This window comes from Microbulbifer sp. CNSA002, from assembly GCF_047324085.1.
In the GTDB taxonomy this organism is placed as follows: Bacteria; Pseudomonadota; Gammaproteobacteria; order Pseudomonadales; family Cellvibrionaceae; genus Microbulbifer.
The window spans coordinates 575,001-687,500 of record NZ_CP172449.1; the positions used below are offsets into that span (position 1 = coordinate 575,001).

Consider the following 112,500-nt stretch of genomic DNA (forward strand, 5'->3'; position numbering starts at 1 on the left):
TTAGAGTGAAATCGAGTAGGTCGGGACACGTGTTATCTTGACTGAATATGGGGGGACCATCCTCCAAGGCTAAATACTCCCAGCTGACCGATAGTGAACCAGTACCGTGAGGGAAAGGCGAAAAGAACCCCGGAGAGGGGAGTGAAATAGAACCTGAAACCGTATACGTACAAGCAGTAGGAGCCCTTCGGGGTGACTGCGTACCTTTTGTATAATGGGTCAGCGACTTATTGTCTGTAGCAAGGTTAACCGCTTAGGGGAGCCGTAGAGAAATCGAGTCTTAATAGGGCGTTTAGTTGCAGGCAATAGACCCGAAACCCGGCGATCTATCCATGGGCAGGTTGAAGGTTGAGTAACATCAACTGGAGGACCGAACCCACTAATGTTGAAAAATTAGGGGATGACCTGTGGATCGGAGTGAAAGGCTAATCAAGCCGGGAGATAGCTGGTTCTCCTCGAAAGCTATTTAGGTAGCGCCTCGCGTCTCACCCTCGGGGGTAGAGCACTGTTTGGGCTAGGGGGTCATCCCGACTTACCAACCCCATGCAAACTCCGAATACCGAGGAGTGCAATCGCGGGAGACACACGGCGGGTGCTAACGTCCGTCGTGGAAAGGGAAACAACCCAGACCGCCAGCTAAGGTCCCAAATATCAGTTAAGTGGGAAACGATGTGGGAAGGCCCAGACAGCTAGGAGGTTGGCTTAGAAGCAGCCATCCTTTAAAGAAAGCGTAATAGCTCACTAGTCGAGTCGGCCTGCGCGGAAGATATACCGGGGCTCAAACTGATAACCGAAGCTGCGGATGCTCTTAGGAGCATGGTAGAGGAGCGTTGTGTAAGCCGTTGAAGGTGGATCGGGAGGTCTGCTGGAGGTATCACAAGTGCGAATGCTGACATGAGTAACGATAAGGGAGGTGAAAAACCTCCCCGCCGGAAGACCAAGGGTTCCTGTCCAACGCTAATCGGGACAGGGTTAGTCGACCCCTAAGGCGAGGGCGAAAGCCGTAGTCGATGGGAAACAGGTTAATATTCCTGTACTCGCTATTACTGCGACGGAGTGACGGAGAAGGCTAGGCCGGCATGGCGATTGGTTGTCCATGTTTAAGGTTGTAGGCTGGGGACTTAGGCAAATCCGGGTCCCTAAGGCTGAGAACTGATGACGAAGCCCACTTAGTGGGTGAAGTGGTTGATGCCCTGCTTCCAGGAAAAACTTCTAAGCTTCAGGTAATAGTGAATCGTACTCTAAACCGACACAGGTGGTCAGGTAGAGAATACCAAGGCGCTTGAGAGAACTCTGGTGAAGGAACTAGGCAAAATGGTACCGTAACTTCGGGAGAAGGTACGCCGGTTTTGGTGATGGGACTTGCTCCCTAAGCTGAGGCCGGTCGAAGTGACCAGGTGGCTGCGACTGTTTATTAAAAACATAGCACTCTGCAAACTCGTAAGAGGACGTATAGGGTGTGACGCCTGCCCGGTGCCGGAAGGTTAATTGATGGGGTTAGCTTCGGCGAAGCTCTTGATCGAAGCCCCGGTAAACGGCGGCCGTAACTATAACGGTCCTAAGGTAGCGAAATTCCTTGTCGGGTAAGTTCCGACCTGCACGAATGGCGTAACGATGGCCACGCTGTCTCCACCAGAGACTCAGTGAAATTGAAATCGCTGTTAAGATGCAGTGTACCCGCGGCTAGACGGAAAGACCCCGTGAACCTTTACTACAGCTTTGCACTGAACTTTGAGCCTATTTGTGTAGGATAGGTGGGAGGCTTTGAAGCAGCGACGCTAGTTGTTGTGGAGCCGTCCTTGAAATACCACCCTGGTATGTTTGAGGTTCTAACTCTGGTCCGTTATCCGGATCGAGGACAGTGTATGGTGGGTAGTTTGACTGGGGCGGTCTCCTCCCAAAGAGTAACGGAGGAGTACGAAGGTGCACTCAGCATGGTCGGAAATCATGCAATGAGCATAATGGTATAAGTGCGCTTGACTGCGAGACAGACATGTCGAGCAGGTACGAAAGTAGGTCATAGTGATCCGGTGGTTCTGTATGGAAGGGCCATCGCTCAACGGATAAAAGGTACTCCGGGGATAACAGGCTGATACCGCCCAAGAGTTCACATCGACGGCGGTGTTTGGCACCTCGATGTCGGCTCATCACATCCTGGGGCTGAAGCCGGTCCCAAGGGTATGGCTGTTCGCCATTTAAAGTGGTACGCGAGCTGGGTTTAGAACGTCGTGAGACAGTTCGGTCCCTATCTGCCGTGGGCGTTGGAGATTTGAGAAGAGTTGCTCCTAGTACGAGAGGACCGGAGTGAACGAACCTCTGGTGTTCCGGTTGTCACGCCAGTGGCATTGCCGGGTAGCTATGTTCGGACGGGATAACCGCTGAAAGCATCTAAGCGGGAAGCCTCCTTCAAGATAAGATCTCCCTGAGGCCTTGAGCCTCCTGAAGGGCCGTGGAAGACTACCACGTTGATAGGCTGGGTGTGGAAGCGTTGTGAGGCGTTGAGCTAACCAGTACTAATTGCCCGTGCGGCTTGACCATACAACAGAGATGGTTACTAACGACTAGCTAAGCTAGCGGATTGTGAGTTAGAGACATACGATCGCTTGCGGTGTATTACTACAGATTGTTTTACCGACTTATTTGGGGTTATCGCCGGTCAACAATATGACCGAGGCAAACAGCGATAACACGGCAGGCCAAGCACATTGCTTATAAGACCAACGCCAACCCAAGCCAGTTTGCCTGACGACAATAGAGTTGTGGAACCACCTGATCCCTTGCCGAACTCAGAAGTGAAACGCAACATCGCCGATGGTAGTGTGGGGCTTCCCCATGTGAGAGTAGGTCATCGTCAGGCTTCTAATCCGAAAAGGGCCACCCAATAGGGTGGCCCTTTTTTTATGGCTGAAAATACTTTAAAGAAGCAAAAAACAAAAGAAAAAAATAAGAAAGGGAAGGAAGAGAGAGAAAGCAGAAAGTACTTAGTCGAAATTAAATAGAAAAAATAAAAATAGCTCTGAAAAATTTTAATGCTCAACTTTCTATTTAAAAAGTCAGTCAGTAATTAAAAAAAACCTAAAACTACCTGAGCACCTTAAACAGACGCTCTCCTAAAAAGCCTATAAAAATAGGTCTTTACCGATCTTCTCTCCAAACGCCTTTACACTCACTCAAAAAATAATCCAACAAAATAACTCGCGCAAAAACCAGAAAAGTACCCATACCACTCCCGTCAAAAATTAAATTTAGCCGGTAAAAATATCGGTGATTTTTTAGTCTCTGCAGTAATCCCCTGTAACCACGGGGCCTGTAGCCCGTTTATTAAAGTTATGCACAACTCTATCCAGACTTTCTGTTAGTAACCGCTGGCTGTGGAAATCCACGCAAAAAGTGCTGCTTTTTTACCCGTCTTCAATAGAGCCAAGCAACCACGGGGCTGGCAGGGGATATCCCGGAGTTATACACAACTCTATCCATGGTTTCTGTTGGTAACAAAGACGCCATAAAACGGACATCAGTTATTAACAGTGTTATGAGCGGTAAATCTGTGGATTACTGCGGCTGATTGGTACGCCAGTATGCGAGAGAAGAAAAATTTGGGGATAAAAAAAGCCCCACCAGGTGGGGCTTGGGCGAGCTAATAGGCAAAGGCGTTATCTGGAACGAGATCAAAGTTCATATCATTCAAACTGAGGTCTTCCAGTGGAACCAGCTCGGCAGGGAGAGCAAAGCGTCGTGTGGCATTGTTCTGGTGCCAATCCAATACTTCAATGTCTGCTGACTCTTCTTGCTGTAGATCTTGTAAAAAGGTCTTCAGCTCAGTGGTACTCGCAGTAATTAGCGACTGGTAGTCGTAGGTTCCCAGTAGTTTAACGAAGCGGTATTCATCTGTGGCCTCTTCAATACGCAGCCAGGCCTGCCCATTGGAATTACTATCCTTGCCGAGAATAACCGGGCCGTGATCATCGTCGAACACTGGAACGAGCTGATAATCGGGAACAGGTAGTATTGTCCCAACCCAAACCCATCCAGAGAGGCTGGTGCGGCTTAATTGCCATTCACAGAGCCATACCGTCTGATCATCGTCAATGCGAAATTCCCGGTACTCCCTTTGGCTTAAATAGTTGTCAAAGCTCACTTCGGCATTGGGGTTATCTTTACGAAAACTATGAAGCTGTTGTGTCATTTCATAGTTTACTTCCCAATGCTTTTTCAAGCGCCACTGCATTGGGTATTGGCCCCATTCAACGATATATTCTTCGTGCTCGCGAACAGTTTCGACTACGCGCCAAAAGGCACCGTCAATAAGAATGCAGGTATCCCCGAGCTTACAGCCCGGTGCAATGATGCTGCATTCAGGTGAGGCTTCGGATGCACTCACTAAGTGTTCGCTACGCCCTTCAATAACGTCATACCAGGGAAATCCGTGACGCAATGGTGGCGGGAATGCCAATGGCGGCCGGCCGCCAAGTAATCGTCGGAAGAGAACCGATTTTTCAATTTCAAGATCAGAAAGTGTATAGCCTTCCTGTTGTGTGATTTGGCCCCAGGCAAAGGCGGCTCGGATTAGGTGTTTTTCTCGGTCTGAAAAGCTCATGGGTGCAATCATGGGCAACTAAATACGAAACCATACCACTGTGCAGGGGTGGGCGCTAATGCAAATGCAATTATCTGCCTTTTGCTGGATGACGACACCTTAGGAGCAGTTCGATACACTGGTTGGGATAAATTTGTTGGATAGGGGGTTGGCAGTGGTTTGGATACAGAGGTTTGCGATCTTCGCGGTTAGCTTGTTTATATGGCTATCTCCAGCAGTTGCAGAAGACAGAGAAGAAAATAACTTCGAGTCCTGCTACCTGGACGGCTGGAGCCATGCTCTGCACTGTACAAAGATACCGGTTGGTGAAGGAGAAGCGGCAGTAGATCTAGCGGTAATGATAGCCCCAGCAGTTAATGACATTGGACTGGAGCCACTTTATTTACTGGCCGGTGGCCCCGGTCAGGCAGCGAGTTATCTGACCCCGATTCTAAATGCCTTATATAAAGTCAATCAGAGTAGGGCGATCGTACTTGTCGATAGGCGCGGTTCGGGTTACTCGGCTGCATTTGACTGTGGGATCGACGGAGAAGTCCATATGGATCTGGAGGCGGTCACCGATCAATTCTCAACTTGCTACCTTGAAAACTCCTCCTTTGCTAAAACACTGCATAGCCGTCAAGCGGTTGATGATCTGGAGGAAGTGCGCCTTCAGTTGAGACATAAAAAAATTGCTTTGTGGGGAGGTTCTTGGGGAACTCGCACCGCGCTTCTTTACCAGCAATGGTATCCCGAAAGTTTAAGTGTCCTGATCCTGGATGCCGTAGCCCCGATTGATTCAAAAGTTTTTCTTACTGCGCAAGCTGCTGAAAAGGCGCTGCTAAAATTGGAGAAAGACTGCAGTCAGGATCCGGTGTGCTCCGAATTTGGCGATTGGAGATCTGACCTGGATAGCTTGCTTAGGGACTGGGATGGAAGAGCATCGAACTTCCCGGACCCCCACTCTGGTCGCACAATGGAAACAAGTGTTCCCCGTAGCTTCATACAAAACCTGATAAGGACCGCGCTCTACGCACCTGAAATGGCAGCGCAGTTACCATACGCTATTAGCCAGGCTGAGGAGGGTAATTATTTACCGCTATCGGGGTTGGTTGGACTTTTATCTGATGATGGAAGTATGTCTATGGGGCTCACCTTATCAGTTGCTTGCGCTGAAGAATTAAATCGCACTACAGAGGAAGAGCTGGCTGCAGATATTCGCGATAGCTTTTTAGGTGATGCTTTTTTTGAGATTTTTGCTGAGGGTTGCAAGGTGTGGCCCGTATCTCCTATCACTTACGAAGTCCCGGAAGAAAGAAATCATCCTGTGTTAATTATTTCCGGGGAGGCTGACCCTATTACCCCACATTATTATGCGGAACAAAGCTTGGGGTATCTTTCAGAATTAAAACAGGTAGTGGTTCCAGGTGGTGGACATATCAATAGTATGCGCGGTTGTATACCAAAGCTAATAGATGATTTTCTAAAATCTCCACTTGCTTCTTTAGATAGTGACTGTATTGCGGATATTCAAAGACCACCTTTTATGGCGGGTGCTTTTGGACCTGAAATTGATAAAGCGGTATCGAGTGAGTTGCTATCGAGCCAAGGGGATAACAAATGATTGCTGTTAAATCTATTCACAAGCAATTCTCTGGAAAGAAAGTACTCAAAGACCTGAATTTCAATATACCTGATGGCCAAATAACCGCTTTGCTGGGGGCCAATGGAGCCGGTAAAACTACTTGCCTGAGAATTATAGCGGGGTTGGTAAAACCGGATGAAGGTACAGTATTTGTTAGTGGGCTTAATGTGGCCGAAAATCCATTAGAAATAAAGCGGCAATTGGGCGTTGTCGGCGATCGTGAAGGCTTGTATGAACGACTTACTGTAGCGGAGTACTTATCATTTTTCGCCAGTGCGCAGGGATTATTTGGGGCAGAGCTTAAGCGCGCATTGAATTCTGTTCGAGAAGAGCTGGAATTAGAAGATTTGTGGCAACGTCGGACAAAAGGCTTTTCCCAGGGGGAGAGAATGAAAGTGTCGCTGGCGCGGGCACTAGTCCACCGGCCTACGCATTTGATACTTGATGAACCGACGCGCGGGCTTGATGTCCTTGCAGCGAGACTGCTGCGGAAAACACTTCTGCGGTTGCGCTCTGAGGGCGTAGCCATTTTATTTTCCAGCCATATTATGGCTGAAGTTACTGAGTTGTCAGATAGGGTATTGGTGATGGCTAACGGTGCTATTGTCGATAGTGGTACCCCGGATGAGCTTGTAGAACGCACAGGCTGTAAAAACCTGGAAGATAGTTTCGTCACTCTGGCTTACGGGGTTAAAGGGGAGGTGATGGCATGAAATTTTTAAACCTATTATTTACTCCCGCCATGTCTGCTCTTCTGAAGAAGGAGTTATTAGAGGTTTGGCGTGACCGGCGAGCACTGTATTTATCTTTGCTGTTTGCCATTTCATTTCCCGGAATGATCGCATCGATGACTCTGTTTATGTTTAAGTCCCAAGGGGAGAGGACATTTCAGCTAGCGTTGTTAGGCGGTCAGGATTTACCAGTATTGGAGCAGCAGCTGAGTAAAGGGCGGGTGGAGCTGGATAGCCTGTCAGAAGGGGACCCGATAGCTTTACTTGATGAAGGTTACGACGCAGTTGTGAAAATTGACGAAGGTTTTTCTACCGATTATCGCAATTTCCGCAGCCCCAAGATTTATTTGTATGTTGATAGCTCCGATCGTTTCAGTGGGCAAGGCGCGAGTCATGTTCAACAAAAGCTGGGTGAGCTACAACAGCTCATTGTTCAGCAAAGAATGGTCGCTAGGGGAGTCCCACTAAAAACAATGGCACCCTGGCAAGTCCAGGTCAGGGATGTCAGTACCCCGTCTACCCGCAGTGCCTGGATTGTTGGTTCAATACCGACACTCTTGATAATGACGCTGTTTATAGGTTGCCTGTCCTCGTCCATTGATGCCTCTGCCGGTGAGCGGGAGAGAATGAGTTTTGAAATATTACTGCAACAACCTCTGGCCGCCTGGCAGGTGGTCCTGGCCAAGGTGCTCGCTGTAGCCAGTATCAGTTGGTTATCTTCAATTCTTGCGTTAGTTTCGCTAATGGCTGTTTTTCCATTTTTGCCCTTGGCTGAAATGGGGATACAACATGCAACTACGCTGAGTGGCATGGTTGCGATGGCGCTAGCCCTGCTCCCACTGGCTCTATTGGTTGCCGTACTGCAAATATTGTTAGCGTTGCGTTCCCAGTCATTTAAAGATGCCCAAACTCAATTGAGTATATTGCAGATTTTACCTGTCACTATGTTGTTAATATTGGATATGTCATCCATAGAGCTAGAGGGGCCTGCCTGGCAGTTGGTCCCGCTGGTCGCGCAACAGCAGTGGTTTAAGGCTCTACTGGTTGGGGATACGGTCTCCATATCACTGATGATCGCTGGCTCACTGGTCAGCCTTTTGTTGGTTGTTGGGTGTATATTAGGCGGTGCCCGAGCGCTGCAGCGAGAGAGTCTGCTCGGAGCTACCTAGCTTACTGATTTAGAGAGTTGTACTGGTATGAGTGACTTTCGTGAAGGGTTATTAAGTATCAACCTGAGGTCTATAGCAGATAACTATCAGGATCTGGCTAATCGCTTGAAAGCCGGCGCCCGGTGCGGTGCTGTGGTTAAAGCGGATGCTTACGGCTTGGGAATGGCTCATGTTGCACCAGCGCTATACGCTCAGGGATGTCGCGACTTCTTTGTGGCCACCCAAGCCGAGGGGGAGCGCTTGCGCAGTGACCTCGGCAACGATGTGAATATAGTCATTTTTACCGGTGTTAGGCCTGGTGCTGAACTAGAGTGCGCTCGCGCGGGTTTGATCCCCACATTGTTTACTCTGGATCAATTGAAGAACTGGGTCGAAATCTGCGAGAGCGCTCAGTTGGAGGCCCCTTGCGCCGTAAAAATTGATACCGGCATGACTCGGCTGGGCTTGACCCCAGATGAGTTCGAATTACTGCTCAAGGACCGCCCTCTCTTGGAGTCCGCCGATGTTCGGATGTTCTTCAGTCATCTTGCCTGTGCAGACCAGCCCCAGCATCCGCATAACAAGCTTCAGTTGAACGAGTTTAAGACCGCGGGCGATCGCTTGCGGGAACTGTGCCCGGATATCCAGCTTAGTCTTGCGAACTCATCCGGTATCTTTTTGGGTGAGGACTATCACTTTGATATTGCCCGACCGGGCTCCGCACTGTACGGCCTTAACCCTGTCCCTGAGGCTGAAAACCCGATGCGTCCAACGGTGACTTTGGGCTTACCAATTGTCCAAAAGCGCTATGTCAGTCAGTCCCGGTCTGTGGGGTATGGTGCGACCCAGGAAGTTCCCGGAGATAGTTGGCTTGCGGTAGCTCGGGGTGGATATGCCGATGGCATTATACGAGCCCAAGGGGGGCGGGGGCGCGGATGGGGGCACGGCCGCCCTCTGCCAATTGTCGGGCGTATATCAATGGACTCTACCACTTTCGATATTTCGGGTCTCAGCGAAGAGGAGCGGGACTCCCTTCAGTCGATCGAGATTCTCAATGACCAGCTTACGGTGGATGAGGTCGCTGGGTATGCCGGGACTATCGGTTATGAAGTCCTGACGAGCCTCGGGCATCGCTATGGCCGCCATTATGTAAAAGGTTGAACAAATTGCAGGACGTCGCCGCAAAAACACCATTAGAACAGCTTCGCCCGGTGCTGGAGCTTCTGGCGGATGGGGAAATACACTCGGGAGAATCCCTCGGGAATGCGCTTGGTGTCAGCCGAGCCGCTGTTTGGAAACAACTACAAAAGCTCGAGAGCTACGGCCTGACGCTTGAGTCTGCTAAGGGGCGAGGTTATCGCTTGCCGGGAGGTCTTGACCTGCTATCTGAACAGACTGTTACCGCTCAGCTGGATGGTTCAGCCCGAACGCTACTGCGCGAGTTGCAGGTTTTTGATGAGTTGAGTTCAACGAACTCCCTGTTACTGGAACGTTTTGAAGAAGGTAAGGGACACGCTGTAGCGATTCTCGCCGAGCGGCAAAGTGCCGGTCGGGGCCGCCGTGGTCGCAACTGGGTCAGCCCCTATGCCACAAGTATCAGCCTCTCAGTGGGCTGGGAGTTTAATGGCGGTGTACAAAGCCTGGAGGGGTTGAGTCTTGCCGTCGGTGTTGCTGTGGCAAAAGCGCTCGAGCGTTTTTCTGTACCGGGCGTGCGCCTGAAGTGGCCAAATGATGTGTGGTGCCAGGGCCGTAAATTGGCCGGTGTATTACTTGAGCTAAAAGGGGATTTAACCGACCGCTGTTCAGTGGTTATCGGTATCGGGTTGAATAATGGTCTCAACGCAAAGACAGCAGAGGAGATTGATCAACCATGGGCAGATCTCCAGCAAGTCCGTCCTGGTATTGGCCGCAGTGAATTAACTGCGGCGATACTCAGCGAGCTGTTACCGATGCTGGAAACTTACCCGGAAGGGGGGTTCGCCACTTACCGCGAATCATGGTCAACCCTAGACCAGTTTGCCGGGCAGCCAGTTCAGTTGCAGTCAGGTAATTTGAGCTGGGAAGGTGTTGCGGCCGGTGTCGATGAAAAAGGAGCCTTGTTACTCGACACTGATAAAGGGCAAAAGTCATTTCATGGGGGGGAAATCTCGTTGCGGGGGCAGGTGTGATTCTAGAGCTGGATGTCGGCAATACACGGGGTAAGTGGCGCTACCTGGTCGAAGGCGAGGTGATAGCCCGTGGTGATATCGAAACTGGGCAGTTGCGCCAGCAGGTTTTGCCTGAGGGTTGGGCAGACTTAACCCCCTACCGTTTTCGGGTAGTGAATGTCGCCGGTCCCGTTGTTGCTGAATTCTTGAGTCAGGTGGCCCGAGACCTGTTCACACTGGAGGCTGAATTCTCTGCAGTGGCACCTCAATGTGCCGGCGTTATCTGTGGGTATGAAGACCACTCCGCCCTGGGGGTGGATCGGTGGCTGGCAATGTTGGCGGCCTACCAGCAATCTCCCCGAGCATCATTAATTGTGGATTGCGGCAGTGCGGTCACCTTAGATTTGCTGGACAATAGCGGGCGCCACATTGGGGGATATATCGTTCCCGGTTTCGGATTGATGAATCGCGTTCTCAGTGTCGATACCCATGCAGCAAAGAGTCGTGAGGCACTGGCCCTGACAAAAACATTGGGCGCGGGACGCAATACCAATGAGGCGATAAACCGTGGCCTCTTGCTGATGGTGTTGGGTGCGGTTGATCGAGCAATGGAAGAATTGCAGGTCCACTCCGGTTCCCCCCCTTTATTGTGGTTAACCGGTGGAGATGCGCAGTTGCTCTCCGCAGTTTACCAGCACGAACATCGCCTGGTTCCTGATTTGGTGATGGATGGGTTGGCCCTTAGTAATCCATAAAAATTTACTCTGTTATGCGCTGGATAGCCCTTTCTTTAGTTGCCCTGAACGCTGTGCTTTTTGCCTGGTATATGTTGGTAGCGCCATCTCCGCAGTTAAGTAGCGGCAAGAGCCCGATCCCTCTCGAGTCGGAGGGAAAGAAAATTACCCTCGTTAGCGAAATATCCCCTGAAGAGCTGCCTGCTCCAGAGAAGGCTGGGGCACTGAGTAAGGAGTCCTTTGAGGTTGAGCAGCTTTGTACGCTGTTGGGGCCTTTCGCGGAGGAGTACCAGGGCGAGGATCTCTTGCAGCGAATCCGGTCCCTTCAGGTTAAAGCCGAACTGCGTGATATAGAAATGCAGGGGCAGATGCGCTACTGGGTATATCTGCCGCCACTGAGTTCGAGGCGGGAGGCCTACAACCGCTTGCGTGAACTACAGTCTCAGGGGATCGACAGCTATGTCATTCCCAAAGGCGCATTGGAAAATGGCATTTCATTTGGGATTTTCAGTGAGCGAGCCCGAGCTGAGTCCCATACCGCCGTTTTGAAGGAGAGGGGGGTTACCGCGCAGTTCAAGGAGGAGCCGCAAACCTATATGGAGCGGTGGATAGTTATGCCCCCTGGCAGCACAGAAAGTCTTGCAGAAGAATTTTGGCGACAACTGCAAAGTGAATACCCGGATCTGGATCGGCGCCCAAATCTTTGTTCTGAAGTACTTGGCTAACAAAAAAGCAGATTTATCAGAAAATCATCAGGTGGTGTCTCGAATCGCTGTTTTTTTCAACAAGTTGGAATAGGCGACATAAAAAATATGATTTATCTGCAAAAAGGGTGTTGCGTGTCGAGATAAGTTCCCATAGAATCCCGCCTCCATTGACGAGGGTGACATAACAACTTCGGCAATGAACGGGATAGGGCTGGCGTAGCTCAGTTGGTAGAGCAGCTGACTTGTAATCAGCCGGTCGGGGGTTCGACTCCTCTCGCCAGCTCCATTTTCATCCCGTTGCTGTCAAAATTAGGTTTCGCTGCTAAGTGTGTGAAATTTAAAGAAAAATTGTTGACAGCGCAGCGAGATGTGTAGACAATGCACACCGCTTTGAGCAGGGGTTCCCGAGTGGCCAAAGGGATCAGACTGTAAATCTGACGCGAAAGCTTCGGTGGTTCGAATCCACCCCCCTGCACCATATTACACCTTAGGGTGTTGCGCGAAATCGAATGGTTTCGCATGGAGGTCCCGAAAGCGGGCATAGTTCAATGGTAGAACCTCAGCCTTCCAAGCTGATGATGCGGGTTCGATCCCCGCTGCCCGCTCCAAGTTTTGGGGTTGGTTGGAATGCTCTCCAGGGTGCAACATTTTAAGATGCCGTTATCGGCAAGATTTTAGCTCATGTAGCTCAGGGGTAGAGCACACCCTTGGTAAGGGTGAGGTCGGCGGTTCAAATCCGCCCATGAGCTCCATTTTATATGACCGCAAGGGTGAAAGCTCTTGCGGTTGTTTGTGTCCGGGGTCGGATTTTCCGGGTCGGATGTGCATGTTCTGGACGTGGGTGGTGCCGTTATCGGCTCGCCTATATATAGGAGGCTGCAATGGCAAAAGAAAAGTTTGAACGTTCCAAGCCCCACGTGAACGTGGGCACCATCGGTCACGTTGACCACGGTAAAACCACCCTGACCGCTGCTCTGACCCGCGTATGTGCGGAAGTTTGGGGTGGTGACGCTGTTGCTTTCGATGGTATCGACAATGCACCGGAAGAGCGTGAGCGCGGTATCACCATCGCTACTTCTCACGTTGAGTACGAGTCCCCGACTCGCCACTATGCTCACGTAGATTGCCCGGGACACGCCGACTACGTTAAGAACATGATCACCGGTGCTGCTCAGATGGACGGCGCTATCCTGGTATGTTCCGCAGCTGACGGCCCCATGCCGCAGACTCGTGAGCACATCCTGCTTTCCCGTCAGGTAGGTGTACCTTACATCGTTGTATTCCTGAACAAGGCGGACATGGTAGACGACGAAGAGCTGCTCGAGCTGGTAGAAATGGAAGTTCGCGAACTTCTGGATCAGTACGAGTTCCCAGGTGACGACACTCCGATCATCGTTGGTTCTGCTCTGATGGCCCTGAACGGCGAAGACGACAACGAAATGGGTACTACCGCTGTTAAGAAGCTGGTAGAGACTCTGGACGAGTACATCCCTGAGCCAGAGCGCGCTGTAGATCAGCCGTTCCTGATGCCGATCGAAGACGTATTCTCTATCTCTGGCCGTGGTACTGTTGTAACTGGTCGTGTAGAGCGCGGTGTGATCAACACTGGCGACGAGATCGAAATCGTTGGTATCAAAGAAACCACCACTACTACCTGTACTGGTGTTGAAATGTTCCGCAAGCTGCTCGACGAAGGTCGTGCTGGTGAGAACATCGGCGCACTGCTGCGCGGCACCAAGCGTGACGAAGTAGAGCGTGGTCAGGTACTGGCTAAGCCGGGCTCCATCACTCCGCACACCAAGTTCGAAGCGGAAGTGTATGTACTGTCCAAGGACGAAGGTGGTCGTCACACCCCGTTCTTCAAAGGCTATCGTCCTCAGTTCTACTTCCGTACTACCGACGTAACTGGTGCGGTAGAGCTGCCGGAAGGTACTGAAATGGTAATGCCGGGCGACAACATTCAAATGGTTGTTACCCTGATCGCTCCGATCGCCATGGAAGACGGCCTGCGCTTCGCTATCCGCGAAGGTGGCCGTACCGTAGGTGCGGGCGTTGTTGCTAAGATCATTGAGTAATCTTTGATTTCTGCATCACAATACTCTATGTGGTGCACCAGGTGGGAGAGTTCCTGTAGCTCTCTCATCTTTGAGTGCGAAAGTGCTCACACTGTACAGGCCAGTAGTTCAATTGGTAGAGCACCGGTCTCCAAAACCGGGTGTTGGGGGTTCGAGTCCCTCCTGGCCTGCCATTTTTAATCACTCCGCTTAGATAAGCTTAGGGGTGTCGCAAAACCCTACTTGTCAGTGGGGCTTTTGTGTTTATGAGCGCTAAAAGATTATCTATAGTGCGCTAAGGGCTTCTTATATGAATGCTAAAACAGAAGCGAAAACCTTTCGTCTTGACGGTCTGAAGTGGTTGTTAATAGTGCTGCTGGTGGGCGGTGCTGTTGCAGGCAATTCATATTACGCCGAATTCCCTTTGTTTTACCGAGTGTTGGCAGTAACTGCCATCTGTCTGGTAGCTCTGGTTGTGGCTGTAAATACCGCCAAAGGCAATGCGTTGTGGCAACTGTTGCGCGAAGCGCAAACTGAAGTCAGGCGTGTGGTTTGGCCGACCCGCCAAGAAGCAACCCAGACCACAGCGATTGTGGTTGTTTTCGTGTTGATTATGGCGCTTATCTTGTGGGCGCTTGATTCGGCTCTGGGTTGGGCGGCTTCCAAATTTATCGGCTAAAGGTTGATACATGTCAAAGAATTGGTATGTGGTCCAGGCTTACTCGGGCTATGAGAAGCGTGTCGCCAGCTCCCTGAAAGAGCGCATTGAGCTGAACGAAATGGACCACCTGTTTGGTGAAGTCCTGGTTCCCACGGAAGAAGTGGTTGAGATGCGCGCAGGGCAAAAGCGTAAGAGTGAGCGCAAGTTTTTCCCGGGCTATGTTCTGGTAGAAATGGAATTGAATGACGATACCTGGCACTTGGTGAAAGAAACTCCCCGAGTACTGGGTTTTATCGGCGGTAAGGCGGATAAGCCAGCCCCGATTACTGACCGCGAAGCGCAGGCTATCCTGAATCGCATCGACGATTCCGCCGATAAGCCCAAGCCCAAGACTCTGTTTGAACCCGGTGAAATGGTTCGAGTTATCGACGGTCCGTTTAATGATTTCAACGGTGTGGTTGAAGAGGTTAACTACGAGAAGAGTCGCTTGCGAGTGGCTGTGTTGATCTTCGGACGTTCCACCCCGGTTGAACTGGAGTTCAGTCAGGTAGAGAAGACCTGATTCCAGTATAAATTTTTTGCCCCCTTTCGCCGCGAGGTGGAAGGGGGTTTTCGCGTCCCCGAAAAATGAGTTTTCATTTCGGGGTTCGGGGAGCTTGCCCTTAAACCTTATGGCTGAGTGGCGGGCGTTAATACCCAACTAGAGGAGAGCTGTAATGGCTAAGAAAGTAGAAGCTTATATCAAGCTGCAAGTTAAGGCCGGCCAGGCCAACCCGAGTCCGCCCGTTGGTCCCGCACTGGGTCAGCACGGTGTGAACATCATGGAATTCTGTAAGGCGTTCAACGCCCAGACCCAGAGCCTCGAGCCAGGTCTGCCAGTTCCAGTTGTAATCTCTGTATACAACGACCGCTCCTTCACCTTCATTATGAAGTCGCCGCCCGCCGCTGTACTGCTGCGCAAGGCTGCCAAGATCAAGAGCGGTTCCGGTCGTCCGAACACTGAGAAAGTGGGTAAAGTAACCCGCGCTCAGCTGGAAGAGATCGTAGAAATGAAGAAAGCAGACCTGACTGCATCCGACTTGGACGCGGCCGTGCGCACTATCGCCGGTTCCGCTCGCAGCGCCGGTATCGAAGTGGAGGGTCTCTAAGTGGCTAAATTGAGCAAGCGTCAGCGCGTAATCGCTGAGAAAGTTGAAGCTGGTAAGGCTTACGGTATCGAAGAAGCTGTAGCCCTGCTGAAAGATCTGTCCAACGTTAAGTTCGCAGAAACTGTAGACGCTTCTGTAAACCTGGGCATCGATCCGCGTAAATCCGACCAGGCTGTTCGCGGTGCGACCACTCTGCCGCACGGTACCGGTAAAGAAGTTCGCGTAGCTGTTTTCACCCAGGGTGCAAACGCTGATGCCGCTAAAGAAGCGGGCGCTGACCTGATCGGTATGGACGAGCTGGCTGCCGACGTTAAAGCGGGCAAAATGGACTTCGACGTAGTTATCGCTTCTCCCGATGCGATGCGCGTTGTAGGTCAGCTGGGTCAAATTCTCGGCCCGCGCGGCCTGATGCCGAACCCGAAGACTGGCACCGTAACTCCAGACGTTGCGACTGCGGTTAAAAATGCCAAAGCGGGTCAGGTGCGTTTCCGCGCTGACAAAGGCGGCATTATCCACGGTGGTATCGGTAAAGTGGCTTTCGATGCGAACTCTCTGAAAGAGAACCTGGAAGCTCTGGTTGCCGACCTGAAGAAAGCCAAGCCGGCTTCTGCAAAAGGTGTATATCTGAAGAAGATCACCCTGAGCACCACTATGGGCCCGGGTCTGGTTATCGATCAGTCTTCCCTGAACATCTAAATATCACTGCGGGGTGTGATCACCTCTCAGTAAATCGAACTTTGGGGTCCACCTGAATGCTTCGGCACAAGGTGGGCCGTCAAAGACCGTAGGTGTCAGGTGCGTTGAGGTTTAACGTGCCTGGCTTAATCCGAACTTCGGCCAGGTTGGCCATTGCGAGGTTCGAGCCTACGCAGACGGTGTCGCCCAAACCAGTATTTTTACTGGATTTGAGCTTTATGCACCGGAACGGATCGGACGTTTAAGTCCGGTTTTTTTCAAATCCAGGAGTGACACTATGGCTATTGGACTCGAAGACAAGAAAGCGATTGTCGCAGATGTCCAGCAAGCTGCTGAAGGTGCTCTGTCTGCGGTTGTTGCGGATTCCCGCGGCGTAACCGTGAATGACATGACCACTCTGCGCAAAGAGGCTCGCGAGAACGGCGTTTGGTTGAAAGTCGTCCGCAACACTCTGGCGCGTCGCGCTCTGGCAGGTACCGAATACGAATGTCTGACTGACAAATTCGTAGGTCCTAGCATCATTGCATTCTCTAACGAACACCCAGGTGCCGGCGCGCGCATCCTGAGCCAGTTCGCTAAAGGCAATGACAAGCTGGAACTGAAAGGTGCTGCCTTCGAAGGCGCGATCACCGACGTCGCATTGTTGGCAAGCCTGCCGACTTACGACGAGGCGATCGCCAAGCTGATGAGCGTGTTGAAAGAAGCATCTGCTGGCAAGCTGGTTCGCACTATTGCGGCCGTTCGCGACCAAAAAGAGCAGGAAGCTGCGTAATTTTTTCGCTAGAGCGAATCGCAGTTTCAAAACGAAATACGAGCAGCTACTGCTCAAACCAATTCAGGTACTGAATCATGTCTCTGACTAAAGAAGATATCATCAATGCTGTTGCCGAAATGTCCGTTAAGGATGTTGTTGAGCTGATCGAAGCAATGGAAGAGAAATTCGGCGTAACTGCTGCTGCAGCAGTTGTAGCTGGCCCAGCTGGTGGCGAAGCTGCCGCTGAAGAGAAAGACTCTTTCGACGTAATCCTGACCTCCCCAGGCGACAAGAAAGTGAACGTGATCAAAGTTGTTCGCGGCATCACTGGCCTGGGCTTGAAAGAAGCTAAAGGTCTGGTAGACGGCGCTCCGAGCCCGCTGAAAGAAGGCGTAAGCAAAGACGAAGCTGAAGCAGCTAAGAAAGAGCTGGAAGAAGCTGGCGCAGTTGTAGAACTGAAGTAATTCGGTTCTTGCGTCTCCCGCTAGCTGTCGCGTAAAGCGGCGGGTAGCGGTAAGGCTGGTGGACTTTTGTCCGCCGGCCTTTTTGCCGTTTGCGGTACTGAGGTTTTTACCGGTGCCGGCGGAATTTAAAAACCGTGGCAAACCTCATTTAACCATAGCGCAGTAGCGCTACCCAAAAGCAAGCGGAGAGGTTTCTGGCCAGTGCAGGCAAGTTGCATTGACCAGAGGCTTCTCGCCCGGAGGGGCTCTGGACTGGAGTCCCACGAAGTCTTGTCACTGATCAAGCTGGGGAATTTGAATGGCTTACTCATATACTGAGAAAAAACGTATCCGCAAGGATTTTGGCAAACTGCCTAAGGTCATGGATGTGCCCTTTCTGCTTGCGATACAGCTCGATTCTTATCGCAACTTTACACAGGCCGACAAGCGCCCCGACGACCGTATGGACGTTGGCCTGCAAGCGGCGTTTAAATCTGTATTTCCGATTGTCAGCTATTCCGGCAATGCCGCCCTGGAGTACGTAAGTTATACGCTGGGTAAGCCCGCTTTTGACGTTAAGGAATGTACCCTGCGCGGCGTAACCTATGCATGTCCGCTGCGCGTGCGTGTGCGTCTGATTATTTACGATAAAGAATCTGCGAATAAGTCCATTAAGGACATTAAAGAGCAGGAAGTTTACATGGGCGAGATTCCGCTCATGACCGACAACGGTACCTTCGTAATCAATGGTACCGAGCGCGTTATCGTATCCCAGCTGCACCGTTCCCCGGGTGTATTCTTCGATCACGACAAAGGCAAGACTCACTCTTCCGGTAAGCTGTTGTACGCCGCGCGTGTCATCCCCTACCGTGGCTCATGGCTGGACTTCGAGTTCGATCCGAAAGACCTGGTGTTTGTGCGTATCGATCGTCGCCGTAAATTGCCAGCGACTATTCTGCTGCGCGCCCTGGGTTACACCTCCCAGGAAATGCTGGAAATGTTCTTCGAGACCAGCACCTTTGAGCTGTTGGAAGACCGTGTCAGCCTGGAGCTGATTCCGTCTCGCCTGCGCGGTGATGTTGCTTCTTTTGACATCAAAGACGGCCAGGGCAAGGTGATTGTCGAAGAGGGTCGCCGTATTACCCCGCGTCATATCCGTCAGTTGGAAAAGGCCGGCGTAGAAAAGCTGGAAGCACCGCTCGAGTACCTGTTTGGCCGTGTACTGGCGAACGACATCATCGATGAGTCCACCGGTGAGATCGCGATCGACTGTAACACCGAGATTACTGATGAAGTAATCGCCAAGCTGCGTGTACTGAACGTTAAGAGTTTCCAAACCCTGTACACCAACGACCTGGATCGCGGTCCGTTTATCTCCGACACCCTACGTGCAGAGCCGTCTCGCACTGTGTTGGAAGCGCTGGTAGAGATTTACCGTATGATGCGCCCGGGCGAACCGCCCACCAAGGAGTCCGCAGAAGCGCTGTTCGAGAACTTGTTCTTTACCGACGAGCGTTACGACCTGTCCGCTGTTGGCCGCATGAAGTTCAACCGACGTCTGGGTCGCGAAGACGAAACTGGCCCCGGCACTCTGAGCAAAGAAGATATCGTCGAAGTTCTGAAGACTCTGATCGATATCCGCAACGGTCAGGGCATGGTCGACGATATCGATCACCTGGGTAACCGTCGCGTGCGTTCCGTAGGCGAAATGGCTGAAAACCAGTTCCGCGTTGGCCTGGTACGTGTAGAGCGCGCTGTTAAAGAGCGCCTGTCCATGGCGGAGTCCGAAGGCCTGATGCCTCAGGACCTGATCAATGCCAAGCCGGTTGCCGCTGCCGTGAAGGAATTCTTCGGTTCCTCGCAGCTGTCCCAGTTTATGGACCAGAACAACCCGCTGTCGGAAGTGACTCACAAGCGTCGTGTTTCCGCCCTCGGCCCGGGTGGTTTGACCCGTGAGCGCGCTGGCTTTGAGGTGCGCGACGTGCACCCGACTCACTACGGCCGCGTATGTCCGATTGAGACGCCGGAAGGACCGAACATCGGTCTGATTAACTCCCTGGCCACTTACGCCCGCGCCAACCATTACGGTTTCCTCGAGAGCGCCTACCGCAAAGTGGTCGATGGCAAGGTAACTGATGAAATTGCGTACCTGTCCGCGATCAATGAAGCCAACTTCATTATTGCCCAGGCGTCTGCGGAAGTAGATGACAACGGCAACTTTGTTGATGACCTGATCAGCGTGCGTCACCAGGGCGAATTTACCCTGAAAGCACCGGGCGAAATCCAGTATATGGATGTTTCCGCCAAGCAGGTGGTTTCCGTAGCTGCGGCGATGATTCCATTCCTCGAGCACGATGACGCCAACCGTGCATTGATGGGATCGAACATGCAACGTCAGGCGGTACCGACCCTGCGCGCTGAAAAGCCGCTGGTGGGCACCGGTATGGAGCGCACTGTAGCGCGCGACTCCGGCGTGTGTGTGGTTGCTAAGCGCGGCGGCATTATTGAGCGCGTTGATTCCAGCCGTGTGGTTGTTCGCGTGGCCGACGCTGAGGTGGAAGCCGGTGATGCAGGTGTGGATATCTACAACCTGACCAAATACATCCGCTCCAACCAGAATACCTGTATCAACCAGCGCCCGATCGTTAATACCGGCGATCGTGTAGTCCGTGGCGATATTCTCGCCGATGGTCCCTCTGTAGACCTGGGTGAGCTGGCTCTGGGCCAGAATATGCGCATCGCATTTATGCCCTGGAATGGTTACAACTTTGAGGACTCCATCCTCATCAGTGAGCGCGTTGTACAGGAAGACCGCTTCACCACCATCCACATTCAGGAGCTGACCTGTATTGCCCGCGATACCAAGCTGGGCAGTGAGGAAATTACTGCGGATATCCCCAATGTTGGCGAATCTGCCCTGAATAAGCTGGACGAGTCCGGCATCGTATACATCGGCGCAGAAGTAGGCGCTGGCGATATCCTGGTCGGTAAGGTCACTCCGAAGGGCGAAGCCCAGCTGACTCCGGAAGAAAAACTGCTGCGCGCAATCTTCGGGGAGAAAGCTTCCGACGTTAAGGACACCTCCCTGCGCGCGCCCAGTGGCACCCGCGGTACGGTGATCGACGTTCAGGTATTTACCCGCGACGGCCTGCAGAAAGACCAGCGCTCCCTCGATATCGAGAAGTCACAGCTGGACGAGGTTCGCAAGGATCTGAACGAAGAATACCGCATCGTTGAAGGTGCGACCTTCGAGCGTCTGCAACAGGCTCTGCTGGGCCAAAAGGCCGCCGGTGGTAAGAGTGTTAAGAAGGGCGATGAGATGACCGCTGAAGTCCTCGCCGCTCTGCCGCGCGAAGACTGGTTCAAGCTGCGTATGGAAGACGACAGCCTGAACGATCAGCTGGAAAAAGCGGAAGCTCAGCTGAAAGAGCGTCGCAAGCTGCTCGACGAAGCCTTCGAAGACAAGAAGAAGAAACTGGAGTCCGGCGATGACCTGGCTCCGGGCGTGCTGAAAATCGTCAAGGTTTACCTGGCGATCAAACGCCGCATCCAGCCGGGCGACAAGATGGCCGGTCGTCACGGTAACAAAGGTGTTATCTCCGTAATCAAGCCCGTTGAGGACATGCCTTATGACCAAAACGGTGAGCCGGTAGATATCGTCCTGAACCCGCTGGGCGTTCCCTCGCGGATGAACGTTGGTCAGGTTCTGGAAATGCACTTGGGCATGGCCGCTAAAGGCCTCGGCGTTAAAGTCGACAAGATGATCAAGGAGCAGCAGGAAATCGCCAAGGTGCGCGGATTCCTGGAAGAGGTCTACAACTCCACTGGCGGACGCAAGGAAGAACTCGACGAGTTCTCCGATGAGGAAGTCATGACCATGGCGCAAAACCTGCGTCGCGGTGTACCTATGGCGACCCCGGTATTTGACGGTGCCGATGAAAGTGAGATCAAGCAGCTGCTGCGTCTTGCCGATATCCCGGATTCCGGTCAGATCACCCTGCACGACGGCCGCACCGGCGATGCTTTCGAGCGTCCGGTAACTGTGGGCTACATGTACATGCTGAAGCTGAACCACTTGGTAGACGACAAGATGCACGCGCGTTCTACCGGTTCCTACAGCCTGGTTACCCAGCAGCCGCTGGGTGGTAAAGCCCAGTTCGGTGGTCAGCGTTTCGGGGAGATGGAAGTGTGGGCGCTGGAAGCTTACGGCGCTGCATACACCCTGCAGGAAATGCTCACGGTTAAATCCGATGACGTGGAAGGCCGTACCAAGATGTACAAGAACATCGTGGACTCCGACCACCGCATGGAGCCGGGCATGCCGGAATCCTTCAACGTACTGGTTAAGGAAATCCGCTCTCTCGGTATGAACTTCGAGCTTGAGCACGAGTAAATCCGAACCCGTACCGAAGCCTGTTGGCAGGTGAAATGAGACAAGTGCCAGCGCCCCTCGAAGCAGTGGGGCAGCTGGCTAGCCCGGCGGCTAGTGCGAGTGCCGGGTTGACTACCCCCTAGTGGAGGAAAGGCCTTGAAAGATTTATTAAATCTGGTGAAGTCCCAGGAGCAGCTGGAAGAGTTTGATGCGATTCGTATCGGTCTGGCATCACCGGACATGATTCGCTCCTGGTCCTACGGCGAAGTGAAAAAGCCGGAGACCATCAACTACCGTACCTTCAAGCCTGAGCGTGAAGGCTTGTTCTGTGCCAAGATCTTTGGCCCGGTAAAAGACTACGAGTGCCTGTGCGGTAAGTACAAGCGCATGAAGCACCGCGGCATTATCTGTGAGAAGTGTGGCGTTGAAGTGACCAAGGCCAAGGTTCGCCGTGAGCGCATGGGTCACATCGAGCTGGCCAGCCCGGTTGCACACATCTGGTTCCTGAAGTCCCTGCCGTCCCGTATCGGCCTGCTGCTGGACATGACCCTGCGCGATATCGAGCGCGTGCTGTACTTCGAATCTTACGTTGTTACCGAGCCGGGTATGACTACCCTGGAGCGCGGCCAGCTGCTGAATGACGAGCAGTACTTTGAGGCGATGGAAGAGTTCGCCGACGAGTTTGAAGCGAAAATGGGTGCCGAGGCGATCCAGGAGCTGATGGCGGACATCGAGCTGCCCGCAGAAATCCAGCGCCTGCGCGAAGAGATCCCGGCGACCAACTCCGAAACCAAGATCAAGAAACTGTCCAAGCGCCTGAAGCTGCTGGAAGCCTTCTACAAGTCCGGCAACAACCCGGAGTGGATGGTGATGAAGGCTCTGCCGGTTCTGCCGCCGGATCTGCGTCCGCTGGTACCGCTGGATGGCGGTCGTTTTGCGACCTCCGATCTGAACGACCTCTACCGTCGTGTGATCAACCGTAACAACCGTCTGAAGCGTCTGCTTGAGCTGAACGCGCCAGACATTATCGTGCGCAACGAAAAGCGCATGCTGCAGGAGTCTGTTGACGCACTGCTGGATAACGGCCGTCGCGGTCGCGCCATCACCGGCTCCAACAAGCGCCCGCTGAAGTCCCTGGCTGACATGATTAAAGGTAAGCAGGGTCGTTTCCGTCAGAACCTGCTGGGTAAGCGTGTTGACTACTCCGGTCGTTCCGTGATCGTGGTAGGTCCGACTCTGCGTCTGCACCAGTGTGGTCTGCCCAAGAAGATGGCACTGGAACTGTTTAAGCCGTTTATCTTTGGCAAGCTGGAATCCCGTGGCCTGGCCACTACGATCAAAGCTGCCAAGAAGATGGTTGAGCGCGAGGAAGCCGTCGTTTGGGATATCCTCGACGAAGTGATCCGCGAGCACCCGGTACTGCTTAACCGTGCACCGACCCTTCACCGTCTGGGTATCCAGGCGTTTGAACCGGTACTGATTGAAGGTAAGGCAATCCAGCTCCACCCGCTGGTTTGTGCGGCCTATAACGCCGACTTCGACGGTGACCAGATGGCGGTACACGTACCGCTGACGATCGAAGCGCAGCTGGAATCCCGCGCGCTGATGATGTCCACCAACAACATCCTGTCGCCTGCTAACGGTGAGCCGATTATCGTACCGTCCCAGGACGTGGTACTGGGTCTGTACTGGATGACCCGCGAGCGCGTTAACGATAAAGGCGAAGGCATGTTCTTCTCCGATATCAAAGAAGTGAGCCGCGCTTTCTACGCCAAGCAGGTTGGTCTGCAAGCGAAGATCAAGGTGCGTATCCGCGAAAATATCGTCGGCGAAGACGGTGAGAAGCACGAGACTATCTCCATTCAGGACACCACTGTAGGCCGCGCGCTGCTGTGGAACATCGTGCCGGAAGGCCTGCCGTTTGCGCACGTCAACCAGCCGATGAAGAAAAAGGCAATCTCCCGCGCCCTGAACGAGTGCTACCGCAAGGTAGGCCTGAAGGCGACGGTTATTTTTGCCGACCAGCTGATGTACACCGGTTTCGATTTCTCTACCAAGTCCGGTTCCTCCATTGGTGTGAACGACTTTGAGATTCCAGCTGAAAAAGCTGAACTGATCGATGCCGCTGAAGCGGAAGTGAAAGAGATTGAAAGCCAGTTTGCTTCCGGCCTGGTAACCCAGGGAGAGAAGTACAACAAGGTTATCGACGTTTGGTCCCGCACCAACGACAAGGTAACCCAGGCGATGATGGCCGGTATCAAGAAAGAGAAGGTGATCGACCGCGAGGGCAACGAGACCAAGCAGGACTCCTTCAACTCCGTATACATGTACGCAGACTCCGGTGCTCGTGGTTCTGAAGCTCAGATCCGTCAGCTCGCTGGTATGCGTGGTCTGATGGCCCGTCCGGATGGCTCCATTATCGAAAACGCCATTACGGCAAACTTCCGTGAAGGTCTGACTGTACAGCAGTACTTCATCTCGACCCACGGTGCTCGTAAAGGTCTGGCGGATACCGCACTGAAAACCGCTAACTCCGGTTACCTGACCCGTCGTTTGGTTGACGTGGCCCAGGACGTGGTAATTACCGAGCTGGATTGTGGCACCGACGATGGTCTGACCATGGCGCCGGTAATCGAGGGCGGTGATGTTATCGAATCTCTCGGTGACCGTATCCTCGGTCGTGTAGTGGCCCGCGATGTACTGAAGCCAGGCAGTGACGAAATCGCCGTTTCTGCCGGCACTATGATCGACGAGAAGTGGGTAGAGCGCATCGAAGCCATGGGCATCGATGAGGTTCTGGTTCGCTCCCCGATCACCTGTGAGACTGCACACGGTATCTGTGCCCAGTGTTACGGCCGCGACCTGGCCCGTGGCCACCGCGCCAACCCGGGTGAGTCTGTGGGCGTTGTTGCCGCACAGTCCATCGGTGAGCCGGGCACCCAGCTGACCATGCGTACCTTCCACATCGGTGGTGCTGCAAGCCGTGCCTCCGCTGCGGACAGCATCCAGGTGAAGCAGGGCGGTACCGTACGTCTGCATAATGTTAAGACGGTTAAGACCGAAGTTGGCACTCTGGTAGCCGTGTCCCGTTCCGGTGAGCTGGCGATTGCCGACAGCGCCGGTCGCGAGCGCGAGCGCTACAAGCTGCCTTACGGTGCTGTGATCAGCGTCTACGAAGGTGCCGAGGTAGACGGTGGCCAGATCGTGGCCAAGTGGGACCCGCACACCCACCCGATCATCACCGAGGTTGCCGGTTGGGTGAAACTGTCCGGTATGGAAGAAGGGCTCTCTATCCGCAAGCAGACCGACGATATCACCGGCCTGTCCTCTATCGAGATTATCGATCCGGCCGAGCGCCCGGCAGCGGGTAAAGACCTGCGCCCGGCAGTAACCCTGCTGGATGAGAACGGCGAAGAGCTGACTCTGGCGAACAGTAATGCGCCTGCGCACTACGCCCTGCCGCCGCGTGCAATCCTCAGCCTGGCTGAAGGTAAGCAGGTGAACGTGGGTGACGTAATCGCACGTATTCCGCAGGAATCCGGCGGTACCAAGGATATTACCGGTGGTCTGCCCCGCGTTGCCGACCTGTTTGAAGCGCGTAAGCCGAAAGAGCCGTCCATTCTGGCGGAAATCTCCGGCACCGTTTCCTTCGGTAAAGAGACCAAAGGCAAGGTTCGTCTGCAGATTACCCCGCGCGACGGCAAGCCGCTGGCCAATGGTAAGGACCACTATGAGGTTCTGATTCCAAAGCACCGCCAGCTGACTGTGTTCGAAGGTGAAACCGTAGAGAAGGGTGAGGTTATCTCCGATGGCCCGTCCAACCCGCACGATATTCTGCGTCTGAAAGGTGTTGAAGAGCTGGCTCGCTACATCACCAACGAGATCCAGGAGGTTTACCGCCTCCAGGGTGTAGGCATTAACGATAAGCACATCGAAACCATCGTGCGTCAGATGCTGCGTAAAGTTGAAGTCACCGAGATGGGTGATTCCAGCTTGATTAAGGGCGACCAGGTTGAATACCAGCGCGTGATCGAAGAGAACGAACAGCTGCGTGCCGAGAACAAGCAGCCCGCTCAGTTCGAACGCCTGCTGCTGGGTATTACCAAAGCGTCCCTGGCAACTGAGTCCTTCCTGTCAGCGGCTTCGTTCCAGGAAACCACTCGCGTTCTGACCGAAGCGGCGGTAACTGGTAAGGAAGACAACCTGCGCGGCTTGAAAGAGAACGTGGTTGTGGGTCGCCTGATCCCGGCTGGTACCGGTCTGGCTTACCACAGCGAGCGCAAGCGCAAACGCAGCCTGCAGTTGGAAGAGGCCTTCGGTGAAGGACCTTCCGCAGCTGAGGTTGAAGCAGCTCTGACTGAGGCACTGAAGTCCTCAGGCGAATAAGGCGTATCCCACTCTATCTGTTGGTGGAGTGGGGTAGGTTGGGGCACTTAGGTGCCCGATCTGATATTGGCGACTGTCTGTGATGTAAGCACTTACTTCCGTCGCCGATTGACTAGGCGGGTTGTCGCTTATAGAATGCGGCCCCCGCTTATGTGGGGTGTTCCGTTTGATCCCAGGATCGGACGATACACACAGACGATAGGCCCTCACTGTTAGAGGTGGGGGCATTTTATTTTTGGAGTGATTTTTAATGGCAACGATCAACCAGTTGGTTCGTAAGCCGAGAAAACGCAAAGTTGAAAAAAGCGACGTTCCTGCTCTGCAGGCTAGCCCGCAGCGTCGCGGAGTTTGCACTCGTGTGTACACCACTACACCGAAGAAGCCGAACTCTGCACTGCGTAAGGTTTGCCGTGTGCGTCTGACCAGCGGTTACGAAGTAACTTCGTACATCGGTGGTGAAGGCCACAACCTGCAAGAGCACAGCGTGGTACTGATTCGCGGCGGTCGTGTAAAAGACCTGCCGGGTGTGCGCTACCACACTGTACGCGGTGCACTTGACTGTGCCGGCGTAAACGATCGCAAGCAGGGCCGTTCTAAGTACGGCGCCAAGCGTCCTAAAGGTTAATCACCTTTAACGATTTGCGTTTCGGTTTCCAACCGGAGTAAGGCTGAGCTCGCCGGATTGTAATGTTTTACGGCGGCGTCTCAGAATAACCCTGAAGAGAGGCAATACCCATGCCGAGAAGACGAGTAGTCGCCAAGCGCGAAGTGCTACCGGACCCCAAGTTCGGGAACGTCACCCTGGCCAAGTTCATGAACCACGTCATGATCAGCGGCAAGAAGTCAGTTGCAGAGCGTATCGTATACGGTGCACTTGAAACTATTTCTGAAAAATTGAACAAAGATCCGATCGAAGTATTCGAGGAGTCTTTGGAAAATATCGCGCCTATGGTGGAAGTAAAGTCCCGCCGTGTTGGTGGTGCGACGTATCAGGTGCCTGTAGAAGTGCGCCCCTCGCGTCGTACGGCTCTGGCAATGCGTTGGTTGGTGGAGTTCTCCCGTAAGCGCGGTGAGAAATCTATGGCTCAGCGTCTGGCCAACGAAATGATCGATGCAGCCCAAAACAAGGGTGGCGCGGTCAAGAAGCGTGAAGATGTACACCGCATGGCAGAAGCCAACAAGGCATTCTCTCACTACCGCTTCTAAGTCTGATGAATACCAACATCGGAAATTAATACCGAAAGGCAGCACGGAAAATTCCAGGCTGCCTTTTGCCGTTATATCGAGGATACAACTGTGGCACGTAAAACGCCCATCGCACGTTACCGTAACATCGGTATCTGTGCCCACGTAGACGCCGGTAAAACCACTACTACCGAGCGCGTACTTTTCTACACTGGTCTATCCCACAAAATTGGTGAAGTACACGAAGGTGCTGCCACCATGGACTGGATGGAGCAGGAGCAGGAGCGTGGTATCACCATTACTTCTGCTGCAACTACCTGTTTCTGGTCTGGCATGCAGCAGCAGTTCGACCAGCACCGCGTAAACATCATCGATACCCCAGGACACGTTGACTTCACTATTGAAGTTGAGCGCTCCTTGCGCGTACTCGACGGTGCTGTTGTTGTACTGTGTGGCTCCTCTGGTGTTCAGCCTCAGACTGAAACCGTATGGCGCCAGGCGAACAAATACGAAGTACCGCGCATGGTATTCGTAAACAAAATGGACCGCGCCGGTGCGAACTACCGCAACGTTGTGAGCCAGCTGAAAGACCGCTTGAACGCGAATGCTGTACCTCTGCAGATGACCATCGGCTCTGAGGACGAGTTCAAGGGTGTTGTTGACCTGGTGAAGATGAAGGCCATTCTGTGGAATGAAGCCGACCAGGGCATGACTTTCGACTACGCTGACATCCCCGCTGAGCTGCAGGACGAGTGCGACGAAATGCGCGAGTACCTGGTAGAAGCGGCCGCTGAAGCCAGCGAAGAATTGATGGAAAAATACCTGGAAGAAGGTGAGCTGTCCGAAGAAGAAATCAAGGCAGCTATCCGTCAGCGTACCCTGGCCAACGAAATTGTACCGGTTCTGGGCGGTTCTGCGTTTAAGAACAAGGGTGTACAGGCTGTACTGGACGCAGTTATCGAATACCTGCCGGCGCCGACTGAAGTTAAGGCGATCGAAGGTACTCTGGAAGATGGCGAAACTGTTGAGAGCCGCGAAGCTGACGACAACGCGCCGTTCGCTGCACTGGCGTTCAAAATTGCTACCGACCCCTTCGTTGGTACCCTGACTTTCTTCCGTGTTTACTCCGGTAAGCTGGAGAGCGGTACTGCGGTATACAACTCCGTAAAAATGAAGAAGGAGCGTGTCGGTCGTATGGTGCAGATGCACTCCAACGATCGTCAGGAAATTAAAGAAGTACTGGCTGGTGACATCGCTGCTGCGATTGGTCTGAAAGACGTAACCACTGGTGACACCCTGTGCTCCGAAGCCAACAAGATTGTTCTGGAGCGTATGGAGTTCCCCGAGCCGGTAATTTCTGTTGCGGTTGAGCCCAAGTCCAAGCCGGACCAGGAAAAAATGGGTATTGCCCTCGGCAAGCTGGCCCAGGAAGATCCGTCCTTCCGCGTGAAGACTGACGAGGAAACCGGTCAGACCATTATTTCCGGTATGGGTGAATTGCACCTGGATATCATCGTTGACCGCATGAAGCGTGAGTTCAACGTTGAAGCGAACATCGGTAAGCCTCAGGTTGCCTACCGTGAAACTATCCGCAACACCTCTGAGATCGAAGGTAAGTTCGTTCGTCAGTCCGGTGGTCGCGGTCAGTACGGTCACGTATGGGTGAAGTTTGAGCCCGCCGAAGACGAGTCTCAGGAAGGTCTGGAATTCGTTAACGAAATCGTGGGCGGTGCAGTACCGAAGGAATACATTCCTGCGGTACAGAAAGGTATCGAAGAGCAGATGAAGAACGGTGTTCTGGCTGGCTACCCGCTGCTGGGCCTGAAGGCGACTCTGTACGACGGTTCCTTCCACGATGTGGACTCCAATGAAATGGCGTTTAAGATCGCCGGTTCTATGGCGACCAAGAAGCTGTCCAGTCAGGGCGGTGCGGTACTGCTCGAGCCGATGATGAAGGTGGAAGTGGTAACTCCGGAAGAGAACATGGGTGATGTGGTTGGTGACCTCAACCGTCGCCGTGGCCTCATCCAGGGTATGGAAGACAACCCCTCCGGTAAGGTTGTCAATGCGGAAGTACCTCTGGCAGAAATGTTCGGTTACGCAACCGACCTGCGTTCTGCTACTCAGGGCCGTGCTACCTACACCATGGAATTCCTGAAGTACGCCGAAGCGCCGAAAAATGTTGCCGATGAGATCATCGCCAAGACTAAGGCCTAATTAACTTCTGCTTAAAGGGGGCCGGGCCAACAGCTGGGGCCCCTTTGGCAAACTTTTAGCTAGAGGACATCTAAAGATGGCAAAAGAAAAGTTTGAACGTTCCAAGCCCCACGTGAACGTGGGCACCATCGGTCACGTTGACCACGGTAAAACCACCCTGACTGCTGCTCTGACCCGCGTATGTGCGGAAGTTTGGGGCGGTGACGCTGTTGCTTTCGACGGTATCGACAATGCACCGGAAGAGCGTGAGCGCGGTATCACCATCGCTACTTCTCACGTTGAGTACGAGTCCCCGACTCGCCACTACGCTCACGTAGATTGCCCGGGACACGCCGATTACGTTAAGAACATGATCACCGGTGCTGCTCAGATGGACGGCGCTATCCTGGTATGTTCCGCAGCTGACGGCCCCATGCCGCAGACTCGTGAGCACATCCTGCTTTCCCGTCAGGTAGGTGTACCTTACATCGTTGTATTCCTGAACAAAGCGGACATGGTAGACGACGAAGAGCTGCTCGAGCTGGTAGAAATGGAAGTTCGCGAACTTCTGGATCAGTACGAGTTCCCAGGTGACGACACTCCGATCATCGTTGGTTCCGCTCTGATGGCCCTGAACGGCGAAGACGACAACGAAATGGGTACTACCGCTGTTAAGAAGCTGGTAGAGACTCTGGACGAGTACATCCCTGAGCCAGAGCGCGCTGTAGATCAGCCGTTCCTGATGCCGATCGAAGACGTATTCTCTATCTCTGGTCGTGGTACTGTTGTAACCGGTCGTGTAGAGCGCGGTGTGATCAACACTGGCGACGAGATCGAAATCGTTGGTATCAAAGAAACCACCACTACTACCTGTACTGGTGTTGAAATGTTCCGCAAGCTGCTCGACGAAGGTCGTGCTGGTGAGAACATCGGCGCACTGCTGCGCGGCACCAAGCGTGACGAAGTAGAGCGTGGTCAGGTACTGGCTAAGCCGGGCTCCATCACTCCGCACACCAAGTTCGAAGCGGAAGTGTATGTACTGTCCAAGGACGAAGGTGGTCGTCACACCCCGTTCTTCAAAGGCTACCGTCCTCAGTTCTACTTCCGTACTACCGACGTAACTGGTGCGGTAGAGCTGCCGGAAGGTACTGAAATGGTAATGCCGGGCGACAACATTCAAATGGTTGTTACCCTGATCGCTCCGATCGCCATGGAAGACGGCCTGCGCTTCGCTATCCGCGAAGGTGGTCGTACCGTAGGTGCGGGCGTTGTTGCCAAGATCATCGAGTAATAGTTACTCCTGATCTAAATAAAAAGCCGCAGCGGACGCGCTGCGGCTTTTTTTGTGCCCGATAATTGCCTACTTGCACCAGCTGGTGTTGTTTGGTGCTGCGAGCATCACCCCTCTCTGTTAGGGGCTCAATATTGAATCCTTTCCGGCATATCTGCGGCCGCTAATATTTGCTTTTAATCTAGCGAGCTTATGGCCAATCCCGGCTTAAATCACAGCTTCTGCTGCCCGCAAACAGCTTGGTGAATTGAGGGCCGCTCATCTCGACCAGCTCTTCGTGGTCACCGGCCTCAAAGTAAATGGTTTCACGGTGTCCAAGGCTGGTGTCTAGCAGGGTGGTAATTCCGTAAGCCTGGCCTAGGGCGGGCAGGGCGCCCAGTTCACAGTCTGGGAATATGGCGCCGAGCTCGGTTTCCGAGACCATTTGCAGTGAGTTTCGCCCTGTCTCATTGTGAAGAGAGCGCATGTCGAGGCTGCTGCTGGCTGGGATCACAGCCATTACGTAACCCTCTATATCCTGAAGCAAAATCGCTTTTGCCACCTGATCCTCTCGCACATGGGCGGCGCGGGCGCTTTCCCGGCTGGTGCGTGTGTGCGGGTGCTGAATCAGATGGTAATCGACCGATTGGTCATTTAAATATTGGCTCAGTGTTGCGGCGATAGTCATTGTGGATACCTCGTTCCGCTTGGAGTACTCAATTGTAGTTTCGACAGATTGAAATTTGATCAGCCTGTACAGTTGACAGCCTGCTGCGCTCCCCGTAGAATTCGCGCTCCTTTTCGCCCGCCCTCGGGGCTGCGTAAGAGGACGTTCTTTAGTTAATAATTGGAGTTTGATTCCATGCAGGGTCAACGTATCCGTATTCGCCTGAAGGCCTTCGATCACAAGCTGATCGATGCGTCCACTCAGGAGATCGTAGAGACGGCTAAGCGCACTGGCGCACAAGTTCGCGGTCCTATCCCGCTGCCGACTCGCAAAGAGAAGTACACCGTACTGATTTCCCCGCACGTTAATAAAGACGCTCGCGATCAGTATGAGATCCGTACTCACAAGCGTTTGCTGGACATCGTTGAGCCTACCGAGAAAACCGTCGACGCGCTGATGAAGCTCGATCTGGCGGCCGGTGTTGAGGTCCAAATTAGTCTCGGCTAACACTTTTACTAACTACCGAATCCCGGGCGAAAACGGTCCGGGTAGTGTAACGCTCTGAAATTGGGCGGCCGCAGTGGGTTAAAGCCCCGTGCACTGAGAGGTTAAAAAAGATGACTATAGGTATTGTCGGCCGCAAGAGCGGCATGACTCGCATCTTCACTGAAGATGGCGTATCCATTCCGGTAACCGTTGTTGAGGTTGCTCCGAATCGCGTCACCCAAGTGAAAACTCAGGAAACTGACGGTTACAGCGCTGTTCAAGTAGCAGTAGGCAGCCGCAAAGCTTCCCGTGTCTCCAAGCCCGCAGCGGGCCACTTCGCCAAAGCCAATGTAGAGGCTGGCACAAATCTTTTCGAACTGCGCACTGACGGTTCCGAAGAGACTTTCGAAATCGGTTCTGAAATTACTGTTTCCAGCTTCGAAGCTGGCCAGATGATCGACGTAACCGGCACTTCCAAAGGTAAAGGCTTCCAGGGCGGCGTTAAGCGTTGGAATTTCCGCACCCAGGACGCAACCCACGGTAACTCCCTGTCTCACCGCGCACCCGGTTCTATCGGTCAATGTCAGACTCCTGGCCGCGTATGGAAAGGCAAGAAGATGGCCGGACATATGGGTGCTGAGCGCGTAACCGTGCAAAACCTGGAAGTGGTTCGTGTCGATGCCGAACGCAACCTGCTGTTGGTTAAAGGCGCTGTACCCGGTGCACCCGGTGGCAACGTTATCGTTCGTCCGGCAGTTAAAGCCTAAGTCTGAGGGGAAATAGATATGGAACTGAATATCGCTACTCCCGAAGGCGCTAAAGGCACAGTAGCTGTCTCTGAAGTGACTTTCGGACGTGAGTTCAACCAAGATCTGGTACACCAGGCAGTTGTGGCCTACATGGCCGGCGCTCGCCAGGGTACCAAGGCGCAGAAAAATCGTTCCGATGTTTCTGGTGGTGGTAAGAAGCCATGGCGCCAAAAAGGTACTGGCCGCGCACGTGCCGGTACTATCCGCAGCCCGCTGTGGCGTTCCGGTGGCGTAACCTTCGCCGCTGATCCGCGCGATCACAGCGTTAAGCTGAACAAAAAAATGTACCGCGCTGCACTGCGTTGCATTCTGTCTGAGCTGGCTCGTCAGGAGCGCCTGGTAGTGGTTGAGTCCTTTGATGTGGACGCACCCAAGACCAAGCAGCTGGTAAGCAAACTGGCTCAGTTTGACCTGTCCGATGCGCTGATCGTGACTGAAGAGGTTAGCGAAAACCTCTACCTGGCCGCACGCAACTTGCACAAGATCGACGTCCGCGATGTACAGGCGATCGATCCAGTAAGCCTGATTCGCTTTGATAAGGTCGTGGTTACCGTTTCTGCGCTCAAGAAAATTGAAGAGGTGCTGGGATGAACCAAGAGCGACTCTACAAAGTACTGCTGGGCCCGGTAATTTCCGAAAAAGCTGCTGGACTGGCGGATAGCGCCAATCAGGTAGTTTTCAAGGTTACCACCGACGCCGAAAAAGCTGAGATCAAGGCTGCGGTTGAGAAGCTGTTTAACGTTTCCGTTGAGCAGGTTCGCACCGTGAACGTAAAGGGCAAAACCAAGCGCACTCGCAATGGCATGGGCCAGCGCAGCGATTGGAAAAAAGCCTACGTTCGCCTGGCTGAGGGCAGCGACATCAATTTTGAAGCTGCTGAGTAAAGGGGACCGTTACAATGGCAATTGTAAAAACAAAACCGACCTCCGCCGGCCGTCGTCACCTGGTTAAGGTTGTTAACACCGACCTGCACAAGGGTGCTCCTTACGCTCCTCTGTTGGAGAGCAAGAGCAAAAGTGGTGGCCGTAACAACAATGGTCGTATCACTACCCGTCACATCGGTGGTGGCCACAAGCAGCACTACCGTGTAATCGACTTCAAGCGCAACAAAGACGGTATTCCGGCTAAAGTTGAGCGTCTGGAGTACGATCCCAACCGCAGCGCACACATCGCTCTGGTGTGTTACGCCGACGGTGAGCGTCGTTACATTATCGCACCGAAAGGCCTGAAAGCAGGTGCCACCATTCAGTCCGGCGATGCCGCACCGATTGTTGTGGGTAACACTCTGCCTCTGCGCAACGTTCCGGTAGGTTCTGTAATCCACGCGATCGAGCTGAAGCCAGGCAAAGGCGCTCAGCTGGCCCGTTCTGCTGGTGCCTCTGTGCAGCTGGTAGCTCGTGAAGGTCAGTATGCGACCATTCGTCTGCGTTCCGGAGAAATGCGCAAGGTTCTCGCTGAGTGCCGCGCAACCCTGGGTGAAGTGAGCAACTCCGAGCACAGCCTGCGCAAGCTGGGTAAAGCTGGTGCTGCACGCTGGCGTGGTGTTCGTCCTACCGTTCGCGGTGTGGCGATGAACCCGGTAGATCACCCGCACGGTGGTGGTGAAGGCCGTACCTCTGGTGGTCGTCATCCGGTTACTCCGTGGGGCGTTCCGACCAAGGGTAAGAAAACGCGCAAGAACAAGCGCACCGATAAGATGATAGTACGTCGTCGCGGCAAGTAAGCCGCGCGATGTCTGAGCAGCTAGAGAGGAATCGACAGTGCCACGCTCATTAAAGAAAGGTCCCTTTATTGATCTGCATTTGATCAAGAAGGTGGAGGCAGCGATTGCAGCAAACGATCGTCGGCCGATTAAAACCTGGTCCCGCCGTTCCATGATTATGCCGGAAATGGTTGGACTGACGATTGCCGTGCACAACGGTCGTCAACACGTGCCCGTTTTGGTTAACGAAGAAATGGTTGGCCATAAACTGGGCGAGTTCGCTGCTACCCGCACTTACCGCGGTCATGCTGCGGACAAGAAAGCGAAGAAGCGCTAAGCCGAGGTTATAAAGATGGAAGTAGCAGCAAAATTACGCGGCGCACGTCTATCGGCGCAAAAGGCGCGACTGGTAGCTGATCAGGTTCGCGGCAAAGGCGTTGAAGAGGCCCTGGATATACTGGCTTTCAGTACTAAAAAGGGTGCGGCGATCATTAAGAAAGTACTGGAGTCGGCCATTGCCAACGCTGAGCACAACGAAGGTGCTGACGTTGACGAGCTGAAGGTTTCCACAATTTTTGTGGACGAAGGTATGACCATGAAGCGCATTAAGCCGCGTGCTAAAGGTCGTGCTGATCGCATTCTTAAGCGTACTTGTCACATCACTGTGAAAGTGGCCGAGAAATAAGAGAGCAGGCGAGAAAACCATGGGACAAAAAGTACATCCTACCGGCATTCGTCTGGGTATCGTTAAAAAGCATACCTCTGTTTGGTATGCCGGCAGCGACGAGTACGCAGACAAGCTGTACACGGATCTGAAAGTTCGCGAATACATTCGCAAAAAACTGGCCCACGCTTCTGTGAGCCGTATTGAGATCGAACGTCCGGCAAACACTGCACGTGTGAAGATTCACACTGCACGTCCGGGCATCGTGATCGGTAAAAAAGGTGAAGACGTAGAACGTCTGCGCAAAGAAGTAAGCGCGCAGATGGGCGTACCTGTGCACATCGACATCGAAGAAGTGCGCAAGCCTGATATGGACGCGGCTCTGGTTGGCCAGAACGTTGCCCAGCAGCTGGAACGCCGTGTTATGTTCCGTCGCGCTATGAAGCGTGCCGTACAGAACGCTATGCGTCAGGGTGCCGAAGGTATCAAGATTCAAGTAAGTGGCCGTCTCGGCGGTGCAGAAATCGCGCGTACCGAATGGTATCGCGAAGGCCGTGTGCCCCTGCACACCCTGCGCGCCAACATCGACTACGCCAATGTTGAAGCGAAGACTACTTACGGCATCATCGGTATCAAGGTGTGGATCTTTAAAGGCGAGGTAATCGGTGACGAAGTGCCCGATGAGAAGCCGGTAAAGAGCCGCAAAAAAGCTGCTAAATAAGGGGTACGCAAATGCTGCAACCAAAGCGTACAAAATTCCGCAAGGTACAGAAGGGTCGCAACCGCGGTCTTGCTCAGCGCGGCTCTAAAGTGAGCTTTGGCGAGTTTGGCCTTAAGGCTACCGGTCGTGGTCGCATTACTGCGCGCCAGATCGAAGCGGCTCGTCGCGCAATGACTCGTCACATTAAACGTGGCGGTAAAATCTGGATTCGTGTGTTTCCAGACAAGCCCATTACCAATAAGCCCCTCGAAGTTCGAATGGGTAAAGGTAAAGGTGGCGTTGAATACTGGGTAGCTCAGATCCAGCCGGGCAAGGTCCTCTATGAGATGGAGGGTGTGTCCGAGGAGCTGGCTCGTGAGGCTTTCGCACTAGCTGCGGCCAAGCTGCCTGTAAAAACAACTTTCGTTAAGCGTTCGGTGATGTAATGAAGACTGCAGATCTACGCGAAAAGTCAGTTGAAGAGCTGAACCAGGAACTGCTGAACCAGCTCGAAGCTCAATTTAAGCTTCGTATGCAAAAATCCACCGGTCAACTGGCTCAGACTCATCTGCTGAAGCAGACTCGTCGCGACATTGCTCGCATAAAGACTGTGTTGACCGAGAAGGCAGGTAATTAATCATGGCTGAAGCAAAACTGAAGCGTACTCTGACCGGCAAGGTTGTGAGTGACAAGATGGATAAAACCATCACCGTTTTGATCGAGCGCCGTGTTAAGCACCCGATCTACGGCAAAATTGTAAACAAGTCCACAAAGCTCAAGGCACATGATGAGAACAATGATTGCAGCATCGGTGATGTTGTAACCATCGAGGAATCTCGTCCTCTGTCCAAGAGCAAATCTTGGGCTTTACAGAAAATTGTAGAGCGTGCGGCGAAGGTATAACCCCTAGCGCATTGACTGCCGAATTGAAAGGTTTCGGAGAGAGACAATGATTCAAGCGGAATCCTACTTAGAAGTAGCTGACAACAGTGGGGCTCGCCGCGTCATGTGCATCAAGGTGCTGGGCGGCTCCCATCGTCGTTATGCCGGCGTGGGCGACATTATCAAGGTAACCGTTAAGGAAGCCATCCCCCGCGGTAAAGTGAAGAAAGGTCAGGTAATGAACGCCGTTGTGGTTCGCACCAAAAAAGGTGTGCGTCGCGCGGACGGTTCCCTGATTAAATTTGACGATAACGCAGCGGTGCTGCTGAACCAGCAACTGGCGCCGGTTGGCACCCGTATTTTTGGTCCGGTAACTCGCGAATTGCGCGGTGAGAAGTTCATGAAGATCATCTCCCTCGCTCCCGAAGTTATCTAGGCCTCGAGCGGAGAAGAGTTATGCGCAAGATCAAGCGTGACGACGAAGTGATCGTTATCGCCGGTCGTGACAAGGGCAAACGTGGTTCAGTACGTAAAGTACTGAACGACGGTCGTCTGATTGTCTCCGGCATACAGATGATCAAAAAGCACCAAAAGCCAAACCCACAGATGGGTATTGCAGGTGGCATCGTTGAGAAAGAAGCTGCTATCCAAGCTTCCAACGTAGCCATCTTCAACCCTAACACCCAGAAGGCTGACCGGGTGGGCTTTAAAGTACTGGAAGACGGCACTAAGATTCGCGTCTTCAAATCCAGCGGCGAAGCCATCTAAGGCTCTTGACGCAAAAGCAGGTTGGTAGATCATGGCAAAGCTTAAAGAGCTCTACACTAAGGACCTCGTGGCCAAGCTAAAAGAAGAGCTTGGTCTCGAGAATGTGATGGCAGTGCCGCGCATCACCAAGATCACCATCAACATGGGTGTTGGTGAAGCGATTGGTGATAAGAAGGTGCTGGAGCACGCTGTCAACGATATGACAGCAATTACTGGTCAAAAGCCCATCGTTACTAAAGCGCGCAAGTCTATTGCGGGCTTTAAGATTCGTGACGGTTGGCCGATCGGCTGCAAGGTAACTCTGCGCGGTGAGCGCATGTATGAGTTCCTGGAGCGTTTGGTTGACATCGCGATTCCGCGTATCCGCGACTTCCGTGGCATTAGCCCGAAGCAGTTCGACGGCCGCGGTAACTTCTCTATGGGCGTGACTGAGCAAATCATCTTCCCGGAAATTGACTACGACAAAGTAGACAAGCTCCGCGGTCTGGATATTTGTATTACCACTACAGCTGCAAACGACGATCAAGGTCGTGCGCTGCTGAAAGCGTTCAACTTCCCTTTCAAGGGTTAAGAGGATTCCATGGCGAAGAAATCCATGATTGCGCGCGAAAACAAGCGCGCTCGAACCGCAGCTAAGTACGCCGAGAAGCGTCAAGAGCTGAAGGCGATCATCGCCAGTTCCACTGCTTCCGAAGAGGAGCAGTGGGAGGCTCAACTCAAGCTGCAGAAAATGCCGCGCGATGCAAGCCCGGTACGTCAGCAACGCCGCTGTCGTATTACTGGTCGCCCCCACGCTGTATACCGCAAGTTCGGCCTGTGCCGTAACAAGCTTCGTGAAGCTGCGATGCGTGGTGATGTTCCTGGCCTCGTGAAGTCCAGCTGGTAATTACCAGCTGGTTTAAGGCAGATTTGAGGAGTCTCATAAGATGAGTATGCAAGATCCGTTGGCAGATATGCTGACTCGCATCCGCAATGCCCTGGCGCGCGGAAAGGCGGAAGTCACCCTGCCATCATCCAAACTGAAAGTAGCAGTGGCCAAAGTCCTGAAAGACGAAGGTTACGTTACTGATTTAAACGTAAGCGAAGGCGCTAAGCCGGAACTGACCATTGCTCTGAAATACTTCCAGGGCAAGCCGGTTATTGCCGAGCTCAATCGCGTTTCCCGTCCGGGCCTGCGCGCTTACACTGGTAAAAAAGCTCTGCCTACCGTACGTGGTGGCCTGGGTGTCGCGATCGTTTCCACCTCTAATGGTGTGATGACTGACCGCGCTGCACGTCAGGCTGGTATCGGTGGCGAAGTGCTTTGCACCGTATTCTAAGCGGGGGTTGCAATGTCTCGAGTAGCAAATAGTCCGGTAGTTATCCCCGCAGGTGTAACCGTAGACCTGAAAGGTCAAAATATCGCTGTTAAAGGCGGTAGCGGTAACCTGGATATGGTTATTCACGGTGATGTAGAAGTGAGCGAGGCTGAAAGCCAGCTGACTTTTGCCGCGCGCAATAACTCCAAGCAGGCCAGAGCCTTGGCGGGTACCACCCGTGCTTTGGTCAATAACATGGTGATAGGCGTAAGCAAGGGCTTCGAGAAGAAGCTGCAGTTGCTGGGTGTTGGTTATCGTGCGAAAGCAGCCGGTAAAGCGGTTAACCTGACCCTGGGCTTCTCCCATCCGATCGATTATCAGTTGCCGGAAGGCGTGACTGCGGAAACTCCATCCCAGACTGAAATCGTACTGAAGAGCAGCAATAAACAGCTGCTGGGCCAAGTGGCCGCTGAGATCCGCTCGTTCCGTCCGCCGGAGCCCTACAAAGGTAAGGGTGTCCGTTATGCCGACGAGCGCGTGTATCGCAAAGAGGCCAAGAAGAAGTAAGTAGGGCATAGATATGAACGTTAAGAAAGCATCTCGCTTGCGTCGTGCACGTCGTGCCCGCGCCAAGATCCGTGAGCTGGGCGCCGTTCGCCTCACCGTGAACCGCACCCCGCGCCACATTTACGCACAGATCCTGTCTGCCGAAGGCAGCGCGGTATTGGCTTCTGCCTCTACCCTGGACAAGGACCTGCGCTCTGGTAAAACTGGCAACGCTGACGCTGCTGCCGCAGTTGGCAAACTGATCGCTGAGCGCGCGAAAGCCGCTGGCGTTGAACAAGTTGCCTTCGATCGTAGCGGCTTCAGATACCATGGCCGTGTTAAGGCTCTGGCTGACGCTGCCCGCGAAGCCGGTCTGAAATTCTAAGGGTTGAGTTATGGCTAGAGAGAAAGACAAAAGCAACGACGAAGGCCTGCAGGAGAAGCTGGTCCAGGTCAACCGCGTTGCCAAGACTGTTAAAGGTGGTCGTATCTTCGCCTTTACCGCACTGACCGTAGTTGGTGATGGCAATGGCCGTGTTGGCTTTGGTCGTGGCAAGGCACGTGAAGTGCCTGTAGCGATTCAAAAGGCGATGGAATCTGCACGCCGCAACATGATCCAGGTAGACCTGAATGGTGACACCATCCAGTACGCTACCAATGGTCGCCACGGCGGTTCCAAGATTTACATGCAGCCCGCTTCCCAGGGTACCGGTGTAATTGCCGGCGGTGCTATGCGCTCCGTTCTGGAAATGGCTGGTGTACACAACGTATTGGCTAAGTGTTACGGCTCCACCAACCCGGTGAACGTAGTACGTGCAACTTTCAAAGCTCTGGAGCAAATGCAGAGCCCGGAAGATGTAGCTGCCAAGCGCGGTAAATCTGTCGAAGAGATTCTGGGCTAATTACAGCTCGGATTTAAGGTTATTGGTGGGTTAAGACCATGGCTAAGAAGACCATAAAAGTGACCCAGACCAAAAGCATCAACGGACGCCTGAAAAGTCATCAGGCGTGCGTTGCGGGTCTGGGCCTGCGCCGCATCGGCCACACAGTGGAAGTGGAGGATACTCCCTCCGTGCGCGGTATGATCAACAAAGTAAACTACCTGGTTAAGGTTGAGGGGGAATAACATGCGTTTGAACGACTTGTCTCCAGCACCAGGCCACAAGCACAGCGCCAAGCGCGTTGGTCGCGGTATTGGTAGCGGAATTGGTAAGACCGGTGGCCGCGGCCACAAAGGTCAGAAAGCGCGTTCCGGCGGCAGTGTTCGTCCGGGCTTCGAAGGCGGTCAGATGCCTTTGCAGAAGCGTCTTCCTAAGTACGGTTTCACCGCTCGTGTTTCTCGCTTTACCGCAGAAGTACGTCTGGCTGAGCTGGCGAAGGTAGAAAATGACGTAATCGATTTGGCAGCGCTTAAGAATGCCGATATTATCGGCAGCCATATTAAACGCGCCAAAGTGTTCCTCTCAGGTGAGCTGACTAAAGCTGTTACCGTTAAGGGTCTGGGAGTTACCAAAGGTGCAAAGGCAGCGATTGAAGCTGCTGGCGGTAAAATAGAAGACTAATCGAGGCGCCAATGGCACGACCAGGATCCGGTGGAAATCCCCTGGGCAACAGCAAGGGATTGGGCGAGCTTTGGGCTCGCCTTCGTTTTCTGTTTCTAGCGATTCTTGTTTATCGACTGGGGACACATATTCCGGTGCCCGGCATTGATCCGGAAAAGCTGTCAAACCTGTTTAACCAGAACCAGGGAACCATCCTTGGGCTGTTTAACATGTTTTCAGGCGGCGCCCTGGAAAGGATGAGTATTCTGGCGCTGGGCATCATGCCCTACATCTCCGCGTCCATCATCATGCAGTTGATGAGCGCGGTGACTCCCTCTCTGGAAGCGTTGAAGAAGGAAGGGGAGGCCGGAAGACGTAAGATCAACCAGTACACCCGCTATCTGACGGTAATACTGGCCCTGATTCAGGGGATCGGTATGACTTTCGGCCTGGCAGGGCAGAACCTGGCTTACTCATCTGAGCCCGCGTTTGGTTTTTACTTTGTGGCGGTAACGTCACTGGTGACTGGTGCTGTATTTATGATGTGGCTCGGTGAGCAGATCACTGAGCGCGGTGTTGGCAACGGCATTTCCATGCTGATTTTTGCCGGTATCGTCGCCGGTTTACCCGGTGCCATCGGCCAGGCATTTGAACAGGCGAGACAGGGTGAGCTGCACATACTCATGCTGTTGATGATTGGCGTCATCGCTCTTGCTGTAGTGTTCTTTGTGGTTGTTATGGAACGCGGCCAGCGTCGCATTACGATCAACCACGCCAGGCGCCAAGCGGGACGTTACTCTGCAGCTCCAGCTGCACAGGCGAGCCACTTGCCGCTGAAGGTAAACATGGCCGGTGTAATTCCGGTAATCTTTGCCAGCAGTATCCTGTTGTTCCCGGCCACACTGGCACAGTGGTTTGGTCAGGGCGGGGAAGGTCTCGGTGCAGAGATCCTGCAGTGGATGGCGTTGCAGCTTGGACCAGGGCAACCGCTGAACATTATTCTGTTCGCACTGTTGATTGGTTTCTTCTGTTTCTTCTACACGGCGTTGATGTTCAACCCGAATGAAGTTGCGGATAACCTGAAAAAGTCCGGTGCTTATGTGCCAGGTATTCGCCCTGGAGAGCAGACGGCCCGCTATATCGATAGCGTGCTGACTCGCCTCACTCTGGTGGGTGCTGTATACATCGCACTGGTATCCCTGCTGCCGCAGTTCCTGGTGGTTGGGTTTAACGTTCCCTTCTATCTGGGGGGTACCTCACTGCTGATCGTTGTAGTCGTAGTGATGGACTTTATGGCACAGGTACAATCGCATCTGCTGTCGCACCAGTACGAGGGTTTGATGAAAAAATCTAACCTGCAAAGCTACGGTCGTCGCTAGGGCGTCGCCTGCTCGCAGTTTGATTGAATTGAGGTAAGGTCATGAAAGTACGCGCTTCTGTAAAAAAGATCTGCCGTAACTGCAAAATCGTGCGTCGCAAGGGTGTTCTGCGGGTAATCTGCAGCGCTGAGCCACGTCACAAGCAGCGTCAAGGCTAAGAAGGGGCCAGCCCCTTGCGGAGAGCGCCCTCAGGGCGCCTCTGTAAAAGCTGGAAAAATTCGCTACTCGATACAGCCCCGTATCGAATGGCAACACCCCGAGAAGTTTTTTGGGGTGGGAAGTTAGCAACAGCAAACTTCCAACTGGGGGCGTTGACTGTCGTCTTCATCCGCTTCGGGGGACCGATGCGGACGTTGGCTATTGCAAATTAGTGTCTGAAAAGCTATTCTTGCGCGCCTTTTTGGTGGCGCCGCCGGTTTTTTAGTCGCTGTCAGCGCCGAAATCAAAGTAGAGTCACATACTTAATATAAAGCAGTGACTCCAATACGTGGAGTACGCCTCTATGGCACGTATTGCTGGTGTCAATGTACCAGACCACAAGCACGCCGTAATCTCCCTGACCCACATTTATGGGGTTGGTCGCACTACGGCTAAGTCTATTTTGGCAGCGGTTGGTATCGCTGAATCCACCAAAATCCGCGAACTGTCTGAAGAGCAGATCGAAACCATCCGTGGTGAAGTTGCAAAACTGACCGTGGAAGGCGACCTGCGCCGTGAAATATCCATGAACATCAAGCGTTTGATGGACCTGGGTTGTTATCGCGGTCTGCGTCACCGTCGCAGCTTGCCGCTGCGTGGTCAGCGCACCAAGACCAATGCTCGCACCCGTAAGGGTCCGCGCAAGCCGATTCGCAAGTAAGCCTTAACTAAAAGGCGCGAAATCGCGGTTCAAGATGCCCCGTCCGGTTAATCGCCGAGGGGATTTGATACAGGATTTAGGATACTGGTATGGCTAAGCCAAAAACTACTGTTCGCAAAAAGGTCAAAAAGACCGTTGTCGACGGTATTGCCCACATCCACGCATCGTTCAACAACACGATCGTGACGATCACTGATCGCCAGGGTAATACCCTCAGCTGGGCCACCGCAGGTGGATCTGGCTTCCGTGGCTCGCGTAAGAGCACCCCGTTTGCAGCCCAGGTTGCCGCTGAGCGCGCAGGTACTGCAGCTCAGGAATACGGCCTGAAAAACCTCGACGTAGAAGTTAAGGGCCCTGGCCCCGGTCGCGAATCTGCCGTTCGTGCACTGAACAACTGCGGCTACAAGATCACCAACATCACCGACGTGACGCCTATCCCGCATAACGGATGTCGTCCACCTAAAAAGCGTCGCGTGTAAGAGGGGGCTGACAAAATGGCACGTTATATTGGACCAAAATGTAAACTGTCCCGTCGTGAAGGGACTGACCTGCAGCTGAAGAGTGGTGTTCGTCCGCACGACTCCAAGTGTCGCGCAGAATCCAAACCCGGTCAGCACGGCGCTGGTCGCGGTCGTCTGTCCGACTACGGTATTCAGCTGCGTGAAAAGCAAAAAGTTCGTCGTATCTACGGCGTACTGGAAAAGCAGTTCCGTAACTACTATAAGGAAGCAGCACGTCTGAAGGGCGCTACAGGTGAAAACCTGCTGCAACTTCTCGAGCAGCGTCTGGACAACGTGGTTTACCGCATGGGCTTCGGCTCAACTCGCTCTGAAGCGCGTCAGCTGGTTTCCCACAAAGCGATTCTTGTAAACGGCACTACCGTTAACATCCCTTCTTTCCAGGTTAAAGAAGGCGACGTTATCGCTGTACGTGAGAAAGCCAAGAAGCAGCTGCGTATCCAGAATTCCGTTTCCCTCGCTGCCCAGCGTGGCGATGTCGAGTGGGTAGACGTAAACGCGAGCAAACTGGAAGGCACTTTCAAGCGCACTCCGGATCGTGTCGATCTGCCGGCAGAGATCAACGAAAACCTTATCGTGGAACTGTACTCCAAGTAACAATAAGTCCACTTTAAGGAATGCAACTGTAAACAGGTATGGCTATGCAGACTGCTGTCAACGAGTTTTTGACACCGCGTCGTATTGACGTCACCGAGTACAATCCGAATCACGCCAAAGTGATTTTGGAGCCCCTGGAGCGTGGCTTTGGCCACACTCTTGGCAATGCGCTGCGTCGCATCCTGCTGTCCTCCATGCCGGGCTGCGCCGTCACCGAGGTGGAAATCGAAGGTGTCGAGCACGAGTACAGCGCGATCGAAGGTGTGCAGGAAGATGTAATTGAAATCCTGCTCAACCTGAAAGAAATCGCCGTTGTTATGCACGGTAAGGATCAGGCGGTATTGAGCCTGAGCAAAAAGGGCCCAGGTGCGGTGACTGCTGGAGATATCCAGGTAGATCACGACATCGAGATCGTTAATCCTGAGCACGTGATCGCCAATATTACTGGTGATGTCGAGCTCAACCTGCGTCTCACTGTAGCGCGCGGCCGTGGCTACCAGCCCGCCGATGCTCGTCGTGGCGAGGAAGAGGAAAGCCGTGCAATTGGCCGTCTGCAGCTGGATGCTTCATACAGCCCGGTGCGTCGCGTTTCCTACAGCGTGGAAAGCGCGCGTGTAGAACAGCGCACTGACCTGGATAAGCTGGTTCTGGATCTGGAGACCAACGGTACCCTGGACCCGGAAGAGGCTATTCGTCGCGCCGCCACTATTCTGCAGCAACAGCTCGCAGTATTTGTGGACCTGGAAGGCGAGAAGGATGCACAGCCGAAGGCTGAAGAGCCTGAAGTTGATCCGGTACTACTGCGCCCGGTAGACGACCTGGAGTTGACTGTACGTTCGGCGAACTGTCTGAAGGCAGAGAACATTTACTACATCGGTGATCTGATTCAGCGCACTGAAGTAGAACTGCTGAAGACGCCGAATCTTGGTAAGAAGTCTCTGACTGAAATCAAGGACGTACTGGCTTCCCGTGGTTTGTCCCTGGGTATGCGCCTGGAAAACTGGCCGCCGGCCAGCCTGAAAGGCGACAGCAAGTTAAGCCCCCTGTAAGCATTTGGTAGTCGCGACGGTGTCGTGATTAGTAGAAAGAACCCGAGCGGTGCTACAGCTTAGCGCGACACCGCTCCAGAACGACCTGCTGTGACAGCAACTTAGGTCGTAAGGAATTGAGTCATGCGTCATCGCTATAGTGGCCGTAAATTCAGCCGCACGAGCGCTCACCGCAAGGCCATGTTCAAGAACATGAGCGCCTCTCTGGTGGAGCACGAACTGATCAAAACCACACTGGCCAAAGCCAAAGAACTGCGCCGCGTTGCCGAGCCGCTGATCACTCTGGCTAAGAAAGACAGTGTTGCTAACCGCCGTCTGGCTTTCGCTCGTATCCGTGATAAGGATGCTGTGCGTAAGCTGTTCGACGAGCTGGGTCCTCGTTACGAAGCCCGTCCTGGTGGTTACATCCGTATCATGAAGTGTGGTTTCCGCGCTGGTGATAAGGCGCCGATGGCATACGTTGAGCTGGTAGACCGTCCTCAAGTAGAAGACGAAGCTGCTGAAGCTTAAGCGTTATTAGCCATAGCGCTACGGAAGGCCGGTCTTTGACCGGCCTTTTTTTTGCCATAAGGAGATTTTTGTATGTCTTTTGAGCAACTGTTAAAGAGTTTGAATCCCGAGATTGTGGGCAGCTTAAAGCGGGCCATTGAACTTGGAAAATGGCCCAATGGTGTTGCGCTATCCCCTGAGCAGCGCAGCCTCTGCGCAGAAGCGGTTTCCAATTGGGAGTCCGCAAACCTTCCGCGGGAGCAGCAGGTAGGCTATGTGGCGCCGAAGACCAAGGATGAGCCCTGTGTAGGAAAAAAAGACGATGAGCAAGCTGTTAACTGGGTTGGCTAGCTAATCAGTCTGTAAGATATTGGCACTTTATTCATTGGTGAGGGCGTTATTTTCTTTCATGCTCTCCCAATTCTCTGCTTAGATAGTTACCGACAGACAAATACATAATTTCTAATTTGCTCGGTAACTAATTATGAAAAAGCTGATTTTGCTTGCCGGAGCAGTAACGCTCGCCGTTGTAGGGGTTGATCACTACGATATTGATGTGCGCTCAAGTGTGACCAAGGTGCGCCAGATGATAGAGCCGCTAAAAGATGATAGTGAATTAGTAAAGAATATTTCTGACAGCATACCCTGGTCCCAGCTGGAACATGCGGAGGTCGAAGAGTTGTTAAATCATCCTCGGGTTCAGGCTTATCTGGACCGTGAGAATGTTAAGCAGGCGCTCAAGGACTACTTTGCAGACCTGGGCAATCTCTCTGGTGAAGAGGCCTGGGATGCAATTGAAAAAATAGAGCGGGAATCGCGTATTACAGGCTATGAAGCGCTTTCAATGAAGTTGGCCTGGCTGGAAAAAAATAGCCTTAACCAGGCAGAGTTCACCCAAAGAGCTGAAGAGCTATTTAATATTTATCGGGATAAAGCGCAAACGGTGATCAGGGATTACGACCCTCATGTCGAGGTTCCGGGCTTTTCCACCTATAAGGATCTTGAGCGCTCGATCGTTGAGGAAGTTCAGCAGATGACGTCCTTTCCCGATGGTATGAGTAGACATGAATACTTACGTAAACGCCTTCAGGACGCCCGTGAGGCGGTATATGGCAGTTAGGCTTTCTATCATTCAGCGCTGCCAGCGAGTTACCGGCAGCGCTGGGGGCATTTTAATTACATAAACAAGCCGATCAGATCATAGAACCAGTTACTATTGTCCTCATAATCTGAAACCTCATCGGTTTCGTATGCCCGAATCATTCCTCCACCGTTATGATTGACGATGTTGTCGAGGAAATCTTTTAATTCAAGCCCGTGCTCGGCAATCTCACCATAGTTTAAATCGATAATGGTTGTGCAGTGGCTCTCGTTCAAGTTGCGGAACATCGGGAAGTAATAGCCCCAGTTACTAGTTTGATCCAGCAGTGGAATCAAATTTTCATGGGTATCTTTCTGCCAGCGCTGTCGCAATTTATTTAAACGGGAGTCTGCATCGGGATCATTATAAATATCCTCATAAAATCTCTCGTAGGAGTACGATGAAAAATTCCCGTCAGCAAGAAAGTGCGTAATACCCAATCGATCTGAGGGGAATTTATTGGAAAGCGCAGCATAAAGTGAGGCTAGCTGATTGGCTTCGAATCCCGGTGTTATGGCTTTTAACATAGTGATGGGGTTTTCCGAGCTTTCATCGCTATCGGCGGTATAGGTAGTCCAAGAGCGCAGCACTTCTTTATGTAGCGGTAATGAGGGATATTGGGTGCTGTCACTCCCGTCTAAAGGTGCCTGATAGAGAGGGCCTGAATCATCGAGGAGATAGCCATAATCGACATTCATATCCTCGCGCAACTTTGAATAATTAAACAGAGCACCAATACTGCCTGCACTACAACCCGCAGCGAGCATCTGCTTCGGTTTTTGCAAATTATTTTTCACCCAGGAAGTAACTGCCTGAACGTTGCGTAATCCATTGTGGTGCCAGATAAGGTCGGGGTTCTCGCCAGTAGTATCCTCGTATATTTCAGTTTTATCGCCTACGTAGATATCCCCTGTGCAATACGGTACATAAACCATATTCCACTCGCCAGTTTTATACTGGTCGTAGGGGTGATGTGTATAAATCAAAGGGGATACGCCAGCGGTAGTAAGATTTTCGAAATTTGTAAAATCTAACAAGTGCACATTGCTTAGGTAATCATCGGGAATGCCATTGGGGTTGCGAGCCCCGCGAATACCAGCTTGTCCTGAGCAGCTTTCATAGTCCCAGCATGCCCCACCACCCTCGAAATAGAAAATGGTGTTACTGGTATCTGGAACACGGTGAACAAAGAACTTATAGGGTGATCCATTCCCACACATGGCACCTGTACTGGTAGGTACATCAATTTTTTGCCAGGTGTTGTAGTCGCCAGGATCAAAATCATCATTAAAACTGGGATCATCCATAGTTAGTGGATACATCCCCTCAGCTTGCTGCGAGGTGACTGGCGCATCGGCATTGGGTGGATCAAACAAATGCTTTAGGGTAGTCCAGAAGTTGTAATCACCCGGTTCTGCATTTGCATGCGCTGTGATAAGTAGAGAACTCGCTAAGAGTATTGAAATAAAACCGCGGAGAATTTTTATCATTATTAATCCCCTTAAGGTATTGTGTGTTTTCTCTTTGGAATGTGCTTTGTTGATCCTGAAATAATTGTTTGGAGATTTATTTGCTCCCTATAGATAATCAACTTGCACGCTAGTCCAAATCGCTGTTTGGGTAAAACCCAATGAGGTTAGTTAATAATGATGTTTTGGTCTAGAAAGATATGAGGGGAAACTTGCCGGTCACAGAATTTCTGTAATATTTTTTCTTTTTTTGTCCAAAAATATTCCATTTAAATTTTTAATAAAATTATTTTGTCTATTTTGGCGTAATTTTTATTCTCTACTTTATGCTGTTATTTTTGAGCATTAAATAGTTCTGTATCTGATAATGTTTATGCTTGTATTAAAGGGATAGTGCCTCCCTGTGATTAAGATTCAGGCTCTGTTGGAGTTTTTTAATTAGGTCTTGTTTCTTTTTGAAAATTTCACGCGATTCTTCAATGCTTATTTCTTGAAATGTGATTTTGTTTTTTGGGGCTAGCTGACCCAGGCGATGAAGTTCCGATTTTATAATATGGCCTATTCGGGGGTACCCGCCAATAGTCTGTCCCTCAATAAAGGAAATAATAGGATTGGCATCGGGTGGTACTTGAATGCTGCCGGGATAGAGTCCTGCTGATGATAGTTGTGTCTTTCCGTTTGTAATTTTATGAGTTGTAGAATTGTTTTTAGTGGATAGACGAATGCCCATACGATTGCTTTGGGTAGAAACCAGATAGGTTGAGCCGTAAAAGTGTTCAATAAATTTCTTGGAAAATAAATTGCTCTCTGGTCCAGCCACTAGCCGTAGCTTTGAATTATGTGAGTAGTGAAGGTGAAACCTTTTATTTAGTACAGATTCTTTTGCGGTGTGGACTTCTTTAAAGTGGATGACTTCGTTAGATGTGATCGGTTTGCCACTATTTGCACCAAATTTACTTATAACGTGAGTTGCAGAGCTACCTAAGATATTGGGTGCGTCTATCTTGGCAGAAATCGCAAGGTAGGTTCTTGCACCGGAAATAGCTTGAGCTATATCCAAAATATCACCAGGCTTAACCCTATAGGTGCGGAAATTATCAATTGACTCGTTATTTAAGGAACCTCTGAATTGGCCTCCGGCTATAGCGATAGTGAGATTGCAGAGGAATTCGATTCTAGGACCGAGCAGGGTGATCTCAAAGGTTGGGTGCCCTAACGGGTTTCCTAATAACAGGTTGGCTATTTTCATCGATAGTGGGTCGGCAGCACCTCCCCATGGAATTCCACAGTGCATCATGCCTGGACGACCCAGGTCCTGAATACTTGTCTGTAGCCCTGCTCGAAGAAAGTGAATACCCATAGACCCTCCTTTTTAGGGTGAACTACTTTTAGTACTCTGCGAGAGTATATGAAATTGCTGAGAATCTATTGCATAAAACTCAATTTCATCTAAAGGTGCAGCGATAAATGGGGAGGGTTCCGCAGGTTGAAAAAGACTAAGGGGTGTCTGGCCAATAATTTGCCATCCCCCCGGTGTAGCTTGTGGGTAGATGCCTGTTTGTTCTCCACCTATCCCGACAGCGCCTGCGGGAATTCTGGTTCGGGGAGTTTCTTTTCTGGGGCAATATAGCTTTGGGTCAAGTCCGCCAAGGTATAAGAAGCCTGGAGTAAAGCCCAACATATGCACTAAGTAACGTTGTGCGGTATGTCGTTTGATGATTTCCTGTGACGATAATTTGGTATGTTCTGATAATGCCTCAAGGTCTGGAGAAAAGCCTTCTTCGTAGCATACGGGAATACGCACTATACGTGGTCTACTGGTGAAGGGGGCAGGGTTGTTTAGAAAGTCCTCGGTAGTTTTAGTGAGTAATTGGTATAAGGTTTTGTGATCCCATAGGGAAGGATTGAAAATAACAGTTAAGCACTGGTATGCAGGAATGATATCAATGATACCTGGATGCACTTCATTTAATAGAGCCGCTCTCAAACCGATAATTGTCCGGCTAAGAGCTTTGCATGGTTTGCCGGAAAAGCGGATATCTACTGCACAATCTCCGTTAATGGTAATAGCTAGTGGTATATGGGGGGCAGGGTGTGTCACCGAGCTATACTCACGCCGTTTGCATTGAGATGTTGATTAAGTTGTCTGGCGATAATGGGCGCTTGGGGATTATCGCCGTGGAGGCAGATGGTATCCACAGAGAATTGTAATTTTTCACCATGATAATCGTTAAATTCTAAGCCCTTTGCCAAGCAGATAGCCTGCTCTAAGCACTGTTCTGTATCAGAAATAACAGCGCCCGCCATTGAGCGTGGAGCTAGTTGGTTATTGCTGAGGTACTGCCTGTCCATAAATCCTTCGCGAATAAATGTTTTATTTTGTTTGGCAGCAGCGAACTGCATGGCAGCGTTGGCTAACCCAATAATTTTCAGTGAAGGATATTCTTTGTCGAGTAGGGTAATAATGCTTTTAGCGAGTTCTCTGTTTGACTCTGTATCATTGTAGAGAGCGCCGTGTAGTTTAATATGGTCTAAAGTTGCTCCTAGGCTGCGCGCGACATTTTCTAGTTGGTTTACTTGTGTGCAAAGAGAGTCGAGCAATTTATTTTGAGGAATAACTAGAGATTTGCGGCCAAAATTTCCCCTGTCGGGGTAGCTGGGGTGCGCGCCGATTTTTAAGCTGTTTTTTAGGGCGTTTTCGATTGATCTACCCATGATCTCGGGAGTGCCAGCGTGACCGCCGCAAGCTATATTGCAACGGGAAATAAACGGCATGATTTGGGCGTCCCTGTCACAGCTGTGTAAATCAGCACCTTCACCCAGATCGCAGTTGATATCAATGTTCACTGTGGCATCCTGCCTGTATATATTTTGAATGGGTTTTAACGCTAAGAATCTGCCTATTAAAGTAGTTAATTGTCAGGGCACTGATTTACTTCCATAGAGATTTTCTTTGAATTTGATTCATAGCAATTTCCCAGTGGGGAGCAGAAGCAGGCGGAAATTGAAAGGTTCCATCTTTCGTGATTAATTTTTTCCCATAGTTCAGAAGTTGCAGTGCCACGACTTAAAGAATAGAAAGGGTACTCCGACTGTGAGGGAATGATAACTTCATTTATTTCTGAAGAGCTTTGAAAGCCTTCGTCAAGGGGTGGGTGGTGATTTTTATAGTTTCTATTAAATTTATTTTTCATCATTTTATGCTCTTCCTGACAGCAGGCGCGCAAAAAATCATGGGTGCTTGAGTATTCTACATTTTTATATTTAAAGCTAACGGATTTTAGGATGGCAGGGCCGGCCCCAGCATTGCGAAAGCCAAATGTAATTTTGCTTTGATTGCTCTCCTCGTCATAGTTGCCATGGCTGAACTGAATAACAGGCATTGTCATTATTTTGACTTGTTGATTGGCAGCTCTGGCTTGTAAATAGGTGGCATAGAAGGATGCCAGAGAAATCATAATTGCACTTACTGCGATCACTGAGTTTAAGCGGTCGCGATTGAATAACTTCATATCTTGTCGCACCTACCTACTAGTTATTTTTAAGTGAATTGAGCAAGAAAGGATGCCGATCTATAGATTGGCACCCTTTCCTATTCAATTAGTTCAGCATGGTTTTTAGAAAGCGCCCGGTATGGGAAATGTCCATTTCTGCAACATCCTCAGGTGTCCCCGTGGCAATAATTTGCCCGCCGCCAGAGCCACCCTCCGGGCCAAGGTCTATAATCCAGTCTGCAGTTTTGATCACGTCCAGATTGTGTTCGATCACTACGATGGTATTGCCGTGATCGCGCAGGCGATGCAGAACATCCAGCAGTAATTGGATATCGGCAAAGTGCAGGCCGGTAGTCGGTTCGTCGAGGATGTACAGGGTTTGCCCAGTGTCTCGTTTGGATAGCTCGCGGGAGAGTTTTACCCGTTGGGCTTCACCACCTGAGAGAGTGGTGGCAGCCTGGCCCAGCTTGATATATGAGAGGCCGACATCCATTAGGGTTTGCAACTTCTTCGCGATTGCGGGCACAGGGTCAAAGAATTCCCGTGCATCTTCCACGGTCATTTCCAATACTTCGTGGATATTTTTGCCCTTGTAGTGTACCTCCAGGGTCTCGCGGTTGTAGCGCTTGCCGTGGCAGGTATCACAGGGTACATAGACATCCGGCAAAAAGTGCATTTCTACCTTAATCACCCCGTCGCCCTGGCAGGCTTCACAACGCCCACCCTTGACGTTAAAGCTGAAGCGCCCGGGTTTATAGCCCCGTGAGCGGGCTTCCTGGGTGCCGGCAAACAAGTCGCGAATTGGGGTAAAAATACCGGTATAAGTTGCCGGATTTGAGCGAGGAGTGCGCCCGATAGGACTCTGATCAATATCCACGCATTTGTCGAAGTGCTCCAGGCCGTGCACCTCTTTATAGGGGGAGGCCTTAAGGGTTGTTGCTTTGTTAAGTGCAGTGGCGGCAAGTGGATAGAGGGTTGTATTGATCAGGGTGGACTTACCAGAGCCCGATACACCGGTTACACAGGTAAATAATCCTACTGGGATTTCCAGATCGACGTCCTGTAAATTATTTCCACTGGCGCCTTCGAGACGCAACAAATAGTCCGGGTCGGGTACGTAGCGCTCTTCCGGTACGGCAATTTTCTTTTTGCCGGAGAGGTACTGACCGGTTAGGGACTTCTTACATTTGGTAATTTTATCGGCGGTGCCCGCTGCCACGACCTCTCCGCCATGGACACCGGCACCGGGGCCAATATCGACAATAAAGTCAGCACTGCGAATGGCATCCTCATCGTGCTCCACCACAATAACCGTATTGCCGATATCGCGCAGGTGGGTAAGGGTGTTGAGCAGGCGCTCGTTGTCCCGCTGGTGTAGGCCGATAGAGGGCTCGTCGAGAATATACATTACGCCCACGAGGCCGGCGCCGATCTGGCTGGCGAGGCGAATGCGCTGCGCTTCGCCGCCGGAGAGGGTTTCTGCACTGCGGTTTAGGGTCAGGTAATTCAGGCCGACATCGACGAGGAAGCGGAATCGATCGCGCAGCTCTTTGAGAATCTTATCGGCAATCTCTTTCTGGGCGCCTTTAAAAGCCAGCTCATGGTCGAAATACTCGAACGCATCGCCTACAGGCAGCTCAGTAATTTGCGCCAGGGTGCGGTTATCCACAAAGACATGACGGGCCTCGCGGCGCAGGCGGGTACCGTGGCACTCTGGGCATTTTTGTGTACTCAGATACTTGGCTAACTCCTCCCGTACCGATTGGGACTCGGTATCCCGATAGCGGCGTTGGAAGTTGGGGATAATGCCCTCGAAGGTGTGCTGGCGCACGGTGACATCGCCGCGATCATTGACGTAGCTGAAGTCTATCTCTTCGTCGCCACTGCCCTGCAGGATAACCTTGCGGTGGGCTTTGCGTAATTTTTTCCAGGGCTTATCCAGATCGAAACCGTAGTGCTCGGCGAGGGAGTCGAGCATGTGGTAATAGTAAATGTTGCGTCTGTCCCAACCGCGAATGGCGCCTTCGGAAATACTGCTTTCCGAATCGATAATTACCTTGTCTTCATCGAAGAACTGCTTGACGCCCAGGCCGTCACAGCTGGGGCAGGCGCCCGCAGGGTTGTTGAAGGAGAATAGGCGGGGTTCCAGCTCATCCAGTGAGTAGTCACAGACGGGGCAGGCGTGGCGGGCAGAGAAGAGGCGATCTTCCTGGTCTCCATCCATAAAACTGATGGAGGCGATACCGTCGGTGAGATTCAGGGCAGTTTCGAAGGATTCCGCCAAACGCAGTTGCAGGTCCTCACGCACCTTAAAGCGGTCTACCACCACCTCAATGGTGTGCTTGCGGCGCTTATCCAGCTTGGGGGTGTCGTCCAGGTCACAGATAACTCCGTCGATCCGTGCCCGCACAAATCCGTCCCGGCGCAATTGTTCAAATACGTGCTGGTGCTCACCCTTTCGATCGCGAACTACCGGCGCCAGCAACATAATCTTGCTGCCTTCCGGTAAAGCCAGTACCTGATCCACCATCTGGCTGATCGTCTGGGCTTGCAGGGGTTCGTCGTGCTCGGGGCAGCGGGGTTCTCCAACCCGGGCAAACAGCAGCCGCAGGTAGTCATAGATCTCTGTGATGGTGCCGACAGTGGAGCGGGGGTTGTGAGAGGTGGACTTCTGCTCGATTGAAATAGCCGGTGATAGCCCCTCGACGGTATCCACATCCGGCTTTTCCATCATCGACAGGAATTGACGGGCGTAGGTGGAGAGTGATTCCACGTAGCGGCGCTGCCCCTCTGCGTAGAGGGTGTCAAAGGCCAGGGAAGATTTGCCGGAACCGGACAGGCCGGTGATAACGATCAGTTTATCGCGGGGAATGTCCAGATCGATATTCTTCAGGTTGTGGGTGCGAGCACCCCTTACATAAATCGTGTCCACGCTCTACCTATATGCTGCTAATACTGGGCCGGGCCTCGGACTTGCTCCGCGCGGGGCGATCACAACTGCGGTGCCGGAAAAACAGTCAAGTATAAACTCGCCACCTGATGTGCGAAAATTGTCTTTCGCAATACCCGACATTCAGGCAGATAGCATCCGATGATTCCTGTGATTCTCTGTGGTGGCACCGGCTCGCGCCTGTGGCCACTCTCTCGCGAGGCCTACCCCAAACAGTTCCTACCCCTTATCGGTGGTGAAACGATGTTACAGGCAACCGTAAGGCGCCTGGAGGGCATTGAGCCATTACAGGCGCCGATCCTGGTATGCAACGAAGAGCATCGTTTTGCCGCCGCCGAGCAATTGCAGGAAATCGGCCACGGAGCCCAGTCCATTTTACTGGAGCCCTGCGCGCGCAATACTGCACCGGCTATTGCCCTGGCTGCCCTGGCAGCACTGGAGTCAGGAGCTGACCCTTTACTGCTGGTATTACCGGCAGACCACGCCGTTTCCGACGAGGTAAATTTTCAGGAGTCTGTAGAGTCGGCCCGAGCCCTGGCTGAGCAGGGGCATCTGGTCACCTTTGGTATTGTGCCGACCCGGGCGGAGACCGGCTACGGCTACATTCGGCGCGGGGATAAATTGGCGGAAACTGCTTGGAAAGTGGCGGAGTTCGTCGAAAAGCCGGACACTGAAACCGCTGAAGCTTACCTGGCCTCCGGGGATTACTCCTGGAACAGTGGCATGTTCCTGTTCCGCGCTTCCCGCTATCTGGAGGAGTTGGAGCGCTACCGTGCAGATATTCTCACAGCCTGCCGCAGTGCCTATAAGAGTGCCGCGAGGGATCTGGATTTTACCCGGGTGGATAGAGAGGCTTTTGCAGCCTGCGCAGATGAGTCTGTGGATTATGCAGTAATGGAGCCGACTGAATCCGCGGCAGTTGTACCTATGGATGCGGGTTGGAGCGATGTGGGCTCCTGGCAGGGGCTGTGGGAGTTGGCAAAACGCGATGCCAATGACAATTTGCTCCAGGGTGATGTGTTGCTAGAAGACTCCCAGCGCTGCCTGGTGCGTGGTGAGAGCCGCTTGGTCAGCCTTCTCGGTGTATCCGACCTGGTTGTTGTCGATACTGACGATGCGCTTCTGATCGCTGACCGGCAACGGGTCCAGGAAGTCAAAAAACTGGTCAGTAACCTCAAGAGCACTGGCCGCAGTGAGGCCCAAAGGCACCGCAAGGTATATAGGCCCTGGGGCTACTACGACTCGATTGATGCGGGTCCACGCTTTCAAGTGAAGCGTATTGTGGTGAAGCCGGGCCAGCAGCTATCCCTGCAGATGCATCACCACCGCGCTGAACACTGGGTTGTGGTGCAGGGAACTGCGAAGGTTACCCGGGGTGAAGAAGAGGTCCTGATCACCGAGAACCAATCGACTTATATCCCCCTGGGGGTGGTCCACCGTTTGGAGAACCCCGGTACGATTCCCTTGGAGCTGATCGAGGTGCAATCCGGCAGTTATCTCGGGGAGGATGACATTGTCCGCCTCGATGATGAGTACGGTCGTAACTAGTTGTGGATAAAAGTTGTGCTGTTTCCCCTACAGCCGGGAGGCGGCTCACTGTACAATGCGCGCCCTATTTGATGCTGTTCCGGGATTTGCATGAATTCCATTGAGCGCCGCGCCCTGGGTGGGCTGGCTTCCCTGTATGTCTTTCGTATGCTGGGCCTGTTTATGGTCCTGCCGGTTCTCACTGTGTACGGCGAGGGCTATCGTGATAGCACGCCCATGCTGCTGGGGCTGGCAATGGGTGCCTATGGCCTGAGTCAGGCGATACTCCAAATTCCTCTGGGGCTCCTGTCCGATCGTTGGGGGCGCAAGCCGGTCATTTATACCGGCCTTGCACTGTTTGCCCTGGGCAGTGTCATCGCTGCGCTGACAGATTCGGTTTACGGCCTTATTGTGGGGCGGGTACTGCAAGGTTGTGGTGCTATTGCCGCTGCTGTGATGGCGCTGGTTGCCGACTTAACCCGCGATGAAAAGCGCGGTATTGCGATGGCGATTATCGGAGCGTCTATTGGCGTTGCATTTATGCTGGCGGTGATCCTGGGGCCGGCGCTGGCCGGTGTGGGCGGCTTGCCGGCAATTTTCTGGGTCACTGCTGGATTAGCACTGCTGGGTGGATTATTGGTTTGGCGCCTGGTGCCGACTCCGGAGGCGGCTCGGCGGCCCGCGGTTTATGGCAGTGGTTTTCGTTCGGTAGTTAAAAGTGGTCTTGTTTGGCGCTTGGTTTCTGGGGCCTTTTTCTCCCACTTGTTGCTCACGGCATTGTTTGTCGCCTTGCCATTGGTGCTAGTCGATAGATTGGATTGGCCGGCGAGCGAACACTGGAAACTGTATGGGCCGCTAATGCTCGGCACCTTCCTGGTGATGTTGCCAATGATGAGGGCGGCAGAGAAAAGTGATCGGGTGCCTTTTGCGCTTAATTTTGCTTGTTTAGCTTTGATCGGTGGCAGTGCGGCCTTGTTGTCTGCAAGCACCTGGGTGCTGGTAGTCTTGCTGGCAGTGTTCTTCACCGGTTTCAACCTGCTTGAAGCCCTGTTGCCGGCGCAGCTAACCAGGAAGGCTCCGGCGGAAGCGAGAGGTGCAGCTACGGGGCTCTATGCGACTTTACAGTTCTTTGGCACCTTTGTCGGCGGTAGCCTGGGTGGCCTGCTGTTCGGTCTGGGGGGCGCTTCCGCAGTTGCTGCTCTGGGCTTGGCGGTGCTGCTGCTATGGATGTTGCTGTGGTGGGGTTTGCGCGAGAGAGCGTGAAGGTAGCGCTTACTAACACTGAGCCGCTATTGTATCCTACTGGATAAAAATACAATATTTACCGATGGTGCAATGTAGCACTGACGGTATTTCATAACACTTGATAGATTAATTGATTGTTTAAATAGTTTATTGCCCCGGGTGGAGCCCGGGTTGACGAGAGGAGAGGGCCATGGCCAGGGGTATTAATAAAGTAATTCTGATCGGTAATCTGGGGAATGACCCGGAAACCAAATATATGCCGAGTGGCGGTGCTGTTACCAACATCAGCCTGGCTACCAGTGAGAGCTGGAAAGACAAGCAGACTGGCCAGCAGCAGGAGCGCACTGAGTGGCATCGCGTAGTATTTTTTAACCGCCTGGCTGAGATCGCCGGTGAGTACCTGCGCAAGGGGGCCAAAGTTTATGTAGAGGGCTCTCTACGCACCCGTAAGTGGCAGGATAAGAATTCCGGCCAGGACCGCTACACCACTGAAATCGTTGCCAGCGAAATGCAGATGCTGGACGGTCGCGGTGAGCAGGGCGGCTTTGGTCAGGGTATGGGTGGCGCTGGAATGGGCGCAGCCGCAGGTGGCCAAATGGGTGGCGGCCAGCCGATGGGTGGTTCCAGCGGTTTTGACCAGCAGGGCGGCGGTTTCCAGGGTGGCTACCAGCAGCAGGGCGGCCAGGAGGCATATGGGCAGGGGCGTACCGCTCCCTCACCGATGGCACCAGCTAACCAGCAGCCCCAGCAACAGCCGAACCAAGGTCCTGCCGGTGGTTTCGATAATAGCTTTGATGACGATATCCCGTTCTAAGAACTGGATTTACCAGTGTCTGAATTGAATACAGGTTATATGCCGGATACCGTCGCCATTATCACAGCTGGTAATGAGATTGATGGTGCGCTGCAAAAAAGACTGCAGCGCGCAGGCTTTCGCATACAGCAGTTGACCCCTGGGGAAATCGATCAATTGAGACCGGGCTCAATTGTGATTAATGCCTCCGCCTGTGCCGACAATCGAGGCATGCCGGAGTCACTGCTGGTGAGTAAGCGGCTTTGTGCTGCACCCTGTGAATATATTATTCACCTCTCATCCTACCAAGTTTTTTCTGGCGGTGAGCGCCGCCGCTATGACGAGGATGAGCCCGCAGAACCACAGTCCCCGAGTGGACGCGAATGGCTGGCCTGCGAAGATGCCTTTAATGGGCTGCAAAACCTGACGATTTTGCGTTTTGGCTGGATGGTGGATAGTGGTCAGGATGCCTTGTTAGGGCGTATTTTACGCAACTTTGTGTCTGGGGAGCCTTTAGCCCTGGATGGAAGGAACAGCGGCAACCCAGTAACAGTGGTGGATATGGCTCGTGTCGCAGTGGCGGTTGCCCAGCAGCTCGCTAGCGGGGCTAAGGCAGGAGGTGTTTACCACTACGGTAGTTCTGATAGCTGCACAGCGATGGAGTTTGCCCTGGAGGTGGTCGAGCGCGCCCAGGCTTTTTACGATGAAGAGCGCTTTGCGCAATTTATTTCATTAGGGGATGAGGCAGAAAAGCGGGATCGCAGCATAGTACTTTCATGTGGCAAGCTGCGGGATGTCTTTGGTGTTCAGCAGCGGAGCTGGAGACAGGGACTGACACGCCAGGTTGAGCTGTGGTTGGAGCGCTTGCACGCGACTCCGGAATAGTTTGGTTTCTGTTGTGCAGTCAATAAAAAGGGCGCCTTGCGGCGCCCTTTTTATTTCGATTAGATTTTATCGAATATCAGGCAAGCATTAGTTCCGCCAAAGCCAAAGCTATTGGACATAGCCCGTTTGACTTCAGTCTCACGCAGCTGGCGGACAAGGTCCATGCCTTCCGCAGCGGGGTCGAGGTTCTCTACATTAGCTGATGCAGCAATAAAGTTATTCTGCATCATCAGCAGGCTGTAAATGGCCTCCTGAACCCCTGCAGCTCCCAGAGAGTGGCCTGTCAGAGATTTGGTAGAGGCGAATGCCGGAACGGTATCCCCGAAGACCTCGCGCATGGCTTTCAATTCGGCGACATCGCCTACGGGTGTAGAGGTGCCGTGGGTGTTGATATAGTCCACGCTACCCTGCAGGCCTTTGCCGTCCATACCGGCCAGAGCCTGCTGCATACAGCGGGTGGCGCCTTCACCGCTTGGGGCAACCATATCGTAACCATCGGAAGTTGCGCCGTAACCGGTCAGCTCCGCATAGATGGTCGCACCGCGAGCCACGGCGTGCTCCATTTCTTCGAGTACCAGACAGCCACCACCACCGGCGATCACAAAGCCATCGCGATCGGCATCGTAGGGGCGTGATGCTTTTGTCGGAGTATCGTTATATTTGCTTGAGAGGGCGCCCATAGCGTCAAACAAGTGAGTCAAACTCCAGGCTAGTTCCTCACCTCCGCCAGCAAACACTACATCCTGCTTACCCATCTGGATAAGCTCAGCTCCGTTTCCTATACAGTGGGCACTGGTAGCGCAAGCGGAGGAAATACTGTAGTTCACCCCTTTGATTTTGAATGGAGTGGCTAAGCATGCGGAAACGGTACTGTTCATTACCTGGGGCACGCGGTAGGCGCCTACACGGCGAACACCTTTTTCCTTCAGAGTATGTGCAGCGTCAATAATCTGCTGAGTGGATGTGCCGCCAGAGCCCATCACGATACCCGTGCGCGGATTAGATATCTGCTCCTCCTGCAGGCCCGACATCTCGATTGCTTCACGCATGGCAATGTACGCATAGGCTGCAGCGTCGCCCATAAAGCGAAGTTGCTTGCGATCGATATGCTCTTTGAAATCGATGTCCACAGGCCCAGCCACATGGCTGCGCAGGCCGAGCTCCTTATACTCTTCTTGGAAGCGGATGCCGCTTCGACCAGTTTTCAGTGACTCGGTGACTTCTTTAGTGTTGGTACCGATACAGGAAGTGATACCCATTCCGGTAATGACGACCCGACGCATAGTGATCTCCAGCATAGCTTGTCGGCAGAGGACTGATGGTTTCTACCGGTATTAGTCTTAAACGAGTTTAAAAATTGTCCGTACGGGTAAATAAGCCTACGCGAAGATCCTTTGCTGTGTAAATTTCTCTTCCATCCACAGAGACACTGCCGTCGCCAATACCCATAACAAGCCTGCGCTCAACAATCCGGCTCATCTGAATATGGTAAGTCACCTTCTTGCTGGTGGGGAGAATTTGGCCTGTAAATTTAACTTCACCACAGCCCAGTGCACGACCGCGGCCGGGGTTGCCTTTCCAGGCCAGGAAATAACCCAATAATTGCCACATAGCATCCAGGCCGAGGCAGCCGGGCATTACGGGATCGCCGGGAAAATGGCAGTCGAAGAACCATAGGTCGGGGTGAATGTCGAGCTCAGCGATCAGCTCTCCCTTGCCGAAAGCACCACCTTCCTTGGATATATGGGTGATACGATCGAGCATCAACATATTGGGAGCCGGCAACTGGGCGTTGCCTGGGCCGAACATCTCGCCACGGGAGCAGGTCAGGAGCTCCTCTCTGGTATACTCACTTTTTTGTACAAAATTACTCATCATTTCCCCGTTAGTGGGTGGTTATGCAATTGAGATTGGACACTTTTGCAAGAGCGGGCATTCTAAGGGGTCTGTGTCGCTTGTCCAGTCGGTCAAGGTGGTTTTTGTGACTGGCGTGAGAATTGTCTTCACAAATACCCCCTATTTAGCGTATTAATTCCTCATCTTATTCGTATAGTTTTGGTGTTTATCCTCGGGGGAATTCACATTTTGGGCCAAGCTTAACGTTATCGAGTGTAAGTGCTTGCACAGCGACGCTATGATAAGTTGCCAGCCCTGCGCGGGGGTGCGCTGTTTTAAATTGATTGGGGGAGCAGAATGCTCAAGAAATGCCTATTTCCTGTTGCCGGTTATGGCACTCGTTTTCTTCCTGCCACTAAGGCGATGCCGAAAGAAATGTTGCCGCTGGTGAATAAGCCATTGGTTCAGTATGGCGTTGAAGAGGCTATAGAAGCGGGGCTGACCGAGATCGGTTTTGTCACAGGGCGAGGCAAGCGCGCAATTGAGGATCACTTTGATACCAACTTTGAGCTGGAACACCAGATCGCGGGTACCGGCAAAGAACGTTACTTGGACTCAGTGCGTAAAGTGATCGATAGGGCGAGCTTTTCTTATACGCGTCAGGGCGAAATGAGAGGCCTGGGTGACGCTATTTTGCAAGGACATCGCCTGGTTGGCGATGAGCCGTTTGCCGTCGTGTTGGCTGATGACCTATGTCTAAATGAAGATATGGGCGTTTTGGGGCAAATGGTTCAGCTTTATAAGCAATTCCGCTGCAGTATTGTTGCGGTAGAGGAAGTGCCGAAGGAGCAGATCCATAAATTTGGTGTGATCGGTGGTAATGAAATTAAGCCTGGTCTGTATCAAGTCACTGACATGGTCGAGAAGCCTGCAGCGGAAGATGCCCCCAGTAATATGGCGATTATTGGTCGTTATATCCTGACACCGGATATCTTTGATCTGATCCGAGATACTCCTCCAGGCAAAAATGGTGAGGTTCAAATTACCGATGCGCTGATGGCGCAAGCTCAGCAGGGCTGTGTATTAGCCTATGCCTTCAAAGGTCGCCGCTTTGACTGTGGTTCTGTAGAGGGCTTTATTGATGCTACTAACCACGTCTACGAAAATGTGTATTTGCCAGAGCAGGCTGCTGAGGAGAAAAGCAAGTGAGTGAGCTGACTTGCTTTAAGGCTTATGACCTTCGCGGCCGTGTACCCGATGAACTTAATACCGATGTCGCATATCGAGTGGGGCGTGCCTTTGCCCAGTTCCTGAATGCTCGTCGAGTAGTTGTTGGGCATGATATTCGGCTTACCAGTGGCGAGCTGACAGATGCGCTGGTCAATGGATTACGAGATGCGGGTGCCGATGTTTTCCATATCGGCGAGTGTGGTACAGAAGAGGTCTACTTTGCCAATTTCCACGGGGACTTTGACGGCGGTATTTGCGTTACTGCTAGTCACAATCCTATGGACTACAACGGCATGAAGTTTGTGCGTGCAGGCAGTAGTCCAATCAGTGGTGATACCGGTCTACTGGATATCAAGCGCTTGGCAGAAGAAAACAGCTTTGCTCCGGTTGAGCAAAGAGGCACTTTGCAGCGCTTTGAACACCGCGCTGATTTTGTGCAGCACTTATTGGGATATATCGATAATACTGCATTGAAGCCATTAAAACTGGTGGTTAATGCGGGTAATGGTGGTGCGGGGGCGGTTGTTGATGCACTGGCTCCACACCTGCCGTTTGAGTTTGTGCGAGTTCACCACGAGCCCGACGGCAACTTTCCCAACGGTATTCCCAACCCAATTTTGCCAGAAAACCGCAATTCTACTGCCGAGGCAGTGCGGGCAAGCGGTGCTGATTTTGGTATAGCCTGGGATGGTGATTTTGATCGCTGCTTTTTCTTCGATGAAAGTGGTGATTTTATTGAAGGTTACTATGTTGTTGGCTTGCTGGCAGAAGCTTTCCTGGCAAAAAACAACGGTGCCAAAGTTGTTCATGATCCACGCCTGCTCTGGAATACCGAGGATATTGTCCGCGCTGCTGGTGGAGAGCCGGTACAGAGTAAAACCGGTCATGCCTTTATTAAAGAGCGCATGCGCAAGGAAGATGCCATTTATGGCGGTGAAATGAGTGCGCATCATTATTTCCGGGATTTCGCCTACTGCGATAGCGGTATGATTCCATGGTTATTGGTTGCTGAGTTGGTAAGTCGCAGTGGTAAATCGCTGTCACAGCTTGTTGGTGAGCGCATGGCTGCTTTCCCCTGTTCGGGAGAGATCAACTCTAAGGTTCAGGATGCTGCAGCACTGTTAAAGGCGGCAGAGGAAAAGTATGGACCTGCAGCTGACAGCGTTGAGCACGTGGATGGGTTGAGTATCGCTTACCCCGAGTGGCGTTTTAATTTGCGTATGTCAAATACTGAACCGGTTGTTCGCTTGAATGTTGAATCCCGAGGAAGTGAGGAGTTAATGCGGGAGAAAACAGAGGAGCTGCTTAAGCTTATCGGTTAATACTCGTTTTTTAATATTAAAAAGCCCCGCAACTGCGGGGCTTTTTGGTTTGGGGGTGCTAAAAGTTATTTATCTGGTTTTATGGAAGAAATTATAAGAGTCGGGTGACAGCTTGGATGGGGCCTTTGGGGGTCTTTACGTGTTGAGCGAAGATTTGCCACTGGTTCTTAACCCGTACTCCAATAACATAGGCGTAGTCTGTGTAGATGTGATGGTGGGGCTTTAGCGTTGAGCGCCCAAGGGATTTTGTGACGTTACCTAAAAACCTGAACTTTCCCCGGTTGATAATTTCGTTGTGTGTGGCCTTGCCATTGAGTCCCTGCTTTTTCCTTGGGCGAACATGAGCAACGGCAGGCATATTCGCATTGCGCCCGCCAATACAGAAACAGCAGTCACTGAGTTGCCCGGTAATCATAATGTCGGCACCGCTGCGCATTTGGTAGGGTTCAAGGCGATCTAGGGCAAGGTCTTCACCCCAATCGATCATGCGAATATGGTGGACTTTGATTGTTTGTGGATCTTCGATAAAGACCCCTTGGCGGTGGAAAGCAAAAATTTCATTGGGGCTATCGATACCAGGTGCGCCCATGCCCATGGTGTAGGTCCCGAATTGATAATCCATGACTCCAGTATCTTTTGTACCGGTAATTCTCACCAGGTTATTTTTTAAGAACATTTCAGGGTAATTTCTAAGCTGATAAAGCGCAGTAGAGCTTCTCATGTGCGGATCTCTCTATACCAATTATATTTTTCTCGTTATTTTTGCTCCTGAGGAATTGGTGTTGGCGCTTGAAATAACAAGAGGAACAATCGTACCCAATGTTGAAGGGGCAGAGGAAAATAGATACGAATAAACTTTGGAGTCCAGTCAGGGTTGGTAGCTGTTCGAGGGGAAGGGAACTGCGTTGTTTCACATTGTGCTTAAGGTAGCGGCGCTGCCCGTGCTATCGATATAGCCCGAGCAGCATTTACTTCTAGACGTTTCTCTCTATAGCAAAACTCGCCAATTGCTGCAGGGCGATTTTTTGTTCGCTCTCGGGCATAAAGGCCAATTGCTTTTTGGCGTCTTCTACAGCGGCCCGGGCACGATCCATGGTGTAGTCCAGAGCACCGCAGGCTTCAATGGCCTCTACTATTTCACTGAGCTTTTCCGCACTGCGCTGTTCAATTGCAGTTTTTACCAGCAGTGCCTGGTCCTTGCTGCCGTTGGCCATGGTGTAGATCAAGGGCAGGGTCGGCTTGCCCTCCGCCAGGTCATCTCCAACATTTTTACCCAGTTCTTCCGAATTACCGCGATAATCGAGAGCGTCATCAACCAGCTGGAAGGCGAGTCCCAGGTGCCGGCCGTAGAGTTTCAGTGCAGTTTGTTCTTCACTTGAGCAGTTGGCTAATACGGCCGCAGTTTCACAGGCGGCTTCAAACAGTGCGCCGGTCTTTTTGTGGATAACGGTGAAGTAATTCTCTTCGCTTACTGCGGGATCACCGGCGTTGACCAGCTGCTGTACTTCACCCTCTGCGATGGTGTTGGTGGTCTCTGAGAGTATTGCCATGATGCTCATGTCTTCCAGAGCAACCATCATTTGGAAGGCGCGGGAATAGAGGAAATCACCCACGAGTACGCTGGGCGCATTGCCCCACTTGGCATTGGCGGTAAGGCGGCCGCGGCGCATGTCAGAGGTGTCTACAACATCGTCGTGCAGTAAGGTAGCAGTGTGAATAAACTCGATAATTGTGGCGAGATCGATATGGTTCTCACCCTGATAGCCGCAAGCTTTGGCACAAAGCAGTACCAGTAGTGGGCGCAGGCGCTTGCCCCCGGCTTCGACCAGGTAGTGACCTATATTTTCCACCAGGGGAACGTCCGAGTGCAGTTGATCGAGAATGCGCTGGTTAACCGCAGCAAAGTCTTCGGCGGCGACCCGGTGAAAAGGCAGCATGTGAGAGTTCCTTATACGACTAGACAGAGGCCTCCCGGGGGCCGGAAGGCGAAGGGGCGCTATTGTATCAACCCGGCGAATTGATTAGAATCTGCGCCCCGCCAATTGCGGGCTCTTTGCGGCTATTGGGTCGTCTGCGGGCCTTTTGGCGAATAGATGTTAAACACACGGCGCAAGCTCCCGAAATGCGGAGCAGTGACTTACTGGTCCTCCCGCTGCTTCGTGTCGTCCTTACCGGAGCATAGAAATATGTACGCTGTTTTTGAGAGCGGTGGCAAGCAACACCGTGTAGAAGAAGGCGAAGTACTTCGCCTGGAGAAGCTGGAAGTAGCAACTGGCGAATCCATCGATTTTGATAAAGTGTTCATGGTTGTCGATGGCGACAAGATCAACATTGGCGCTCCCATTGTAGATGGCGCTAAAGTAACTGCTGAAGTGGTAAGCCACGGCCGCGGCGAGAAGGTGAAGATCATCAAGTTCCGTCGTCGTAAGCACTCCATGAAGCGCCAGGGCCACCGTCAGTGGTACACCGAAGTTAAAATCACTGGCATCAAGGCATAAGAGAGGAGTAACGACTCATGGCACATAAGAAAGCTGGCGGTAGTACGCGAAATGGTCGCGATTCCGAGAGTAAACGCCTGGGCGTGAAGCGCTTTGGCGGCCAGTCTGTAGCAGCAGGCAACATCATCGTTCGTCAGCGTGGCACCAAGTTCCACGCCGGTGTTAACGTTGGTATGGGCAAAGACCACACCCTGTTCGCCACTGCGGACGGCGTTGTGAAGTTTGAAGTTAAGGGCCCCAACAACCGCAAGTTCGTTTCTATCGAAACTGCTTAAGCGGTCATTAGCCCAAGCTTCATAAAAAGCCCCGCTATTGCGGGGCTTTTTTGTTGGAAAAGTCGTAAAAAGACCGCGACGGGAAGTTAGGGTGGCAGTTGCCCGCAGGAGGCGGCTTGTCGGCTGGTATGATGATAGTGCGCGCATCTGCGCGCCGAATGAGACAACCGCTGTGGCGGTGGAGTGATTATGAAGTTTGTCGATGAGGCGCCCATCTCTGTGCAGGCAGGTAAGGGCGGCAATGGCTGCCTGAGCTTTCGCCGGGAAAAATTTGTTGAGAAGGGTGGCCCGGATGGCGGTGACGGCGGCGATGGCGGCTCCGTGTACCTGGAAGCTGATGATTCCCTGAACACCCTGGTGGATTATCGCTACCAGCCCCGCTACGCCGCTGAAAGTGGTCAGCCGGGTCGAGGGCGCAACTGCACTGGCGCCAAGGGTGAGGACCTGGTCCTTAAGGTGCCGGTGGGCACCACGATCATTGATGCGGATACCGGCGAGACTATCGGCGATATGACCGAAGCCGGTGAGCGTCAGCTGGTGGCTCAGGGTGGCTTTCACGGCCTGGGTAATACCCGATTCAAGTCCAGTACTAACCGTGCGCCGCGTCAGACCACACACGGCACTGAGGGTGAGATGCGCAGTCTCAAGCTCGAGCTGAAGGTTCTGGCAGATGTGGGCATGTTAGGGCTGCCCAATGCGGGCAAATCCACGTTTATTCGCGCCGTCTCTGCGGCCAAACCGAAAGTGGCCAACTACCCCTTTACCACTTTGGTACCAAATTTGGGGGTAGTGCAGGTTCAGAAGCATCGCAGCTTTGTGATTGCAGATATCCCCGGCCTGATTGAAGGTGCAGCCGAAGGGGCGGGCCTGGGGATTCGCTTCCTCAAGCACTTAACCCGCTGTCGAGTTTTGTTGCACCTGGTTGACCTGGCTCCCTTTGATGGCTCTGATCCGGTAGAGAATGCCCGAGCCATTGAGCGTGAGTTGTCCACCTTTAGCCCGACACTGGCAGGGCGTGAGCGCTGGCTGGTATTGAACAAGACCGACCTGGTTCCCGCTGCGGAGCTGGAAGAGCGCTGTCAGGCGGTAGTGGATGCTCTGGGCTGGGAAGGGCCTGTGTTCCGTGTGGCAGCTATTCGCAAAGAGGGTACCGATGCCCTCGGCGGTCGCCTGATGGATTACCTGGAAGAACGTCAGGAAATTGAGGCGCGAGATCCCGACTTGGCTGTGGCGGAGCTGGAAGCGCAGCGTCAAATGCAGCGCGAAGCTCGCGAGCGTATCGAAGAGTTGAGAGAGAGTCATCGCGCCAAGCGCAAAGCGGCCAAAGGGCAGGTGGATGACGATGAGGATTGGGATGATGACGACGACCACGATGTGGATGTCGAGTATCGCTCTTAAATTGTGTGGAGCGAGCAGTTGCTGAAGTAGCTTGGCTCGCTCAATAGTTATCTTGTCCTGAGGGGGAAGCATGGACTCCGCAACAGTGTCCCGGCAGGCGTTGACCAAGGCCCAGCGGTGGGTGGTAAAAATTGGTAGCGCCCTTCTGACAGATAATGGTCGAGGTGTGAATACCACCGCCATTTCTGCCTGGGTTGCACAGATGGCTGATTTGCGCCGTCGAGGGATCGAAGTTGTTTTGGTTTCATCCGGTGCTGTTGCGGCCGGAATGGATCGATTGGGTTGGTGTCGCCGGCCCGAGTCTATCCACCAATTGCAGGCGGCTGCCGCTGTGGGGCAGAGCCACCTTGTGCAGGTGTATGAGCAGGCTTTTGGGTGCTTTGATATTCGCAGCGCTCAGATCTTGTTGGATCACGACGACCTTTCCAATCGCACTCGCTACCTGAATGCTCGCAGCACCTTGCGCACGCTCCTGTCACTGGGGGCTGTGCCTATCGTGAATGAAAATGACACGGTAGTGACTGACGAAATACGTTTCGGCGACAACGATACCCTGGCGGCCCTGGTTGCAAATCTGGTTGAGGCAGATGCGCTGCTGATTTTGACAGATGCGGATGGGCTGTTTACTGAAGATCCCCGCGATAACCCCGAAGCAGAATTAATTAGTGAGGCATCTGCGCTTGATCCCAAGCTGCTGGAGATGGCGGGGGATTCCCGCAGCGGTCTGGGTCGTGGTGGTATGACCACTAAAGTGCGCGCAGCGCAGCTGGCAGCGCGCTCAGGTGCTCGCACAGTGATCGCTGGCGGCGCCTTGGAGGCGGTAATAGATAAAGTCTGTACCGGCGAGCAGCTGGGTACCCTGTTGCTTCCAGAGGCAGATCCCCTGGCGGCGCGTAAGCGCTGGCTCGCGGGACAGTTACAGGTGCGCGGAACCCTATTAGTGGATGCCGGAGCCGAGGCAGCTATGACTGGGAGTGGTAGCAGTTTGTTGCCGGTGGGGGTTACCGCTGTTGAAGGGCATTTCAGGCGCGGGGATCTGGTGTCTTGCAGGAATGCTGAAGGTCGCGAGATAGCGCGGGGCCTGGTTAATTATGACAGTAGTGAGAGTGGTCGGATTCTGGGGCAGTCATCGGAGAAGTTTGCCGACCTTTTAGGGTATCGGGATGACGATGAATTAATTCATCGCGATAACCTGATCCTGCTCTGAATTGGCAAGTTTCGAATACAAAAAAGCCCCGCAATGCGGGGCTTTTTTGTGTCTGCTGCCTAAGGGATTAGGCGGCCAGAGCTTTGATCTGAGCGTTCAGACGGCTCTTATGACGAGCGGCTTTATTCTTGTGAATAATGCCTTTGTCTGCCATACGGTCAATAACGGGAACTGCTTCTGCGTACGCAGTTTTTGCTTTTTCCGCATCGCCGGCATCGATGGCCGCAACTACCTTCTTGATGTAGGTGCGCACCATGGAGCGCAGACTGGCGTTGTGCATGCGGCGCTTGTCGTTCTGGCGCGCGCGTTTCTTCGCTTGAGGTGAGTTGGCCACCGGTTGCTCCTGTCTGGAATCTATAAATCTGTAACTAACAGGCCCTGGGGCCCGATCGGGACGCGACATTATCCCCACAGTTGGTTGTTTGTCAACCATAGCGGGCGTCTCGGTGCAGATATGTTGTCAATCCACAACGGCGGTTACCCGGTCGGCAACTCCAGGCTGAACTCTACACCGCTGCCGTCGCTGCGGTTTCGGGCTTTTAGGGAGCCTCCGTGGAAGTCTGCGATCAGTTTGGCGATATGCAGTCCCAGCCCCAGGTGGCCGGCATTATCGCCTTGATTGCGCACAGAAACGAGAGAGTCAAATAGCTTGTGAGCGTAACCTTCCGGGAGCAGAGGGCCGTCATTGCCTACTGTGATCAGGTACATATCTCTGTTTTTTGCTACTGACAGGCAAATTTCACTGCCTTGGGGGGCGAAGCTGCAAGCGTTATCCACCAGCTTGTCCAGTAGTTGAGCCAATAACTCCGGTGCGCCGTGGCAGGCTAGCTCCCCAGTAGGTTTGTTCAGAGTAAATTGGTGTTCGCTGTGAGCATCGTCATAGCACTGTGTCATGACTTCAAGCAGGTCTGCCAGGTCGAAAGGCTCCCGCTCCGCTTGGTGGATGCTGGTTTCAAGATTGCTGGCTGCGGAGAGACTGTTGAGAATCCCCGACAGCCTTGCACTACCATCCATAGCCCGCCCTGCATAGCGGCGGCTGTGGTCGTCGAGTTCTCCGGCGGCGAGGTTATCCAGGGATGAGCGAACCACTGCCAGCGGTGTGCGTAGCTCGTGTGACAACTTACTGGCGAGAGTGCGCAGGTACTGGTGATATTGGTCCAGTTCTGCGAGCAGGCTGGCGAAGGCCCGGTTTAGGTCTCCCAGTTCATCGCCAGCCTTTGAATGGGGAAAGTTGCCGCGCAGTTTGCCGCTGGAATCTACTGCGTTGCGGGCGGCCTGGTGTAGCTTGCGCACGCGCCAGGAAAGCCAGCTGGCGTAGCCCAATAGGAAGAGCAGGGCAGTTGCGGCCGCGGCGCAGCTGATCAACCACAACCGGTGGGCTGCTCCCTCGGTGACTGATTGCATCGCTTCGCCAGATTGCAGGACGAGGACCTGCCCCAGAAGTGGCCGCTCAACCACTTCGTCGACCCGGGTGATAACGGGCACACTCACCGCACCAATTCGGGATTGCAGCGGTCCTGAATACCATTGCTCCTGGGTGCCACGGCTGTCAGGCGTTGGAAGAGGCAAGCTATTTTTCGGCAGCTGTGGCAAATCCTCTCTGGAAAGCAATTTGCGATAAGCCCAGTCTCTCAGCCACGAATTGCTCTCGGAATCTGCCAGCTGTAGTTGCCCGTTGCTGGCAAGAAGAAACCCCTCGCTGTCCACTACTGCGAGGCGTAGTCCAGGGCGCGCAAAGTGGTCGAGCTCTTTCTGAAGGTCTGGCAGAGGGCTCACCAGGCGTCCTGGGTGGCCATCTGTCGGAAGTGTGCTGGCGCTGCGAGTCGGTGAGGAGCCACTGCTGTTTGCCCTGTCGTGAATGCGGATAGCGAGGGCTCCACCGGTTAGGGTTTGTGGCAGAGCCAGCTCCAATTGGTAACCGGCACCAGAAGTAGTCCATCGGCCCCTGAAACGCAGCTCGCGCTCGTAGCGGCCCTCTCTAGGGTTGTGCCACAAGGCGCTGGCGGCCCCTTGGCTGGCGACGGGCAGGATGTAGTGCTGTTCAGCGGTAAACAGTTCTACGGTGTCGCCTCCAGCGATTAGGCCTGTGCGGGGGTCCCGATAGGCGGGGGTTGAGTCTGAAACAGTGAGAAGCAGGTAGATTTGCTTATCCAGTTGCCCCAGCGTCACCTGGGCCATAGGGGATAGCTGCCCGTCCTCAAGCGTTCTGGGCTCAAGTTGCTGCGCTCGCCACTCATCGCCATAGCCGTCGACTCTCGGAGCTTGAGATAGGGGATTCAGGTAGAGCTGAGCGCCTGGTGGGCGCGATAGGCGCTGAGGGTCCGGGGCGATAAGCTGGGGGGCACTGGCCAAGCGTGCGGCAATTGCCGCCGCAGTTGCTTCAATTGCCTGGATCTGGCCTTGTGCTAGGGCGGCGTCCACCTGGCGGAGGTACTGGCAGCCGGCCCAGGGCAGGGTGAGTGCGACAAGGCTGACGAGCAAGAGTTGGCGGCGTAGGTTCATACTTAAATTTTTGAAATTGTTCGCCCGATGGCGGTTTACAGCTGCCAGCGATACCCCATGCCGTAGGCGGTTCCTATGGCATTAAACTCGGTGTCCAGCGCCTGGAATTTGCGCCTGATTCTTTTGACGTGAGAGGTGATGGTGTTGTCATCCAGCACTACGCGGGCTGCTTCCATTAGTTGGCTGCGGGATTTAACGTGGCCGGGCCTTTTTGCCAGGGCGTGGACAATCCAGAATTCGGTCACGGTTAAGTCCACGGGTTGCTCATCCCAGTGGCAATGGAGCCTGGAAATATCTAGCCATAGCTTTCCCTGAGTTAAGCTCTCGCCTTCATCGTTTTGATCTCGCAGCACGCTAACGCGGCGCAGTAGGGCGTTAATTCGCGCCTGCATATGGGGTAGGGAGATATCCTTGGTGAGGTAATCATCAGCGCCCAGGCGCAGTCCGGAAATAATATCCAGCTCTGAGTCCCTGGCGGTGAGAAATAATATTGGCAGGCTCGGCGCCATAGCGCGCAATTCCCGGCAGAGCTCAAAACCGCCCTCCACCTCGCTGCCCAGGCCAACATCGATCACGGCCAGGTCTGGCAGCCGCTGGCGAAAAGCATCCATGGCCTCAATCCTGGCGCTGTATAAATCGACCCGGTAACCGTGGCGGCGCAGAGCATCGCGGTAGTTTTCTGCGATAGCGCGTTCATCTTCGACAATGGCGATGGTTGCACTCATGACAAATCCCGACTTAATTCCTTTCTGGCGGAGAATCATGCACGAAGTTGCAGGGGTTAGGCAAAAAGGCGGGCGCAAGGCGCCCGCAAATACAACAGGGTTTCTATCAGCTTGGAGTTGCGTGAGTGGATTTGCGATCCACTCACGCTTATGTAGTGCGGCTTGAAGGCGAAGGGATATGCGGATTTGTTGTCCGCCGTGCCCCTTTGACTCAGAAGTTTCCCGCCATGGACTCCGGAAGGGAGAAGCGGATGTCGACGCGGCGCTCCATGGCGTAGGCGTCTACATCACCTCGGGCTGCCTGGGAATAGGTGGAGCCGAGTGCGCTGCGGCTGATTCTTGAGGCATCAACTCCAAGTGATACCAAAGCCTCTTCCACACTCAGGGCGCGTTGATCGGACAGTACATTGTTGTAGCCGTCGCTGCCGCGAGGATCTGCGTGTCCCTCCAGGTGAATTTGCAGGTGGGGGTGTCGCTTGAGAAAGTCAGCCATGGCACTCAGCTGGTGCATTTGGCCCTCCTGAAGCTCGTCCTCCCCAGTGGTAAACAGCATTTGGAATTGCAGTGAATCCAGGGCCAGTTGGCTGGCGTCGTTCGCGGACAGTTGAGCCGCATCCAATTGCTGTGCCAGGTTGCTGAGCTCTGCACGGCTCTCTGTCAGTTGTGTTGCCAGCATATCTGCCTCGTCTGCTTGCTTGATCTGCTCTCCGAGCCAGGCTCCGCCGAGTGCTCCGGCGATAAAGCCAACGGGCCCACCCAATGCTGCACCGGCAATTGCAGAGCCGGTAAAGACTGAGGCCTGCTTGGCCGGAGTCAAATTGGATTCGTTTTGTTCCTTAGCGTGGGCTCCGGTGGCAATCAGAGAACCCAGGGCGACGGCCATCACTACTTTTTTCATTGTTCTGCTCCTTAGCGGCTTTTCTTACTCGTGTGGGCCTGTTCTGTTGTGGCCCGTTTGAGTGTTATTAAAAAGCTCCAAGGAGGCGCTGGCGTGGCGCAGCTATGACCAACTGCGGCTCAATTGTGGCGAAATATGGCGATCGCTCCGAAACCCAGCTCAGAAGCTGGAAGGGGCTGGGCGACCGCAGTTATAGCAGGGGATGGATGGACAGACGGGGCTGGGGCCATCAACAGCTGCTATGTACCGCACAATTGCCAGAACCAGGGCAATAATCAAAGCACTAATGGTCATCCCTTCTCTCCCCGCACCACCAGCTCCTTGGGTGGCGCGACTAGCTCGCTCTTAGTATAGGCTCGCGGTCCCGCAGTCGCAGGGCCTCAGCTCTGTAGAGGAGCCCATATATCCCCTGGTTTTGGGGTAGACTTGCCGGCCAACAAGTTTCAACTTTTGCCAGGAGTCCGAGTTTTGTCGCAGTCATCCCCAGCTCAGGAACAGGCAGTCGAAAAATCTGGTGCTTCCAGATTGCTGCGGGGCAGTTCCGTTGTCGGTGCTGCCACTATGCTGTCGCGAGTGGCCGGGCTGGTTCGTGACGTGGCGCTGGCCCGCTTTGCCGGTGCGGGCGATGCTGCCGATGCCTTTTTTGTCGCATTCAAGATTCCCAACTTTTTTCGCCGTCTATTTGCAGAAGGTGCATTTGCCCAGGCTTTTGTGCCGGTACTGGCCGAATACCGCCAAAAGGGCGGTAAGGCGGCTGCGCGAGAGTTAAATGACCGGGTTGCGGGCGCTCTTGGTGGCGTACTTTTGTTGGTTACTCTGTTTGGTGTTCTCTGCGCTCCACTAGTGACGGGTATTTTTGCTTTTGGCTGGTGGTGGGACGGCAGTGAGCGTGAGAAGTTCGATCTCGCTACCGATATGTTGCAGATCACTTTTCCCTATTTAATGCTGATTTCCCTGGCGGGATTTACCGGGGCAATACTCAATACTTTCGATCGTTTTGCGATTCCGGCGCTAACCCCGGTGATGCTCAACCTGGTTTTGATTGCTGCGGCGACTGTTGCTACCAATTGGTTTGATCCGCAAATTATGGCGCTGGCTTGGGGCGTTTTTGTTGCGGGGGTGGTGCAGCTGCTGTTTCAACTGCCTTTTCTCGCTCGTGAAGGATTGTTGCCTAGCCCTAAGTGGGATTGGCAGCACAAAGGAGTGCGTAAAATTTTACGCCTGATGGCGCCGGCGATTTTTGGTGTGTCAGTGACCCAGATCAGCCTGGTGATGGACACTCTGCTGGCTTCATTCCTGCCCAGCGGCAGTGTTTCCTGGCTCTATTTTTCCGACCGGCTCACCGAGCTGCCCCTGGGGGTGTTTGGGGTTGCGGTGGCAACGGTGATTCTGCCGAGCTTGTCGCGGCAGCATACTGACGGAGACCCCCGCCGGTTCCGTCATACCCTCGACTGGGCTTTGCGCAGTGTCACGCTAATTTCCCTGCCCGCTTCTGTAGCCTTGGTGGTACTGGCTGAGCCGCTCCTGACAACCCTTTTTCAGTATGGGCAGATGCAGCCGCGCGATATGCAAATGGCCGCCTGGTCCCTGCGCGCTTATGCCATGGGGTTGTTGGCGTTTATGCTGATTAAAGTGCTGGCGCCGGGCTATTTTGCCCGCCAGGATACCTACACCCCAGTGCGCTTTGGCTTAATCGCTATCTCGGCCAAAATGGTGTTGAGCCTGCTGTTTGTGATACCGCTTAACTACTACTTCAAGCTCGGCCATATGGGTCTGGCGCTGGCTACGGCTTGTCAGGCCGCTATTAACGCCTGGCTCCTCTATAAAGGCCTGCGTCGAGATGATGTCTATAAACCTGAGGCTGGGTGGGGCACTTACCTGGTAAGGTTGCTTCTGGCGAATTTGGCGATGGTTGCGATTTTGCTCGGGGCCCTGCACCTGTGGTCACAGTGGAGTGAATGGGCCTGGTATGACCGCGCCTGGCGTATGGGGCTGATCGTAGCTGCGGGGGGAGCGACCTATCTGTCCGTTTTACTGGTTTCAGGATTGCGCCCCCGCCACTTCCGCGCCACAAGTTAATTTTTTAAGTGGGCATATCTGGATAAATATGGCCTCTGGCCGCCCAGTGGGAATCCGCTATACTGTGCGGCTCGATTTTATGAGGATGGGAAAATCGCTTTGGCCCAGGAGCGCGAACTAATTCGCGGGTTGCACAACCTGCGCCCCCGCCACCGGGGAAGCGTGGCGACAATCGGCTCGTTCGATGGTGTACACCTCGGTCACCAGGCGATTATTGCGCAGCTCAAGCAGCGCGCGCAGGAACATGATCTGCCCTCGGTGGCGATTATCTTTGAGCCCCAGCCACATGAGTTCTTCTCTGGGGAAAGGGCGCCCGCGCGTCTGATGCGCTTTAAAGAGAAGGTATTGGCGCTATTTGATGCTGGTGCCGACCGGGTGCTGTGCCTGCAGTTTAACGAGAAACTGCGCAACCTGAGTGCCGATGCTTTTGTGCGCCGTATTCTGGTGGACGGCCTTGGAATCCGCCATTTGGTGGTGGGAGACGATTTCCGCTTCGGCTGTGATCGCAGTGGCGATTATCGACTTCTCCAGGGCGCCGGAGCCGAAAATGGATTCACGGTGGAAGACACGGCTACGCTTGAGGTTCGCGGAGCCCGGGTGAGCAGCACCCGCATCCGCGAAGCCTTGCAGCGGGGCGAATTTGAGTTGGCCGAGGCCTTACTCGGGCGCCCTTACAGTATTACCGGGCGGGTTGCCCCCGGCCGCGCCTTGGGCCGGCAACTGGGTGCTCCCACAGCCAATGTGCGTTTGCACCGCTACCGCTCCCCGCTGGTTGGCGTTTACACCGTTCGCACCAAAGCCGCGAATGGAAGTGAACTCGCAGCTGGGCGGCCGGAAATTGACGGTGTTGCCAATGTGGGGTTTCGCCCGACAGTTGAGGGAGAGGGCGCCCGGCCACTACTGGAAGTCAACTTGTTTGATTTTGATGGCAACCTCTACGGGAAAGAACTAGCGGTAGAGTTTTGCCACAAACTTCGCAATGAAGAGAAGTTTGCCTCCCTGGAAATCCTCAAAGCCCGCATCGCTCAGGATATTGACGATGCTAAAGACTGGTTTGTGCAAAACCCCAAGGGACACTAACCGGTGTATAGACGATGAATTATTCTCTACTAGAGCTGAAGTAGACATCCAATGACTGATTATAAAGTGACCTTAAACCTGCCTGAGACCGACTTTCCTATGCGCGGCAATCTGCCCCAGCGCGAGCCGGCTATTTTAAAGAAGTGGCAGGAAACCAAGCTCTACGAAAAAATCCGCGAAGCGCGGGAGGGGCGCGAGCAGTTTATCCTGCACGACGGTCCTCCCTATGCCAACGGGGATATTCACATAGGTCACTCGGTCAACAAGATTCTCAAAGATATTATTATCAAGTCGAAAACCCTGAGCGGTTTTGACGCTCCCTATGTGCCTGGCTGGGACTGCCACGGCCTGCCGATTGAGCACCGCGTCGAGAAAAAGATTGGCAAGGCTGGCGCAAAGGTGGATCACAAAACTTTCCGCCAGAAGTGCCGCGAATACGCAGCCAAGCAGGTGGACGGACAGAAGAAAGACTTTATTCGCCTGGGGGTGTTCGGTGAATGGGACAATCCCTACCGCACCATGGATTTCCAATTTGAAGGCGATATCATCCGAGCGCTTGGGCAAGTGGTCAAAAATGGCCATTTGGCACGGGGTTTCAAGCCTGTGTACTGGAGCGTTGTGGGCGGATCAGCTCTGGCGGAAGCGGAAGTGGAGTATCAGGATAAAACCTCCTACTCCATTTACGTTTGCTATCCGGCGACGGAAGAGACATCCCTGGCTATCGCCGATGCGGCAGGTGGACACGCGGGTGAAGGCCCCCTATCCGTTGTTATCTGGACCACAACCCCCTGGACGCTTCCTTCCAGCCAAGCGGTTTCTGTCAATGCTGAGCTGGAATATGTTGTGGTGCAAACGGCTGAGCGCCGATTGCTCGTTGCCGAAGCACTCAAGGATGCCGTATTGGAGAAGGCGGGGCTCGAAGGTGAAGTGGTAGGCCGTATTCGCGGTGCTGCCTTGGAGCACCTGAAGCTAAACCATCCTTTCTACGAGAAGCAATTGCCGATGATCCTCGGCGACCATGTCACCACTGATGCAGGTACAGGCTGTGTACACACTGCGCCGGACCATGGTCCCGATGACTTCCAGGTGGGCAAGCGCTACGGCATCGATACCCTGAACTATATCGATGACAATGGCGTATACCGCGATATGGTACCGCTGTTTGCCGGTGAACACGTCTACAAGGTGGACGACAAAATCGTGGCCCTGTTACAGGAGCGCGGAGTACTTCTGCACCAGGGTAAGATGGAGCACAGCTACCCTCACTGCTGGCGCACCAAGACGCCGCTTATTTACCGCGCAACTCCGCAGTGGTTTGTGAGCATGCAGCAGAATGACCTTCTGGAGAATGCACAGAAGGCAGCGGATGAAGTTCAGTGGATCCCCGGTTGGGGCAAGGCTCGTATCGATGCCATGCTCGACGGCAGCCCGGATTGGTGTATTTCCCGCCAGCGTACCTGGGGCGTGCCCATCGCTTTGTTTGTTCACAAAGAGACCCATGAAATCCACCCGGACACTCCCGCTTTGATGGACAAAGTGGCTGAAAAGGTCGACGCCGAGGGTATGGACGTTTGGTTTGACTTGGACCCGCAGGAGCTTCTGGGAGATGAGGCAGGCCAATATCAAAAGGTTACCGACACCCTGGATGTCTGGTTCGATTCAGGTGTGACTCATTACGCCGTACTGGAGCGCCGCAACGGCCTGCGTTTCCCGGCAGATCTGTACCTTGAGGGCTCTGATCAGCACCGAGGCTGGTTCCAGTCTTCACTGAAGACCTCCATCGCTATCAACGATTGTGCCCCTTATAAGCAAGTGTTGACTCACGGTTTCACGGTAGATGCACAGGGACGGAAAATGTCCAAGTCCATCGGCAATACCGTTGCACCACTGGATGTAATCAACAAGTTGGGTGCAGATGTATTGCGCCTTTGGGTTTCCGCCACAGACTTCAGTGGTGAAATGGCGGTTTCCGATGAGATCCTGAAACGCACAGCGGACTCTTACCGTCGCTTGCGCAATACGGCTCGTTTCTTCCTGTCCAACCTGGCTGGGTTTGACCCGGAAAAAGATTTATTGCCGGAAAGTGAACTTCTGGCGCTGGATCGCTGGGCGCTGGATAAGGCTGCGCGTCTACAGGATGAAATTATCGAGGCTTACGATAACTACCAGTTCCACCAGATCTATCAGAAGTTACATAACTTCTGTGTCGTGGAAATGGGTGGCTTCTACCTGGATATCATCAAAGATCGCCAGTACACCACCAAAGAGGACAGTACTGCACGCCGCTCTGCGCAAACTGCCCTCTATCATATTGTTCAGGCATTTGTTCGCTGGATTGCGCCTATCCTGAGCTTTACCGCAGAAGAACTATGGCAGTTTATTCCCGGAGCCAAAGCGGACAGCATCTTTATTGAAGAGTGGTATTCGCTGCCGAAGCTGCCAGCAGACTCGGTTAAAGGTGCGGACTATTGGGCTGCCATCGCCGAAGTAAAAACTGCGGTAAACAAGGTGCTTGAAGAGCAGCGTGGAGCTGGTGCTATTGGCGGCTCCCTGCAAGCGGCGGTGACTCTGTTCGCCGAGGATGACCTGCGCGAAAAGCTCTTGGAGCTCGAAGACGAGTTGCGCTTTGTTTTGATTTGCTCCTCCACTTCTGTACAGCCACTCAGCGATGCTGCCGGTGCAGAATCCACAGAGCTGGAAGGATTGAAAGTCAGCATAAGCAAAGTGGATCACCCCAAGTGTGCGCGCTGTTGGCATTACCGCGCCGATGTGGGTGTATCAGCAGAGTATCCAGACATTTGTGAGCGCTGTGTGGAAAACGTTTCTGGTGAAGGAGAAGTGAGGCACTATGCCTAGTTCCAACCCTGTTTGGGGGCATCCATGGCGCTGGTACTGGCTGGCGCTGGTGGTGGTTGTCCTCGATATCGCCAGCAAAGTCTGGGCCGTGGATATGTTTATGCACGGCCCGTCAATACAAATTATTCCCGGCTTGCTGCAATTTACTTATGCCGAAAACTACGGCGCTGCCTTTAGCTTCCTGTCTGATGCTGGGGGATGGCAGCGGTGGTTTTTCGGAATTATTGCCTTTGTATTTAGCGTTGTTGTCAGTGTTTGGCTATGGCGCTTGCCGGCAACAAAGCGCTGGGAACCCTGTGCCCTGGCGCTAATTCTGGGGGGGGCCTTGGGCAACCTTTGGGATCGAGTGCTGCTGGGTTACGTAAGGGATTTTATTTCGGTCTATTACGGCAACTGGCACTTCCCGGTATTCAATGTGGCGGATATGGGAATTAGTATCGGCGCTGCAATGCTGGTGATTGAACTGCTTTTTTTTGCGGAAAAAGAAAGTGGCAAAGCAAAAAATAACGTGGAAGTTTAACGAACTATGAGTAATGCCGTTATCGGTGAACACTGCCGGGTGACACTGCACTTTAGCCTGAAATTGGACGATGGCACTGAGGTGGATTCAACCTTCAAAGGTGACCCAGCCTCTTTTAGTGTTGGCGATGGCAGTTTGCTGCCGGGCTTTGAAAAAGCGCTTTTTGGTTTAAAAGCGGGAGATGAAGCTGAGATCGAGATACCGCCGGAGATAGGGTTTGGCCAGCGCAACCCGGAAAACCTGCAAAAGGTGCGCCGGGATACCTTTTCTCCCGATATGGAGCTGGAGCGCGGGTTGGTAGTCTCTTTTGACAACGGCAGCGGCGAACTCCCCGGAGTAATCAGTGAGATTGGTGAGGACGATGTTACTGTCGATTTTAATCATCCATTGGCCGGTCAAACCTTAAATTTCCATGTGAAAATTATTGCGGTGGACTCGATCCAATAGGGTCGGGGTTCCCCCTTTGTAGCAAGTAGGGTGCTGAAGTAGACATGCAAATCCGAATGGCTAACCCCCGGGGCTTTTGTGCCGGTGTTGATCGGGCAATTGATATTGTGAATCGTGCCCTGGATGTATTTGGTGCGCCGATCTATGTCCGCCATGAGGTGGTGCACAATAAATTTGTGGTGGAAAGTCTGAAAGAGCGAGGTGCGGTCTTTGTCGATGAACTCGATGAAGTGCCCGATGATGTTATCGTTATCTTCAGTGCTCACGGTGTTTCAAAAGCTGTGCAGCGCGAAGCTGAAGAGCGTGGCCTGCGTGTATTCGATGCTACTTGCCCGCTGGTTACCAAGGTGCATATTGAAGTGAGTAAGTTCAGCACCGACGGTGCTGAGTGCATACTTATCGGCCACGCCGGGCACCCGGAAGTGGAGGGCACAATGGGGCAGTATGACAACTCTGCTGGCGGTGCCATTTACCTGGTTGAAGACGAAGAGGATGTTGCGAAGTTAACTGTTAAAGACGAGAGTAATCTCGCCTATGTTACCCAAACAACACTATCCATGGATGATACCGCTCGAGTCATTGATGCCCTGAGAGCGCGTTTCCCTGAAATCCGTGGGCCTCGAAAAGATGATATCTGTTACGCGACCCAGAATCGCCAGGATGCTGTAAAGCAGCTGGCCCTGGAAAGTGACCTGGTCCTTGTTGTTGGTAGCCCGAATAGTTCTAACTCTAATCGCCTGCGTGAACTCGCTGAACGCTGTGGTGCTGCTGCCAAATTGATCGATGGTGCGGATGATATCGATGCAGATTGGCTTCAGGGTAAGTCGGCCATAGGAATCACAGCGGGAGCGTCAGCACCGGAAGTCCTGGTACAAGGAGTGATTGACCGACTGCAACAACTTGGTGCAAGCCTTCCTGAAGAAATGGATGGAAGGGCTGAGAATATACGTTTCTCCCTGCCTAAAGAGCTGCGTTAATCAGCAGCTCTATCTCCTATCGGCAAGCTGGCTAGCCCACTTATCGCCCCTTCCAAGCCGTTTGTCGGCAAGCTGCAAAACCCTCGACCCCATCGCTTACCTGCTTTCCATAAACTGGTATATATACGATAACAATACGAACCAAAGTGTTGTGCCTCCACTTTACTTGCACATTGTTTGTAAAGTACTGGGGTGAGAATTTTTGTGTGCAAAATTTATACTGAAAAGTTGCACGCTTTAGATAAAGTGAGATTTTTCTCTCCATGCCAGGCAGCATAGCCCAGTACTTATAGGTTCTTTAAGGCAGCAAATATGATTAGCTTCAAAAAATACATAGGGGCAACCCTTATAGAGTTAATGGCGACTATCACCATCTTAGGGATTGTACTTGCGATTGGACTACCTTCATTTAATTCATTATTTGATAGCAATCGCTTGTCGGCTATGACAAATGACTTGAACGGTGTTCTTCAATATGCACGTTCTGAAGCTGTGCGTATAGGAGGTAGCGTAGAGGTAGGTGCAATTGACGATGATATTGGTAATGGAGTTATTGTCTGGGTTGATAGTGACGGGAGTGATTCTTATGACGATGGAGAGGAGTTAAGAATGCTACTTGTCGAGTACGAGGATATTGTAGTTACAGCGGAAGTCTCTGGTGCCGGAGTGGCAGACTTAGATTTTAGCTATGGCGCGCAGGGGGAGATAAGTCTTGGGGCCACTTTAACTTTGGATTTATGTGATAGTCGGACAGGAGATTATGGTCGCCAGTTGCAGGTTCTCGCTTCTGGGGCTTTAAGATTGAATACCAATATGCCTTGCCCGTAGGAAAACGGATTGAAAAGAGGATAATTTGAATGCTCAAGCAAAAAGGGGCAACCCTAATTGAAGTGCTTGTATCGGTTTTGATCCTGGCGGTTGGTCTTTTGGGGCTGGCGGCAACACAAGTGATGAGTTTAAAAAATGGCAATGGGGCTCATCACCGGTATATGGCTGCACTTGCAGCACAGGAAATTATTGAACGAATGCGCGCTAATCCTACGGGGACTATGAGTAGTGAGTATGATGGCACTGTAGGCGGTTCTTCTGGTGATGGCGGGTCAGATGGTTCGGGTGGTTCAGATGGCTCGGATGGTTCAGATGGTGGAGCTGGCAGTAGTTCTACGCCGGATTGTAGTAGTGCATGTTCAGATGCTGAACTTGCAGATTTAGATCTCTATGAATGGGAGCTCATTCTATCTTCCAATCTACCTGACGCAACAGGAACAATTGCTCACAACGCCGGTGTAGTAACGGTAACTATATCTTGGAGTGAACAGCATACAGGGGAAAATTACGGGGTATTAGATGGTGACGTGGATAATGCCTCCTTTTCGATGATAGTGGAGCTTTAAGGATGCAATCTTTTAGTAATCAAAGAGGCCTTTCATTAGTTGAATTAATGATAGGTATTTTATTGGGCTCCCTTCTTTTACTTGGCGTATTACAAATATTTCAGAGTAATAGCGATACTTTTCGCATGCAGGATGGGTTCTCGCGTGTACAGGAAAACGGTAGATTTGCGATCGACTTGCTGAGCAAGGAAATACGACTTGCAGATTATTGGGGATGTGCACCAGATCAAGACAGTATCGAGAATCGGTTGGATACGACGGATGCCTTCTTAAATTCTATTGGTTCTGACGGAGTTCAAGGTGTTGATAATGCCAGCGGTATAACAGTTGGAACAACGAACGTGCTGGATGGAAGTGATGTATTAATTCTTGGTGGCGTTATTGATGCCTGCGGGGGATCTGGACGTATGTTAGATCCTAGTGGTAGTGATCTGGTTGTAAGTTCAAATTGTCCTGTAGCGGCTGGAGATATTGTCTTGGTCTCCACTTGTATTAACGGCGACATTTTCACTATTACAAATATTGATACGGCCGTTGGCGCTGGTAATAGGGCTTTAAAGCACGATGTGAGTACTACAACTGGGTGGGTTAATAATAAGAGTGACGTACTTCAGGAAATATATGGAGCAGACTCCGCAATTTTTCAGCCGTATCAAAAAACCTATTTTATCGCTGTGAATACAGCCGGTACCAATTCCCTATTTGTCAGTGATGAAAATGATTCCGTCGAAGAACTGGTTCCTGGAATAGAAGATATGCAAGTTTCTTATGGTCGGGATACCACAGGAAGTGGAATAGTTGATACTTGGCAAAGTGCTAGTACATCTCTTGATGAGATGTCAGAAGTTGTTGCTATTAAATTAGAGTTATTGGTAGCTAGCGATAGCGATGCAAGTGTAGATAGCCAAACTATTCGCCGGCTTGATGGTAGTGAAACTGAATATAGTGATGGAAGAATTAGAAAATTGTATGTGGCTACGGTAAAAGTGCGTAATCGAGGTGATATGTAATGAGGACTATCAGATCACAAAGCGGCGCCGTTCTAATGGTCAGCCTGATTATCTTACTGATATTAACTTTAATTGGGATCTCTGGGGCCAGGAGTATCCTGATGAGCGAACGCATGACCTTTGCTTCTCGTGATGCAAAGGTAGCTCTCGAGGTGGCAGAGTCTGTTGCCCGTCGAGGTGAAGATTATATTGAGACGCTGACAAACTTAGACGACTTTGGCACTACAGGTTGGCGGCGTACTGCAGGTGATGGCCCGGATGATTTGTTTGATGAAAATACTTGGACTGATGCCAGTTCAGTAGAGCAAGAGGTGCCCATGGAGGGGGTTGGTGGTGAGGCCCTAACTGGTCGCATGTTTATCGAGCTTGCAGGGCTTACTGAAGATGACACAAATATTACTGATATGGATAAGAGTGCAGACTCCATCCGAAGCGACGGTACAGAGATTCAGGTGTTTAAAATTGTTTCTCGTGGTGTTGGGGTAGGTGGTACTGAGAGAATCATTATCACTCTCTATGGTAAAGAAATATAAAAGAGTAAAAGAAATGAATTTTTCACTGTCAAGTAAAGTCCAATTCCCATTGAAACCTATCGCTGCCGTTGTATTGTTTTTTTGCGCGAGTAATGAGGCTTTTTCTGCACCGGGTGAGTTATCTGATGTTCCGCTTTATTCCCGCGGTTCAGCAGAACCCAACCTGATGTTTGTGTTGGACTCTTCAGGGTCAATGGAAACAATGGTTTTGCCCGTAGATGGTTATGATACTTCAGACCCTGCGGGGTCTAGCTGTAGCTCTCCAGTATCAATGACGTATACGTCGAACTCCTGTGGTCATGGTGGCTGGGGTTCCTGTACACGTTATTATGATGATGTTGAATATCGGGTTAATACATCCGATGGAAGTGTTCAGATCAAATTGGTGGATAGAAACCGTGCAGAGAGTGATTGGTTTACTTGGGATAGTAGCAGCAACTGCTTTGACGAAGATGAGGATTATACTGCTTGGCTTTATGCGGAAGCTAATTCTGGAGGGGATAGTTATTATGAAACTGGTCAGGATTCAGATGACTATAGGGAAAGTACTACCGGGCATTTTCTAAACTGGTTCTTCTCCAAAGAAAATGGTAGCGGGGGTTATGTAGCCGATGAATTTACGGATGAGGATGGCAGTGCTACAAGATCTAAAGTAGATATACGTCGAACCGATATTATGATTAGTGCAGCCCAGGAATTAATTTCAGGGCTTAATGATGTGCGTGTCGGTGTGATGCAGTTCAATACAGAACACGGTGCAAAGCTGCTATCCGGTTTGGTTAGTCTAACCGAGACCAATCGAAATAGTATACTCAACATTATTGAAGATATTGATGCAAATGGTAATACCCCTCTTGCAGAGAGTTTTGCAGGTGTAGGGCGTTATTTTATTAGCGGCTATGAGGGAAATAACCTCACCTATATAGATTCTACTGGAGCAGAAAAACAGGTTCCCGGAGAGGATATATTTTCTGGAAGCGGCACTAGTACTATATTGAATTGGGGCGATGTTAGCGCGCCTGATGATACAGTTGATGGCGGAGCTATCCAGTATTATTGTCAAAAGAGTTTTATGGTGGCTCTAACAGATGGTGAGCCAACAAGGGATAATAGTATTAGCAGTGACTTGACCGACTATGATTATGGTTGCTCCTCAAATAGTGGCGGCTGCACAAGTGATGAGATGGATGATGTCCTTAAGGCTCTTTACGATATTGATTTACGACCGGATTTGAAAAAGACTGGTGGTGAAGAGGTCGTTAACAATATTACCAGTTATATTATTGGCTTTGCTGAAGATGGTTTGTCAGACACGAACCTGATGAAAAATGCCGGGGAATTGGGTGGCGGTGGTGTGTATGATGCTGGTAACGCCGCAGAACTGAAGGTGACTTTTAATACTATTATTAATAATGTTCAGTCTATAGTTGGTAGCTCAAGCTCTGTAGCTTTTAATACTTCTTCCCTTAAAACAAATTCCAGCATATTTGCTGTAGGTTTTGATAGTAGTGCATGGTCGGGTAATTTAGCGGCTTGGAACCTTAGTGATGAAGGGGATATCGAACTTGATGACGATGGAAATCTCGACACTTCATCCATTTGGGAGGCGAACTCTGAATTGGATTCGATAGACCCAGATAGCAGGGTTATGCTCTCCTATAGCAATGGTGCCGGGGTGCCTTTCACTGCATCAGGGCTCGGTATTACTGGGACAGATCATGCTGATGATTTAAATCTTGATATTCAATCTAATGCGGGAGTAAATGATGGCCGTGCCTCCGATCGTATTGATTATCTGAGGGGTGATCGGAGCAATGAGGGAACTAGTACTGGTAGTTTCCGGGCTCGTGAAGGGCGTTTAGGTGATATTGTAAATTCAACACCGGTTTATGTGGGAGAACCCAGCGGCCCTTGGTCTGATTACGAGTTCAGTGGAGCTTCTAGCTACGATGATTTTGTTAGCGCTAAAAGCAATCGTACTCCAGTTGTATATGTGGGGGCGAATGATGGCTTCTTACATGGTTTTAATGCCAGTGCCAGTGGAGCTAATGCCGGTAAAGAGCTGATAGCTTATTCACCTGCGGCCTTACTCAGTACAACCGCTGATGAGGGGCTGCATGCTTTGAGTTCGCAATACTATAGCCATAAATATTATGTGGATGGTACTCCCACAAGTTCTGATGTCTACATAAATAGCAGCTGGAAGACGGTACTTGTGGGAGGCTTAGGTGCTGGTGGTAAAGGATACTATGCTCTCGACATTACTAACCCCTCTGATTTTACTGAAGAGAATGCCGCAGATATTGTTTTGTGGGAGTTTACCGATTCGGACAATAATAACTTAGGTTATACCTTTAGTCGTCCTCAAATTTACCGTATGTCAAACGGTGAGTGGGCTGCAATATTCGGTAATGGATATAACAGTTCAACCGGCGATGCGGGTTTATTTATCGTATATTTGGATGGGGAAGATAGTAGTGGCAATAGCTATGTCTATATTTCAACGGGTACTGCCGATACTTCCGATAAAAACGGGATGTCAGAACCGACTATCGTGGACTCTGATGATGATGGCACTGTAGATCGTATCTATGCCGGTGACTTAAAGGGCAATATGTGGGCTTTCGATGTCTCATCGACAGGAAGTTGGGGTGTTGCTTCGTCAACTACTTCCCCGTCGCCACTTTTTTCTGTTCCAGGGGAGCCAATTACCGCTGCTCCGCAAATTTCAGGTAATGCGGAACACTCCTCTGGAGCGTCCCCTAATTTACTAGTTGCCTTTGGCACGGGACAATACTTAGTTGACTCAGATACGAGTGATACTAACCCCGGTGGATTTTATGTTGTAGCTGATAATGACGTGTACAATTTAAGTACAAGCGATCTGGAGAAGCGCACATTGAATGAGGGTTATGTCCCATTTGACAATGGGAATGAGGTGTATCTGAGGACATCATCTGGAGATGAGTTTACCTGGAGCGATAAATCAGGTTGGTATATGCCCTTGAATAAGGGCAGTGGATTGGAGGGCGGTGAGCGTGTTGTTACTCGGCCAACAGTACTGTCCTATCTCCTACTCTTTAATACGCTGATCCCAACCGGACAAGTCTGTGCTGCGGGTAGCTATGGCTGGCTGATGTCTGTGGATATTCGGACCGGCTTGGCCCCAGAAGAGCCCGCATTTGATGCAAATAATGACGGTGTAATCAATGAAGACGATTATGGCTATGTAGGAGAGCTGGGAGAAAGAGGCCCAAATAAGTCCGGCTTCCTGGGAAGTAAACAGTATACAGGGACCACTGATGGTGGGATTGACGTGAGGGAGATAAATATTGGTGCTGGAGACAGGGCAGGTCGTCTGTCTTGGGAAGAAATTACTCCAAACTAACGGTTATTAGATGATGGAACTTGCCCGGCTCTGTCGGGCTTATCTGGATATTGAAAACGTATGAAGATGAAAAATCACGGTGGTTTCAGCTTGATTGAGCTGCTGATAGTTATAGGAATCGTGGGTATTATTGCTGGGCTTGCATGGCCTGCCTATCAGAGTCACATTCTTACCTCAAATAGAGCGGATGCTCAGGGTGCTTTAATGGGATTGGCTCAGGCAATGGAGCAGCACTTTACTCAGAACGGCTCCTATACCGGAGCGGCAGATGGGGGTGCAGATATCGGTGCTCCAGCAATCTTTCCTACAGAAGCCCCACTGGATAACAGTAACAAAACTTATGACTTGACTATTCAGGCTGCCAATGATTCTTCCTATACCATTCGTGCAACTCCTAAAAACTCTCAGGTAGGTAATGGGGAGCTTGAATTGCGTTCAAATGGACTGCGAGCATGGGATCGAGGGAATGATGGAGCTTTCGACGACCCAGATGACTTGTGCTGGAACTCCAGTTGTATTTAAAAGTAGCTAGGGGCAGATTAATTCCTGGCCACTTCCATTTTCCACAATGCCATTTAGATCTTTATCTTTGGCGTAGTAAGGTCTTCCTATCGCATTGAGGATTATAATCCAGCCATACTCTGCTTCGCCGCTTGCGGGGCAGAATGAGAAGTTGCCGCTTTGGGACGGAGTAGTTCCTTTTGGTTTATAAATCAGAAACCCTCTATTATTGAATGCATTCCAGCTTAGAGATGCTCCCTGTTCAACCCGGTCCATATATCTTACAACCTGATCTTCTGAGTCGACTTCGCCATTGCCATTTTCATCGGTGAACAATAATGCGCCATCTGCCCAATCGCCAGCGCACTCATCAGACCCCCCTTTTGGACAAAGAGTAAAGTTACGTTTTTCAATAAGGGCCCTGTTACGCATAAATATAAGTACGCCAAAGAGCTCTCTTTGTTTAGCTTTACTTTTATACCTTTTAAGGAAGTCGCTAAAAGAAGGTAAAGCTACAGCTGTTAATACAGCAATAACCGTAATACAAATTATTAACTCTATAAGGGTGAATCCTGCAGATCGTTTCACGGTGCAAACTCCTCCTGGTTGAGTTTGCACTAGAATACTAGCTAGTTAGTATATTCCAATCACATGAAATTACGGTACCTTGATCTTCACAGTCTAACTCTCAAGCCCTAGTTTTTTTAATCTATATCTTAGAGAGCGGAAGCTAATACCCAGCTTCTGCGCTGCAGCGGTTCGATTCCATCGGGTTTTTGCTAAAGTTTCCTCAATAACCTCTTTTTCTATCCTTTGTAGGAATTCATCCAGGGAATCATACTTGTGTGGATTGAAATCTTCCGAGTTAGCCTTTTTTTCAGTTTGAGGTGAATTATTGTTGTGTTTTTTATCTGTGGAGCTTTCTTGCCTATTGTTACATTCAAGTAGGAGGTCTTCTTCTCGAATTATATTTTGATCAGATAAGGTGAAAGCTCTTTCAAGTATATTTTCAAGTTGTCTGACATTTCCCGGGAAGGAGTAATTTTGTAAGGCAATCATTGCTTCATGTGACAAGGCAGGCGGGGTAAGTCCGGCAGTAGAGGCTATACGTTGCATGATTATATCGGTTAGAAGCGGTATATCCTCGACCCTGTCCCGAAGAGGTGGGACAGAAATTTCGATAACATTTATGCGGTAGTAAAGGTCATTTCGGAAACGTCCATTGTTTACTTCTACACTTAAATCTTTGTGGGTTGCACTTAAAATACGAGTATCTATTGATACCTCTTTATTGGAGCCAAGTGGCCGTATAGACTTTTCCTGAATCGCTCTAAGGAGCTTTACCTGCATTTCCAGAGGAAGATCTGCTACTTCATCCAAGAAAAGGGTGCCGCCCTCGGCACTTTGTAGAAGGCCTTGTTTGTCTTTGTGTGCACCGGTAAAGCTACCCTTTTGGTGGCCAAAGAACTCACTTTCCATCAGTTCAGAAGGTATTGCACCACAGTTTATGGCGATAAAGGGTTGCTCAGCTCTAGCGCTCTGTAAATGAATAGAACGGGCAGCAAGTTCTTTGCCTGCGCCTGACTCACCACTGATATAAACAGGAGCGTCACTGCGAGCAACCTTACTGATCTGTTGGCGCAGCTTGCGGATATTATCTGCTTCGCCAAGTAGGAGGTCTTTTTTGGAGATTTCCTGTTGTGGAGCCTGGTTGCTATCCAGACGCAGGGCGAGTTGTGCCAAATTGCGTAAGCGCTCAAGATCTACTGGTTTGCTCACAAAATCGAAAGCGCCAAGCTTTAGCGCTTTAATTGCAGTATCCATATTCCCGTGAGCAGTTATAACCGCAATGGGGAGTTCAATCTCTGTACTTCCCTGGATATATTCAACTAGCTGTAGCCCATCTCCATCAGGTAGGCGTAAATCAGTTAGGCAAAAGCTATAAGTATTTTGGCTGAGTGCATTTTTAGCCTCGGAAAGCGTTGCAGCGGTGTGGCAATCAACATCCATCCTTTGAAGGGTGAGACTAAGTAAGTTACAAATATCCGGTTCATCATCGACAACCAGTGCCAGTGGGCGCATCGTTATTCTTTCTTTTCTTGTTTTGTTCACTTTATACCAAAAGGCATGAAACGCGATTATGTCAGAAATTTCTGGTGAATAATGATCTAGTTACAGGGAAAATTTCCTGAGCTAGATCAGGTCACACCCATAGAGTGAGCGAATTCAAGACGGAAGCAGCTTTTATTGTCTTCACTTTGGCAATGATACAAACTGATCCGATTGGCTTCACACAGTTCTCGAGCAATATACAAACCGAGCCCGCTACCGGCCTTATCGGTGGTAAAAAACGGCTCAAACACCTGGTTTTTGAACTCAGAGGGAATGCCACTACCATTATCCTTAATATCCAATATAGAGTGGCCTTTCTCAGTATTATAGTAGGCATGAACAGCTGCATAGCGCTGTCCAGTTTCCATTTCTGAGTGCCGCAATGCGTTGTCTGTAAGGTTCGTAATGACTTGTGATAATTGAGCAGAATCAAAGTTGGCCGGGATAAGCTGGTCTGGGACATCTAGTTCAATTCTGTTGTTTTGGGGGTTGGCTGTATTGAAGTCGGTAAAAAACTGGTTGAGCCAATTTCGCAGGTCATGTTCTTCTGGTGAATTTGCACGCCTTCTGGATAGTTGCATTACATTTTCAATAATTTGATTTACACGACCACTCTGCCGGCAAATAATTTCGATTAAATGTCGATCTTCATCTTTGAGCTGGGCAGATTCAGATAAAAGTTGCGCTGCATGGTTGATTGCAGAGAGTGGATTGCGAACTTCATGTGCAATAGAGGCGGTTAAATGTCCTAAAGATGCAAGTTTGAGCTTTTGAGCTGCTTCAGTGAGCTTTCGATTGTCTTCGACAAAAATGAGTGTGCTATTGCCACTTTTATGGCGTAGTTGGGCAAAGTTGAGTTGTAGCTCATTATTGTTACCGGCTTGAAAAAGTATACTTGTGTTTTCACCTTGCTGGCGCCAAGACTGAATCTGGCGGTGTAGCTCGGAGTTGGGGGGGGCGCCAGAAGTTAGCTGTGTTCCAAGTAAGCGAGAGGCAGCTCGATTGATCAATTCAGGCTTATTGGATGGCCCCATAACAAGCACGCCTGTATTCATCCTTTCAATAATTTGCTGTGCCAGCCTCTGGAGATGTGCGGCCTGACGGCTTTGCTGGTCTGCACGCAGGTTGGCTTTATGGATACGCTCAGACAAATATTGAATTGCGCTGACAGTTACGAACATTAGTAAGCCAAGTCCACCTGCAGAAACAATATCTCGGCTGGAGCCGGAGCCTGATAAAAGGTGAAACAGTTGGAGGGAAATTACGCCTAGGCTTGCGATGGCTGCAAAAAATGCGCTTAGGCGTCTATCCAGCAAAATGGCACCGATTGAGCAACTGATCAAAAGTAAATAGCCCAGACCGGAGTTCAGTCCTCCACTGGCTTCAATCAGCAACAGAAATACCAGGATATCGCACCCCAGAACAACTCCGACTTGGCTGTTATTAGTTTGATATGCCTTTTGTCGGAGAAAGAATAGCCATGTGATATTAAGCAGGGCATAGGATGCGGTGGTATAGACAAATAGTGTTGGCAAGTGCTCACCAAGTGAGCCCTCCCCGATATCTGAGAAAAATACCCCCAGCAAAACCAAGGCTATTGCAACCCGATATATAGCGCTAATCCGTAGGAGTTCGTGATGTTGTAAGGGGGATGTCTGGGAACTGCTCACTGTAGATGCCCGGTATTCTTGTAGTGGTGAGCCGCTGCTGTTGTTACCCCGATGGGGTTACAATAGCGGCCTGTCTTGTCCGAGGTTCAACGATGTCTACTTTGCAGTTAGTGCTGGCACAAATCAATTCCCTGGTGGGAGATATTCCAGGGAATACCAAGCAGGTGATAGAAATTGCGCGCCGAGCGTACCAGGAACTGGGTGCTGACTTGGTACTTTTCCCGGAGCTGACCCTGTGCGGCTACTCTCCTGAAGACTTGTTGTTGCGCCCCAGTATGCAGATTCGTATTGATGCGGCATTGGATCAGCTCAAAGCTGCAGAACTGCCTTGCGCCATTGTTGTGGGTTACCCAAAGTTGCTCGATGGCGTTATGTTCAATATGGCGGGGGTAATAGTTGAGGGAGAGTTAATCGCAGAATATGCCAAACAGAAGCTGCCTAACTATCAGGTCTTTGATGAAAAGCGTTACTTCAAGCCGGGTAAATCCCCCTGTGTAGTGCATATCAAGGGAGTTCCTGTGGGGCTGAGTGTTTGTGAGGATATTTGGTTTCCAGAGCCCATCAAGCAGTCAGTCGATGCTGGAGCCAAGTTGATTCTCAACATCAATGCATCACCTTTCCATCGGGGCAAGGCTCAACAAAGGCTGGAATTGGTTTCGAGGCAGGCAAGAAATGCTGGAGTCCCCATTGCCTATGTAAACTGGTGCGGTGGTCAGGACGAGCTGGTTTTTGACGGTGGCTCAATTGTTGTTGACGCTGAGGGAGAGGTATGTGCCAGGGCTGAGGAGTTTACAGAGCAGTTGTTGCCAGCTTCCATATCTTTGCAGGGACAGGATTTGACGGTACACCCTGGGGAAGTTGCTCCTCCTCGCAGCGATTTGGCTTCCGTGTACCAAGCCTTGGTACTCGGGGTGCGCGACTACGTTAATAAAAATGGTTTTAATGGCGTTGTGTTGGGGTTGTCGGGTGGAATCGACTCAGCTCTTACATTGGCAGTTGCGGTCGATGCGTTGGGCAAAGAGCGTGTTGAGGCTGTAATGATGCCGTTTCGCTATACCTCGGATCTGAGTAAAGGCGATGCGGCCGATCAGGCGGAAAGAATGGGGGTTCACTATCGGGAAATTAGTATCGAGCCCATCTTTGATTCGTTTATGGGCGCTCTCGCTGAAGAATTTGCTGGCAGTAAGAGGGATACCACTGAGGAGAACCTGCAGGCCCGCTCTCGTGGCGTTCTTTTGATGGCTATCTCCAATAAGAAGGGCGCGATGGTCCTGACAACCGGTAACAAGAGTGAGATGGCCGTTGGTTACGCAACCTTATACGGGGATATGGTAGGCGGATTCAATGCCCTGAAGGATGTTCCCAAAGTATTGGTATTTGAGCTGGCCCGTTACCGCAACACAATTTCTGAAGTGATTCCTGAAACGGTCATTACCCGCCCACCCAGTGCTGAGCTGGCCCCGGACCAGGTGGATTCTGACAGTCTTCCGCCTTATGAGATCCTGGATCAAATTCTCAATTTCTATGTCGATCAAGACCACAGCGCTGAGGAAATCATTCAGCGTGGCTTCCAGAGAGAGGATGTAGAGCGTGTGGTCAGGTTAGTGGGGCGCAATGAGTACAAGAGGCGCCAGGCAGCCATCGGGGTGCGTATTTCTGAACGAGGATTTGGAAGGGATCGCCGCTATCCCATCACCAATGGCTGGAAGCTGGGTGACTAGCTCTCCTGAAAATAGAAACGGCGCCGAATGGCGCCGTTTCTATTTTTAAGTGATAAGTTACAGAAGCTCTGGAGGTAGGGGAGTCTCGTCCCGGTTGTATTCGGGATTATAGAGCTCCCTGCTGTCAAAGCCCCGCGGGTCAGATTTTTCAAACAGGCCCAGGGTGACTCTGTGCACTAGACTGCGGCCGCTCGGACCTTTGTAAAAGTCGTAGTTGAAAGTGCCGTCTTCGTTAAAAGCGGGGTGCTTTGGATAGTTATTGCGCAGTACATCCAGGGCATTAGCCTCGAGATCTTGCATTTCCATCAAATGGTACCCTTGGACCATAACTGCCAGGGCATCGGGAATTGCGGGTGTCTGCTGGAAGTTTTCCACAATGTAGCGGCCGCGATTGGCTGCTGCGAGGTAGGCGCCACGCTTAAAGTAGTAGTTGGCCACGTGAACTTCATAGCGGGCCAGCAGGTTACGCAAGTGGATCATGCGCTTTTGCGCGTCTGGAGCGTAGCGGCTTTCAGGGTAGCGGGCCATTAACTGGGAGAAATAAGCGAATGACTCTCGAGCTGATCCTGGGTCGCGACTGGTTAAGTCGGTAGGCATAAAGCGCTCGAACAGGCCTGTGCCCTCAGTAAAGGAGGACAGGCCCTTCATGTAGTAGGCGTAGTCGACATTGCGGTGCTGGGGGTGTAGGCGGATAAAGCGGTCTGCAGCGACGATAGCAGCATCGTTTTCATAGTTGCGGTAGTAGGCATAGATCAGCTCAAGCTGAGCCTGTTCCGCGTAGTTGCCGAATGGGAAGTTGTCTTCCAGGGCTCGCAGGTTTCTGATGGCAAGATCCCACTGGCTGGTTCGCAGCTGTCGCTGGGCCATCTCGTAGTATGCCTGCTCTGTACGTGAACCTGTGGGTAGGCCCACTTCCGAATCATCTGTGTTGGCGCAGGCAACCAATATTGCGGACACCAAGGCCAGCCACAGCATTTTCCAGGTCTGCATAGCCCCTCGCTCTATCATTCTTACACTCTACCTTATTAAACTACCCACCAGTATTAACCTGGCGCGTCGGACATTTAACCACAGTCGCGGAGCTGCCCAAAGTATTTGCAATTGATTGATGATTGAACACCTAAAACTAGATATCCAAGTTCCTGCCAATATGGCTGGTCGACGCTTAGACCAGGCCGCAGCCGAATTAATTCCCGATTTTTCGCGCGCGCGCCTCCAATCGTGGATCAAAGGCGGTCAGCTCACCTTAAACGGAGCCCCAGCTAAGGCCAAGGAAAAGCTCTTTGGCGGCGAGCTTATCCAGCTTCGCGCAGAACTGGAGCCCCAGGGTAGCTGGGCTGCCCAGGACCTCGACCTCAATATTATGTACGAAGATGACTGCCTGATGGTGGTCAATAAGCCCGCGGGCCTCGTAGTCCACCCCGCTGCCGGTAACCCCGACGGCACTCTGCTCAATGGCCTGCTTCATCACAATCCAGCACAGGAGCTGATACCCCGAGCTGGTATTGTTCACCGGCTGGATAAGGACACCAGTGGCCTGATGGTTGTGGCTAAGACTTTGGCCGCTCAGACCCATCTCGTGGATCAATTAAAGCAGAGAACGGTGAGTCGACAGTATGATGCCCTGGTCCAAGGATATATCACCACTGCGGGTCGTGTTGATGCGCCCATCGGTCGGCATCGTCAAAATCGTCTCAAGATGGCTGTTTTGGACTTTGGCGGCAAAGAGGCGATCACTCATTATCGTGTACAGGAGCGTTACAGCGCTTACACGCTCTTACGCTGCAAGCTGGAAACCGGTCGTACTCATCAGATTCGGGTACACATGGCCCATATCAGGCACCCGCTCGTGGGAGATCCACTCTACGGAGGCCGCCCAAAGTTGCCTCCAGAGGCCTCGGCAGACCTTGTTGAAGCTCTCCAGAGCTTCCCTCGGCAGGCTCTGCATGCGGCTGAACTCGCGCTAGTGCATCCCACCAGTGGACAGGACATGCATTGGTGTGCGCCAATGCCTGCTGACATGCAAGCACTGCTCGATCAGTTGCGCGCTGATGAGCCTTGAAGTACCGGTTATAAATTCGCCTGAGTACCTATCGCCGGTTCTCGAAAGGACAATTTCGCAAAGCAAGATATCTCAATGCCAAGTAACCACTACCTTATACCCGATTGGCCCGCACCCGCAGGGGTGAGGGCGGCGACGACGCTACGCACTGGGGGCCAAAGTTGTGGCCATTTCTCCTCCTTTAACCTGGCTGCTCACGTGGGGGACAAGGAGTCAGCTGTTACTGCTAATCGCCAACAGTTGAGAGGGGAGCTTGAGCTGCCCTCAGAACCGCAGTGGCTGGAGCAGATCCATAGCGACAAGGTAGTCGAGGCAAGTGATGACGCCTTAGTTCGAACCGCAGATGCCTGCTTTAGCATGAAAAGAGGTGTTGTCTGTGCCGTGTTAACCGCAGACTGTTTGCCTGTTTTGCTAAGCGATAAGAGTGGTACCCGTGTAGCAGCAGCCCATGCCGGGTGGCGCGGATTGGCCGGTGGTATATTGCGCAACACCGTACGCGCGATGAAGTGTGATCCTGAGGAGTTGATGGTTTGGTTGGGCCCAGCGATTGGCCCGGAGGCCTTTGAAACCGGAATCGATGTCCTCGAGGCATTCTTTGAAAATGCAATTAGCAGTCGGCACACAGAAAAAATCGCTAGCTGTTTCCGCCCACACACTAAGAAACCACTGCACTTTTTAACAGATATTTACGCCCTGGCTCGTGCGGAGTTGGCAGAGCTGGGGATTGGCGAGGTGTATGGCGGGGGGCTCTGCACAATGTCAGAACCTGAGAAGTTTTTTTCCTACCGCAGAGAGTCTGAAACCGGTCGTATGGCAACTTTGATATGGCGGGATAAAGACTGAATTGAAGTTCTAGATGGCTTATTTTTTCTGTGTAAGCCAATCGATAATATTGGGGCAGCTTGGGCAATTACAAGGCTGGGTGTTGACTGAGCTGTAAAAATTATAAGAGATAGATTTGCCGCAAAACCACTTTGCATAGAATAAATGCCGCTATTGATTTAAATCATTGAAAACCCTTCCTGCGCCCCTATTTTACTTGTCAGTACCATAGCGAATGTAAAAGGCAAATTAGTGCCACTATTGCAGCGCTTTTGAAAAAATCGAGTAAAAGAGGTTTCGTTCATGCGAATTGACCGAATGACAAACCCGCTACAGGCGGCATTTGCTGATGCGCAATCCCTGGCGGTAGGGCGCGACCACAACCAGATTTATCCCGAGCACTTGATTCTGGCACTGCTTAACCAGAACAACGGAAGCGTACCCGCATTCCTGTCACAGGCGGGATTTAACCTAAACGGGTTGCGCAATGATCTTGCCAAGCGGTTGGATAGCTTGCCGAGGGTGACTTCCCCCACGGGTGATGTGGGGATGTCCCAGGAATTAATGCGCTTAATGAATCTCACGGACAAGCGAGCCCAACAAAATGGTGACAGTTTTATTTCCAGTGAAACTGTATTACTGGCGGCTTTCGACTCTGCGGCGGGAGAGATTTCCAAAATCCTAAATGCCAACGGCGACATTAAACAATTAGAGGCGGCAATTCAAAAAGTGCGTGGCGACGAAAAAGTGGATGACCCCAATGCGGAAGAAGCGCGCCAGGCGCTGGATAAATATACTCTCGACCTGACCGAGAGGGCTCTGGCCGGCAAGCTTGACCCGGTGATCGGCCGCGATGATGAAATACGGCGGACGATTCAAGTCTTACAGCGGCGTACCAAGAATAACCCTGTACTAATTGGTGAGCCGGGTGTTGGTAAAACTGCCATTGTTGAAGGGCTCGCTCAACGTATCGTCAATGGTGAAGTGCCGGAAGGGTTAAAGGACAAACGTCTTCTTTCCCTGGATCTGGGGGCATTGTTGGCGGGCGCAAAATTTCGTGGAGAATTTGAAGAGCGATTAAAAGCGGTACTCAACGAATTATCCAAACAGGAAGGTCGCATTATTCTCTTTATCGATGAGATCCACACGATGGTGGGTGCCGGTAAAGCTGAGGGGGCCATGGATGCGGGAAATATGCTGAAGCCCGCTTTGGCCCGCGGGGAATTACATTGTGTCGGTGCAACCACTCTGGATGAGTATCGGCAATATATTGAAAAAGATGCAGCGCTTGAGCGGCGTTTCCAAAAAGTGCTGGTTGATGAACCAACTGAAGAGGATACGGTTGCGATTCTGCGCGGATTAAAAGAACGCTACGAAGTACACCACGGTGTTGATATTACCGACTCTGCAATTATTGCGGCGACAAAATTATCGCAGCGTTACATCACTGATCGTCAATTACCAGATAAAGCGATTGATCTTATTGATGAGGCCGCCAGCCGGATACGCATGGAGATCGACTCCAAACCGGAATCCATGGATAAATTGGAGCGCCGTTTAATTCAATTAAAGATTGAACGTGAGGCAGTAAAAAAGGATACGGATGATGAGGCGACTAAAAAACGCCTGTCGAAACTGGAAGAAGAGATTCTACAACTGGAGCGGGAATACTCCGACCTTGAAGAGGTTTGGAAGGCGGAGAAGGCACAGCTTGCCGGCAGCCATGACCTCAAGGAAAAGCTCGAGCAGGCCAAGCTCGATATGGAGTCCGCACGGCGTGCAGGTGATCTCAATAGAATGTCTGAATTACAGTACGGTGTAATTCCACAACTTGAACAACAGCTTAAAAGTGCCGCTACCGCTGAAGCTTCTGAAGAACCCCGCCTGCTGCGCAATCGGGTTACCGATGAAGAGGTGGCTGAAGTGGTATCCCGCTGGACGGGTATTCCTGTATCTAAGATGCTCGAAGGTGAGCGTGAAAAGCTACTGCGAATGGAAGATGAGTTGCACAAGCGGGTCATCGGACAGGGGGAAGCGGTGGAAGCGGTTGCTAATGCCGTACGCCGCTCGAGGGCGGGGCTAGCTGATCCCAACCGACCCAATGGCTCATTCTTGTTCCTCGGCCCAACCGGTGTGGGTAAGACGGAATTATGCAAGGCATTGGCTCAGTTCTTGTTTGACACAGAAGACGCCATGGTGCGTATCGATATGTCGGAATTTATGGAGAAGCACTCTGTGGCCCGACTGATTGGCGCACCTCCCGGATATGTAGGTTATGAAGAAGGGGGATACCTGACTGAAGCGGTGCGGAGAAAACCCTATTCTGTTGTGCTATTAGACGAAGTGGAGAAAGCGCATCCCGATGTATTCAATATTCTTTTACAGGTTCTTGATGATGGCCGCCTGACCGACGGCCAGGGGCGCACGGTAGACTTTCGTAATACCGTTGTCGTAATGACTTCAAACCTTGGCTCAGATTTAATTCAAAAATACGCCACAGCTGAAAATGGTGATGACCTGGACGCTGAAATTCGTTATCGACAGATGAAAAGTGCGGTGATGGAAGTGGTGGGGAACCATTTCAGGCCAGAGTTCATAAATCGTATTGACGAAGTGGTTGTTTTCCATCCACTGGATAAGGCAGAAGTACGCTCTATTGCCGAGATTCAGTTGCAACAACTTTGCCGTCGACTGACAGAGAGGGACCTGAAATTAGAGGTATCTGAAAGTCTGCTGGATAAATTAGCAGAAGTTGGGTTCGATCCCGTTTATGGTGCACGGCCATTAAAGCGTGCTATTCAGGTATGGCTGGAAAACCCGCTGGCGCAAGATGTTCTCGCCGGTAAGTTTTCCCCTGGAGCAACGATCCACGCGGATGTTGAAGGCGATAAAGCCGTATTCCGATAAAAAAGCACTTGGGGGTGCCATATAGTGCACCCCTAAACTCCCACCGATTCCTCACTCTCTCCATATCTATACTCACAGGTGCGCTAATCCGTTTGTTCGGATATTTACGTAGAGGGGCACCCCTCCGTAGCGCATAGTTTCCCTTGCAAGTATCAGTTTATAGTTTTTATTGACGACACCTTACGGGGGCCTGATATCAGTAAGCGTATGTTGCTAATGCTGCTGGGATGCCTTTTGCTCTTCGGCGGAATTTTTGCTTATAAATTAATTGGCAGGCATATGGTGAATCAGTTCATAGACAACTTAGCCCTGCCTGCGGCCACAGTGACTTCAGCAACCGCCCAGTTTCAATATTGGAAGGAAGACCTGAGAGGAATAGGCACCATTCGAGCTGTTAATGGTGTAGAGGTTACTACCGAAGCTCAGGGGGTTATCAGCGCTATTCACTTCAAGTCGGGCCAGCATGTTAGGAAGGGCGATTTATTGGCGGAAATTTTTGCCGAACCGGAAAAGGCGCAGTTGCAGGTGTTGGATGCAGAGCTTCGCTTGGCCCGTCGTAATTACGTGCGGATCAAGACTCTGCTGGGGCGAGGTGTAACAACTGAAGCAGATTTGGATAGCGCTCGCAGTACTTTGGACCAGGTGGTTGCCAATATAGAAGTGCAGCGGGCCAGGGTGGATCAGCGAGTTATCGTGGCGCCTTTTAGTGGAGTACTGGGAATTCGACAAATCGATCTTGGGCAGAATGTAAGCCCGGGGGAGTCTGTTGTTTCTCTACAGCAACTTGATCCTATTTTTGTTGATTTTTCCCTCCCTGAACAAAAATATGCCTTGGTTAAGGCTGGGCTTGCTATTCAGTTGACAACAGATGCTTTCCCTAAAAATACCTACAAAGGAAGAATTACTGCTGTTGACCCTCAGGTGGATAGTGCAAGTAGGAACTTTCTGATTCAAGCGACTCTGGAAAATCCCCAACACGATTTACGTCCTGGGATGTTTGCCCAAGTATCCGTAAAGATAAGTGCACAGCGAAAAGTGCTCGTCATTCCCAGAACCGCATTGGCTTTTGCTCCCTATGGGGTGGCGGTTTTTGTGTTGGAGCCCGATAAAGATGGTGAGCATATGGTCGCAGTTAAACGATTTGTGAAAACTGGTGAGGAGCGTGGGGATCTAGTTGAAATCACACAAGGACTTTTGGTGGGTGATATAGTGGCTAGCAGCGGATTACTTAAACTTCGCAATGGAGAGAAAGCGGTTATCAATAATCAAAATCAACCCCCAGAAAGTGCGGACCCCACACCGGAAAATAGTTAAACCTGGAATTTATAGGTTGTGAATTTCACAGAGATTTTTATTCGAAAACCAGTGTTGGCCTGCGTAGTCAGCCTATTTATTTTTCTATTGGGTTTAAGGTCGCTAACGGAATTAAATGTCAGGCAGTACCCGGAACTTGAAAATGCAGTTATTACAGTAACCACCGTTTATGTTGGTGCCGACTCAGATCTAGTACAGGGGTTTATTACTACGCCGCTGGAGCAGGAGATTGCTACTGCAGATGGTATCGATTACATGGTTTCCACCAGCGTGCAAGGTCTCTCGACGATAAACGTTTATGTACGTTTTGATTACGATCCAAATGAAGTGTTAACTCAGGTCGTTGCCAAGGTAAATAAGCTGCGCAGTGAATTGCCTGATGAATCAGAGGATTCCAGCGTGGAAATGCAGCAGGGAGAAACCACTGCTGCAATGTACCTTTCTTTTTCCTCAAATATTCTCGCTAATAATCAAATCACGGATTATCTGACACGCGTTGTTCAACCTAAATTGGCGACTATAGCTGGTGTGCAGCGAGCTCGCCTTTTGGGGGACAGCACCTTTGCAATGAGAGTCTGGTTAAAACCGACAGAGATGGCGGCATTGGAAGTCACACCTGCGGATATTTCTGATGCGCTTAGGGATAATAATATTCTGTCGGCAGTTGGTTCGACAAAGGGAACCCGTGTGGCACTGGAAATACGTGCGGATACAGATATTGCACGTCAATTGGATTTCCGCAAGCTAGTGGTTAGAGCCGATGGGGATAAGTTGGTTCGTCTAGGTGAAGTGGCGGAGATAGAGTTAGGAGCTGAATCCTATGACAGCTCTGTGACTTTTAACGGGCAGTCTGCCACTTTTATTGCTATTGAGGTGGCACCCGATGCGAACTCCCTTGATGTTATTAAAAAAGTACGCGAGGAGTTGGAGCAGAAAATTTTTCCACAGTTGCCAGAGGGTATGCTAGGCGAGATCCCTTACGACAGTACTGAATATATTCAGGACTCCATTGAAGAGGTCGTCAAAACAATTGTTGAAGCAGTATTTATAGTAATTTTGGTGATTTATTTGTTTCTGGGGTCAGTTCGCAGCGTATTGATTCCAGCAATTGCACTACCTCTTTCTCTTGTTGGTGCATTCTTTTTAATGTTTTTAATGGGATTTTCCATCAACTTGCTCACATTGCTAAGCATGGTTCTGGCAATCGGAATTGTTGTTGATGATGCCATTATTGTTCTGGAAAATGTCCATCGACATATAGAGGAGGGCTTGCCTCCAAAAGAGGCTGCGATCGTAGGGGCTCGAGAGTTGGCATGGCCTGTAGTGGCTATGACTACAACGCTAATTGCAGTATATATTCCTATTGGTTTTCTCGGTGGTTTAACCGGGACCCTATTCATAGAGTTTGCATTCTCCCTAGCTGGCGCCGTATTACTGTCTGGAGTGGTCGCTCTTACTTTATCTCCCATGATGGCCTCGAAAATATTAAAGCCTCGCGATGGTGGAGGTACCCGGTTTGAAATTTGGCTGGAACGCCAATTTAATCGACTTCAGACGAGATTTGAAAAATCGCTCCATTCTTCTCTTGATGAGCGCCGAGTTATTTTGGTTTTCGGCTTAATTGTATTGATAAGTTGTTACTTCTTATTTGTGACGTCCCCTCAAGAGCTTGAACCTACAGAGGATAGGGGGCTTGTTCTTACAATTTCTACTGCCGATGCTTACGCAACTTTAGATTATGTTGAACAGTACAGTGGTGAACTTAATGTCATTGCTGAGAGATTTACTGAGGTTGAAAATCTTTTTCTGCTTAATGGGGCGGGCACCTTCAGTAGTGGTGTTAATAATGCGGTGGCCGGGTTTGTTTTGGCTCCCTGGGAAGGGAGAGACCGCGATACGGAAAAGATGCAGGAGTTGATTAGCAGTGATGTGCAGCAAATAGCCGGGCTAAAAATAGCTGTAGTGGTGCCACCAAGTCTGCCAACTGCGGGAGGGCAGCTTCCGGTTGAATTTGTTATCGGTTCTACAGAGCCCATGGAGAATCTGGCATCGGTGGCAAGCGATATTATGACCCGAGCTTTGGAGAGTCGAAAGTTTATTTTTCTAGATTCTGATCTGAAAATTGATAAGCCAAAAATTGTAATAGAAATTGATCGTGATAAAGCAGCCAGTATGGGTGTGGAAATGGTGGACCTGAGTCGTGACTTAGGAGCGATGTTATCTGGGGCTTATGTCAACCGTTTTTCCCTGGATAATCGCAGTTATAAAGTTATCCCTCAAGTCGAGAGAGTTGATCGCCTTACCCCTGATCAGCTGGAGCAATATTATATTCGGGCGGTAAACGACAAGTTGGTTCCTGTGAGTACTTTGATAAGGCTCACGGAAACCGTTGAACCACAGCAACTAAAGAGATTTCAACAATTAAATGCCGTCACTATTTCGGGTGTGCCACGCCCTGGGATTACGTTGGGTGAAGCATTGATGGTGTTGGATAATGCGGCTAAAGAAATCTTACCGGTCGAGTATTCTGTAGATTACTCGGGGCAGTCCAGGCAATTCAAAACTGAAGGATCAGATTTGGTGGTTACCTTTTTCTTTGCCTTGATAGTGATTTATTTGGTGCTGGCTGCTCAATTTGAATCCTGGCGCGATCCCTTGATTATGTTGGTCACCGTACCGATGAGTGTTTGCGGAGCGATGATTTTCGTCAGTCTAGGATTGACGACCCTCAATATTTACACACAAGTGGGCCTGGTTACCCTGATTGGGGTTATTTCCAAACACGGCATTCTGATAGTGGAGTTTGCCAATAAATTACAGCTCTCAGGGCTTGAAAAGCGATCAGCGATTGAGCAGGCCACTTCAATCCGTTTGCGACCGATTTTAATGACTACGGCATCTCTGGTTTTGGCGATGGTTCCATTGTTAATAGCGTCGGGGCCTGGTGGAGGAGCAAGGTTTGCAATGGGCTTGGTAGTGGCGACCGGTATGACAATTGGAACGTTATTTACTTTATTTGTCGTGCCGGCGATGTATATGTATCTTGGGCGGAATTTTGAGGCGGAGGCTGTAGCGGCCTCCTGAGCCTCTTTACACTTATTTACGCTTCGAAAATATCTCTGCCGACATTACTGCGACGGAACTCGGAAGGGGTGACTCCCTCATGTTTTTTAAAGAAGCGGGTAAATACTGCGCGTTCGGCAAAATGAAGTTGTACCGCAATGCTTTCTACGGAATCACTGGTTGAGAGAAGGAGTTTCTTGGTCAGAGATAGCGTAACACTGTCTTTAAGCTGCTGGAATGTTACTCCCTGTTCTCTCAATCTGCGCTGTAAAGTGCGGCCACTGGTGCGGAAGTGGGCTGCGGCTTGTTTGATAGTGATTTCTTCACTGAGCAAGTGCTTCTCGAGCCAGGCTCGCAAACTCGCTGCCAGGTTATAGCTGGTTAAAGTGTTGTGTAGAACTGCTTTTAATATATTTCGGCTTTGGCTGCGAATGATTTTATGGTAACTGGGTATAGGGAAGTCCAGTATCTGGGAGCCCAGGATAATCGCATTTTCATCAGCGGAAAATTCAATTGGGCACTGGAAAATCCTCTTGTGGATAGAGTCATCTTCTGGCTTTTCACTGCGTAACTTTAATCCCCTGACCTCGGGAAATCTGGGGTTAAGAGTGCGCAAGAGATCTACTCCACGACTCATCAGCATTTCAGCAATAAAATGATTGACCGGAGCGCTAAAGAGTTCCTGCTGCCAGTTGAGTGTGAGTACCTCCGCATCGACTTCCTGGTAAGTCTGGAACCGCAGGAGGGGGGCCAGAGTTTGTGAGAGTACAATTTCTGCAGGGCGAAAGATCTCCCTCGGCCGTCTCAAGGAGGGCTGAGCTTCGATAATAGTTTCTTCAAGCCAAAGCATAATTGGAAAGCGACTAAAGCTGAGACCTGGTGAGGTAACAGGGGATAGCGCCAGTATGCTTTCAATTAGAGCATTGAATTCACTGTAATTGAGCCATTCACTTTCTCCTGGATTCCAGCTAAATGAGAATGGCAATCGTTCAATTAGCGTCTCGGTGGGAATGCCGAGCCTGGCGGCGGCAACCACAAAGTAAGGCGCAAATATCTTGGGCACGCCGGCATGGCCGGACATATTTTTATTTTGGTCTCTCATGACTTACTGCCGTCCGGGTGGCGTTGCCGGCATCATAGCAAAGGCGCCTCAAAGCACGAGTATAAATTGAGGAATATGACGAATTGGTCGCTTCGCGTGGCGGATTCGACCCCCCTCTGGCGCCTTTAATCCTATTCCCAAATAGAGGGTAAAGGATAAGTTTTAGTCGTCTGCTGTACATTGCGTTATTCAGATTTTTTAAAACTCTTCAGTCACGAGAGTTACCACTTACTAAAACAATAAAGGAAAATAACAATGGCACTGTCTAAAAGGCTGGGTACAAGCCTGTCTATTTTTTTCTCGGCGATAATTGGAGCTTCATCAGCGGTAGCGGAAAACTGCTATATCCTGGTTCATGGACACGGAGTCGAAGGACACACTACAAGTGAAAGTAATGATGGGAGTTTAGTGCAGCCAGCACTGGACTATTGGAGTGAGGCGGTTTTCGACGAATATTCTAGCAGTGATTTTATTGAGCAATTGTTAGTTGATGGCGGCAATTACGGCGTTGTCGGTTATAACTCAACTGATGAAGGTGAATTTCCCTACTGGCATGATGAGACTGCGGGTGAAATTGCTCGTCAAATTATAGAGATCCGCTCTGGCCAGGGAGATCGGTTTGAACACGAAAACCAGTGCTCAGCAGAGGACACTTTCTGGATTATCTCCCACAGCCAGGGTGCCGCCCAAATGATGTATATCGCGGGTAACGCTGTTGAAGGATCCCCATACTACAATCGCGCCTACAACCAGTTCGATAGCAATACAGAAATTCAAGAAGTAAAAAAATGTTCCACGACTTGGTATGGCAGTAAATCCTGTAAAACGGTTGAAGAAGAAGTTCGAGTTGCCGGGCTTAACGAAAGCTATGCAGTGAGCGTTGATTTTGATGCGGCTATCAGCGGTGTTGCTGCAATATTCACCACAGGGGGAGCAATTACCGGTACTGAAGGCGTTGATCGGATATGTAATGGAAGCTGGTATGACGATTTGGTCAACGCACTATTTCTTGGGCGTGAGTGTTCGGCGGTTCGCTATATGCAGACTAATGATGTTTACACTGTGAGAAATTATGTGGGGACTAATCTCGGTGCGCCGGTGTACACCATTGGGGGTTATGCGGGCTTCCCAGGTGTGGAAAGTGCTACCTCCATGCTGCTGAATGGTGAGGATGACGGTTACATTAATTTGGCTTCGCAAATGAACTGTTCCGGGTCTGCCAAGCGCAACCTGTGGTCGAATCTCAAAGAATATGAAACCCTGTTTGGAGTAGCTTACGGCAGCGCGATTTTCTCTTGTGACAACGACAGCAAAGGCACTGCTCGATCTTACAATTTGGCCAGTATCTATACAGATCATGATGCGCAGCGTAACGGTGGCATTCTATCCCCCGATTATGATTCTATTCCCGATGGACTGGACTGTGGTTCAGGAAAGAACAGCGCGGGTAGAATCTCAGCCTGCACGAATTAACTAAAAAAATAAAAGGCTTCGGAGGTATTGATGTCCACATCAAGCAAAGATCGCTCAAAGGCCCGGCTGGCAGGTTGGGGTGTACTGGCCGTAGTTACTGGATTGGTGGGTTACTGGGCCCTGACTGGTGGTGAAGAGGCGACGCCCGCTGTTGTAGCCAAAGCAAAAGCTGAAGAGCAATCTATCCGAAGCCGCAAGCCTGATAACGTCAAGCCGGCGGAACTGGAGCAAGAGGAAGAGGATCAGTCTGTAAAACTATGGAAGGGAATTCAGTCCCTGCCCAACAAGACTGAGTTACACGAATCCCTTCTCTCGGATCTGGCCCGCTTTCATCGCTATCCGCCAGAAAACCGAGCAATTAAAACTCCTGAACAGGACCCGATTACTCAGACATTTGCGGTGGATGAAAGAACCACTCACAGTGAGGAAGGGGATTCTCTGACTATATGGACAGATGAAAAGTTTTATTTGCGTGGGGATACTATTCGGGTTTTTGCCTATCAGACCGATAGTGATGGAGATCGGGTTAGTGCTGACTTGACTGCGCTGTTGGTTTACGAAGACCAACAAGTCGTGGGTACCTTGGCTTTCAGTGATTCGGATGGAGACTTAGTCTACGAAGTATTGATGGAGGCGGGCTCCTTTAATAGCCAGGTGCTGGAAGCGGGTATTTTTAAGGTCATTGTGGATACGGATATTGATGGTCTCCGCGATGCGGCAGCATTCACTCTTTCTGAGGATACGGGAAGCTATACAGGATCGCTGCGGGATTCTGTTACCGCCGATGGCAATTTATTAATTGAGGCGGAAGTCGATATCAGCAGAGAGGGGCGCTACTATTTTCAGGGCTCCCTGTATAACGATGAGCAATCCCCGATAGGCACAACGCAAAATGCTCTTGAGTTAACGGCGGGGCGGCACTGGATTCCCCTGGAGTTTTATGGGCTCTTGATTCGCGATGCCGGGCAGGACGGCCCCTACCTGGTGAAACAATTGAGTATTGCCAGGGTGACGGTACCTATGGCCAGGGATAGTGCTTTTGAACCAGGCTATTACACTGAACGCTATAGCCTGGATCAATTTACTGATACTCCCTACCAGGAAATGTAGGGAGAATAGGGGGGCTTTAGCAGTTATCTCGGATACGTTGTTGAGCGGTTGATATACGTTGCTGCCGCTCATCCTCACCCAGGCTTCTATAATTTCCATTTTGGTCGACTGCGCGAATACGAGAATGAGTGGTCAAGGAACTCAGAGACTTTCGGGCTGACTCACAGCGCTTAGCGCGAAGAGCGGCTTGCATTTGCGCTGCTTTTTCCTGTTCTTGCTGACGTACATCGAGTTGCTTTTCAGGTTGCTTTGCTGCGGGTGGCTTTGATGGTTTTCGGGGTTTGGCAGCCTCCTGTTCAGCCTCCCATTTCTTATAGCGCTCTGACTTGGGCTTTTTGATCACGTCCACTTGGGCGCCTCCTGGAGGTTGCTCACCGAAGTGGACAACACCATTTTCATCTACCCATTTATAGATTCCGTCGGCTTGAGCGGTCGTAGCTGTTACTGCAATCAATAGCGCCAGTAAGATGCGCATGGTGCTTACCCCTTGTGTTGATGTTCCTTCCGTCCCCTTATTGTACCGGTACTGGCGGGTTTTCCTGTAACTGTCTTAACACTTTCGCAGACACCTATTGACAGCTAGGACTCAATTGGCAAAATCGGGGGTTTACTCAGTGACTAGATTTCACCGCAAACCCGTGGTTTTGAGTCTAACCCTGGTGGAACATCCTCCATCGAAATTCCACTGAGTGGCCCTCCCCACCCCTGGAGGCCTGCTAACCCCGTAGTGAACCTATGTAGATTTACTTGGGGTTGGGTGTTTATGCGCGATCAGTTCATCCTAAAAATCGGCAGCTAAACACGCAACAGGCTGATATTTGTCACCATTTTCCCCTATAATTGCTGCCTGGCATTCTTGCTAGTAGGCGTTTTATACGTTTTCGGTGATGGCTATCCTATAAAACAGGAAAATTGAGGAGACTCAAGTGGAATTACTTTCCGGCGGCGATATGTTGGTTCGCGCGCTGCAGGATGAAGGGGTGGATCTGATTTTTGGATACCCGGGCGGCTCAGCGTTACATATCTATGATGCTATTTTTCGGCAGAAGTCGATAAAGCATATTCTCGTGCGTCACGAGCAGGGTGCGACCCATGCTGCCGATGGCTATGCACGGTCTACTGGTAAGGCGGGTGTGGTACTGGTGACGTCTGGTCCCGGTGCTACGAACGCGATTACTGGCATCGCAACGGCCTATATGGATTCTATCCCTATGGTGGTGATATCCGGCCAGGTACCCAGGGATAAGATCGGTGAGGATGCGTTTCAGGAAACAGACATGGTCGGTTGCTCGCGGCCGATCGTGAAGCACAGCTTTTTGGTTAAAAATGCTGAAGATATTCCTACGATTGTCAAAAAGGCATTTTTTATCGCCAATACTGGCCGTCCCGGTCCCGTAGTGATCGATGTTCCAAAGGATGTAACCAACCCGGCGGAGAGATTCCCCTACCACTACCCTGAAAAATTGCGGATGCGCTCCTATACCCCAGCCGGTAAGGGGCATAGCGGCCAGATTCGCAAAGCGATTGCTATGTTGCTGTCAGCTCGCCGCCCGGTGATTTATGCCGGCGGGGGAGTGGTGCAGGGTGGCGGCGCCGAGCTTCTCACTGAGCTGGCTAGAAAGTTGAACTACCCGGTGACTAATACCTTGATGGGGCTCGGAGCATTTCCTGGTAGTGACAGGCGTTTCTTGGGAATGCTTGGTATGCACGGCACTTTCGAGGCAAATACAGCCATGCATCACGCCGACGTTATCCTGGCAGTAGGTGCGCGCTTTGATGACCGGGTGACTAATACTCCAGGCAAATTCTGTCCGGGTGCCAAAATTATTCATATCGACGTCGATCCGGCTTCGATCTCTAAAACGATTGTTGCCGATATCCCGATTGTCGGCACGGTCCAGGCTGTTCTTCGGGAGATGCTCGAAGCGTTGAAAGCCAATGATGAGCAGCCGGATCACTCCGCGATAGTTGACTGGTGGCGCCAAATCGATGATTGGCGTGAGCGTCACGGACTCTACACGGCTCCTCGTTATCAGACTAATGGTGCTCTGATAATGCCGCAGGATGTGATCAAGGCGGTATATGACATTACTGAGGGTGATGCTTTTGTGACATCCGATGTAGGGCAACACCAGATGTTTGCTGCGCAATATTACCTGTTTGATAAGCCGCGCCGCTGGATTAACTCCGGTGGGTTGGGGACTATGGGTTTCGGCTTACCGGCAGCCTTGGGGGTGAAAATAGCTCACCCGGATAAAGAGGTTGTGTGCGTAACTGGCGAGGGAAGTATCCAGATGTGTATTCAGGAGCTTTCTACGGCTACCCAATATCATCTGCCAGTAAAAATCCTCTGCCTTAACAATCAGGCTCTGGGGATGGTGAAGCAGTGGCAGGAGATGCAATATGAAGGAAGGCTTTCCAATAGTGTTTACGAGGAATCGCTGCCTGATTTTGTAAAACTCGCCGAGGCATACGGTCACGTCGGGGTGAAAGTGGAGCGTCGTGAAGACCTACACAACAAGTTGCAAGAAGCTTTTGCAATTAAGGATCGCACTGTATTTATCGACGTGTACGTCGACCCATCTGAGCATGTCTATCCCATGCAAGTGCTACCAAATGGCTCCATGCGTGACATGTGGCTGAGCAAAACTGAGAGAACTTAAAGGGTAGGGCGATGCGTAGAATAATTTCGGTTCTGATGGAGAACGAACCAGGGGCATTGTCCCGTGTTGTTGGCTTGTTTTCCCAGCGTGGCTACAACATTGAAAGCCTCACCGTGGCGCCTACTGAGGATGCGACTTTATCGCGTCTCACTTTGGTGACGATTGGTGACGATCACAAGATTGAGCAAATTACCAAGAACCTAAACAAGCTTATCGATGTTGTGAAATTGGTGGACCTCACTGAAGGCTCTCATATCGAGCGGGAGCTGCTATTGGTGAAAGTGCGAGCCAATGGTGCCCAGCGCGATGAGGTGAAGCGCAGTGTCGATATTTTTCGCGGGCAGATCGTCGATGTCACCAGCAGTATGTACACGGTACAGGTGGCAGGAACCGGCGAAAAACTCGATGCGTTCCTACAGGCGCTGGGGGAACACACAATTATGGAAGTGGTGCGATCCGGAGTTTCCGGAATTGCCCGCGGTGAAAAAGTATTAAGTGTATAGAGCAAAAAGCAGGAATTGAGCGATGCAAGTTTATTACGACAAAGATTGTGACCTTTCTTTAATTCAGGGAAAAACAGTAGCCATTATTGGTTATGGATCTCAAGGTCATGCCCATGCCAATAACCTGAAAGACTCTGGTGTAGCGAATGTTGTTGTTGGGTTGCGCGAGGGGTCTGCTTCCTGGAAAAAGGCTGAAGGCGCGGGCTTGAAGGTAGCTGAAGTTGTCGATGCGGTGAAAGATGCCGACGTGGTTATGATTCTCGCTCCGGATGAATACCAGGCGAATATTTACAAAGAGCAAGTTGCTCCAAATTTAAAGTCTGGTGCAGCACTGGCTTTCGCGCATGGTTTTAATGTGCACTTTGAATTGATTGAGCCACCAGCGGATGTCGATGTCATTATGGTTGCTCCCAAGGGGCCCGGCCATACCGTTCGATCGACCTACCTTGAGGGAGGCGGTGTCCCTACCTTGATTGCTGTTTATCAGGATGCGACAGGTAAAGCAAAAGACTTGGCGCTGTCTTATGCCTCAGCTAATGGTGGTGGTCGCTCAGGTATTATTGAAACCAATTTCCGCGAAGAGACTGAAACAGATCTCTTCGGTGAGCAGGCTGTTCTGTGTGGGGGTGTTTCCGCGCTTGTAACGGCTGGTTTTGAGACTCTGGTAGAAGCTGGCTATGCTCCGGAAATGGCGTATTTTGAATGTCTGCATGAATTGAAGCTGATTGTCGACCTGATGTACCAGGGGGGCATTGCCGATATGCGCTACTCTATCTCCAATACCGCAGAGTATGGTGACTACGTAACTGGCCCGCGTATTGTTACGGAAGAAACCAAGGCAGAAATGAAACGGGTTCTTAAAGATATTCAAACCGGTAAGTTTGCCAAAGACTTTATGCTCGAGTCCCTGGCGGGGCAGCCGCGTCTGAAAGCAGAGCGTCGCATTGGTAGCGAACACGAGATTGAGCAAGTAGGGGCAAAACTCCGCTCCATGATGCCGTGGATCAAAGCGAATAAAATTATTGATCGCACCGAAGGTAATAGCTGACTTAAGGTTGGCAAAAACGGCAGGGGCGACCCTGCCGTTTTTTTTTGCTCTGGGCTCGGGTGGTAAATTGGCGTTAAACTCGCTGACTGCACAATGCATCAATGGAGAGTATATGAGCGGTCAAGGGGGCGAAAAACAGCCCATAGACTCAAGTAGTGAGGCTACTGAGGAAATTCGTTTGCCTGTCGATGAGCATGTTGAGGAAGAGGTTTCTTCCAGTGGTAAAAGAGTGCGCGCACGAGGTATCTACCTGCTGCCCAATCTTGTGACAACAGGCGCACTGTTTAGCGGTTTTTATGCCATTGTCGCAGGTATGAGTGGGCATTTTGAATCGGCTGCGATAGCGATTTTTGTCGCGATGGTACTGGATGGATTGGATGGGCGCGTCGCTCGCCTGACAGATACCCAAAGTGCCTTTGGTGTTCAATACGACTCGCTTTCAGACATGGTTTCATTCGGCCTGGCTCCTGCCTTGGTCGTTTTCAGCTGGGCGCTGGGAAACCTGGGTAAATTTGGTTGGGCTATAGCATTTTTATATGCGGCTTGTGCGGCATTGAGGCTTGCGCGCTTCAATACACAGGTAGATACCGTTGATAAAGGGGTCTTTATTGGATTGGCGAGCCCAACAGCTGCTGCGATCGTCGCGAGTATGGTGTGGGCAGGCCACAATGCTGAAGTAGGACCAGGCTTGGCTATAGTGGCGGCACTGGTTACTGCGGTTTCGGGTCTCCTGATGGTATCGAATTTCCGCTACTCCAGTTTCAAAGGGCTCGACTTTAAAGGTCGCGTGCCCTTCGTAATGATGCTTGCGGTTATATTGGTCTTTAGCTTAATAGCGATTGATCCGGCAGGTGTGCTCTTAACCCTGGCTGTTCTATACACGCTTTCGGGTCCGGCTATGTGGCTTTGGAATCATTTCCACCGCAGCTCGGAAACTGATGCG

The 112,500-nt window shown here is 51.6% G+C and carries 106 protein-coding genes, 5 tRNA genes and 2 rRNA genes (2 of these 113 running past the window's edge); 91 read left to right on the forward strand and 22 right to left on the reverse strand.

Going from position 1 to position 112,500, the window contains the following annotated elements:
• Together ACG1BZ_RS02495 and rrf are read left to right on the forward strand one after the other, a co-directional pair.
• Positions 1–2,538 (forward strand): 23S ribosomal RNA (locus ACG1BZ_RS02495); it begins 344 nt to the left of the window's first position.
• 203 nt (positions 2,539–2,741) lie between these two features.
• A 5S ribosomal RNA gene (gene rrf / locus ACG1BZ_RS02500) occupies positions 2,742–2,857 on the forward strand.
• A 780-nt stretch (positions 2,858–3,637) separates the two neighbouring features.
• On the opposite strand, the gene ACG1BZ_RS02505 is transcribed toward rrf, so the two are convergent.
• The gene (locus ACG1BZ_RS02505) at positions 3,638–4,597 is read right to left on the reverse strand and encodes a hypothetical protein (RefSeq protein WP_413664275.1); all 960 of its coding nucleotides are present in this window, start codon (positions 4,595–4,597) and stop codon (positions 3,638–3,640) included.
• A gap of 154 nt (positions 4,598–4,751) precedes the next feature.
• On the opposite strand from ACG1BZ_RS02505, the gene ACG1BZ_RS02510 reads away from it, so the two are divergent.
• From ACG1BZ_RS02510 to tuf (ACG1BZ_RS02630), 25 genes are all read left to right on the forward strand, one after another.
• Positions 4,752–6,200: an alpha/beta fold hydrolase gene (locus ACG1BZ_RS02510; protein ID WP_413664276.1), complete on the forward strand. Its 1,449-nt coding sequence runs from the start codon at positions 4,752–4,754 to the stop codon at positions 6,198–6,200.
• Positions 6,197–6,934, forward strand: a complete 738-nt coding sequence (locus ACG1BZ_RS02515) for an ATP-binding cassette domain-containing protein (RefSeq protein ID WP_413664277.1) — start codon at positions 6,197–6,199, stop codon at positions 6,932–6,934. The genes ACG1BZ_RS02510 and ACG1BZ_RS02515 overlap by 4 nt, the downstream gene beginning before the upstream one ends.
• On the forward strand, positions 6,931–8,121 hold the full coding sequence (locus ACG1BZ_RS02520; protein ID WP_413664278.1) for an ABC transporter permease: 1,191 nt from the start codon (positions 6,931–6,933) through the stop codon (positions 8,119–8,121). Before ACG1BZ_RS02515 ends, ACG1BZ_RS02520 begins: the two co-directional genes overlap by 4 nt.
• Positions 8,122–8,148: 27 nt before the next feature.
• A complete protein-coding gene (gene alr, locus ACG1BZ_RS02525; protein ID WP_413664279.1) occupies positions 8,149–9,261 on the forward strand; it encodes an alanine racemase in 1,113 nt (370 codons plus the stop codon).
• On the forward strand, positions 9,258–10,268 hold the full coding sequence (gene birA / locus ACG1BZ_RS02530; protein WP_413664280.1) for a bifunctional biotin--[acetyl-CoA-carboxylase] ligase/biotin operon repressor BirA: 1,011 nt from the start codon (positions 9,258–9,260) through the stop codon (positions 10,266–10,268). The genes alr and birA overlap by 4 nt, the downstream gene beginning before the upstream one ends.
• Entirely contained in the window at positions 10,265–11,002 is a 738-nt protein-coding gene (locus tag ACG1BZ_RS02535; RefSeq protein ID WP_413664281.1) for a type III pantothenate kinase, read from the forward strand. Before birA ends, ACG1BZ_RS02535 begins: the two co-directional genes overlap by 4 nt.
• 14 nt (positions 11,003–11,016) lie before the next feature.
• Positions 11,017–11,706 carry an SPOR domain-containing protein gene (locus tag ACG1BZ_RS02540; protein WP_413664282.1) on the forward strand — a complete coding sequence of 230 codons (690 nt, stop codon included), beginning with the start codon at positions 11,017–11,019 and terminating at the stop codon, positions 11,704–11,706.
• Positions 11,707–11,898: 192 nt separating this feature from the next.
• Positions 11,899–11,974, forward strand: a tRNA-Thr gene (locus ACG1BZ_RS02545).
• 108 nt (positions 11,975–12,082) lie between these two features.
• A tRNA-Tyr gene (locus ACG1BZ_RS02550) sits at positions 12,083–12,166 on the forward strand.
• Between the two features lie 56 nt (positions 12,167–12,222).
• Positions 12,223–12,296 (forward strand) — tRNA-Gly (locus tag ACG1BZ_RS02555).
• Between the two features lie 69 nt (positions 12,297–12,365).
• Positions 12,366–12,440 (forward strand) — tRNA-Thr (locus ACG1BZ_RS02560).
• Positions 12,441–12,569: 129 nt separating this feature from the next.
• Entirely contained in the window at positions 12,570–13,763 is a 1,194-nt protein-coding gene (tuf, locus tag ACG1BZ_RS02565) for an elongation factor Tu (protein ID WP_108731642.1), read from the forward strand.
• Positions 13,764–13,860: 97 nt separating this feature from the next.
• Positions 13,861–13,936: transfer RNA gene (locus ACG1BZ_RS02570), tRNA-Trp, on the forward strand.
• 116 nt (positions 13,937–14,052) lie between these two features.
• Positions 14,053–14,421: a preprotein translocase subunit SecE gene (gene secE / locus ACG1BZ_RS02575; RefSeq protein ID WP_108731643.1), complete on the forward strand. Its 369-nt coding sequence runs from the start codon at positions 14,053–14,055 to the stop codon at positions 14,419–14,421.
• A 10-nt stretch (positions 14,422–14,431) separates the two neighbouring features.
• Complete coding sequence (nusG, locus tag ACG1BZ_RS02580; RefSeq protein WP_108731644.1) at positions 14,432–14,965, forward strand: transcription termination/antitermination protein NusG; 534 nt, start codon at positions 14,432–14,434, stop codon at positions 14,963–14,965.
• 154 nt (positions 14,966–15,119) lie between these two features.
• On the forward strand, positions 15,120–15,551 hold the full coding sequence (gene rplK / locus ACG1BZ_RS02585) for a 50S ribosomal protein L11 (RefSeq protein ID WP_108731645.1): 432 nt from the start codon (positions 15,120–15,122) through the stop codon (positions 15,549–15,551).
• Positions 15,552–16,247, forward strand: a complete 696-nt coding sequence (rplA, locus tag ACG1BZ_RS02590) for a 50S ribosomal protein L1 (protein WP_413664283.1) — start codon at positions 15,552–15,554, stop codon at positions 16,245–16,247. It begins immediately after the preceding gene.
• A 277-nt stretch (positions 16,248–16,524) separates the two neighbouring features.
• A complete protein-coding gene (gene rplJ, locus ACG1BZ_RS02595) occupies positions 16,525–17,019 on the forward strand; it encodes a 50S ribosomal protein L10 (protein WP_282934404.1) in 495 nt (164 codons plus the stop codon).
• Positions 17,020–17,096: 77 nt separating this feature from the next.
• Positions 17,097–17,465, forward strand: a complete 369-nt coding sequence (rplL, locus tag ACG1BZ_RS02600; protein WP_282934403.1) for a 50S ribosomal protein L7/L12 — start codon at positions 17,097–17,099, stop codon at positions 17,463–17,465.
• Between the two features lie 298 nt (positions 17,466–17,763).
• Positions 17,764–21,837: a DNA-directed RNA polymerase subunit beta gene (gene rpoB / locus ACG1BZ_RS02605; protein WP_282934402.1), complete on the forward strand. Its 4,074-nt coding sequence runs from the start codon at positions 17,764–17,766 to the stop codon at positions 21,835–21,837.
• 135 nt (positions 21,838–21,972) lie between these two features.
• Positions 21,973–26,202, forward strand: a complete 4,230-nt coding sequence (gene rpoC / locus ACG1BZ_RS02610) for a DNA-directed RNA polymerase subunit beta' (RefSeq protein WP_282934401.1) — start codon at positions 21,973–21,975, stop codon at positions 26,200–26,202.
• 250 nt (positions 26,203–26,452) lie between these two features.
• A complete protein-coding gene (rpsL, locus tag ACG1BZ_RS02615) occupies positions 26,453–26,827 on the forward strand; it encodes a 30S ribosomal protein S12 (RefSeq protein WP_108731651.1) in 375 nt (124 codons plus the stop codon).
• A 110-nt stretch (positions 26,828–26,937) separates the two neighbouring features.
• Complete coding sequence (gene rpsG / locus ACG1BZ_RS02620) at positions 26,938–27,408, forward strand: 30S ribosomal protein S7 (protein WP_152451131.1); 471 nt, start codon at positions 26,938–26,940, stop codon at positions 27,406–27,408.
• A gap of 90 nt (positions 27,409–27,498) precedes the next feature.
• On the forward strand, positions 27,499–29,604 hold the full coding sequence (gene fusA / locus ACG1BZ_RS02625) for an elongation factor G (RefSeq protein ID WP_282934400.1): 2,106 nt from the start codon (positions 27,499–27,501) through the stop codon (positions 29,602–29,604).
• Positions 29,605–29,680: 76 nt separating this feature from the next.
• Positions 29,681–30,874: an elongation factor Tu gene (gene tuf, locus ACG1BZ_RS02630; RefSeq protein WP_108731642.1), complete on the forward strand. Its 1,194-nt coding sequence runs from the start codon at positions 29,681–29,683 to the stop codon at positions 30,872–30,874.
• Positions 30,875–31,064: 190 nt separating this feature from the next.
• Here tuf (ACG1BZ_RS02630) and ACG1BZ_RS02635 read toward each other — a convergent pair whose 3' ends face one another.
• Positions 31,065–31,541 carry an aminoacyl-tRNA deacylase gene (locus ACG1BZ_RS02635; protein WP_282934399.1) on the reverse strand — a complete coding sequence of 159 codons (477 nt, stop codon included), beginning with the start codon at positions 31,539–31,541 and terminating at the stop codon, positions 31,065–31,067.
• Positions 31,542–31,715: 174 nt separating this feature from the next.
• On the opposite strand from ACG1BZ_RS02635, the gene rpsJ reads away from it, so the two are divergent.
• The 30 genes from rpsJ (at position 31,716) to ACG1BZ_RS02785 (ending at position 46,927) form a co-directional block, all read left to right on the forward strand.
• Positions 31,716–32,027 carry a 30S ribosomal protein S10 gene (gene rpsJ, locus ACG1BZ_RS02640; RefSeq protein WP_010133849.1) on the forward strand — a complete coding sequence of 104 codons (312 nt, stop codon included), beginning with the start codon at positions 31,716–31,718 and terminating at the stop codon, positions 32,025–32,027.
• 110 nt (positions 32,028–32,137) lie between these two features.
• The gene (rplC, locus tag ACG1BZ_RS02645; RefSeq protein WP_108731654.1) at positions 32,138–32,773 is read left to right on the forward strand and encodes a 50S ribosomal protein L3; all 636 of its coding nucleotides are present in this window, start codon (positions 32,138–32,140) and stop codon (positions 32,771–32,773) included.
• Between the two features lie 18 nt (positions 32,774–32,791).
• Positions 32,792–33,406, forward strand: a complete 615-nt coding sequence (gene rplD, locus ACG1BZ_RS02650) for a 50S ribosomal protein L4 (RefSeq protein WP_020411385.1) — start codon at positions 32,792–32,794, stop codon at positions 33,404–33,406.
• A complete protein-coding gene (gene rplW / locus ACG1BZ_RS02655) occupies positions 33,403–33,699 on the forward strand; it encodes a 50S ribosomal protein L23 (RefSeq protein WP_282934398.1) in 297 nt (98 codons plus the stop codon). The genes rplD and rplW overlap by 4 nt, the downstream gene beginning before the upstream one ends.
• Before the next feature lie 14 nt (positions 33,700–33,713).
• A complete protein-coding gene (gene rplB, locus ACG1BZ_RS02660; protein ID WP_108731657.1) occupies positions 33,714–34,538 on the forward strand; it encodes a 50S ribosomal protein L2 in 825 nt (274 codons plus the stop codon).
• 37 nt (positions 34,539–34,575) lie between these two features.
• On the forward strand, positions 34,576–34,854 hold the full coding sequence (gene rpsS, locus ACG1BZ_RS02665; RefSeq protein WP_069946924.1) for a 30S ribosomal protein S19: 279 nt from the start codon (positions 34,576–34,578) through the stop codon (positions 34,852–34,854).
• Positions 34,855–34,869: 15 nt separating this feature from the next.
• The gene (gene rplV / locus ACG1BZ_RS02670; protein WP_282934397.1) at positions 34,870–35,202 is read left to right on the forward strand and encodes a 50S ribosomal protein L22; all 333 of its coding nucleotides are present in this window, start codon (positions 34,870–34,872) and stop codon (positions 35,200–35,202) included.
• A 19-nt stretch (positions 35,203–35,221) separates the two neighbouring features.
• Positions 35,222–35,902: a 30S ribosomal protein S3 gene (gene rpsC, locus ACG1BZ_RS02675; RefSeq protein WP_282934396.1), complete on the forward strand. Its 681-nt coding sequence runs from the start codon at positions 35,222–35,224 to the stop codon at positions 35,900–35,902.
• An 11-nt stretch (positions 35,903–35,913) separates the two neighbouring features.
• On the forward strand, positions 35,914–36,327 hold the full coding sequence (rplP, locus tag ACG1BZ_RS02680) for a 50S ribosomal protein L16 (RefSeq protein WP_282934395.1): 414 nt from the start codon (positions 35,914–35,916) through the stop codon (positions 36,325–36,327).
• Positions 36,327–36,518, forward strand: a complete 192-nt coding sequence (gene rpmC / locus ACG1BZ_RS02685) for a 50S ribosomal protein L29 (protein ID WP_020411392.1) — start codon at positions 36,327–36,329, stop codon at positions 36,516–36,518. The genes rplP and rpmC overlap by 1 nt, the downstream gene beginning before the upstream one ends.
• A 2-nt stretch (positions 36,519–36,520) precedes the next feature.
• On the forward strand, positions 36,521–36,784 hold the full coding sequence (gene rpsQ, locus ACG1BZ_RS02690) for a 30S ribosomal protein S17 (RefSeq protein WP_108731660.1): 264 nt from the start codon (positions 36,521–36,523) through the stop codon (positions 36,782–36,784).
• A gap of 46 nt (positions 36,785–36,830) precedes the next feature.
• Complete coding sequence (gene rplN, locus ACG1BZ_RS02695) at positions 36,831–37,199, forward strand: 50S ribosomal protein L14 (protein ID WP_067151032.1); 369 nt, start codon at positions 36,831–36,833, stop codon at positions 37,197–37,199.
• Between the two features lie 20 nt (positions 37,200–37,219).
• Entirely contained in the window at positions 37,220–37,531 is a 312-nt protein-coding gene (gene rplX, locus ACG1BZ_RS02700; protein ID WP_108731661.1) for a 50S ribosomal protein L24, read from the forward strand.
• Positions 37,532–37,562: 31 nt separating this feature from the next.
• Positions 37,563–38,102: a 50S ribosomal protein L5 gene (gene rplE, locus ACG1BZ_RS02705; protein ID WP_020411396.1), complete on the forward strand. Its 540-nt coding sequence runs from the start codon at positions 37,563–37,565 to the stop codon at positions 38,100–38,102.
• Between the two features lie 9 nt (positions 38,103–38,111).
• Positions 38,112–38,417: a 30S ribosomal protein S14 gene (gene rpsN, locus ACG1BZ_RS02710; RefSeq protein WP_020411397.1), complete on the forward strand. Its 306-nt coding sequence runs from the start codon at positions 38,112–38,114 to the stop codon at positions 38,415–38,417.
• A gap of 40 nt (positions 38,418–38,457) precedes the next feature.
• Entirely contained in the window at positions 38,458–38,850 is a 393-nt protein-coding gene (rpsH, locus tag ACG1BZ_RS02715; protein WP_282934394.1) for a 30S ribosomal protein S8, read from the forward strand.
• 12 nt (positions 38,851–38,862) lie between these two features.
• Positions 38,863–39,396, forward strand: coding sequence for a 50S ribosomal protein L6 (gene rplF / locus ACG1BZ_RS02720; protein ID WP_282934393.1), 534 nt, complete (start codon positions 38,863–38,865; stop codon positions 39,394–39,396).
• Between the two features lie 13 nt (positions 39,397–39,409).
• Complete coding sequence (gene rplR / locus ACG1BZ_RS02725; protein ID WP_282934392.1) at positions 39,410–39,760, forward strand: 50S ribosomal protein L18; 351 nt, start codon at positions 39,410–39,412, stop codon at positions 39,758–39,760.
• A gap of 10 nt (positions 39,761–39,770) precedes the next feature.
• Positions 39,771–40,277, forward strand: coding sequence for a 30S ribosomal protein S5 (gene rpsE / locus ACG1BZ_RS02730; RefSeq protein WP_282934391.1), 507 nt, complete (start codon positions 39,771–39,773; stop codon positions 40,275–40,277).
• A 38-nt stretch (positions 40,278–40,315) separates the two neighbouring features.
• A complete protein-coding gene (rpmD, locus tag ACG1BZ_RS02735; protein WP_020411402.1) occupies positions 40,316–40,501 on the forward strand; it encodes a 50S ribosomal protein L30 in 186 nt (61 codons plus the stop codon).
• A gap of 1 nt (position 40,502) precedes the next feature.
• Positions 40,503–40,937, forward strand: coding sequence for a 50S ribosomal protein L15 (gene rplO / locus ACG1BZ_RS02740; protein ID WP_282934390.1), 435 nt, complete (start codon positions 40,503–40,505; stop codon positions 40,935–40,937).
• Positions 40,938–40,948: 11 nt separating this feature from the next.
• Entirely contained in the window at positions 40,949–42,295 is a 1,347-nt protein-coding gene (gene secY / locus ACG1BZ_RS02745; protein WP_282934389.1) for a preprotein translocase subunit SecY, read from the forward strand.
• 41 nt (positions 42,296–42,336) lie between these two features.
• Complete coding sequence (rpmJ, locus tag ACG1BZ_RS02750; protein WP_010133825.1) at positions 42,337–42,453, forward strand: 50S ribosomal protein L36; 117 nt, start codon at positions 42,337–42,339, stop codon at positions 42,451–42,453.
• A gap of 344 nt (positions 42,454–42,797) precedes the next feature.
• Positions 42,798–43,154 carry a 30S ribosomal protein S13 gene (rpsM, locus tag ACG1BZ_RS02755; RefSeq protein ID WP_282934388.1) on the forward strand — a complete coding sequence of 119 codons (357 nt, stop codon included), beginning with the start codon at positions 42,798–42,800 and terminating at the stop codon, positions 43,152–43,154.
• A gap of 89 nt (positions 43,155–43,243) precedes the next feature.
• Positions 43,244–43,633, forward strand: coding sequence for a 30S ribosomal protein S11 (gene rpsK, locus ACG1BZ_RS02760; RefSeq protein WP_020411406.1), 390 nt, complete (start codon positions 43,244–43,246; stop codon positions 43,631–43,633).
• Between the two features lie 15 nt (positions 43,634–43,648).
• The gene (gene rpsD, locus ACG1BZ_RS02765; protein ID WP_108731669.1) at positions 43,649–44,269 is read left to right on the forward strand and encodes a 30S ribosomal protein S4; all 621 of its coding nucleotides are present in this window, start codon (positions 43,649–43,651) and stop codon (positions 44,267–44,269) included.
• Positions 44,270–44,313: 44 nt separating this feature from the next.
• Positions 44,314–45,318, forward strand: a complete 1,005-nt coding sequence (locus ACG1BZ_RS02770) for a DNA-directed RNA polymerase subunit alpha (RefSeq protein WP_282934387.1) — start codon at positions 44,314–44,316, stop codon at positions 45,316–45,318.
• A 123-nt stretch (positions 45,319–45,441) separates the two neighbouring features.
• Entirely contained in the window at positions 45,442–45,828 is a 387-nt protein-coding gene (rplQ, locus tag ACG1BZ_RS02775) for a 50S ribosomal protein L17 (protein WP_108731671.1), read from the forward strand.
• Positions 45,829–45,900: 72 nt separating this feature from the next.
• The gene (locus ACG1BZ_RS02780) at positions 45,901–46,158 is read left to right on the forward strand and encodes a YeaC family protein (protein WP_413664284.1); all 258 of its coding nucleotides are present in this window, start codon (positions 45,901–45,903) and stop codon (positions 46,156–46,158) included.
• Between the two features lie 133 nt (positions 46,159–46,291).
• Positions 46,292–46,927: a hypothetical protein gene (locus ACG1BZ_RS02785; RefSeq protein WP_413664285.1), complete on the forward strand. Its 636-nt coding sequence runs from the start codon at positions 46,292–46,294 to the stop codon at positions 46,925–46,927.
• Positions 46,928–46,983: 56 nt separating this feature from the next.
• On the opposite strand, the gene ACG1BZ_RS02790 is transcribed toward ACG1BZ_RS02785, so the two are convergent.
• The 6 genes from ACG1BZ_RS02790 to uvrA all read right to left on the reverse strand — a co-directional run bounded on the left by ACG1BZ_RS02790 (position 46,984) and on the right by uvrA (position 54,843).
• Positions 46,984–48,438, reverse strand: a complete 1,455-nt coding sequence (locus ACG1BZ_RS02790; RefSeq protein ID WP_413664286.1) for a pectin acetylesterase-family hydrolase — start codon at positions 48,436–48,438, stop codon at positions 46,984–46,986.
• Between the two features lie 361 nt (positions 48,439–48,799).
• A complete protein-coding gene (locus ACG1BZ_RS02795) occupies positions 48,800–49,777 on the reverse strand; it encodes a biotin-dependent carboxyltransferase family protein (RefSeq protein WP_413664287.1) in 978 nt (325 codons plus the stop codon).
• 12 nt (positions 49,778–49,789) lie between these two features.
• The gene (gene pxpB / locus ACG1BZ_RS02800) at positions 49,790–50,518 is read right to left on the reverse strand and encodes a 5-oxoprolinase subunit PxpB (protein ID WP_282934382.1); all 729 of its coding nucleotides are present in this window, start codon (positions 50,516–50,518) and stop codon (positions 49,790–49,792) included.
• Positions 50,515–51,264 carry a 5-oxoprolinase subunit PxpA gene (gene pxpA, locus ACG1BZ_RS02805; protein WP_413664288.1) on the reverse strand — a complete coding sequence of 250 codons (750 nt, stop codon included), beginning with the start codon at positions 51,262–51,264 and terminating at the stop codon, positions 50,515–50,517. The genes pxpB and pxpA overlap by 4 nt, the downstream gene beginning before the upstream one ends.
• 65 nt (positions 51,265–51,329) lie before the next feature.
• Positions 51,330–51,929: a hypothetical protein gene (locus ACG1BZ_RS02810; protein ID WP_413664289.1), complete on the reverse strand. Its 600-nt coding sequence runs from the start codon at positions 51,927–51,929 to the stop codon at positions 51,330–51,332.
• 88 nt (positions 51,930–52,017) lie between these two features.
• Positions 52,018–54,843, reverse strand: a complete 2,826-nt coding sequence (gene uvrA, locus ACG1BZ_RS02815; RefSeq protein WP_413664290.1) for an excinuclease ABC subunit UvrA — start codon at positions 54,841–54,843, stop codon at positions 52,018–52,020.
• A 159-nt stretch (positions 54,844–55,002) separates the two neighbouring features.
• Here uvrA and ACG1BZ_RS02820 point away from each other — a divergent pair, with 159 nt between their 5' ends.
• The 4 genes from ACG1BZ_RS02820 (at position 55,003) to ACG1BZ_RS02835 (ending at position 59,311) form a co-directional block, all read left to right on the forward strand.
• Positions 55,003–56,409 carry a mannose-1-phosphate guanylyltransferase/mannose-6-phosphate isomerase gene (locus tag ACG1BZ_RS02820; RefSeq protein ID WP_413664291.1) on the forward strand — a complete coding sequence of 469 codons (1,407 nt, stop codon included), beginning with the start codon at positions 55,003–55,005 and terminating at the stop codon, positions 56,407–56,409.
• A gap of 90 nt (positions 56,410–56,499) precedes the next feature.
• Positions 56,500–57,651: an MFS transporter gene (locus ACG1BZ_RS02825; RefSeq protein ID WP_413664292.1), complete on the forward strand. Its 1,152-nt coding sequence runs from the start codon at positions 56,500–56,502 to the stop codon at positions 57,649–57,651.
• Positions 57,652–57,823: 172 nt separating this feature from the next.
• The gene (gene ssb / locus ACG1BZ_RS02830; RefSeq protein WP_282934376.1) at positions 57,824–58,447 is read left to right on the forward strand and encodes a single-stranded DNA-binding protein; all 624 of its coding nucleotides are present in this window, start codon (positions 57,824–57,826) and stop codon (positions 58,445–58,447) included.
• Between the two features lie 15 nt (positions 58,448–58,462).
• Positions 58,463–59,311: a sugar nucleotide-binding protein gene (locus tag ACG1BZ_RS02835; RefSeq protein ID WP_413664293.1), complete on the forward strand. Its 849-nt coding sequence runs from the start codon at positions 58,463–58,465 to the stop codon at positions 59,309–59,311.
• Positions 59,312–59,370: 59 nt separating this feature from the next.
• Here ACG1BZ_RS02835 and fabB read toward each other — a convergent pair whose 3' ends face one another.
• Together fabB and fabA are read right to left on the reverse strand one after the other, a co-directional pair.
• Entirely contained in the window at positions 59,371–60,594 is a 1,224-nt protein-coding gene (fabB, locus tag ACG1BZ_RS02840; protein WP_413664294.1) for a beta-ketoacyl-ACP synthase I, read from the reverse strand.
• A 67-nt stretch (positions 60,595–60,661) separates the two neighbouring features.
• Positions 60,662–61,186: a 3-hydroxyacyl-[acyl-carrier-protein] dehydratase FabA gene (fabA, locus tag ACG1BZ_RS02845; protein WP_108731685.1), complete on the reverse strand. Its 525-nt coding sequence runs from the start codon at positions 61,184–61,186 to the stop codon at positions 60,662–60,664.
• 318 nt (positions 61,187–61,504) lie between these two features.
• Between fabA and galU the strand changes: the two genes are divergently transcribed.
• Together galU and ACG1BZ_RS02855 are read left to right on the forward strand one after the other, a co-directional pair.
• Positions 61,505–62,356 (forward strand): UTP--glucose-1-phosphate uridylyltransferase GalU, encoded by an 852-nt coding sequence (galU, locus tag ACG1BZ_RS02850; RefSeq protein WP_413664295.1) that lies wholly within the window; start codon positions 61,505–61,507, stop codon positions 62,354–62,356.
• Positions 62,353–63,699 carry a phosphomannomutase gene (locus ACG1BZ_RS02855; RefSeq protein ID WP_413664296.1) on the forward strand — a complete coding sequence of 449 codons (1,347 nt, stop codon included), beginning with the start codon at positions 62,353–62,355 and terminating at the stop codon, positions 63,697–63,699. Before galU ends, ACG1BZ_RS02855 begins: the two co-directional genes overlap by 4 nt.
• 91 nt (positions 63,700–63,790) lie before the next feature.
• Here ACG1BZ_RS02855 and ACG1BZ_RS02860 read toward each other — a convergent pair whose 3' ends face one another.
• Together ACG1BZ_RS02860 and ispB are read right to left on the reverse strand one after the other, a co-directional pair.
• Positions 63,791–64,420: a hypothetical protein gene (locus tag ACG1BZ_RS02860; protein ID WP_413664297.1), complete on the reverse strand. Its 630-nt coding sequence runs from the start codon at positions 64,418–64,420 to the stop codon at positions 63,791–63,793.
• Positions 64,421–64,673: 253 nt separating this feature from the next.
• Positions 64,674–65,636 (reverse strand): octaprenyl diphosphate synthase, encoded by a 963-nt coding sequence (gene ispB / locus ACG1BZ_RS02865; protein ID WP_413664298.1) that lies wholly within the window; start codon positions 65,634–65,636, stop codon positions 64,674–64,676.
• Between the two features lie 249 nt (positions 65,637–65,885).
• On the opposite strand from ispB, the gene rplU reads away from it, so the two are divergent.
• The 4 genes from rplU (at position 65,886) to proB (ending at position 69,077) form a co-directional block, all read left to right on the forward strand.
• A complete protein-coding gene (gene rplU / locus ACG1BZ_RS02870; protein ID WP_413664299.1) occupies positions 65,886–66,197 on the forward strand; it encodes a 50S ribosomal protein L21 in 312 nt (103 codons plus the stop codon).
• Positions 66,198–66,214: 17 nt separating this feature from the next.
• Positions 66,215–66,472 (forward strand): 50S ribosomal protein L27, encoded by a 258-nt coding sequence (rpmA, locus tag ACG1BZ_RS02875; protein WP_073277572.1) that lies wholly within the window; start codon positions 66,215–66,217, stop codon positions 66,470–66,472.
• A 189-nt stretch (positions 66,473–66,661) separates the two neighbouring features.
• Positions 66,662–67,870 carry an Obg family GTPase CgtA gene (gene cgtA, locus ACG1BZ_RS02880; protein WP_413664300.1) on the forward strand — a complete coding sequence of 403 codons (1,209 nt, stop codon included), beginning with the start codon at positions 66,662–66,664 and terminating at the stop codon, positions 67,868–67,870.
• 70 nt (positions 67,871–67,940) lie between these two features.
• A complete protein-coding gene (gene proB / locus ACG1BZ_RS02885) occupies positions 67,941–69,077 on the forward strand; it encodes a glutamate 5-kinase (RefSeq protein ID WP_413664301.1) in 1,137 nt (378 codons plus the stop codon).
• Positions 69,078–69,144: 67 nt separating this feature from the next.
• Here the strand turns inward: proB and rpsT are convergent, their stop codons facing one another.
• The 4 genes from rpsT to ACG1BZ_RS02905 all read right to left on the reverse strand — a co-directional run bounded on the left by rpsT (position 69,145) and on the right by ACG1BZ_RS02905 (position 73,202).
• Positions 69,145–69,411, reverse strand: a complete 267-nt coding sequence (gene rpsT / locus ACG1BZ_RS02890) for a 30S ribosomal protein S20 (protein WP_108731693.1) — start codon at positions 69,409–69,411, stop codon at positions 69,145–69,147.
• A gap of 143 nt (positions 69,412–69,554) precedes the next feature.
• Positions 69,555–71,579: an ATP-binding protein gene (locus ACG1BZ_RS02895; protein ID WP_413664302.1), complete on the reverse strand. Its 2,025-nt coding sequence runs from the start codon at positions 71,577–71,579 to the stop codon at positions 69,555–69,557.
• 35 nt (positions 71,580–71,614) lie between these two features.
• The gene (gene pdsR, locus ACG1BZ_RS02900; protein WP_108735148.1) at positions 71,615–72,304 is read right to left on the reverse strand and encodes a proteobacterial dedicated sortase system response regulator; all 690 of its coding nucleotides are present in this window, start codon (positions 72,302–72,304) and stop codon (positions 71,615–71,617) included.
• A 211-nt stretch (positions 72,305–72,515) separates the two neighbouring features.
• The gene (locus ACG1BZ_RS02905; protein WP_108731695.1) at positions 72,516–73,202 is read right to left on the reverse strand and encodes an OmpA family protein; all 687 of its coding nucleotides are present in this window, start codon (positions 73,200–73,202) and stop codon (positions 72,516–72,518) included.
• 468 nt (positions 73,203–73,670) lie between these two features.
• Here ACG1BZ_RS02905 and murJ point away from each other — a divergent pair, with 468 nt between their 5' ends.
• The 12 genes from murJ to ACG1BZ_RS02965 all read left to right on the forward strand — a co-directional run bounded on the left by murJ (position 73,671) and on the right by ACG1BZ_RS02965 (position 88,008).
• Entirely contained in the window at positions 73,671–75,281 is a 1,611-nt protein-coding gene (murJ, locus tag ACG1BZ_RS02910) for a murein biosynthesis integral membrane protein MurJ (protein WP_282934367.1), read from the forward strand.
• A gap of 99 nt (positions 75,282–75,380) precedes the next feature.
• Positions 75,381–76,361 carry a bifunctional riboflavin kinase/FAD synthetase gene (ribF, locus tag ACG1BZ_RS02915; protein WP_413664303.1) on the forward strand — a complete coding sequence of 327 codons (981 nt, stop codon included), beginning with the start codon at positions 75,381–75,383 and terminating at the stop codon, positions 76,359–76,361.
• Between the two features lie 51 nt (positions 76,362–76,412).
• A complete protein-coding gene (ileS, locus tag ACG1BZ_RS02920) occupies positions 76,413–79,217 on the forward strand; it encodes an isoleucine--tRNA ligase (protein ID WP_413664304.1) in 2,805 nt (934 codons plus the stop codon).
• The gene (lspA, locus tag ACG1BZ_RS02925) at positions 79,210–79,737 is read left to right on the forward strand and encodes a signal peptidase II (protein ID WP_413664305.1); all 528 of its coding nucleotides are present in this window, start codon (positions 79,210–79,212) and stop codon (positions 79,735–79,737) included. The genes ileS and lspA overlap by 8 nt, the downstream gene beginning before the upstream one ends.
• Positions 79,738–79,743: 6 nt before the next feature.
• Complete coding sequence (locus tag ACG1BZ_RS02930; protein ID WP_282934364.1) at positions 79,744–80,184, forward strand: FKBP-type peptidyl-prolyl cis-trans isomerase; 441 nt, start codon at positions 79,744–79,746, stop codon at positions 80,182–80,184.
• A gap of 44 nt (positions 80,185–80,228) precedes the next feature.
• Positions 80,229–81,161, forward strand: a complete 933-nt coding sequence (ispH, locus tag ACG1BZ_RS02935) for a 4-hydroxy-3-methylbut-2-enyl diphosphate reductase (RefSeq protein ID WP_413664306.1) — start codon at positions 80,229–80,231, stop codon at positions 81,159–81,161.
• Between the two features lie 357 nt (positions 81,162–81,518).
• On the forward strand, positions 81,519–81,989 hold the full coding sequence (locus tag ACG1BZ_RS02940; RefSeq protein ID WP_413664307.1) for a GspH/FimT family pseudopilin: 471 nt from the start codon (positions 81,519–81,521) through the stop codon (positions 81,987–81,989).
• A gap of 29 nt (positions 81,990–82,018) precedes the next feature.
• Positions 82,019–82,555, forward strand: a complete 537-nt coding sequence (gene pilV / locus ACG1BZ_RS02945; protein ID WP_413664308.1) for a type IV pilus modification protein PilV — start codon at positions 82,019–82,021, stop codon at positions 82,553–82,555.
• A gap of 2 nt (positions 82,556–82,557) precedes the next feature.
• On the forward strand, positions 82,558–83,565 hold the full coding sequence (locus ACG1BZ_RS02950) for a PilW family protein (RefSeq protein WP_413664309.1): 1,008 nt from the start codon (positions 82,558–82,560) through the stop codon (positions 83,563–83,565).
• 35 nt (positions 83,566–83,600) lie between these two features.
• Entirely contained in the window at positions 83,601–84,098 is a 498-nt protein-coding gene (locus ACG1BZ_RS02955) for a PilX N-terminal domain-containing pilus assembly protein (RefSeq protein ID WP_413665839.1), read from the forward strand.
• A gap of 13 nt (positions 84,099–84,111) precedes the next feature.
• Complete coding sequence (locus tag ACG1BZ_RS02960; protein ID WP_413664310.1) at positions 84,112–87,486, forward strand: PilC/PilY family type IV pilus protein; 3,375 nt, start codon at positions 84,112–84,114, stop codon at positions 87,484–87,486.
• Positions 87,487–87,546: 60 nt separating this feature from the next.
• On the forward strand, positions 87,547–88,008 hold the full coding sequence (locus ACG1BZ_RS02965) for a type IV pilin protein (protein WP_413664311.1): 462 nt from the start codon (positions 87,547–87,549) through the stop codon (positions 88,006–88,008).
• 6 nt (positions 88,009–88,014) lie between these two features.
• Here ACG1BZ_RS02965 and ACG1BZ_RS02970 read toward each other — a convergent pair whose 3' ends face one another.
• The 3 genes from ACG1BZ_RS02970 to ACG1BZ_RS02980 all read right to left on the reverse strand — a co-directional run bounded on the left by ACG1BZ_RS02970 (position 88,015) and on the right by ACG1BZ_RS02980 (position 91,769).
• Positions 88,015–88,575: a GspH/FimT family pseudopilin gene (locus ACG1BZ_RS02970; protein ID WP_413664312.1), complete on the reverse strand. Its 561-nt coding sequence runs from the start codon at positions 88,573–88,575 to the stop codon at positions 88,015–88,017.
• Positions 88,576–88,668: 93 nt separating this feature from the next.
• Entirely contained in the window at positions 88,669–90,069 is a 1,401-nt protein-coding gene (locus tag ACG1BZ_RS02975; RefSeq protein WP_413664313.1) for a sigma-54-dependent transcriptional regulator, read from the reverse strand.
• Between the two features lie 116 nt (positions 90,070–90,185).
• Positions 90,186–91,769, reverse strand: coding sequence for a sensor histidine kinase (locus tag ACG1BZ_RS02980; protein ID WP_413664314.1), 1,584 nt, complete (start codon positions 91,767–91,769; stop codon positions 90,186–90,188).
• 92 nt (positions 91,770–91,861) lie between these two features.
• Between ACG1BZ_RS02980 and ACG1BZ_RS02985 the strand changes: the two genes are divergently transcribed.
• Positions 91,862–93,490 (forward strand): NAD+ synthase, encoded by a 1,629-nt coding sequence (locus ACG1BZ_RS02985; RefSeq protein ID WP_413664315.1) that lies wholly within the window; start codon positions 91,862–91,864, stop codon positions 93,488–93,490.
• Between the two features lie 57 nt (positions 93,491–93,547).
• Here ACG1BZ_RS02985 and ACG1BZ_RS02990 read toward each other — a convergent pair whose 3' ends face one another.
• Entirely contained in the window at positions 93,548–94,498 is a 951-nt protein-coding gene (locus tag ACG1BZ_RS02990; RefSeq protein ID WP_413664316.1) for an outer membrane protein assembly factor BamD, read from the reverse strand.
• 100 nt (positions 94,499–94,598) lie between these two features.
• Between ACG1BZ_RS02990 and rluD the strand changes: the two genes are divergently transcribed.
• The 5 genes from rluD (at position 94,599) to ACG1BZ_RS03015 (ending at position 103,679) form a co-directional block, all read left to right on the forward strand.
• Positions 94,599–95,552 (forward strand): 23S rRNA pseudouridine(1911/1915/1917) synthase RluD, encoded by a 954-nt coding sequence (gene rluD, locus ACG1BZ_RS02995; protein WP_413664317.1) that lies wholly within the window; start codon positions 94,599–94,601, stop codon positions 95,550–95,552.
• 75 nt (positions 95,553–95,627) lie between these two features.
• A complete protein-coding gene (pgeF, locus tag ACG1BZ_RS03000; RefSeq protein ID WP_413664318.1) occupies positions 95,628–96,395 on the forward strand; it encodes a peptidoglycan editing factor PgeF in 768 nt (255 codons plus the stop codon).
• Between the two features lie 282 nt (positions 96,396–96,677).
• Positions 96,678–99,281 (forward strand): ATP-dependent chaperone ClpB, encoded by a 2,604-nt coding sequence (gene clpB / locus ACG1BZ_RS03005; protein ID WP_413664319.1) that lies wholly within the window; start codon positions 96,678–96,680, stop codon positions 99,279–99,281.
• Positions 99,282–99,488: 207 nt separating this feature from the next.
• Positions 99,489–100,595 carry an efflux RND transporter periplasmic adaptor subunit gene (locus ACG1BZ_RS03010; RefSeq protein WP_413664320.1) on the forward strand — a complete coding sequence of 369 codons (1,107 nt, stop codon included), beginning with the start codon at positions 99,489–99,491 and terminating at the stop codon, positions 100,593–100,595.
• A gap of 18 nt (positions 100,596–100,613) precedes the next feature.
• Positions 100,614–103,679 (forward strand): efflux RND transporter permease subunit, encoded by a 3,066-nt coding sequence (locus ACG1BZ_RS03015; RefSeq protein ID WP_413664321.1) that lies wholly within the window; start codon positions 100,614–100,616, stop codon positions 103,677–103,679.
• Positions 103,680–103,695: 16 nt separating this feature from the next.
• Here the strand turns inward: ACG1BZ_RS03015 and ACG1BZ_RS03020 are convergent, their stop codons facing one another.
• The gene (locus ACG1BZ_RS03020) at positions 103,696–104,760 is read right to left on the reverse strand and encodes a helix-turn-helix domain-containing protein (protein WP_413664322.1); all 1,065 of its coding nucleotides are present in this window, start codon (positions 104,758–104,760) and stop codon (positions 103,696–103,698) included.
• Positions 104,761–105,015: 255 nt separating this feature from the next.
• On the opposite strand from ACG1BZ_RS03020, the gene ACG1BZ_RS03025 reads away from it, so the two are divergent.
• Complete coding sequence (locus tag ACG1BZ_RS03025; RefSeq protein ID WP_413664323.1) at positions 105,016–106,233, forward strand: hypothetical protein; 1,218 nt, start codon at positions 105,016–105,018, stop codon at positions 106,231–106,233.
• Between the two features lie 30 nt (positions 106,234–106,263).
• Positions 106,264–107,343: a hypothetical protein gene (locus ACG1BZ_RS03030; RefSeq protein ID WP_413664324.1), complete on the forward strand. Its 1,080-nt coding sequence runs from the start codon at positions 106,264–106,266 to the stop codon at positions 107,341–107,343.
• Positions 107,344–107,359: 16 nt separating this feature from the next.
• Here the strand turns inward: ACG1BZ_RS03030 and ACG1BZ_RS03035 are convergent, their stop codons facing one another.
• A complete protein-coding gene (locus tag ACG1BZ_RS03035; protein ID WP_413664325.1) occupies positions 107,360–107,818 on the reverse strand; it encodes a DUF4124 domain-containing protein in 459 nt (152 codons plus the stop codon).
• A 451-nt stretch (positions 107,819–108,269) separates the two neighbouring features.
• On the opposite strand from ACG1BZ_RS03035, the gene ACG1BZ_RS03040 reads away from it, so the two are divergent.
• The 4 genes from ACG1BZ_RS03040 to pssA all read left to right on the forward strand — a co-directional run.
• Positions 108,270–110,006, forward strand: a complete 1,737-nt coding sequence (locus ACG1BZ_RS03040; RefSeq protein WP_413664326.1) for an acetolactate synthase 3 large subunit — start codon at positions 108,270–108,272, stop codon at positions 110,004–110,006.
• Between the two features lie 11 nt (positions 110,007–110,017).
• Positions 110,018–110,509 carry an acetolactate synthase small subunit gene (gene ilvN / locus ACG1BZ_RS03045; RefSeq protein ID WP_282934340.1) on the forward strand — a complete coding sequence of 164 codons (492 nt, stop codon included), beginning with the start codon at positions 110,018–110,020 and terminating at the stop codon, positions 110,507–110,509.
• Between the two features lie 22 nt (positions 110,510–110,531).
• Positions 110,532–111,557 (forward strand): ketol-acid reductoisomerase, encoded by a 1,026-nt coding sequence (ilvC, locus tag ACG1BZ_RS03050; protein WP_413664327.1) that lies wholly within the window; start codon positions 110,532–110,534, stop codon positions 111,555–111,557.
• A 112-nt stretch (positions 111,558–111,669) separates the two neighbouring features.
• Positions 111,670–112,500, forward strand: partial view of a CDP-diacylglycerol--serine O-phosphatidyltransferase gene (gene pssA / locus ACG1BZ_RS03055; protein WP_282934338.1) — the 5' portion only. It continues 45 nt past the right edge of the window; only the first 831 of its 876 coding nucleotides appear in the window; its start codon is at positions 111,670–111,672; its stop codon lies off the right edge, out of view.

Coding starts and splice junctions, on each gene's coding strand:
- ACG1BZ_RS02505 (WP_413664275.1), bottom strand. CDS start 4,597: ATGAGCTTTTCAGACCGAGAAAAACACCTAATCCGAGCCGCCTTTGCC.
- ACG1BZ_RS02515 (WP_413664277.1), top strand. CDS start 6,197: ATGATTGCTGTTAAATCTATTCACAAGCAATTCTCTGGAAAGAAAGTA.
- ACG1BZ_RS02520 (WP_413664278.1), top strand. CDS start 6,931: ATGAAATTTTTAAACCTATTATTTACTCCCGCCATGTCTGCTCTTCTG.
- alr (WP_413664279.1), top strand. CDS start 8,149: ATGAGTGACTTTCGTGAAGGGTTATTAAGTATCAACCTGAGGTCTATA.
- ACG1BZ_RS02540 (WP_413664282.1), top strand. CDS start 11,017: ATGCGCTGGATAGCCCTTTCTTTAGTTGCCCTGAACGCTGTGCTTTTT.
- tuf (WP_108731642.1), top strand. CDS start 12,570: ATGGCAAAAGAAAAGTTTGAACGTTCCAAGCCCCACGTGAACGTGGGC.
- secE (WP_108731643.1), top strand. CDS start 14,053: ATGAATGCTAAAACAGAAGCGAAAACCTTTCGTCTTGACGGTCTGAAG.
- nusG (WP_108731644.1), top strand. CDS start 14,432: ATGTCAAAGAATTGGTATGTGGTCCAGGCTTACTCGGGCTATGAGAAG.
- rplK (WP_108731645.1), top strand. CDS start 15,120: ATGGCTAAGAAAGTAGAAGCTTATATCAAGCTGCAAGTTAAGGCCGGC.
- rplJ (WP_282934404.1), top strand. CDS start 16,525: ATGGCTATTGGACTCGAAGACAAGAAAGCGATTGTCGCAGATGTCCAG.
- rplL (WP_282934403.1), top strand. CDS start 17,097: ATGTCTCTGACTAAAGAAGATATCATCAATGCTGTTGCCGAAATGTCC.
- rpoB (WP_282934402.1), top strand. CDS start 17,764: ATGGCTTACTCATATACTGAGAAAAAACGTATCCGCAAGGATTTTGGC.
- rpsL (WP_108731651.1), top strand. CDS start 26,453: ATGGCAACGATCAACCAGTTGGTTCGTAAGCCGAGAAAACGCAAAGTT.
- rpsG (WP_152451131.1), top strand. CDS start 26,938: ATGCCGAGAAGACGAGTAGTCGCCAAGCGCGAAGTGCTACCGGACCCC.
- tuf (WP_108731642.1), top strand. CDS start 29,681: ATGGCAAAAGAAAAGTTTGAACGTTCCAAGCCCCACGTGAACGTGGGC.
- ACG1BZ_RS02635 (WP_282934399.1), bottom strand. CDS start 31,541: ATGACTATCGCCGCAACACTGAGCCAATATTTAAATGACCAATCGGTC.
- rpsJ (WP_010133849.1), top strand. CDS start 31,716: ATGCAGGGTCAACGTATCCGTATTCGCCTGAAGGCCTTCGATCACAAG.
- rplC (WP_108731654.1), top strand. CDS start 32,138: ATGACTATAGGTATTGTCGGCCGCAAGAGCGGCATGACTCGCATCTTC.
- rplD (WP_020411385.1), top strand. CDS start 32,792: ATGGAACTGAATATCGCTACTCCCGAAGGCGCTAAAGGCACAGTAGCT.
- rplW (WP_282934398.1), top strand. CDS start 33,403: ATGAACCAAGAGCGACTCTACAAAGTACTGCTGGGCCCGGTAATTTCC.
- rplB (WP_108731657.1), top strand. CDS start 33,714: ATGGCAATTGTAAAAACAAAACCGACCTCCGCCGGCCGTCGTCACCTG.
- rplV (WP_282934397.1), top strand. CDS start 34,870: ATGGAAGTAGCAGCAAAATTACGCGGCGCACGTCTATCGGCGCAAAAG.
- rpsC (WP_282934396.1), top strand. CDS start 35,222: ATGGGACAAAAAGTACATCCTACCGGCATTCGTCTGGGTATCGTTAAA.
- rplP (WP_282934395.1), top strand. CDS start 35,914: ATGCTGCAACCAAAGCGTACAAAATTCCGCAAGGTACAGAAGGGTCGC.
- rpmC (WP_020411392.1), top strand. CDS start 36,327: ATGAAGACTGCAGATCTACGCGAAAAGTCAGTTGAAGAGCTGAACCAG.
- rpsQ (WP_108731660.1), top strand. CDS start 36,521: ATGGCTGAAGCAAAACTGAAGCGTACTCTGACCGGCAAGGTTGTGAGT.
- rplN (WP_067151032.1), top strand. CDS start 36,831: ATGATTCAAGCGGAATCCTACTTAGAAGTAGCTGACAACAGTGGGGCT.
- rplX (WP_108731661.1), top strand. CDS start 37,220: ATGCGCAAGATCAAGCGTGACGACGAAGTGATCGTTATCGCCGGTCGT.
- rplE (WP_020411396.1), top strand. CDS start 37,563: ATGGCAAAGCTTAAAGAGCTCTACACTAAGGACCTCGTGGCCAAGCTA.
- rpsN (WP_020411397.1), top strand. CDS start 38,112: ATGGCGAAGAAATCCATGATTGCGCGCGAAAACAAGCGCGCTCGAACC.
- rpsH (WP_282934394.1), top strand. CDS start 38,458: ATGAGTATGCAAGATCCGTTGGCAGATATGCTGACTCGCATCCGCAAT.
- rplF (WP_282934393.1), top strand. CDS start 38,863: ATGTCTCGAGTAGCAAATAGTCCGGTAGTTATCCCCGCAGGTGTAACC.
- rplR (WP_282934392.1), top strand. CDS start 39,410: ATGAACGTTAAGAAAGCATCTCGCTTGCGTCGTGCACGTCGTGCCCGC.
- rpsE (WP_282934391.1), top strand. CDS start 39,771: ATGGCTAGAGAGAAAGACAAAAGCAACGACGAAGGCCTGCAGGAGAAG.
- rpmD (WP_020411402.1), top strand. CDS start 40,316: ATGGCTAAGAAGACCATAAAAGTGACCCAGACCAAAAGCATCAACGGA.
- rplO (WP_282934390.1), top strand. CDS start 40,503: ATGCGTTTGAACGACTTGTCTCCAGCACCAGGCCACAAGCACAGCGCC.
- secY (WP_282934389.1), top strand. CDS start 40,949: ATGGCACGACCAGGATCCGGTGGAAATCCCCTGGGCAACAGCAAGGGA.
- rpmJ (WP_010133825.1), top strand. CDS start 42,337: ATGAAAGTACGCGCTTCTGTAAAAAAGATCTGCCGTAACTGCAAAATC.
- rpsM (WP_282934388.1), top strand. CDS start 42,798: ATGGCACGTATTGCTGGTGTCAATGTACCAGACCACAAGCACGCCGTA.
- rpsK (WP_020411406.1), top strand. CDS start 43,244: ATGGCTAAGCCAAAAACTACTGTTCGCAAAAAGGTCAAAAAGACCGTT.
- rpsD (WP_108731669.1), top strand. CDS start 43,649: ATGGCACGTTATATTGGACCAAAATGTAAACTGTCCCGTCGTGAAGGG.
- ACG1BZ_RS02770 (WP_282934387.1), top strand. CDS start 44,314: ATGCAGACTGCTGTCAACGAGTTTTTGACACCGCGTCGTATTGACGTC.
- rplQ (WP_108731671.1), top strand. CDS start 45,442: ATGCGTCATCGCTATAGTGGCCGTAAATTCAGCCGCACGAGCGCTCAC.
- ACG1BZ_RS02780 (WP_413664284.1), top strand. CDS start 45,901: ATGTCTTTTGAGCAACTGTTAAAGAGTTTGAATCCCGAGATTGTGGGC.
- ACG1BZ_RS02785 (WP_413664285.1), top strand. CDS start 46,292: ATGAAAAAGCTGATTTTGCTTGCCGGAGCAGTAACGCTCGCCGTTGTA.
- ACG1BZ_RS02790 (WP_413664286.1), bottom strand. CDS start 48,438: ATGATAAAAATTCTCCGCGGTTTTATTTCAATACTCTTAGCGAGTTCT.
- ACG1BZ_RS02795 (WP_413664287.1), bottom strand. CDS start 49,777: ATGGGTATTCACTTTCTTCGAGCAGGGCTACAGACAAGTATTCAGGAC.
- ACG1BZ_RS02810 (WP_413664289.1), bottom strand. CDS start 51,929: ATGAAGTTATTCAATCGCGACCGCTTAAACTCAGTGATCGCAGTAAGT.
- ACG1BZ_RS02820 (WP_413664291.1), top strand. CDS start 55,003: ATGATTCCTGTGATTCTCTGTGGTGGCACCGGCTCGCGCCTGTGGCCA.
- ACG1BZ_RS02825 (WP_413664292.1), top strand. CDS start 56,500: ATGAATTCCATTGAGCGCCGCGCCCTGGGTGGGCTGGCTTCCCTGTAT.
- ssb (WP_282934376.1), top strand. CDS start 57,824: ATGGCCAGGGGTATTAATAAAGTAATTCTGATCGGTAATCTGGGGAAT.
- fabB (WP_413664294.1), bottom strand. CDS start 60,594: ATGCGTCGGGTCGTCATTACCGGAATGGGTATCACTTCCTGTATCGGT.
- fabA (WP_108731685.1), bottom strand. CDS start 61,186: ATGAGTAATTTTGTACAAAAAAGTGAGTATACCAGAGAGGAGCTCCTG.
- galU (WP_413664295.1), top strand. CDS start 61,505: ATGCTCAAGAAATGCCTATTTCCTGTTGCCGGTTATGGCACTCGTTTT.
- ACG1BZ_RS02860 (WP_413664297.1), bottom strand. CDS start 64,420: ATGAGAAGCTCTACTGCGCTTTATCAGCTTAGAAATTACCCTGAAATG.
- ispB (WP_413664298.1), bottom strand. CDS start 65,636: ATGCTGCCTTTTCACCGGGTCGCCGCCGAAGACTTTGCTGCGGTTAAC.
- rplU (WP_413664299.1), top strand. CDS start 65,886: ATGTACGCTGTTTTTGAGAGCGGTGGCAAGCAACACCGTGTAGAAGAA.
- rpmA (WP_073277572.1), top strand. CDS start 66,215: ATGGCACATAAGAAAGCTGGCGGTAGTACGCGAAATGGTCGCGATTCC.
- cgtA (WP_413664300.1), top strand. CDS start 66,662: ATGAAGTTTGTCGATGAGGCGCCCATCTCTGTGCAGGCAGGTAAGGGC.
- proB (WP_413664301.1), top strand. CDS start 67,941: ATGGACTCCGCAACAGTGTCCCGGCAGGCGTTGACCAAGGCCCAGCGG.
- ACG1BZ_RS02895 (WP_413664302.1), bottom strand. CDS start 71,579: ATGAACCTACGCCGCCAACTCTTGCTCGTCAGCCTTGTCGCACTCACC.
- pdsR (WP_108735148.1), bottom strand. CDS start 72,304: ATGAGTGCAACCATCGCCATTGTCGAAGATGAACGCGCTATCGCAGAA.
- ACG1BZ_RS02905 (WP_108731695.1), bottom strand. CDS start 73,202: ATGAAAAAAGTAGTGATGGCCGTCGCCCTGGGTTCTCTGATTGCCACC.
- ileS (WP_413664304.1), top strand. CDS start 76,413: ATGACTGATTATAAAGTGACCTTAAACCTGCCTGAGACCGACTTTCCT.
- lspA (WP_413664305.1), top strand. CDS start 79,210: ATGCCTAGTTCCAACCCTGTTTGGGGGCATCCATGGCGCTGGTACTGG.
- ACG1BZ_RS02930 (WP_282934364.1), top strand. CDS start 79,744: ATGAGTAATGCCGTTATCGGTGAACACTGCCGGGTGACACTGCACTTT.
- ispH (WP_413664306.1), top strand. CDS start 80,229: ATGCAAATCCGAATGGCTAACCCCCGGGGCTTTTGTGCCGGTGTTGAT.
- ACG1BZ_RS02940 (WP_413664307.1), top strand. CDS start 81,519: ATGGCGACTATCACCATCTTAGGGATTGTACTTGCGATTGGACTACCT.
- pilV (WP_413664308.1), top strand. CDS start 82,019: ATGCTCAAGCAAAAAGGGGCAACCCTAATTGAAGTGCTTGTATCGGTT.
- ACG1BZ_RS02950 (WP_413664309.1), top strand. CDS start 82,558: ATGCAATCTTTTAGTAATCAAAGAGGCCTTTCATTAGTTGAATTAATG.
- ACG1BZ_RS02955 (WP_413665839.1), top strand. CDS start 83,601: ATGGTCAGCCTGATTATCTTACTGATATTAACTTTAATTGGGATCTCT.
- ACG1BZ_RS02960 (WP_413664310.1), top strand. CDS start 84,112: ATGAATTTTTCACTGTCAAGTAAAGTCCAATTCCCATTGAAACCTATC.
- ACG1BZ_RS02965 (WP_413664311.1), top strand. CDS start 87,547: ATGAAGATGAAAAATCACGGTGGTTTCAGCTTGATTGAGCTGCTGATA.
- ACG1BZ_RS02975 (WP_413664313.1), bottom strand. CDS start 90,069: ATGCGCCCACTGGCACTGGTTGTCGATGATGAACCGGATATTTGTAAC.
- ACG1BZ_RS02985 (WP_413664315.1), top strand. CDS start 91,862: ATGTCTACTTTGCAGTTAGTGCTGGCACAAATCAATTCCCTGGTGGGA.
- ACG1BZ_RS02990 (WP_413664316.1), bottom strand. CDS start 94,498: ATGATAGAGCGAGGGGCTATGCAGACCTGGAAAATGCTGTGGCTGGCC.
- rluD (WP_413664317.1), top strand. CDS start 94,599: ATGATTGAACACCTAAAACTAGATATCCAAGTTCCTGCCAATATGGCT.
- pgeF (WP_413664318.1), top strand. CDS start 95,628: ATGCCAAGTAACCACTACCTTATACCCGATTGGCCCGCACCCGCAGGG.
- clpB (WP_413664319.1), top strand. CDS start 96,678: ATGCGAATTGACCGAATGACAAACCCGCTACAGGCGGCATTTGCTGAT.
- ACG1BZ_RS03010 (WP_413664320.1), top strand. CDS start 99,489: ATGTTGCTAATGCTGCTGGGATGCCTTTTGCTCTTCGGCGGAATTTTT.
- ACG1BZ_RS03020 (WP_413664322.1), bottom strand. CDS start 104,760: ATGAGAGACCAAAATAAAAATATGTCCGGCCATGCCGGCGTGCCCAAG.
- ACG1BZ_RS03025 (WP_413664323.1), top strand. CDS start 105,016: ATGGCACTGTCTAAAAGGCTGGGTACAAGCCTGTCTATTTTTTTCTCG.
- ACG1BZ_RS03030 (WP_413664324.1), top strand. CDS start 106,264: ATGTCCACATCAAGCAAAGATCGCTCAAAGGCCCGGCTGGCAGGTTGG.
- ACG1BZ_RS03035 (WP_413664325.1), bottom strand. CDS start 107,818: ATGCGCATCTTACTGGCGCTATTGATTGCAGTAACAGCTACGACCGCT.
- ilvN (WP_282934340.1), top strand. CDS start 110,018: ATGCGTAGAATAATTTCGGTTCTGATGGAGAACGAACCAGGGGCATTG.
- ilvC (WP_413664327.1), top strand. CDS start 110,532: ATGCAAGTTTATTACGACAAAGATTGTGACCTTTCTTTAATTCAGGGA.